The sequence below is a fragment of the Desulfomicrobium baculatum DSM 4028 genome (genome assembly GCF_000023225.1).
In the GTDB taxonomy this organism is placed as follows: domain Bacteria; phylum Desulfobacterota; class Desulfovibrionia; order Desulfovibrionales; family Desulfomicrobiaceae; genus Desulfomicrobium; species Desulfomicrobium baculatum.
On sequence record NC_013173.1, the window covers coordinates 1,335,396 to 1,450,738 of the forward strand.

At 48.5% G+C, this 115,343-nt stretch carries 101 protein-coding genes, 1 tRNA gene and 2 pseudogenes; 66 read left to right on the top strand and 38 right to left on the bottom strand.

Annotated features, from left to right (window positions below; translation table 11 throughout):
• Positions 1-84: 84 nt before the first annotated feature.
• A complete protein-coding gene (locus DBAC_RS06135; RefSeq protein ID WP_015773408.1) occupies positions 85-1,767 on the bottom strand; it encodes a methyl-accepting chemotaxis protein in 1,683 nt (560 codons plus the stop codon).
• Between the two features lie 473 nt (positions 1,768-2,240).
• Here DBAC_RS06135 and DBAC_RS06140 point away from each other — a divergent pair, with 473 nt between their 5' ends.
• The 9 genes from DBAC_RS06140 to DBAC_RS06180 all read left to right on the top strand — a co-directional run bounded on the left by DBAC_RS06140 (position 2,241) and on the right by DBAC_RS06180 (position 11,092).
• The gene (locus DBAC_RS06140) at positions 2,241-3,278 is read left to right on the top strand and encodes an MBL fold metallo-hydrolase (protein ID WP_050762050.1); all 1,038 of its coding nucleotides are present in this window, start codon (positions 2,241-2,243) and stop codon (positions 3,276-3,278) included.
• A 174-nt stretch (positions 3,279-3,452) separates the two neighbouring features.
• Entirely contained in the window at positions 3,453-4,625 is a 1,173-nt protein-coding gene (locus DBAC_RS06145; protein ID WP_015773410.1) for an ABC transporter substrate-binding protein, read from the top strand.
• A gap of 46 nt (positions 4,626-4,671) precedes the next feature.
• The gene (locus tag DBAC_RS06150; protein WP_015773411.1) at positions 4,672-5,622 is read left to right on the top strand and encodes a branched-chain amino acid ABC transporter permease; all 951 of its coding nucleotides are present in this window, start codon (positions 4,672-4,674) and stop codon (positions 5,620-5,622) included.
• Positions 5,623-5,629: 7 nt separating this feature from the next.
• Positions 5,630-6,514, top strand: a complete 885-nt coding sequence (locus DBAC_RS06155) for a branched-chain amino acid ABC transporter permease (RefSeq protein WP_015773412.1) — start codon at positions 5,630-5,632, stop codon at positions 6,512-6,514.
• Complete coding sequence (locus DBAC_RS06160) at positions 6,514-7,296, top strand: ABC transporter ATP-binding protein (RefSeq protein ID WP_015773413.1); 783 nt, start codon at positions 6,514-6,516, stop codon at positions 7,294-7,296. The genes DBAC_RS06155 and DBAC_RS06160 overlap by 1 nt, the downstream gene beginning before the upstream one ends.
• Positions 7,277-7,987 (top strand): ABC transporter ATP-binding protein, encoded by a 711-nt coding sequence (locus DBAC_RS06165; protein WP_015773414.1) that lies wholly within the window; start codon positions 7,277-7,279, stop codon positions 7,985-7,987. The genes DBAC_RS06160 and DBAC_RS06165 overlap by 20 nt, the downstream gene beginning before the upstream one ends.
• A 213-nt stretch (positions 7,988-8,200) precedes the next feature.
• Positions 8,201-8,935 (top strand): (Fe-S)-binding protein, encoded by a 735-nt coding sequence (locus DBAC_RS06170; RefSeq protein ID WP_015773415.1) that lies wholly within the window; start codon positions 8,201-8,203, stop codon positions 8,933-8,935.
• 1 nt (position 8,936) lies between these two features.
• A complete protein-coding gene (locus DBAC_RS06175) occupies positions 8,937-10,382 on the top strand; it encodes a LutB/LldF family L-lactate oxidation iron-sulfur protein (protein WP_015773416.1) in 1,446 nt (481 codons plus the stop codon).
• On the top strand, positions 10,379-11,092 hold the full coding sequence (locus DBAC_RS06180; protein ID WP_015773417.1) for a LutC/YkgG family protein: 714 nt from the start codon (positions 10,379-10,381) through the stop codon (positions 11,090-11,092). The genes DBAC_RS06175 and DBAC_RS06180 overlap by 4 nt, the downstream gene beginning before the upstream one ends.
• A gap of 135 nt (positions 11,093-11,227) precedes the next feature.
• Here DBAC_RS06180 and DBAC_RS18750 read toward each other — a convergent pair whose 3' ends face one another.
• Positions 11,228-12,097, bottom strand: a complete 870-nt coding sequence (locus tag DBAC_RS18750) for a hypothetical protein (protein ID WP_143890810.1) — start codon at positions 12,095-12,097, stop codon at positions 11,228-11,230.
• 25 nt (positions 12,098-12,122) lie between these two features.
• Between DBAC_RS18750 and DBAC_RS06190 the strand changes: the two genes are divergently transcribed.
• Positions 12,123-12,548, top strand: a complete 426-nt coding sequence (locus DBAC_RS06190) for an acyl-CoA thioesterase (protein WP_015773419.1) — start codon at positions 12,123-12,125, stop codon at positions 12,546-12,548.
• Between the two features lie 51 nt (positions 12,549-12,599).
• Here the strand turns inward: DBAC_RS06190 and DBAC_RS17730 are convergent, their stop codons facing one another.
• A complete protein-coding gene (locus DBAC_RS17730) occupies positions 12,600-15,734 on the bottom strand; it encodes an MASE3 domain-containing protein (RefSeq protein WP_015773420.1) in 3,135 nt (1,044 codons plus the stop codon).
• A gap of 225 nt (positions 15,735-15,959) precedes the next feature.
• Between DBAC_RS17730 and DBAC_RS06200 the strand changes: the two genes are divergently transcribed.
• The gene (locus DBAC_RS06200; RefSeq protein ID WP_015773421.1) at positions 15,960-17,537 is read left to right on the top strand and encodes a bifunctional aminoglycoside phosphotransferase/ATP-binding protein; all 1,578 of its coding nucleotides are present in this window, start codon (positions 15,960-15,962) and stop codon (positions 17,535-17,537) included.
• 64 nt (positions 17,538-17,601) lie between these two features.
• Here the strand turns inward: DBAC_RS06200 and pspC are convergent, their stop codons facing one another.
• The 3 genes from pspC to pspA form a co-directional block, all read right to left on the bottom strand.
• Positions 17,602-18,045 (bottom strand): envelope stress response membrane protein PspC, encoded by a 444-nt coding sequence (gene pspC / locus DBAC_RS06205; RefSeq protein ID WP_015773422.1) that lies wholly within the window; start codon positions 18,043-18,045, stop codon positions 17,602-17,604.
• Positions 18,042-18,272 (bottom strand): envelope stress response membrane protein PspB, encoded by a 231-nt coding sequence (locus tag DBAC_RS06210; RefSeq protein WP_015773423.1) that lies wholly within the window; start codon positions 18,270-18,272, stop codon positions 18,042-18,044. The genes pspC and DBAC_RS06210 overlap by 4 nt, the downstream gene beginning before the upstream one ends.
• Positions 18,273-18,344: 72 nt before the next feature.
• Positions 18,345-19,004: a phage shock protein PspA gene (pspA, locus tag DBAC_RS06215; protein WP_015773424.1), complete on the bottom strand. Its 660-nt coding sequence runs from the start codon at positions 19,002-19,004 to the stop codon at positions 18,345-18,347.
• A gap of 168 nt (positions 19,005-19,172) precedes the next feature.
• Between pspA and pspF the strand changes: the two genes are divergently transcribed.
• Entirely contained in the window at positions 19,173-20,201 is a 1,029-nt protein-coding gene (gene pspF / locus DBAC_RS06220) for a phage shock protein operon transcriptional activator (protein ID WP_015773425.1), read from the top strand.
• An 89-nt stretch (positions 20,202-20,290) separates the two neighbouring features.
• Here the strand turns inward: pspF and ylqF are convergent, their stop codons facing one another.
• The 6 genes from ylqF to DBAC_RS06250 all read right to left on the bottom strand — a co-directional run bounded on the left by ylqF (position 20,291) and on the right by DBAC_RS06250 (position 26,479).
• Positions 20,291-21,130, bottom strand: a complete 840-nt coding sequence (gene ylqF / locus DBAC_RS06225; RefSeq protein WP_015773426.1) for a ribosome biogenesis GTPase YlqF — start codon at positions 21,128-21,130, stop codon at positions 20,291-20,293.
• On the bottom strand, positions 21,131-23,215 hold the full coding sequence (locus DBAC_RS06230) for a M3 family metallopeptidase (protein ID WP_015773427.1): 2,085 nt from the start codon (positions 23,213-23,215) through the stop codon (positions 21,131-21,133).
• A 250-nt stretch (positions 23,216-23,465) separates the two neighbouring features.
• Positions 23,466-24,131 (bottom strand): hypothetical protein, encoded by a 666-nt coding sequence (locus tag DBAC_RS06235; protein ID WP_015773428.1) that lies wholly within the window; start codon positions 24,129-24,131, stop codon positions 23,466-23,468.
• Between the two features lie 66 nt (positions 24,132-24,197).
• Positions 24,198-25,211 carry a tryptophan--tRNA ligase gene (locus tag DBAC_RS06240; RefSeq protein ID WP_015773429.1) on the bottom strand — a complete coding sequence of 338 codons (1,014 nt, stop codon included), beginning with the start codon at positions 25,209-25,211 and terminating at the stop codon, positions 24,198-24,200.
• 9 nt (positions 25,212-25,220) lie between these two features.
• Complete coding sequence (locus DBAC_RS06245; protein WP_015773430.1) at positions 25,221-25,871, bottom strand: site-2 protease family protein; 651 nt, start codon at positions 25,869-25,871, stop codon at positions 25,221-25,223.
• A gap of 41 nt (positions 25,872-25,912) precedes the next feature.
• Positions 25,913-26,479, bottom strand: a complete 567-nt coding sequence (locus DBAC_RS06250) for a UbiX family flavin prenyltransferase (protein WP_015773431.1) — start codon at positions 26,477-26,479, stop codon at positions 25,913-25,915.
• A gap of 95 nt (positions 26,480-26,574) precedes the next feature.
• On the opposite strand from DBAC_RS06250, the gene DBAC_RS06255 reads away from it, so the two are divergent.
• The 7 genes from DBAC_RS06255 to DBAC_RS06290 all read left to right on the top strand — a co-directional run bounded on the left by DBAC_RS06255 (position 26,575) and on the right by DBAC_RS06290 (position 31,515).
• Positions 26,575-26,651 (top strand) — tRNA-Arg (locus tag DBAC_RS06255).
• A 661-nt stretch (positions 26,652-27,312) separates the two neighbouring features.
• The gene (locus tag DBAC_RS06260) at positions 27,313-28,059 is read left to right on the top strand and encodes a Fic family protein (RefSeq protein WP_015773432.1); all 747 of its coding nucleotides are present in this window, start codon (positions 27,313-27,315) and stop codon (positions 28,057-28,059) included.
• 71 nt (positions 28,060-28,130) lie between these two features.
• Positions 28,131-28,385: a hypothetical protein gene (locus tag DBAC_RS06265; RefSeq protein WP_015773433.1), complete on the top strand. Its 255-nt coding sequence runs from the start codon at positions 28,131-28,133 to the stop codon at positions 28,383-28,385.
• Between the two features lie 744 nt (positions 28,386-29,129).
• The gene (locus DBAC_RS06270; RefSeq protein WP_043810513.1) at positions 29,130-29,534 is read left to right on the top strand and encodes a hypothetical protein; all 405 of its coding nucleotides are present in this window, start codon (positions 29,130-29,132) and stop codon (positions 29,532-29,534) included.
• Positions 29,535-29,543: 9 nt separating this feature from the next.
• A complete protein-coding gene (locus DBAC_RS06275) occupies positions 29,544-30,020 on the top strand; it encodes a hypothetical protein (RefSeq protein ID WP_043810516.1) in 477 nt (158 codons plus the stop codon).
• A 42-nt stretch (positions 30,021-30,062) separates the two neighbouring features.
• A protein-coding gene (locus DBAC_RS06285; RefSeq protein ID WP_143890812.1) for an IS3 family transposase occupies positions 30,063-31,174 on the top strand; the annotation gives its coding sequence in 2 pieces (ribosomal slippage) (positions 30,063-30,315 and positions 30,315-31,174; 1,113 coding nt in all).
• Positions 31,165-31,515 (top strand): hypothetical protein, encoded by a 351-nt coding sequence (locus DBAC_RS06290; RefSeq protein ID WP_043810521.1) that lies wholly within the window; start codon positions 31,165-31,167, stop codon positions 31,513-31,515. The genes DBAC_RS06285 and DBAC_RS06290 overlap by 10 nt, the downstream gene beginning before the upstream one ends.
• Before the next feature lie 103 nt (positions 31,516-31,618).
• Here the strand turns inward: DBAC_RS06290 and DBAC_RS18755 are convergent, their stop codons facing one another.
• From DBAC_RS18755 to DBAC_RS18760, 3 genes are read right to left on the bottom strand one after another with little or no spacing between them, the layout of a single operon-like run.
• Complete coding sequence (locus DBAC_RS18755) at positions 31,619-33,751, bottom strand: hypothetical protein (RefSeq protein ID WP_015773437.1); 2,133 nt, start codon at positions 33,749-33,751, stop codon at positions 31,619-31,621.
• A gap of 2 nt (positions 33,752-33,753) precedes the next feature.
• Positions 33,754-34,878, bottom strand: coding sequence for a hypothetical protein (locus DBAC_RS06300; RefSeq protein ID WP_015773438.1), 1,125 nt, complete (start codon positions 34,876-34,878; stop codon positions 33,754-33,756).
• A gap of 36 nt (positions 34,879-34,914) precedes the next feature.
• Positions 34,915-35,877 carry a hypothetical protein gene (locus tag DBAC_RS18760; RefSeq protein WP_015773439.1) on the bottom strand — a complete coding sequence of 321 codons (963 nt, stop codon included), beginning with the start codon at positions 35,875-35,877 and terminating at the stop codon, positions 34,915-34,917.
• A 913-nt stretch (positions 35,878-36,790) separates the two neighbouring features.
• Between DBAC_RS18760 and DBAC_RS18765 the strand changes: the two genes are divergently transcribed.
• The 34 genes from DBAC_RS18765 to DBAC_RS18320 all read left to right on the top strand — a co-directional run bounded on the left by DBAC_RS18765 (position 36,791) and on the right by DBAC_RS18320 (position 75,379).
• A complete protein-coding gene (locus tag DBAC_RS18765) occupies positions 36,791-37,261 on the top strand; it encodes a hypothetical protein (RefSeq protein ID WP_143890814.1) in 471 nt (156 codons plus the stop codon).
• A gap of 8 nt (positions 37,262-37,269) precedes the next feature.
• The gene (locus DBAC_RS06305; protein ID WP_015773441.1) at positions 37,270-37,821 is read left to right on the top strand and encodes a hypothetical protein; all 552 of its coding nucleotides are present in this window, start codon (positions 37,270-37,272) and stop codon (positions 37,819-37,821) included.
• A 12-nt stretch (positions 37,822-37,833) separates the two neighbouring features.
• Complete coding sequence (locus tag DBAC_RS06310; RefSeq protein WP_043810528.1) at positions 37,834-38,217, top strand: hypothetical protein; 384 nt, start codon at positions 37,834-37,836, stop codon at positions 38,215-38,217.
• 15 nt (positions 38,218-38,232) lie between these two features.
• The gene (locus tag DBAC_RS06315; protein WP_015773442.1) at positions 38,233-39,102 is read left to right on the top strand and encodes a hypothetical protein; all 870 of its coding nucleotides are present in this window, start codon (positions 38,233-38,235) and stop codon (positions 39,100-39,102) included.
• Between the two features lie 10 nt (positions 39,103-39,112).
• On the top strand, positions 39,113-39,862 hold the full coding sequence (locus DBAC_RS06320; protein WP_015773443.1) for a MotA/TolQ/ExbB proton channel family protein: 750 nt from the start codon (positions 39,113-39,115) through the stop codon (positions 39,860-39,862).
• Between the two features lie 26 nt (positions 39,863-39,888).
• Entirely contained in the window at positions 39,889-40,587 is a 699-nt protein-coding gene (locus DBAC_RS06325; protein ID WP_015773444.1) for a hypothetical protein, read from the top strand.
• Positions 40,584-41,012: an ExbD/TolR family protein gene (locus DBAC_RS06330; protein ID WP_015773445.1), complete on the top strand. Its 429-nt coding sequence runs from the start codon at positions 40,584-40,586 to the stop codon at positions 41,010-41,012. The genes DBAC_RS06325 and DBAC_RS06330 overlap by 4 nt, the downstream gene beginning before the upstream one ends.
• Positions 41,013-41,015: 3 nt before the next feature.
• On the top strand, positions 41,016-41,765 hold the full coding sequence (locus DBAC_RS06335; protein WP_015773446.1) for a hypothetical protein: 750 nt from the start codon (positions 41,016-41,018) through the stop codon (positions 41,763-41,765).
• A gap of 12 nt (positions 41,766-41,777) precedes the next feature.
• A complete protein-coding gene (locus tag DBAC_RS18770; protein ID WP_143890816.1) occupies positions 41,778-42,041 on the top strand; it encodes a hypothetical protein in 264 nt (87 codons plus the stop codon).
• A 32-nt stretch (positions 42,042-42,073) separates the two neighbouring features.
• Positions 42,074-42,601: a lytic transglycosylase domain-containing protein gene (locus DBAC_RS06340; protein WP_015773447.1), complete on the top strand. Its 528-nt coding sequence runs from the start codon at positions 42,074-42,076 to the stop codon at positions 42,599-42,601.
• A 21-nt stretch (positions 42,602-42,622) separates the two neighbouring features.
• On the top strand, positions 42,623-43,003 hold the full coding sequence (locus DBAC_RS19290) for a hypothetical protein (RefSeq protein WP_015773448.1): 381 nt from the start codon (positions 42,623-42,625) through the stop codon (positions 43,001-43,003).
• Positions 42,993-44,429: a C1 family peptidase gene (locus DBAC_RS06350; protein ID WP_167320915.1), complete on the top strand. Its 1,437-nt coding sequence runs from the start codon at positions 42,993-42,995 to the stop codon at positions 44,427-44,429. Before DBAC_RS19290 ends, DBAC_RS06350 begins: the two co-directional genes overlap by 11 nt.
• Before the next feature lie 37 nt (positions 44,430-44,466).
• The gene (locus tag DBAC_RS18280; protein WP_015773450.1) at positions 44,467-46,134 is read left to right on the top strand and encodes an SUMF1/EgtB/PvdO family nonheme iron enzyme; all 1,668 of its coding nucleotides are present in this window, start codon (positions 44,467-44,469) and stop codon (positions 46,132-46,134) included.
• Positions 46,135-46,453: 319 nt separating this feature from the next.
• Positions 46,454-51,514 (top strand): NACHT domain-containing protein, encoded by a 5,061-nt coding sequence (locus tag DBAC_RS18775; RefSeq protein WP_015773451.1) that lies wholly within the window; start codon positions 46,454-46,456, stop codon positions 51,512-51,514.
• 256 nt (positions 51,515-51,770) lie between these two features.
• Positions 51,771-53,150, top strand: a complete 1,380-nt coding sequence (locus DBAC_RS06365; RefSeq protein ID WP_015773453.1) for a CCA tRNA nucleotidyltransferase — start codon at positions 51,771-51,773, stop codon at positions 53,148-53,150.
• Between the two features lie 83 nt (positions 53,151-53,233).
• A complete protein-coding gene (locus tag DBAC_RS06370) occupies positions 53,234-53,872 on the top strand; it encodes a class I SAM-dependent methyltransferase (protein ID WP_143890819.1) in 639 nt (212 codons plus the stop codon).
• Entirely contained in the window at positions 53,869-54,678 is an 810-nt protein-coding gene (locus tag DBAC_RS18285; protein ID WP_015773455.1) for an RNA ligase family protein, read from the top strand. The genes DBAC_RS06370 and DBAC_RS18285 overlap by 4 nt, the downstream gene beginning before the upstream one ends.
• Positions 54,671-55,801, top strand: coding sequence for an AAA family ATPase (locus tag DBAC_RS18290; protein WP_015773456.1), 1,131 nt, complete (start codon positions 54,671-54,673; stop codon positions 55,799-55,801). The genes DBAC_RS18285 and DBAC_RS18290 overlap by 8 nt, the downstream gene beginning before the upstream one ends.
• Positions 55,802-56,001: 200 nt before the next feature.
• Entirely contained in the window at positions 56,002-58,200 is a 2,199-nt protein-coding gene (locus DBAC_RS06380) for an AAA family ATPase (protein ID WP_043810539.1), read from the top strand.
• 853 nt (positions 58,201-59,053) lie between these two features.
• On the top strand, positions 59,054-59,782 hold the full coding sequence (locus DBAC_RS06385) for a hypothetical protein (RefSeq protein ID WP_015773459.1): 729 nt from the start codon (positions 59,054-59,056) through the stop codon (positions 59,780-59,782).
• Between the two features lie 36 nt (positions 59,783-59,818).
• Positions 59,819-60,649, top strand: coding sequence for a formylglycine-generating enzyme family protein (locus DBAC_RS17755; RefSeq protein WP_015773460.1), 831 nt, complete (start codon positions 59,819-59,821; stop codon positions 60,647-60,649).
• Positions 60,650-60,716: 67 nt separating this feature from the next.
• On the top strand, positions 60,717-61,481 hold the full coding sequence (locus DBAC_RS18295) for a formylglycine-generating enzyme family protein (protein WP_015773461.1): 765 nt from the start codon (positions 60,717-60,719) through the stop codon (positions 61,479-61,481).
• A 31-nt stretch (positions 61,482-61,512) separates the two neighbouring features.
• Positions 61,513-64,080 carry an AAA family ATPase gene (locus DBAC_RS06395; RefSeq protein ID WP_015773462.1) on the top strand — a complete coding sequence of 856 codons (2,568 nt, stop codon included), beginning with the start codon at positions 61,513-61,515 and terminating at the stop codon, positions 64,078-64,080.
• Complete coding sequence (locus DBAC_RS06400) at positions 64,077-65,876, top strand: cobaltochelatase CobT-related protein (RefSeq protein WP_015773463.1); 1,800 nt, start codon at positions 64,077-64,079, stop codon at positions 65,874-65,876. The genes DBAC_RS06395 and DBAC_RS06400 overlap by 4 nt, the downstream gene beginning before the upstream one ends.
• A gap of 41 nt (positions 65,877-65,917) precedes the next feature.
• Positions 65,918-66,160: a hypothetical protein gene (locus tag DBAC_RS06405; RefSeq protein WP_015773464.1), complete on the top strand. Its 243-nt coding sequence runs from the start codon at positions 65,918-65,920 to the stop codon at positions 66,158-66,160.
• Between the two features lie 11 nt (positions 66,161-66,171).
• Positions 66,172-66,594 carry an NIF family HAD-type phosphatase gene (locus DBAC_RS06410; RefSeq protein ID WP_218915597.1) on the top strand — a complete coding sequence of 141 codons (423 nt, stop codon included), beginning with the start codon at positions 66,172-66,174 and terminating at the stop codon, positions 66,592-66,594.
• 487 nt (positions 66,595-67,081) lie between these two features.
• A complete protein-coding gene (locus DBAC_RS06415; protein ID WP_015773466.1) occupies positions 67,082-68,611 on the top strand; it encodes an SUMF1/EgtB/PvdO family nonheme iron enzyme in 1,530 nt (509 codons plus the stop codon).
• 415 nt (positions 68,612-69,026) lie between these two features.
• The gene (locus DBAC_RS18300) at positions 69,027-69,935 is read left to right on the top strand and encodes a glycosyltransferase family 2 protein (protein ID WP_167320917.1); all 909 of its coding nucleotides are present in this window, start codon (positions 69,027-69,029) and stop codon (positions 69,933-69,935) included.
• On the top strand, positions 69,916-70,860 hold the full coding sequence (locus DBAC_RS18780) for a radical SAM protein (RefSeq protein ID WP_167320918.1): 945 nt from the start codon (positions 69,916-69,918) through the stop codon (positions 70,858-70,860). Before DBAC_RS18300 ends, DBAC_RS18780 begins: the two co-directional genes overlap by 20 nt.
• Entirely contained in the window at positions 70,853-71,893 is a 1,041-nt protein-coding gene (locus DBAC_RS06430; RefSeq protein WP_015773469.1) for a glycosyltransferase family protein, read from the top strand. Before DBAC_RS18780 ends, DBAC_RS06430 begins: the two co-directional genes overlap by 8 nt.
• Positions 71,887-72,807, top strand: coding sequence for a glycosyltransferase family 2 protein (locus DBAC_RS18305; protein ID WP_015773470.1), 921 nt, complete (start codon positions 71,887-71,889; stop codon positions 72,805-72,807). The genes DBAC_RS06430 and DBAC_RS18305 overlap by 7 nt, the downstream gene beginning before the upstream one ends.
• On the top strand, positions 72,807-73,769 hold the full coding sequence (locus tag DBAC_RS18310; protein ID WP_015773471.1) for a radical SAM protein: 963 nt from the start codon (positions 72,807-72,809) through the stop codon (positions 73,767-73,769). Before DBAC_RS18305 ends, DBAC_RS18310 begins: the two co-directional genes overlap by 1 nt.
• Positions 73,741-74,652 (top strand): glycosyltransferase family 2 protein, encoded by a 912-nt coding sequence (locus tag DBAC_RS18315; protein WP_015773472.1) that lies wholly within the window; start codon positions 73,741-73,743, stop codon positions 74,650-74,652. The genes DBAC_RS18310 and DBAC_RS18315 overlap by 29 nt, the downstream gene beginning before the upstream one ends.
• Positions 74,645-75,379, top strand: coding sequence for a radical SAM protein (locus DBAC_RS18320; protein ID WP_015773473.1), 735 nt, complete (start codon positions 74,645-74,647; stop codon positions 75,377-75,379). The genes DBAC_RS18315 and DBAC_RS18320 overlap by 8 nt, the downstream gene beginning before the upstream one ends.
• 476 nt (positions 75,380-75,855) lie before the next feature.
• Here DBAC_RS18320 and DBAC_RS06435 read toward each other — a convergent pair whose 3' ends face one another.
• From DBAC_RS06435 to DBAC_RS20075, 5 genes and pseudogenes are all read right to left on the bottom strand, one after another.
• Positions 75,856-76,650: a glycosyltransferase family protein gene (locus DBAC_RS06435; protein ID WP_015773475.1), complete on the bottom strand. Its 795-nt coding sequence runs from the start codon at positions 76,648-76,650 to the stop codon at positions 75,856-75,858.
• A 471-nt stretch (positions 76,651-77,121) separates the two neighbouring features.
• Positions 77,122-77,313 (bottom strand): helix-turn-helix domain-containing protein, encoded by a 192-nt coding sequence (locus tag DBAC_RS20035; RefSeq protein ID WP_167320919.1) that lies wholly within the window; start codon positions 77,311-77,313, stop codon positions 77,122-77,124.
• A 410-nt stretch (positions 77,314-77,723) separates the two neighbouring features.
• Positions 77,724-78,842: an RtcB family protein gene (locus DBAC_RS06445; protein ID WP_015773476.1), complete on the bottom strand. Its 1,119-nt coding sequence runs from the start codon at positions 78,840-78,842 to the stop codon at positions 77,724-77,726.
• An 881-nt stretch (positions 78,843-79,723) separates the two neighbouring features.
• On the bottom strand, positions 79,724-80,125 hold the full coding sequence (locus DBAC_RS06450) for a Ros/MucR family transcriptional regulator (protein WP_015773477.1): 402 nt from the start codon (positions 80,123-80,125) through the stop codon (positions 79,724-79,726).
• Between the two features lie 342 nt (positions 80,126-80,467).
• Positions 80,468-80,602, bottom strand: a pseudogene (locus DBAC_RS20075) (IS3 family transposase); the annotation flags it as partial.
• Positions 80,603-81,148: 546 nt separating this feature from the next.
• Here DBAC_RS20075 and DBAC_RS06455 point away from each other — a divergent pair.
• The 5 genes from DBAC_RS06455 to DBAC_RS18340 all read left to right on the top strand — a co-directional run bounded on the left by DBAC_RS06455 (position 81,149) and on the right by DBAC_RS18340 (position 84,663).
• Entirely contained in the window at positions 81,149-81,541 is a 393-nt protein-coding gene (locus DBAC_RS06455) for a plasmid mobilization protein (RefSeq protein ID WP_015773478.1), read from the top strand.
• A 7-nt stretch (positions 81,542-81,548) separates the two neighbouring features.
• The gene (locus DBAC_RS18790) at positions 81,549-83,030 is read left to right on the top strand and encodes a relaxase/mobilization nuclease domain-containing protein (protein ID WP_015773479.1); all 1,482 of its coding nucleotides are present in this window, start codon (positions 81,549-81,551) and stop codon (positions 83,028-83,030) included.
• Between the two features lie 48 nt (positions 83,031-83,078).
• Positions 83,079-83,273, top strand: a complete 195-nt coding sequence (locus tag DBAC_RS18330; protein WP_081434494.1) for a helix-turn-helix domain-containing protein — start codon at positions 83,079-83,081, stop codon at positions 83,271-83,273.
• 174 nt (positions 83,274-83,447) lie between these two features.
• The gene (locus DBAC_RS19765) at positions 83,448-84,401 is read left to right on the top strand and encodes a hypothetical protein (protein WP_015773481.1); all 954 of its coding nucleotides are present in this window, start codon (positions 83,448-83,450) and stop codon (positions 84,399-84,401) included.
• On the top strand, positions 84,334-84,663 hold the full coding sequence (locus tag DBAC_RS18340) for a hypothetical protein (protein ID WP_267195242.1): 330 nt from the start codon (positions 84,334-84,336) through the stop codon (positions 84,661-84,663). The genes DBAC_RS19765 and DBAC_RS18340 overlap by 68 nt, the downstream gene beginning before the upstream one ends.
• Before the next feature lie 68 nt (positions 84,664-84,731).
• On the opposite strand, the gene DBAC_RS06485 is transcribed toward DBAC_RS18340, so the two are convergent.
• Complete coding sequence (locus tag DBAC_RS06485; protein WP_015773482.1) at positions 84,732-85,970, bottom strand: hypothetical protein; 1,239 nt, start codon at positions 85,968-85,970, stop codon at positions 84,732-84,734.
• A gap of 192 nt (positions 85,971-86,162) precedes the next feature.
• Between DBAC_RS06485 and DBAC_RS06490 the strand changes: the two genes are divergently transcribed.
• From DBAC_RS06490 to DBAC_RS19770, 3 genes and pseudogenes are all read left to right on the top strand, one after another.
• Positions 86,163-86,549: a helix-turn-helix domain-containing protein gene (locus DBAC_RS06490; protein WP_015773483.1), complete on the top strand. Its 387-nt coding sequence runs from the start codon at positions 86,163-86,165 to the stop codon at positions 86,547-86,549.
• 202 nt (positions 86,550-86,751) lie between these two features.
• Positions 86,752-87,863 (top strand): IS3 family transposase gene (locus DBAC_RS06500; protein WP_143890812.1). Its coding sequence is split into 2 segments (ribosomal slippage): positions 86,752-87,004 and positions 87,004-87,863, totalling 1,113 coding nucleotides; the frame shifts between segments, so codons are not numbered across the junction.
• Positions 87,864-87,917: 54 nt separating this feature from the next.
• Positions 87,918-88,087 (top strand): annotated as a pseudogene (locus DBAC_RS19770) (IS256 family transposase); the annotation flags it as partial.
• A 96-nt stretch (positions 88,088-88,183) separates the two neighbouring features.
• Here DBAC_RS19770 and DBAC_RS18345 read toward each other — a convergent pair.
• The 5 genes from DBAC_RS18345 to DBAC_RS18350 all read right to left on the bottom strand — a co-directional run bounded on the left by DBAC_RS18345 (position 88,184) and on the right by DBAC_RS18350 (position 94,154).
• The gene (locus tag DBAC_RS18345) at positions 88,184-91,483 is read right to left on the bottom strand and encodes an AAA domain-containing protein (RefSeq protein WP_015773484.1); all 3,300 of its coding nucleotides are present in this window, start codon (positions 91,481-91,483) and stop codon (positions 88,184-88,186) included.
• Complete coding sequence (locus DBAC_RS06510; RefSeq protein WP_015773485.1) at positions 91,483-91,959, bottom strand: hypothetical protein; 477 nt, start codon at positions 91,957-91,959, stop codon at positions 91,483-91,485. The genes DBAC_RS18345 and DBAC_RS06510 overlap by 1 nt, the downstream gene beginning before the upstream one ends.
• A gap of 1 nt (position 91,960) precedes the next feature.
• A complete protein-coding gene (locus DBAC_RS17760; RefSeq protein ID WP_015773486.1) occupies positions 91,961-92,485 on the bottom strand; it encodes a hypothetical protein in 525 nt (174 codons plus the stop codon).
• The gene (locus DBAC_RS06520) at positions 92,482-93,435 is read right to left on the bottom strand and encodes a hypothetical protein (RefSeq protein ID WP_015773487.1); all 954 of its coding nucleotides are present in this window, start codon (positions 93,433-93,435) and stop codon (positions 92,482-92,484) included. Before DBAC_RS06520 ends, DBAC_RS17760 begins: the two co-directional genes overlap by 4 nt.
• A gap of 374 nt (positions 93,436-93,809) precedes the next feature.
• Positions 93,810-94,154, bottom strand: coding sequence for a YkvA family protein (locus DBAC_RS18350; protein WP_228644936.1), 345 nt, complete (start codon positions 94,152-94,154; stop codon positions 93,810-93,812).
• A 141-nt stretch (positions 94,155-94,295) separates the two neighbouring features.
• Here DBAC_RS18350 and DBAC_RS06530 point away from each other — a divergent pair, with 141 nt between their 5' ends.
• Positions 94,296-95,318, top strand: a complete 1,023-nt coding sequence (locus tag DBAC_RS06530) for a helix-turn-helix transcriptional regulator (protein WP_015773489.1) — start codon at positions 94,296-94,298, stop codon at positions 95,316-95,318.
• Between the two features lie 273 nt (positions 95,319-95,591).
• Here the strand turns inward: DBAC_RS06530 and DBAC_RS06535 are convergent, their stop codons facing one another.
• From DBAC_RS06535 to DBAC_RS06565, 7 genes are all read right to left on the bottom strand, one after another.
• Positions 95,592-95,888: a hypothetical protein gene (locus DBAC_RS06535; protein WP_015773491.1), complete on the bottom strand. Its 297-nt coding sequence runs from the start codon at positions 95,886-95,888 to the stop codon at positions 95,592-95,594.
• Between the two features lie 129 nt (positions 95,889-96,017).
• Positions 96,018-97,799, bottom strand: a complete 1,782-nt coding sequence (locus DBAC_RS06540; RefSeq protein ID WP_015773492.1) for a DEAD/DEAH box helicase — start codon at positions 97,797-97,799, stop codon at positions 96,018-96,020.
• 8 nt (positions 97,800-97,807) lie between these two features.
• A complete protein-coding gene (locus tag DBAC_RS06545; RefSeq protein ID WP_015773493.1) occupies positions 97,808-98,779 on the bottom strand; it encodes a helix-turn-helix transcriptional regulator in 972 nt (323 codons plus the stop codon).
• 167 nt (positions 98,780-98,946) lie between these two features.
• The gene (locus tag DBAC_RS06550; protein WP_015773494.1) at positions 98,947-99,444 is read right to left on the bottom strand and encodes a YqiA/YcfP family alpha/beta fold hydrolase; all 498 of its coding nucleotides are present in this window, start codon (positions 99,442-99,444) and stop codon (positions 98,947-98,949) included.
• A 51-nt stretch (positions 99,445-99,495) separates the two neighbouring features.
• The gene (locus DBAC_RS06555) at positions 99,496-100,614 is read right to left on the bottom strand and encodes an ADP-ribosylglycohydrolase family protein (protein WP_015773495.1); all 1,119 of its coding nucleotides are present in this window, start codon (positions 100,612-100,614) and stop codon (positions 99,496-99,498) included.
• A gap of 555 nt (positions 100,615-101,169) precedes the next feature.
• On the bottom strand, positions 101,170-102,072 hold the full coding sequence (locus tag DBAC_RS06560; protein ID WP_015773496.1) for a nucleotidyl transferase AbiEii/AbiGii toxin family protein: 903 nt from the start codon (positions 102,070-102,072) through the stop codon (positions 101,170-101,172).
• Positions 102,069-102,662: a type IV toxin-antitoxin system AbiEi family antitoxin domain-containing protein gene (locus DBAC_RS06565; protein WP_015773497.1), complete on the bottom strand. Its 594-nt coding sequence runs from the start codon at positions 102,660-102,662 to the stop codon at positions 102,069-102,071. The genes DBAC_RS06560 and DBAC_RS06565 overlap by 4 nt, the downstream gene beginning before the upstream one ends.
• A 359-nt stretch (positions 102,663-103,021) precedes the next feature.
• On the opposite strand from DBAC_RS06565, the gene DBAC_RS06570 reads away from it, so the two are divergent.
• The 3 genes from DBAC_RS06570 (at position 103,022) to DBAC_RS18795 (ending at position 107,239) form a co-directional block, all read left to right on the top strand.
• Positions 103,022-105,217, top strand: coding sequence for an AAA family ATPase (locus tag DBAC_RS06570; RefSeq protein ID WP_015773498.1), 2,196 nt, complete (start codon positions 103,022-103,024; stop codon positions 105,215-105,217).
• 9 nt (positions 105,218-105,226) lie between these two features.
• Positions 105,227-106,399, top strand: coding sequence for a PcfJ domain-containing protein (locus DBAC_RS06575; protein WP_015773499.1), 1,173 nt, complete (start codon positions 105,227-105,229; stop codon positions 106,397-106,399).
• 330 nt (positions 106,400-106,729) lie between these two features.
• Positions 106,730-107,239 (top strand): hypothetical protein, encoded by a 510-nt coding sequence (locus tag DBAC_RS18795; protein WP_015773501.1) that lies wholly within the window; start codon positions 106,730-106,732, stop codon positions 107,237-107,239.
• Positions 107,240-107,654: 415 nt separating this feature from the next.
• On the opposite strand, the gene DBAC_RS06580 is transcribed toward DBAC_RS18795, so the two are convergent.
• From DBAC_RS06580 to DBAC_RS06595, 4 genes are all read right to left on the bottom strand, one after another.
• A complete protein-coding gene (locus tag DBAC_RS06580) occupies positions 107,655-110,780 on the bottom strand; it encodes a DEAD/DEAH box helicase (protein ID WP_167320921.1) in 3,126 nt (1,041 codons plus the stop codon).
• Positions 110,781-110,854: 74 nt separating this feature from the next.
• Positions 110,855-112,606 (bottom strand): phospholipase D family protein, encoded by a 1,752-nt coding sequence (locus DBAC_RS06585; protein WP_143890829.1) that lies wholly within the window; start codon positions 112,604-112,606, stop codon positions 110,855-110,857.
• Between the two features lie 53 nt (positions 112,607-112,659).
• Complete coding sequence (locus DBAC_RS06590; protein WP_015773504.1) at positions 112,660-113,898, bottom strand: DUF6361 family protein; 1,239 nt, start codon at positions 113,896-113,898, stop codon at positions 112,660-112,662.
• On the bottom strand, positions 113,895-114,341 hold the full coding sequence (locus tag DBAC_RS06595) for a hypothetical protein (protein WP_015773505.1): 447 nt from the start codon (positions 114,339-114,341) through the stop codon (positions 113,895-113,897). The genes DBAC_RS06590 and DBAC_RS06595 overlap by 4 nt, the downstream gene beginning before the upstream one ends.
• 210 nt (positions 114,342-114,551) lie before the next feature.
• Between DBAC_RS06595 and DBAC_RS19900 the strand changes: the two genes are divergently transcribed.
• Positions 114,552-114,683 carry a hypothetical protein gene (locus DBAC_RS19900; protein WP_015773507.1) on the top strand — a complete coding sequence of 44 codons (132 nt, stop codon included), beginning with the start codon at positions 114,552-114,554 and terminating at the stop codon, positions 114,681-114,683.
• 53 nt (positions 114,684-114,736) lie between these two features.
• Here DBAC_RS19900 and DBAC_RS18800 read toward each other — a convergent pair whose 3' ends face one another.
• Positions 114,737-115,171, bottom strand: coding sequence for a hypothetical protein (locus DBAC_RS18800; RefSeq protein ID WP_015773508.1), 435 nt, complete (start codon positions 115,169-115,171; stop codon positions 114,737-114,739).
• Between the last annotated feature and the right edge of the window lie 172 nt (positions 115,172-115,343).

Sequence of the window (115,343 nt, forward strand, 5' to 3'; positions counted from 1 at the left end):
CATGGTTGCGGCGGAATGGGAGTAGGGCGGGGGTGCCCCCGCCTCCTGTCCGATGCATCAGTTGTTGGTTTGGGAAGGCAAAATCTAGATCTTGAATTTGCTCACCATTTCATCGAGATTTTCGGCCAAGCGGGCCAGGGATTGCGAATTTGAATGCATGGACTGGGCGGTTTCGGCCACTTCACTCGAAGCGGCATTGACCGACGACACATCCTTGGCGATGGTTCGCAGCACCCCATCGGCCTGCGCGACATTCTGGTTGACCTGCTGCACGCCGACCGAGGCCTGCCCAACATTATCGGCGATGTCGCGGGTCGTCACGGACTGCTCTTCCACCGCCACAGCGATGCTCCCCACGATGGAATCCACATCGTTGATGACGTTGCTGATCTGTCCGATCTCCTGCACCGTCTGTCCGGTGGTCTGCTGGATGCCTTGAATCTTGCCTCGGATTTCCTCCGTGGCCTGGGCGGTCTGCTGGGCCAATTCCTTGATCTCATTTGCGACCACGGCAAAACCACGTCCCGCCTCTCCTGCCCGGGCCGCCTCGATGGTCGCATTGAGGGCCAAAAGGTTGGTCTGGGACGATATGGCCGATATGGCCTCCGTAACCTTGCCGATATCCCTCGCCGCCGTGCCGAGCTCGTTGACCTGTACGGAAGCCTTCCCGGCCGCGGCAACAGCCTGGCCGGTTATTTCCTTGGCTTTTCCCGTGCTGACGGAAATTTCCGTGATGGTCGCGCTCATTTCTTCGGAACTTGTGGCCACGGTGCCCATGTTCACCGTAAACTGCTCCATGGACGCGGCGACGCTGTTCATGTTCGCGCTCATTTCCTCCGCCGAGGCCGCGACCGTGTTCGAGGTCCCGGTCATGACGTTCGACGAATTGCTGAGGCTGCCTGCCAGGTCCAACAGGGTGCGCGAGGCCATGCTGACCTGGCTTGAATTGCGGGCGACATCCTTGATGATGTTGTGCACCCTGTCCACGAACTGATTGAACCACTCGCCCAGTTCCTGAGTTTCCGTGCCGGACTGGTCCTTGATCCTTTTGGTCAGATCGCCTTCACCCTCGGCAATGTCGCGCAGCATGGCGATCATGCGGCCCAGAGGGCTTGTTATGCCGTTGGAGATGAACAGGGTCAGCGCACCGCCCACGAGGATGCTGCCGAAGGTGATGATTGCCAGAATGAGTTTGAGCCGCTCAAAGGCGCCCGCAGCTTCCTGGCCCGCAATCTCGGCGTCGCTTTCGACAATTTCGGTCAGTTTGTTGATGTGCTCGCGCATGATGTCGAATTTTTCAGCGCCTTCGGTCGTGGCCAGCTCAACAGCTTCCGGACTCGCTTCCCCTGTGGACGTGGCACGCAGCGCGAGTATCTTTTTCGATATGTCTTCCCAGGCGATCCTGTCTTTCTTGTACTGGTCGACCAAAGCCTTTTTTTCCTCTGAGAAAGAGACTTCAATGAACTTCGACATGCGGCTGTCCGCCTGCTCCATGTTTTCCTGGTAGGATTTCAGGTTGTTTTCATATTCGGCCGATCCGGGAATGCTGAGCAACAAGCCTCGCTCGGCCAGAAGCATCTGGTGCAGGTCGCGGTCCGCTTCGAGCAGGACCGCCGTTCCGGGCAGGTCGCGCATAAGCACCAAAGATAATTTTTCGTTGATGGACGTGGCCATGAAAAAGGCCACAAATCCCATGATTCCGATCAAGGCGACGTTGAGGCCAAGAATGACGAACAGGCGTCCACGTATGCGAAATGAACTCAACATGCCCCCTCCATTGAATTATGGTTAGAAATAACTAGCGATGCACTCCAGCTCTGTTTGAAGAATGACACAGAAGCATCATGCCGACAACATCTGTCTCAGGCCGATTTCTTTAAACATGTCATCTATCTATACGTAAAAAAAGGGCGAAGTCAAAATATTCATCGTGTTTTAGGCCCGTCACTTCCCCGGCGCGAGAAATCATGATTGCTTGAGCCAAAAAGAGTTGTTCGAAGCTTCCTGGCAGATCAGTGGCCGGAGCGATTCCGCTGTAGGATATCAAGAATGATCTGGTAGGGACTCTGCTCGTCGCAGGGACGAGGGATCGTTGCTTTCATGCGATAGCGACGCCGGGGAATGACTTTTTGCAGTGCCCTCTGTACGGTGTATACATATAGATGATTTTTTTAACGTCTCATCACGATCAGGTGACTTCAATGCATAATCCTCCCCACAGGAACCATCATGGCCGGAGTATGGCTACGGCTGGCAGCGCACTTTTCCTGTTGGCCGTGCTGTTCCTGCTTGGCTGCGGCAACGGGTATTATCGTGGCCCGGTTTCGGATCATTTCGATGGCAGCACGTTCGACAATCCCTGGGATCCGATGCCCAATCGTTTTGGCGATTTTCTGAAGTGGCGTCTGACCGCCGAGCGCGGATACTGGCCGGAGCATGTGGCGGTCGAACCGACCCTGCCTCCGCAACGCGTCATGGGGGAAGAGTTGCGCGTGACCTATGTCGGTCATGCCACGGTGTTGCTGCAGACCCGGGGGCTGAACATCCTGACCGATCCGATCTGGTCCGAGCGGGCCAGTCCGTTCAGTTTTGCGGGCCCTCGGCGGGTGGCCGCGCCCGGGGTGAGGTTTGAAGACCTGCCGCCCATCGACCTGGTACTGGTCAGCCACAACCATTACGATCATCTGGACCTGCCGACGCTCGCGCGTCTGCATCAGGCCTTCAATCCACTGGTCCTGACGCCTCTGGGCAACGATGCCACGATCAGGTCGGCCGTTCCGGAGATGCGGCTTCGGACCCTGGATTGGGGACAGAGCTTCACCGTCAACGAGCAGGTTCGCCTTGTGCTCGAGCCCATGCAGCATTGGTCGGCCCGGGGGCTTTTTGATCGGCTCGAAGCCTTGTGGGGGGCTTTTGTCATCGATGCGCCGGGTGGGGCCATCTATTTTCTGGCCGATGCGGGGTACGCAGGGCATCTGTCAAAGGATTTTGTGGCAAAGTACGGCCCGCCGCGCCTGAGTCTGCTGCCGGTCGGGGCATACGAGCCGCAATGGTTCATGCGCTACGCTCACATGAATCCCGCCGAGGCGGTCCAGACCTTCCTGGATCTGGGACTGGGGAATGCCATGGGCACCCAGCACGAGGTTTTTCCCATGGCCGACGAAGCCTATGCGGCCCCGCGCCGGGAACTGTCGCAGGCCTTGCATTCCAGGGGGATCGACGAATCGTTGTTTTTGCTGCCAAAAGTGGGGGAGTGGTTCACGGTGCCGCCGCGCTGACGCTTTGCGCGATGCGAAAGTTCATCTGACCGATTTTGCAACCTTTTTTTCATACGTACCCCTTTACGGCATATTTTCAGCTTGCACCCTCTGACCGTCCTTGATAGGTCAGTCAATCTTTTATCGATTGCATAGTTTTTTCTCTTTGCAAATCGCATTCTTACGGAGGATTTCATGCGCATATTCGTAGTGCTGGCAGCAAGCCTGTTTTTTGCCCAGGCAGCCTTTGCCGAACCGGTCGGCAGCCCCATTCCTGTAGGTATCGCCGTAGGGCAGACCACCAATGTGGCGCTGTTCGGCGAAGAGCAGGTCAACGGCGCCAAGGTGGCGGAAAAGATGATCAACGAGAAGGGCGGCGTGAACGGAACGCCCATCAAACTCGTCTTCCAGGACACCGGCGGTGACGAAGCCGGGGCCATCAACGCCTTTCAGAACCTGATCTCCCGCGACAAGGTCGTGGCCATCATCGGGCCCACCCTGTCCCAGCAGGCCTTTGCCGCCAATCCTATCGCCAACCAGGCCAAAGTCCCGGTGGTCGGCCCGTCCAACACGGCCAAGGGCGTGGCCCAGATCGGCGAATACGTCTCCCGCATTTCCGCGCCCATGACCCTGGTCGCCCCCAACGCCTTGAAGCGGGCGCTGGCCATCAACCCCAATGTCAAGAACGTGGCCGTGGTCTATGCGCAGGATGACGCCTTCAACGTCTCCGAGACCGGCATTTTCCAGGAAGCCATCAAGGACCAGGGCCTGAACATCGCCCTCATTCAAAAGACCAGCGTCAAGGACACCGATTTCACCACCCAGGTCACCGCCATCCTCGGCGCGAACGTGGACATGGTGGTCATGAGCTGCCTGGCGGCCGACGGAGGCAACATGGTCAAGCAGTTGCGCCAGTTCGGCTATGAGGGCCTCATCGTCGGCGGCAACGGTTTCAACTCTCCGAACATGTATCCGGTCTGCGGCAAGGAATGCACCGGCGTCATCGTGGCCCAGGCTTACAGTCCAAAAGCCGACAACGCCGAGAACAACGCCTTTGTTCCCGTGTTCAAGGAGATGTTCAAGAAAGACCCGGCCCAGTTCTCGGCCCAAGCCTATACCAGCGTGAAGGTTGTCGTGGAAGCCTTGAGCGAGGTCGAGAAGAACTCCGGCAAGAAAGTCGCCGAGATGGACACCGCTGAACTGCGCACCGCGCTCAATGCCGCCATCATCTCCAGTTCCTACGACACGCCGCTCGGCGAGATCGTCCTCGATGCCGACGGCGAGATCACCCAGAAGACGTTTTATGTCTCCCAGATCAAGATTGCCGACGACGGCAAGACCGGGGCCATGGAACTGCTGCCCGAATAACGCATCCTGCCGGGGGGGCGCCGCTTCCCCCGGCTTTTGGCATATCATGAACATCGTCTATTTCCTGCAAAATATCCTGAACGGCCTCTCCATCGGTTCGGTCTACGCCATCTTCGCCCTCGGCTATACGTTGGTCTTCTCCATCCTTGGAATCATCAATTTCGCCCACGGCGCGGTCTTCACCCTCGGCGCATATTGCACCTACGCCCTGGCCGTCGGCGATTTCGGCTTGAACGGACTCCTGGCCGGCATGAGCCTGCCGTTCAGCCTGCCGTTTCCCGTGGCGCTCCTGGGCGGCTCGGTCATGGCCGGTTTTGTCGGCGTCCTGGTCGAGCGTCTGGCCTTTCGGCCGTTGCGGGCCAAGGGCGCCGATCCGCTCCTGGCTCTGGTCAGCAGCCTGGGCGTTGCCCTTATCCTGGTCAACTGCCTCCAATTTCTCGTTGGCGCGGAGATCTATTCCTTTCCATCGGACATCTTCGGCTCTCTGCCCATGGCCATGATCTTCAAGATGGACGGCAAGATTCTGGCCGTGCGCACCGTGCAGCTCATCATCCTCGGCGTGAGCCTGGCCATGCTCCTGGTGCTGGCCTGGTTCATGAACCGGACGCGCATGGGCAAGGCCCTGCAAGCCACGGCCGAGAATCCGGAAACCGCGAGCCTGCTCGGCATCAACGTGGACCGCTACATCCTGTCCACGTTTTTCATCTCCGGCGCACTGGGCGGCCTGGCCGGCACCCTCATCGGCGCGAGCTTCGGGCTGGCCGGGCCGTATTTCGGCGTCAGCTACGGACTCAAAGGCCTGGCGGTCATCGTGCTCGGAGGGCTTGGCAGCATCCCCGGCGCTGTCCTTGGCGGGCTGGTCATCGGTCTGGGCGAGGCGTTTCTGCCCCCGGATTATTCGTCCATGAAAGAGGCCGTGGCCTTTGTCATGCTTTTCGTCATTCTTCTGGCCCGCCCGCAAGGGCTCCTTGGCCAGAAAACCATCCAGAAGGTCTAGGCTGGACATGTTTCTCGACAATTACGGATTTCTCATTGTAGCCATCATCCAGCAGGCCCTCCTGGGCATGAGCCTGTGGTATCCGCTCATGGCCGGGCAGCTCTCCTTGGCCAGCATCGGCTTCTATTCCCTGGGAGGCTACATCGCGGCCATCATGGGCACGAGCCCTCTTTTCGCCGCCTGGCGGGAAACCCTGGGCCCGGCCCTCTATCCCGTGGAATGGCTTATCGCCATGCTGGCCAGCGTCCTCCTGGGCCTCTTGGTCGGCATCCCGGCCCTGCGGCTGCGCGGCATCTACCTGGCCCTCGCGACCATAGCCTTTGTGCAGGTGCTCAATGTCGTGGTGCTTGTCCTCGACGTGACCGGTGGGGCGGTGGGGCTCTTCGGCATCCCGCAACCTTTCGAAAAACGCATCGGTTATCTGTGGTTCTTCGGGCCGCTTCTCATCGTCATGCTGCTCTTTTCCTGGCGACTGACCCGCACCGTGGCCGGCCGGTCCTTCATGGCCATCCGCGAGGACGAACTGGCCGCCCAGGCCATGGGCATCTCAACCACTTACGAAAAGGTCCGCGCCTTCGTCATCGGTTGTGGCCTGGCCGGAGTGGTAGGGGCCATGAGCGCGCCGTTCCTGAACACCTGGAACGCCCGCCAGAGCAGCTTCGACGCTTCCGTGGCCTGCCTGGCCTATGTGCTCATCGGCGGTGCGCGCTCCATCTGGGGCCCGCTGCTGGGCGCGATCCTGCTGGTCGCGTTGCCGGAAGTGCTGCGTCCGCTGAAAGACGCCCGCCTGATCATGAACGGCATCGTCCTGGTCGTGGCCTGCATCTATCTGCCCCAGGGCATCGCCGGGCTGCTGGCCTCCCTGCGCCGCAAAGCTTCGGGGGTGGCCTGATGGACGCCATTTTACAGCTGGAAGGCGTTTCGCGGTCTTTCGGGGGGCTCATGGCTGTCGGTGATGTCGGCTTTGCAGTCCAGGCCGGTGAAATCTTCGGCCTGATCGGTCCCAACGGCGCGGGCAAGACCACGCTCTTCAACCTGATCTCCGGCATCACTCCTGTTTCCGCCGGCAAAATCAGTTTTCTGGGGCAAGACATTCTCGGCATCGCGCCCCACAAGGTCGCCGGGATGGGCATGGCCCGGACGTTCCAGAACATCCGCCTGTTCAGCGGCATGAGCGTGCTCGACAATGTGCGCGCGCCCATGCAGGCCTTTGCCGAAACCGGCCTTTTGTCGGACCTGCTCGGCCTCCCGGCCAGCCGCGCCCAGGAAATGAAGATCCGGGACAAGGCGCTGGAACTGCTCGGCCTTGTCGGGCTTGAATCCAAGGCCCTGGATGTCGCCTCTTCCCTGCCCTACGGCGAGCGCAGGCGGCTTGAGATCGCCCGCGCCCTGGCTCTGCGGCCCAAATTGCTGCTTCTGGACGAACCGGCCGCAGGCCTCAATCTGGCCGAAAAAGCCGAACTCAGCTCCTTCATTCGCGACCTGCGCGATCGCTTCGACCTGACCGTGCTCATCATCGAGCATCATGTGCCCCTGGTCATGGGGCTGTGTGACCGTCTGGCCGTGCTCAATTTCGGCCGCCTCATCTGCCAGGGCAAACCGGAGGACGTGCGCAACGATCAATGCGTCATCGACGCCTATCTGGGGGACAGCCATGCCGCTGCTCGAACTTGATCAGGTCAGCGTGAACTACGGTGCGGTCAAGGCCGTGCGCGAGGTCAGCCTGTATGTGGAGCATGGCGAGGTGGTCACCCTCATCGGCGCCAACGGCGCGGGCAAGAGTACCATCCTGCGCGCCGTTTCCGGCCTGGCCCGCATCGCCTCCGGCTCCCTTTCGTTCGCCGGGACGGACATAGCCAAAACCCGCCCCGACGCCATTGTGCGCGGCGGGCTCGCCCATTGTCCCGAAGGACGCCAGGTTCTGGCCAGGCAGAGCATCGAGGACAACCTCCTGCTCGGCGCCTATATCCGTAAGGACAAAGACGGCATCGCGCGTGATCTGGACAAGTCCTACACCATGTTTCCGCGCCTGCGCGAGCGTCGCCGCCAACCGGCCGGGACCCTCTCCGGCGGCGAACAGCAGATGCTGGCCATCGCTCGCGCCCTCATGAGCTCGCCGCGCATGCTCCTGCTCGATGAACCATCCCTGGGACTCGCCCCGCTGGTGGTGGAAGAGATTTTCGCCATCCTGGACACCCTGAGCGCCCAGGGCATGACCATCCTCCTTGTGGAGCAGAACGCGCGGCTGGCCCTGGCCCATTCCCACCGTGGCTACGTCCTCGAATCCGGACAGATCGCCGCCACCGGCGAAGCTCGGGCCCTGCTGGACGACGACCGCGTTCTGGCGGCGTATCTGGGGGCGTGAAGCGTTGTAAGAGGCGGGGCGCTGCCCCGGGCCCCGCAAGGGGCTAGGCCCCTTGACCCGTGCAGGGGGGGGCTGGCGCAGGGAGCATTTGGGATGCTTATGCTGCAAATTTGTCGAGTTGTGGGCCGTGGCTTTTTTGTTTGGTGCTGAGCGCCAACATTATGTATTTGTGATTTTTATTGAATGGCGCAGCAGCGCTTGCGAGGTGTTTGAATGACCAAACCAAAAAGGGTGACCCTGTTCATCCAGTGCATAGTGGATTCCTGTTTTCCTGAAGTAGGCGAAGCCATGGTCAAGGTGCTGGAGCGCCAGGGCCTGACCCTCGACTATCCCCCGGACCAGACCTGCTGCGGACAGCCGGCCTTCAACGCCGGATATCGCGATGAGGCGGCGCGGCTGGCCCTGCATTATCTGGACGTGTTCGAACACGCCGAGGTCATTGTCTGCCCTTCGGGGTCGTGCGTGAACATGGTCCGGCATCATTACATGGAACTTTTTGCCAAGGATCCCCGCCTGCTTGAACGAGCCAAAAGGGTGGCCGCCAAGACCTTCGAGTTCACCGAGTTTCTGGTCGACGTGTTGGGCGTGACCGATGTCGGCGCGACCTGGAACGGGGAGGTAACCTACCACGATTCCTGTCACCTGCTGCGCGGCCTCGGCGTCAAGGATCAGCCTCGGGCGCTCCTTTCCAAGGTGCGCGGGCTCACGCTTGTCGAGATGACCCGCTCCGATGAATGCTGCGGGTTCGGCGGCACGTTTTCGGCCAAATATCCCGAAATTTCCGAGGCCCTGCTCGAAACCAAGCTGGCCAACATCCAGGCCACGGGCACGGGCGCGGTGGTCGGGTGCGACATGGGCTGCCTCATGCACATGCAGGGCATGATCCGCCGCCGCGAGCTGCCCATCAGCGTGCACCATATCGCCGAAATCCTGGCCGGGGAGGAGTGAGATGCTGAAACAGGATCCGCTGCAATACAGGGAACTGGCCGCCAAGGCCGTGCAGGACAAGCAGCTGCACAAGGCCCTTGGCAAGCTTCGGGACAAATTCGGCCGTAACGCCGTAAACCTCTACAATCAGCTCTCGCCGGAGCACGATCCGCGTCAGGACGCCAAGGCCGTGCGGCGCAAGATCGTCGACAATCTGGACGTGGTGCTCGAAACTCTGGCTGCGAACATCCGGGCCAGGGGCGGGCATGTCCACCTGGCCGAGACCGGCGCCGATGCCGTGGAATACTGCCTGGGCGTGGCCAAACGGTTTCAGGTCCGCCGCGTGGTCAAGGGCAAGTCCATGCTCAGCGAAGAGATTCATCTCAACGACGCGCTTGAAGCCGCCGGCATCGAGACCGTGGAGACGGACCTTGGCGAATATATCGTGCAGCTCAAAGGCGAAGCGCCGTCGCACATCATCGCCCCGGCCATCCATTACACCCGCGAGCAGGTCGGCGAACTTTTCGCCGAAAAACTGGGCGAGCCCTTCACGGATGATCCGCCGACCCTGACCGCCATGGCGCGAAAGGCCCTGCGCGAGAAGATGCTGGGCGCCGACATGGGCATCTCCGGCGGCAACACCGCCTGCGCCGAGACAGGGCACGTGACCATCGTCTCCAACGAGGGCAACATCCGCATGGCCACGACCATGCCGAGGGTGCACGTCGTGCTGCTCGGCATCGAGAAGATCGCCGCCACCCTCGAAGACCACGACATCCTCTTGCGCATGCTGACCCGCGCCGCCGCCGGGCAGAAGATTTCCACCTATGTCAGCTATGTGGGCGGGCCGCGCCTGGACGAGGAACCCGACGGACCCGAAGAATTCCATCTGGTCCTGGTGGACAACGGCCGCAGCCGCATCCTGGCCGACCCGGATTTTCGCGAGGTGCTGCATTGCGTACGCTGCGGCGGATGTCTGAATGTCTGCCCGGTCTACATGGCCATCGGCGGCCACAGTTATGGCTCTCCGTATTGCGGTCCCATCGGCGCGGTCTTCACGCCTCTGACGCAAGGCATCAACACCTGCCACCATCTCTGTCAGGGGGAAACCCTGTGCGGAGCCTGCAAGCAGGTTTGCCCCGTGGACAACGACCTGCCGCGCATGCTCTCGCTGCTGCGTTTTAAATTGGCCAATGGCGATGCACGCTGGAACGTGCGCCCCCAGAGCCTGCCCGCAAAGCTGGTTTTCGGGGCCTGGTCGGTGCTCATGCGTCATCGGCGCATGTACGACGCGATGAGCCTCTTGGCCGGGTTTTGTCAGAGATTGCTGCCCCGCAAAAACGGCTGGATCAGCCGCCTGCCCGGACCGCTTGGCGGCTGGACCAGAGGCCGCGATTTTCCGCCTCTGGCCAAGAAAAGCTTTGCCCGGCGCTGGGCGCGTCGGAATACGACAAGGAGGGACGCATGAGCCGCATCATTGAACGGGTTCGGCAGGCCCTGGGAGTGCAGGCCAAAGATGGCCGCGACAAGCTCGTTTTTGCCAAGAGCGAGGACTTTGTGCATTTCGCGGACGCAAAGGCCACGGCCCAAGAGCGGGACGGCTGGATGGAGAGCATCCGCATTGAGGCGAAGGCGCTCAATCTGCAGGTGCACGAGTGTCCGGATCTGGATGCCTGCGGCGAAGCCATCGCCTCCCTGGCCCGGGAACGCGACCCGGAATGGGGCACAGTGAAGCAGATCATGCGCTGGAGCGACCCGATTCTCGATGGACTGGGGCTTGAGGAGCGTCTGGGCACCGAGATAGCCGTCAAGTCGGTGCCGGGCGCGGACTCCTTCAGCCAGTTTGAGCGCGAGGAGTTCCGGCGTGAGGTCATCGCCTCGTACATCGGCATCACCACCGCCGACTACCTCCTGGCCGACACGGCCTCGCTGGTGCTCCTGGGCGGCCGTGGCCGGGCGCGGTCCGTGTCGCTGGTGCCGTCAATTCATATCGCGGTGGTTCCTCGCAGCCGCATGCTGGCCTCCTACCGGCAGATGCTCTCCCTGCTCAGCGCCATGGACCTGCCGTCCAACGTGAGCATTGTCACCGGCCCGAGCAAGACCGCCGACATCGAGGCCACCCTGGTGCACGGGGCGCATGGTCCGCGCGAGATGCATCTCTTTGTGGTCGCGTCCTGATATTCGCGTTTGCTTAAGGGCGCATTGAGTAAGTTCGCAAAAAGAGAGCGCCAAGCTGACGAAAGTGTCATCTTGGCGCTTTTTCTTGGGGCGGAACGCGGTTTGCGGCATCAACCGCGGTCCACAGGAAGCGAGTCATCCTGCTGCGGCAAATCCATTCAAGAATTCGATGATCTCCTGTTCCGTCTCGCTTCTGAGCATGCTTTTATAAATGAAACAGTGCGTGATTATCGTGTGCATACCTTCGGAAAATCCATAGCTCAGGATCGAGACCTCTCTTTTGTGGATCATTCCTTCTATTTTGTTGTAAATGACAATAGAATTATTTACATTTATGAATTCTGATTCAACTAATTGCGCATTTTTCATCTGATAGTGTTCAACAAGTTTTTTATGAATTTCAGTCATCGGCATCTTTTCATCATACATGAATATATGCGCGTTGGTGAATCTTCTGGCTGAAAAATCGATTGTTGAAACAGATTTATTTTTTACTGACCACAGCTTGCTGTCGTAATAGAATGATGCTCCTGATTGTCCAATATAAATCTGGTCTACTGCGTTTTTCGATTTTTCTCTTGCTTCCAGATGTTCATACCCGGCAGCCACGCCTTTTTTCTTGTCTCCTGACCTGGTTGCAGGGGCGCAGGAAGCTGAAAATATGATCAAAAGAGCCAGGATAACGTATTTTTGTATGCGGAATCTCCGTTTATTCACGACCTGTCTTGGGTGAAATTTTCGGCTGTTGTCGGGTTCGCCATCCGCGCGCCTGACGCACCGCAGGTTGTCATGATTTGAAAAGTCCGGAACGTACGGGTGCTTTGCCGGTCTGCCATGGCCACTGGCGAGCAGGTGCAGAGCTGATTTGGCATGTTGCAAATAGCCCGGAAATGCATGACAGTCCATAAGACTGTGCCAAGGTTCAGGAACACTGGGGCGATAACGAATGACAGTCGGCCTGTCGCAACGCGTAAAGGCATCGACACAACAGTGACCGCGCTTCACGCCGGTCGCCGTAAAGGAGAACACGATGAAGTTGGAAGAGAATGCCGGACGACAGCCCCGCGGATTGCTGGTTCTGCGCACTCTGGCCATGCCTCGGGACACCAACCCCAGCGGCGACATTTTCGGCGGCTGGATTCTGGCCCAGATGGACGTGGCCGGGGGGCTCATGGCCTCGGAGGTCTCCAAGGGGCGGACCGTGACGGTCAGCGTGGAGAAGATGAGCTTCGACAAGCCGGTGCGCATGGGCGACACCATCTGCGTGCATGCGGAGCTTCTGCATGTGGGCAATTCGTCCATGGACATCAAGCTTGAGGTCTGGGCGCGGCAACTGGTCGGCGCATACGAGGCGCAGCGCGAGCTGGTGACCGAAGGGGTGTTCCGCTACGTGGCCGTGGACGAGAACCGCCGCCCGCGCAGAGTGCCCGACAACCCGGATTTTTTCAGCAGATGACACGGCAATGGCCTGGTCCGGCTGTCGTCTGATCGGGCCCTTGACGGCGTGTCAGCCTATGTTGGCGTTTTCCTTTATCACTTCCATGAGCGTTTTGATGCTGAAGGGTTTGGACACATAGCCGTCCACGCCCTTGTCCAGCAGCTTCTCCCTGTCTCCGTTCATGGCGTAGGCGGTCATGGCGATGATCGGCACTGGTTTTTTGCCGGTGGCCTGCTCAGTGACGCGGATGCGCCTGGTGGCCTCGATTCCGTCCATTTCCGGCATCTGAATATCCATCAGGACGAGGTCGAAATCCTGCTCCATGATGCGCTCCAGCACCTCATGCCCGTTATGGGCGGTGACGACCTCGTGGCCGTTTTTAGTCAGCAGATTGCGGACGGCGAAAAGGTTCACCTCATCGTCTTCGGCCACGAGTATTTTCCTCGGCCTCAGCGCTGTTTTCGTCTGAGCTGAAGAATCCTGGGCCGGCAGTTTAAGTGCCTTGTCCAGGGTGACGCAGAAATAGATGCTTGTTCCCACGCCGACCTCGCTTGAAATGGCCATGTTGCCGCCCATCAGCCCGACCAGGCGCTTGCAGATGGACAGGCCAAGGCCCGCGCCTTGGTATTGTCTGGTGTAGCCTTGGCTTACCTGGCTGAAAGGCTCGAAGAGCAGGCCCAGCGCTTCATCGGGGATGCCGCACCCCGAATCCGAAACCTCGAAGAATATGCGCAGCTGGTTTTCGTTACGGGCCGGCAAAGGGTAGGCCTCCACGCTGACGAAGCCGCGCTCTGTGAACTTGAAGGCATTGCCGATCAGGTTCGTGAGCACCTGTTGCAGGCGGAGAGGGTCGCCGATGACGTGTTGCGGCAGTGTGTCGTCGAAATGATGCCGCAGCTCGACACCAGACTGCAGGGCGATGGACGCGAAGAGATCGATGGATTGATGGAGTTTTTTGCGCAGGTCGAAGACTTCGGGCCGAATGGGCATCTTGCCTGCTTCCACCCGGGAGAGGTCGAGAATGTCGGAAAGCAGGCTGGTCAGGCGGGAGGTCGATTGCACGGCCATGGAGCTGTATTCGAGCTGTTCATGATTCAGACTTGTGGTCTGCAGGAGCTGCAGCATACCCATGATGCCGTTCAACGGGGTGCGTATCTCGTGGCTCATGTTGGCCAGAAATTCGCTCTTGGCCCTGTTTGCCGCCTCGGCGGCCTCCTTGGCGCGTAGCGCGACATATTCCGCGTTCTTCCGCTCGGTCACGTCCACATGCGTGCCCACCATGCGCACGGCATGGTCCTGTTCGTCTTTTTCAACCACCCGGCCACGCGCCATGATCCACTGCCATTGTCCGGATTTGGATTTCATGCGAAATTCGATCTCGAAAACCTGCCCGCTGGCGACATGGCGGCTTACTTCGTCTTCGACAGCAAGCACATCGTCGGGATGGATAAGACTTCGCCATGTAGCGTAGTTCGCTTCGAACTCCCCGGGTTCGTAGCCGAGCATGGCATAGTAGTGGGGGCTGAAATATGTGCTGCCCGATACGCAATCCCAATCCCAGAGCCCGTCGTTGGTGACCTCCAGGGCCAGGGCCAGCCGCTCTTCGCTCTGGCGCACGGCCTCCTCGGACATTTTGCGGGCGGTGATGTCTTCGCGCATGAGGATGCCGCCGGAGAAGATGCCGTCCTTGAACAGGGGGATGGCCTTGACGCTTTGCCAGGCCGAACCGCCGGCGGCGAGGCGGGGGATGAAAAGGCTTGGCAGGCTTACGGGGCGGCCCTGAAGCACCTCTTTCAGCTCAGGACCGATCCCCGCGGAGACCAGACCGGGTAGTTCATGCAGGGCCCGGCCCAGAAAATATTCTTTATCCAGACGGCCTTTGGCAAAACTGTCAATGTGAAACTGGTTGATGTAATTGATTTTTCCATCGCGATCAAAGGTCATGATCGAAAGCGGCAGGTTGTCCACCAGAGACTGGTATAGATTTCTGCTCTCGACCAGCACCTCTGCCGCGTGTTTGCGTTCCGTCAGATCGACGCCGAGGCTGGTCACGTCCGTGGGCAGGCCCGATGAATCGAAGGCCACCGCGTTGGCCCAGCCGATGGTGTGGCGGGCGCCGTTTTTGCCTATGATCTCATTTTCATGCGTGGAGTAGGCCAGGCTTTGTCCACCCGCCATGACGGAATCGAAAAATTCGCGGGTCGACTCGCGGATCTCGACAGGAATGCACACTTCAAACCAGTCCCGACCCAGCACCTCTTCCTGCTCCCATCCGGTCAGCTTGAGAAAATATTCGTTGGCGAAGACGATTCGTCCCTTGGGGTCGAGGGAGATGCCGATCTGCGGCGTGTGTACCAGAATGTTCCGCCATTTTTCTTCCGAACGCGCCAAGGCTTCGCGTTCCTGGGCAAGTTGCCTGAAAAGGGTCTGATAGGGGCGTTTCAAGGCGAAACGGACCAGGGCCAGATAGATCAGGAAAAAGGATACGATCTTCAGAAAATGACCGATAACATTGGAGAGGCCGTACACATTTACGTAGAACGTGAAGGCCGATTCGCCCACGATGCTCAGGGCTATGGAAATGATCAGCAGGTGGTAGATGCCGGGTTCGAGTTTGTCTCGCTGCAGTGTCAGATTGAGCATGGTCACCGCCAGTACAGCGCTGACGGCGTATTCGGCGGCGATCTTGAACGTCGTCAGTCCCACCCCTTCAATGTGGCAGACCGGAAAAATATCCCAGACGAAGATGCTCAGCAACAAGGCCGACGTTATGGCGGAGAGGACCGCGAGCAACGACCACAGGGAAAAACCGCGTCCCAGCATCAGGCTGTAGGCAAAGAGACTGGCCGCTTCCAGCCCTCGGGCCGCGATCCAGAGTTGCGTGGCCGGGTTTGCGTCCTTTACGGACGCGAAGATGTTCATTCCACTGTAGGCCAGGGTGTGAGTCAGGTCGAGCAGGGCGATGAAAAAGTAGGCGATGCCCAGGAACAGAAGGGCATCGTTGCGCAGAAAGGCGCGCGTGTTCCAGACCAGCAGCAAAACGCTCCAGCCCACAGCCACGGAGAAGAGTTCGGCCAGAGTGTGAAAAAGGAGGAAATTGTGACGGCTGATGGAGAAAAGCACGACCAGGAGAAATGTCCACAGGGTGACGTGGAGCAGGGTACGCGAAATGTCATGGGGGGCGGGTTGGTCATCTGCAAGCATTCGGGCTCCGGTATGCATTTTCCTCACGTACGCGGATTTTCGGCAATTCGGCAGTACAAGTCCGTGGACAGTCAGGTCTGTGTGTCCATACCAGCAAATTTTCGGGCAGACCACCAATAAAACTCCTGACGCTTCATTCATCAGGACGTGCTTGTGGGCAGGACATGACACGAGGCCGCGGATCTGTTAGCATCTGTGCACAACATTGCTTGGAGTACGCGTAGCATGAATTCCGCCGAACGATTCGAGGACATTTGCCGGGCCATGTCCGAACCCGCTTTTTATCCGCATCCCGCCCTCCAGGTCGAACGCCGGGAGACCCATATCTCCGTCGTTTTTCTGGCCGGAGACTGGGCCTACAAGCTCAAAAAGCATAAGGATTTGGGATTTCTCGATTTTCGTGATCCCGCCCGCCGTCTTTATTTTTGCATGCAGGAGATAACTCTCAACCAACGCTTGAGCTTTGGTGTGTACCAGGAAGTGATGGGCATCCACGAAGGCGCGGCGGGCCTGTGTTTTGGCCCTGTGGAAGGCGCGCTTGAATATGCCGTGAAGATGAGGCGATTGCCGGATGAGGCCAGTCTTGAGGCTCTGCTGCGCAAGGGGAAGGTAACTCAGGAAAATATTTCACGCCTGGGCGAAACCCTGGCCGCTTTCCACGCAAGGGCCGAGCGCGGGCAGGACATCGACGCGTACGGCGATTTTGAGCATATCCGCTTCAACATGGAGGAGAATTTCACGCAGATTCAGCCCATTGCGCAGAATTTGCTCGATCCGCAGAAGTGGGAGTTTTTTCGGCAGGTCTGCCGCTCCTTTGCGGACAACCATGTCGAGCTGTTCATGCACCGGGTGCGGGAGGGCCGTATCAGCGACGGGCACGGAGATCTGCGGGCCGAGCATGTCTATTTTCACCACGGGGTGCAGGTCATCGACTGCATCGAGTTCAACGAGCGTTTCAGATACGGTGACTGCGCCCTGGATCTGGCCTTTCTGATCATGGATCTGGACCGCCTGGGGCATGCGGATACGGGACTCCTGCTGCTGCGGGCTTACGCCATGGCGGCGAAAGATCCGGAGTCTTACGCGCTCATGGATTTCTATGCCGCGTACCGCGCCACTGTGCGCCTCAAGGTGGCCTGTTTTTCCCTGGAGCACGCTGCGGACCGGGCCGCCGTGGTAGGGGGAATTCGTGGATACCTGGACCAGGCCTGCCGCTATGCCATGTCTTTTGGCAGACCGGTGCTCTGGGTTTTCTGCGGCCTGCCCGCGTCGGGAAAATCGACTCTGGCAAGCCGGGTGGCCAGGGCGCTGTTCATGCCCCGGTTTGCCTCCGATACCGTCAGAAAGCAGGAGCCGGATTTTCCTCGTGACGGCGTGGTTGCCTTTGATGCGGGGGCGTATCGGCCCGTGCTGCGCAGTCGCGTCTACTCCGGGCTGTTCAATCTGGCCCTGGATGAGCTCAAAAAGGGGCGCTCCGTGGTTCTGGACGCGACGTTCTCTAAGGCGCAGTGGAGGGAGTCGGCCGTGCTTCTGGCAAAGGATCAGAAGGCGGGTCTTATCTTCGTCGAGTGCGTCTGCGATCCGCAGACTATAAGGGCGAGGCTTGCGCAGCGCGAGAGCGCGGCCGGGGAGTCGGATGCGCGGCTGATCCATTTCGAGGATCTGATCGCCGGTTTCGAGCCGTTGGGCCAAGAGACTGCCGGCGTCTGCATCACAATCGACACGGATCAGGCACTGGATGATTGTTTTTACGAGATACTGGCGCGCGGGCATGCCCTTAAGCATGCCCAGGCGTCTGGATGATGGATTGCCTGGCGGTCGCGGACCCGGCGAGGATATCTCGCCGGGTGACCCAGGCTCGGGAGAGCTAGGAATTGCGCATACGTCGTTCCCACTCGAAATCGCGGCTGGTGACCACGTCCTCCATGCGCCGGAGCCTGCGGTCCAGGCTGTCGAATTTGCGTTTGATCCGCTCCAGGGCCCCGGCCCGGGAGCTGGTGTAGGAATTGTAGAATTCCTGGTCCGCGGGGCTGTCGAAGGGCACCACCGGCTCCATCTTCATGACCATGGCCGCGATGAGGTACAAGAGCCCGACCGGCCAGATGCCGGTGACCAGGAAGAGAAGGATGACGACGGCCCGCACCGCACCGGGAGCGAAGTCGAAGTATCGGGCGATGCCTTTGCACACGCCGAGAAAAACCCCGTTCCGGGCCCGGTAGAGGCCGCGCTGTTCATCCATGGGGCGCTGCCAGCGCGATCCTTGATATCCGCCGCCACGCATGCGGCCGGTGCCGCGTCCGAAAGCTCTCATGATCTTCTCTCCTTGCCGTCCTTTTCCAGGAGGATGGTTTCCAGCGCCTCGATGCGCTCTTCCATGCGCGACATGCCGTTATAGATCTCCTGGATCATCTGCGCTTCCCGAGCCACGTTGACCTCGCCGGATTTGCTGAACATCTTGATGAAACCGAAGATCACCGCGCCGACCAGCAGAATACCGGCGGTCATGAGCACGAATATGAAGCCGAAAAAATGTTCCATGCGTCTTCTCCTTGCGTGTTTGTCTCCGCATAGCCGAGGCTGTGACGGCCGCCAAACAAATTTTCAGCTGCGCTATTCCTTGGCGGCGGAGCGCATGGAGGCGAGCTGTTCTTCGACTTCGTCGCCGCCCTCAAGCAGGGCGAATTCCTGTTCCAGGTTCCGGTTCTGGCGCGGCGCGGCCAGTTCGGCCTCGGCTTCCATGCGTTCGATGCGCTGCTCGAACTGATCGAAACGCATCATCACGTCGCTGGACTGGACCCGCGAGACATTGGAGCGGGCCTTAATGCGCTGGTCCGCTCGCACATGGCGCTTGGCCAGGCTGCGCTGGCGCTCCTTGGCAGATTCGAGCTTGGCTTCGAGCTGCTCGATGTCTTCACGGGCCTGTTCGATCAGCACCGCGAAACGGTCCCTCTCCCGCTCCAGCCCCTCGCTCAGGCGCTGGGCGCTCAGTTTTTCGAGGAGTGCCTCCCGGGCCAGATCTTCCCGTCCCTTTTCCATGGCAAGCTTTGCCCTGTTGTTCCAGAGTTCCGCGCGCTCGCCGATCTGCGACAGTTCGCGGGCAATGCGCTTCTGATCGGCCATGAGTCCGGCGCAGGCGGCCTTGAGCTCCACCGAGGTCTCTTCCATCTCCTGAATCATGAGCCGGATCATCTTTTCCGGCTCTTCGGCCTTGTCCAGCATGGAATTGATATTGGAACCGATAATGTCTTTAAATCTGGTAAATACGCCCATGAGTTCCTCCGCGAGTATCGATGTTCGTGATTACCACCTCATGAGCAGAGATCATGCCAGTACTGAAAAGTGCTGTAACCTGCTGAAATACAGTTTATTTTTGTAAATTGTATTTTGCTGATCTGGTCTATTATTGCATGATCTGGTTGATTATACTATTTATTGGTGATGGAAACCACATATTCGTCGTCGCCCAGGGAAGCCATTGGCCAGTCCGAGGCATTTTTGCATTTTCAGGAGCAGCTTTCCCGCGTGGCGCGGGTAGACAGGCCGGTGCTCATTATCGGCGAGCGCGGTACCGGCAAGGAGCTGGCCGCCGCGCGCCTGCATTATCTTTCGCAGCGCTGGCAGGGGCCGCTGGTCACGCTCAACTGCGCGGCCCTGGCCGGATCGCTTCTGGATGCGGAACTCTTCGGGCACGAGGTCGGGGCGTTCACCGGCGCCACGGTCCGCCGCAAAGGGCGCTTCGAGAACGCGGACACCGGCACCCTGTTTCTGGACGAGATCGCGAACCTCTCGCCAGAGGCGCAGGAAAAGATACTGCGCGTGGTCGAATACGGATCCTTCGACCGGGTCGGAGGGAGCCGGCCGGTGACGGTCAACGTGCGCATCGTGGGCGCGACCAATGTGGATCTTCCGCAGCGGGCCAAGCTTGGCGCTTTCAAGGAGGATTTGCTGGATCGCCTGAGCTTCGAGGTGCTGACCGTGCCGCCGCTGCGCATGCGCGAAGGGGACGTGCAGGTGCTGACCCGGCATTTCGCCGCTCGCATGGCCATAGGCATGGGTTATCCCGAATCGCCGGAGTTTTCCGCGCGGGCCATGGCCATGCTCACGTCCCACCCTTGGCCGGGCAATGTGCGCGAGCTCAAGAACGTGGTCGAGCGAGCCGTGTATCGGACCGGTCCGGGAACCATCAGGGAGGTGGTTTTTGATCCGTTCTCGTCTCCGTATCGCCCGGTGGAGCGGGCCGAACCCTCAGCACCGACGCTAACGGCAAGGGATGATGTTCGGCGCTCCGCGAAGCCGAATCTGGGCATTCCGCTGTCAAGGGCCGTGCGCGAGCTGGAAGAGGCATATCTGGCGGCGGCTCTGGATCAAAGCCGCCACAACCAAAAACGGGCTGCAGATCTGCTGGGACTGACCTACCATCAGTTCCGCGGGCTGTACCGCAGGCTTGGCGCGGACCGGGAAGACTGACGGCGCGGCGCACTCACCTTGGAAAAAAAAAGCCAGGCCTGCCCTGTAATGGGCGGACCTGGCTTGTTCAGTTTTCTGCGGGGCAGAACTTATGCCGCTTTGGGCGCAGGCGGCTTTTGCAGGCTGATGCGCCCGATCTGTCCGGCGCGCAGTTCATTCAAAAGGATGCCCGCCGCCTTGGTCACGTCCACTTCGCCGCCCTTGATCAGGCAGCCGCGTTTTTTGCCGAGTGCTTCGAGCAGTTCGAGGCCCTCCAGGGGCAGTTCGGCGAGCTTGTAGCGTTCCTGGAGCAGGATCGGGTATTCACGTAGCAGATAATCTCCGACGCGTGCGGCGACCTCGGCGTTATCCATGGCCGTCTCGCGCACCGCGCCGCTGCCGGCCAGCATGTAGGAGGCCGTGGCGCTCACGATCTTGGGCCAGAGCACGCCGGGGGTGTCGTACAGGGTCAGCTCGTCGCCGATATGGACCCGCTTCTGCTTGGTGGTGATGGCGGCCTGGTTGGCGGCCCGGGCGACCTTGCGCCCGACCAGGGTGTTCATGAGGGTGGACTTGCCCACATTGGGGATGCCGACGATGAGGCAGTTGACGGGCTGCATGAGGAAATTGCGCTCTTTGACCATGCCCGGCAGGATGGCCAGAATCCGCTTGGCGTCCTTGGGGGAGGTGGCGCTGATTTCCATGGGCACGGTGCCGCATTCGCGGTAGAAATCCATCCAGGATGCGGTCACGGCCGGGTCGGCCAGATCGCTCTTGTTCAGAACTTTCAGGCACGGCCTTGGTCCGCGCAGTTCACGCAGCAAGGGATTTTCGCTGTAACCGGGCAGGCGGGCATCGAGCACTTCAATGACCACGTCAACCTTGGCCATGACCAGGGCTATCTGTTTTCTGGCCCGGTGCATGTGGCCGGGAAACCATTGAATCGACATCTAATTATCCTTGTTTGTAGGCAAAAGGCCTTCCTGGCGCAGGAGGGCCCTTGGGTCGGGTTCGCGACCTCGAAAGAGACGAAAAATGTCCATGGGGTGTCGGCTGCCGCCCAGGGCCAGGACCGTGTTCCGGAAGCGCAGGCCCGTATCCTGCCTGCGGGCCGGATCTTCAAGCCCGGCGTCCACAAACGCGCCGAAAGCGTCGGCGCTCAGGACTTCGGCCCATTTGTAGCTGTAATACCCGGCCGCGTAGCCGCCGGCAAAGATGTGCGAGAAGGAGCACAGGAAGCGGTCCTCGGGCAGTGGCGGCAGGGGCAGGATTTCGCGGGCGATGCGCTGGGCGGTGTCCATGGGATCAAGGGTGTCCGGATCGGCCGTGTGCAGGGTCAGGTCGGTCAGGGCGAAGCAGACCTGGCGTAGGGCGTTGGAACCGGCGCGGAAGGTCCGGGTCTCAAGGAGCTGGTCCAGAAGTTCCGCGGCCATGGGTTCCCCTGTGCGGTAATGGCGGGCCAGCCCGGTCAGGGTCTGAAGGTGGTAACACCAGTTTTCCATGAACTGACTCGGCAGCTCCACGGCATCCCATTCGATATTGGAGATTCCGGCCACGAAGCCATGGTCCACCGTGGTCAGCATGTGCTGCAGGGCATGGCCGAATTCGTGGAAGAGCGTGGTCACCTCCTGAAAACTCATCAGCGAAGGCGCGTCGTCCAGGGCCGGGCGCTGATTGCAGTTCACATAGGCGATGGGCAGGCGCACGGCATGACCGCGTGGGGCGCAGACCGTGCTGCGTCCGTAAAGTTCATCCATCCAGGCGCCGCCGCGCTTTTCTTCGGGGCGGGCGTAGGGGTCCAGATAAAAGCCAGCGATTTCGAGGCCGTCACTGTTCTTGACCCGGTAGTAGGTCACATCCGCGTGCCAGGTCGGCACCTCGGCGCCGGCTTCGATCCTGACGGCGAAGAGGTTCTCGATCAGATCGAAGAGACCCTTGAGGATGGCCGGCAGAGGAAAATAGGGGCGGATCAGCTCGTCGCGCAGTCCGAAACGCTGCTCCTTCACCCTTTCGGCCCAATACATGACGTCCCAGGGCTGGATGTCATCGGACTGTCCGGCCGCGCGGGCCAGTTCGCCCAGCTCAATGAGGTCGTTCAAGGCCTGGTCCGTTGCCGCGTCCTGGATCGTGCGCAGCAGGGTCTTGATGCTGTCCACGTTTGGGGCCATCTTGCGTTCAAGGCTTACGTCCGCGAAATTCTCAAAGCCAAGCAGCGCGGCCAGCTCCCGGCGCAGTTTCAGAATGCGCCGGATATGGGGCAGGTTGTCCGTGTCGCCGCTGGCGGCGCGGGTTATGTAGGCCCGGTAGACATTCTCGCGCAGATCGCGCCGGGAGGCGTGCTGCATGAAGGACAGGAACGAGGGCAGGTCAAGGGTGACGCACCAGGGGCCGTTTTCCGCCGTGGCGTTCTCCTGCCCGCGCGCGCGGGCCATGCTGGCGGCCAGGCGCAGCGAGTCTTCGGGGAGTCCTGCGACTTCATCCTTTTGCGTCAGGGTCAGGGCATAGGCCTGGGTCGCGTCGAGAACATTGTTGGTGAAGCGGGTGGACAGCTCGGCCAGCTCCTGGCTTATGGCGTTGAAGCGCTCGCGATCCTCGGGAGAAAGCCCAACGCCCTGCAGGGCCGCGTCGCGGATCAGCAGGCTGATGGTGCGCTGGAGGGCCTGGCTGAACGTGGAAAAATCCGGGCTGTCCCGCAGGGCGAGGAGCGCGTCGTAGACGGGGCGGCTCTGCCCCAGGCGGTTGTGAAATTCCACGACCAGGGGCTGTGCCTGCGCATAGGCCTGACGCATGGCGTCGCAGTTCTTGACGTTATGCAGGTGCGTGGCCACGCCCCAGGCGCGCGCAACCCTGTCGGTCAGGCGCTCCAGAGGGACCAGCAGACCGTGCCAGGTACGGGGCGCGGCCTGTTCGAGGGCTTCGAGTTCGGCGCTGCTTGTGGCAATGACGTGCTGCATGGCCGGCATGACATGATCGGCGGTGATGGAAGGGAAATCGGGACACAGTTCCCAGCTCCGCAGGGGATTTGGCTCGTGCATGGCAGTCCTTGGCATGGGTCGGTTCAAGTGATGGCTTCGGGTGTATAAAAAACGGGAGGAGTGAACAAGGAGGCATGCCTCCTTTTGAGTTCGCGGCAATCAAACGATGAGAACGGACCGGTTGCACGGGCCGGAGGCTCAAGCCATCGCGGCGGTGCGCGCGATCATCTTGAGAAGCTCATGGCGCAGGCAGCGTTTTGCCTCTCAAGATGGGCGCGATACGAACGCCGCTGTTTTCCGGGCTCGCGCCCTAATTCAGGGTGTTGAGTTCGGTCTGCACCTGCTGGATCAGTTCCTTGGCCTTCATCAGCTTTTCCTGCTGCTCCGGCGACTGCAGCTGCGTGGACATGTAGGACGTCTTTTGCGTCATTTCCTGCAGGATGGAGCTCAAAAGCGCCGCGCGCGTCTTGGAGGGCAATGTTTCCAGCTCCGCCACCTTGGATTCCATGGTTCCGACCTTGGTGTCCAGGCTCGACACGGTGGTCTTGATCACGGAGAGGTCCTGCACCTGCAGGGTGAGCTGTTTGATGTTCTGATTGAGATTGAAATAGAAGCCCAGCAGCAGAATCACCGCCGCCAGCGAGGCAAACAGGGCGATCTTGCTCATGTCCCGGCGCGGGGTCTGAGCCGCTGGGGTAGCCTCTGGAGCGCTTTTGCGCGCGGCTTCGGGGGCCGGCGTGAAGTGCAGGGGCTCGGCCGCAACCCTGTGCTCAAGTGTCGCTTCGACTTCGTCATGGGTGAGGGATTTTTCCCGGGTCAGGCTCTGGGCCAGTCTCGCATATTCCGTAAAGGACGTTACTTCGGGTTTTTCTTCCTTGACGATTTCGGTCAGCTCGACCTTTTTGGTCTTGCGGGCCGGTGCTGTGTCTTTCTTGGTCTTGCGTTCCAGCTGAACGACTTTTTTTGCGGCTCCCATCGTATCCTCCATCACTCGAATAAAGAAAAATCATAAACAAAAAACGGTCCAAAGACCAGCCCGTGCTTAGGCCGTAAGCGTCTTGATCCCCACGGACTCGCGGATGCGGTTCAGAAAGGGACGGCTGTAGGCGCGGGCTTTTTCGGCGCCTTCCTTCAGCACTTTCTCGATGTAGGCCGGGTTCTGCATCAACTCGGCGTATTTTTCGCGCGGTTCGGCCAGCTGCGCGTTGACGACCTCGAACAGGTCCTGCTTGACGTAGCCCCAGCCGATGCCAGCGGCGAATTTGGCCCGCATCTCCGCGACCTGATCTTTTGTGGCGAAGGCGCGGAACATTTCGAACAGGGCGCAGCCCTCGGTCTCCTTGGGCTCCTCAGGGGCCTGGGAGTTGGTGGTGATCTTCATGATCAGCTTGCGCAGGTCCTTTTCCGGGGCGAACAGCGGGATGTAGTTGTTGTAGCTCTTGCTCATCTTGCGTCCGTCAAGACCGGTCAGCACGGCCGTGGATTCGTCCACGCGGGCCTCAGGCAGGACAAAGTGCTCGCCGAAATGGTGGTTGAAGCGCTGGGCGATGTCGCGGGTCATCTCCAGGTGCTGGGTCTGATCCTTGCCCACGGGCACGATGTTGGCGTTGAACATGAGGATGTCGGCGGCCATGAGAATGGGGTAGGAGTAGAGACCCATGGTGATGCCCTTGTCCGGATCGGGGCTGCCGCCCTCCTCGTTGTCCTGCACCGCGGCCTTGTATGCGTGGGCGCGGTTCATGAGGCCCTTGGCCGTCATGCAGGTCAGGATCCAGGTCAGCTCCGGAATTTCGGTGATGTCGGACTGGCAGTAGAAGGTGCTCTTGTCCGTATCCAGGCCCAGGGCCAGCCAGGTGGCGGCCACTTCTAGGCGGGACTGATGAATGCGGGCCGGATCATGACATTTGATCAGCGAATGGAAATCGGCCAGAAAATAGTAGGAGTTGACGTTTTCATCGCGGCTGGCCTCGATGGCCGGGCGGATGGCGCCGACGTAATTGCCCAGGTGCGGCGTGCCGGAGGTGGTGATTCCGGTCAGGACGGTCAGTTTCTTCATGTCGGGACCTTAAAGCAGTGGTTTGATGATCATGTTTTGCACAAAAGCCGAAACAGGGGACAGAATCATGCCGAGGCCCCCGGTGAAGGCCAGCAGAAGCAGGATGATGAAGCCGTAGCGCTCCAGCTGCATGAACCGCGCGGCCATGGGGCCGGGCAGCAAGCAGGCCAGGATCTTGCTGCCGTCCAGCGGGGGGATGGGCAGCAGGTTGAAGGTGCCGAGGATGGCGTTGATGAAGACGCCGGCCGCGGCGATGTTGATCATGGGCCGCAGGATATACGCGTATTCGGCGGATCCGGGACTCTGGGACGCGACGATGATGATTTTCAGCAGGATGGCGAAGAAGATCATCACCGCGAAGTTGGCCATGGGGCCGGCCAGGGACACGAACATGATGCCGCGCCGGTAGTCTTTGTAGTAGGCGGGGTTAATGGGCACGGGCTTGGCCCATCCGATCATCTGCGTCAGGACCAGGACCAGGGTGCCCATGGGGTCGAGATGTTTCAGCGGGTTGAGGGTCAGCCTTCCGGCCAGCTTGGCCGTGGGATCGCCCATAAGGTAGGAAACATAGCCGTGCGCGACTTCGTGGCAGGTGATGCCAAGAAAGAAGGGCAGGGCGATAATGGAGAAATGATGGAGTGTCTGAGTAATGTCGAACATGGAGCCTCGGCTATCATCAAGCTCCCCGGCGGGCAACTCTTTTAGCTCCAGCGGGTGTAGAGGCCGTGGGGCAATCCGAGCTGTTCGAGGATGCGGCCCACGAACTGGCTCACGAGCTGCTCGATTGATTCCGGACGATGGTAGAATCCGGGACATGGCGGCATGATCACGGCTCCGGCCCGATGGGCGCGAAGCATGTTCTTGAGATGGATCTCGCTCAAGGGCGTTTCGCGCGGCACCAGAATCAGCGGGCGACGCTCTTTGAGGGTCACGTCGGCGGCGCGATGCAGCAGATTGGAACCGACCCCGGTGGCGATGGCGGCGAGACTGGCCATGGAGCACGGACAGACGATCATGCCCGAGTGCTCCCAGGAACCACTGGCAGGAGCGGCCGCGATATTGGCGGGGTCATGCAGGAAATGAAAGCAGGACTCCAGATCAAGCGGGTCCGAATTGAGTTCATGCCGAAAGACCTGACGCGCCCCGTCGGAGATGATCCCATGCAACTCAAGCCCCGGAGCCTCGCGCAAGGCCCGCGCCAGGAGTCGAGCATACTCCATTCCACTAGCCCCGGAAATGGCCAGAATTATACGTCGCTCAACTGTCATGGATCACCTCGAAAATTTCAGTATGGCCCACCCGGCTATATCAGACACGAAAGCTTGACAAGCGCGGGACGTCTGCATAGACAGTCTTTCCCCGTGCGCAATTAGCTCAGTTGGATAGAGCGTTAGCCTCCGGAGCTAAAGGCCGCAAGTTCGATTCTTGCATTGCGCACCAAAGAAATCAAGGGCTTATGAGTAAATCACTCGTAAGCCCTTTTTCTTTCCCCGCACCATTCCCCGCACGCAAATCCGCTCCCCGCACGGCTTAGGGAGAAATCGCTAGTAGACCATTTTTTTCGCAAACTTCCTCGTACGCAAATTCCGCTCCGCATGACATAGTGGGAAATTGCCTGCAGGCCCTTTTTTCGCACCTTTCCCCGCACCGCCGTTGGCCCAATATGTGGGTGCACCTAATCCGCTTATTTAGGGGTATGCCGGGCCTCATTGGTTTGATCCTGCTTGGCGGCAAGCGTGTCCAAGGATTATGGGCTGACCATGGAAAGAATTGCAGGTGCTGCCATCCTTGTTTTTGGGGGCACCTGCAGGAGAGGCGAAAAGTTGGCGGCAATGCTCAATCCAAATATTTGGGTGCACCGACGGCCGCAGTCAGGATTTTTGCGAGCCGGGTCAAGGGGGGCTTCAAGTCGATCGGGTCGGAATGAGGGTTGGAAATTCGGCTAAGCCAGTATACACAATCCCCTTCTTAACTCGAAATGGTCTGTCCGATTGCAAGCATGTCTGTCAAACAAGTGATTCCAAACCGGGGCCGTGGTTGGTTCGCTGGACATGGACGGGCAGGGCGTTTACCAAACCCGAAAGCCAAAAAAGGACATACCATGCATCATGACGCCTTCGCCACTCTGGTCGCCCTGAAGTCCACGCTCGACGACCATCTTCCGCTTGCTCCAGGCCTCTTAAGGAATCTGCGCAAGGACATGGTGCTGAGGTACACATACCATTCCAACGCCATCGAGGGGAACGCGCTGACCCTCACAGAGACCAAGGTAGTGCTTGAGGATGGGCTAACCATCGGCGGCAAACTGCTGCGACATCATCTCGAAGCCGTCAACCATGCCGACGCCATCACCCATCTGGAAAATCTCGCAAAGGAGAATGTCCTGCTCGATGAGAGCGTTCTCAAGGATCTTCATCAGCTTGTCCTGCGAGGACTCGACAACGAAGCCGGGCGTTATCGCGGCTGCAACGTCATTATCTCTGGCGCAGGGCATACGCCGCCTGATCATCTCCATGTCGGCGAACGCATGCAGTGCTTCTTCGACTGGTACCGTGGCGATGCACAGAGCCTTCATCCTGTGGAAAGGGCTGCCAGGGTACATACCGACCTGGTCATCATTCATCCCTTTCGGGACGGCAACGGCAGAACTTCCAGGCTCGCCATGAATCTGGAACTCATGCGGGCAGGATTTCCGACCGCCATCGTTCCGGTGGATGATCGGCTCGCGTATTTCCAGAATCTGGACAAGGCGGGGAAGGACGCGGATTACGGTCCATTCGTCCAGCAGCTTGGTCAACTGGTCGAGCAGAGTTTCGAGCCCTATTGGTATCTGCTCGGCTTAGCCTAGCCTTTAAACACAACAGCGAACGAAAAGTCCCGAAGTCACAAGCTCCGGGGCTTGTCTTATTTGGAAAGCTTATGATCAATACGCGGGGTGTGATGCGTTCGCTGCTGCTGGTGGCAAGCGTGCTCGGCAGAAAATACAGGGTGAAGGTTGAGATGGGTAGAGCAGATGCCTTTACCGACGGCAAGACCATTCACCTTCCAGCCCTGCCAAGTAAGGTTCCGGACACGTTGCTGAAAGCGTCAGTGGAATGTGGGGCCAAGAAGCAGGGCATGTCCGTGACAAGTATTTCAATGCCCTGCAGGAAACCAGACTCTCCCACAACATAAACTCGCGTCCATATTTCCAGGGCGCCGCAATAATTTCGATTGGTGTGAATGGGCACCCTAATAGCGCCACCGATGGGCACCCTTAATGACGCCAGCAAGTATGAGAGATTTTAGCTCGGACGTTCTCGTCTGGTAGGCGCCGTGCATGATCCGGTCGAGGGTGGTGTTGTACCCACGGACCGTGCCGAGGCGAGCTGGCCCAGGAGCTTGGCTTATGATGTGAATACCAAAGGCTGCCTTGTAATTTTCTCATCGAACGCTTCCGCCACTTCTGACTGTGGAAGACAAAGCGACCATTCATGCCGCAGCACGTCGACGAATCCCTTCACCCAAGAGCCACTTCTTCCCACAATCCACCCAACGCAACGAAAAAGCAGAAACGCTGGCTTCAATTCAATGGAATATCAGGCTCGTTCCTGAAATTTCCGACGCGTGAATGCTTACGCAGCGCGTGGAAATCCTAGGTATCAAGCTTTCTCTCGCTCACGGATTGTAAGTATTAGGGTTGCCACTGATTAAATCCATGTCAGGGATATCTGATCAAAATTCGCCTAGTTAGGCGTTTGTCCTGTAGAAGTAGTTCACGGATTAGAGGAGTTCGTGAAGATGAGGATGAGATGAAATCTTCACAAATTTATGAATTTTGTTTCAAACCATGAGAAATTACTAATTTTGCCACCGTAAGCGATGATGAGAGCATAGAAGTCGGGGGGCAGTTATCAACTATCGCAATGAGGTGGACAAATGAAGTGTGAATCAAAGCAGATAATTGAATTGGTTTCTGGAAATATAGGCCATTTTGATATGACAGCGCAAGTAAAGGCAAAAGAATCATTCCATTTGCTAAAGAAGATATTGGCTGACCGAAAAATGCAAAAATCCATGGCAAGGCATTACAGGATGCTCAATAAAGGTTATTATGATCCTGGCGAGTTCCCTTCATGGGCGTACAGTTTGTCCTATTGTCTTGTAGATCCAGATTACAAGTATAGTCTAGAGATAAAGAATAGCATAGTTGAAATTTGTAATGAGATGATTTCTGATTTCAAAAGTAAAGATAAAGATTATATACAATTCGTAATGGAAGCAGATGAATCTCCAAAATTCTTAAAACATATGGCTAAAGACATGTGTCACATGCAAATATAGGAGGATGCTATGAATTTGAATGATCGTGCAAAATCGGCGGTTGTGGAAAAATTAGAAAGCTCTTTGAGCTATATTCAAGAAGAGATGTGTGCGGTTGGAATCTCAAATTTTGATTTCTCTAATATTCATGATGAAATTGTAAACATTGCAGAAAAAACATTCTGTGATAGCGATGAAGAAGTCGAGAGTATTTATCTATTTGGAAGTTCTCCTGATTCAACGCCTGTTTCCCTTTCCAGGTCTGTTACGTGTATGCTTGTGAAGCAATGGGTCGAAAAATTGGTCGATTTTATTTCCGTTTTGGAAAAAAATGAAGATGCAAAGCTCGAAAGATGGGTGCAGAATAAAGTTGGAAGTGATGCCAAGGTAGATTTCAAAAATTTATGTCTTCGGAATGATGATGGAAAAGATCATGCGATCAAAGCATTGAATATCATCAATCAGGTCCTGACGTATTGTAGCCTTCCCGTAAAACCGGGCCATTGAAAAATAGAGATTTCTGGTAAAGATTGCCTCACGGAGGGCAAGATGAAGAAGTCTCGATTTTCGGAAAGCCAGATCATTCGGATTTTGAAAGAAGCCGATGGCGGTCGCAAGGTTGTTGATATTTGTCGTGAACACGGCGTGAGCCAAGCCACCTACTACCAGTGGAAGGCCAAGTTTGGCGGCATGGAAGCCTCGGATATCCGCAGGCTCAAGGAGCTTGAAGAAGAGAACAGCAAGCTCAAGCGCATGTTCGCCAATCTCAGCCTCGAAAACGAGGCATTGAAGGATGTCATCACAAAAAAGCTCTGAGGCCAGCCGAGAAGCGCGATTTAGCGGATTTCATGCACAGCGAGCATGGCATCAGTGAGCGGCAGGCATGCGCTGCGCTGGGCCTTAGCCGGACTGTGTACCGGTATGAGCCCAAACCGAAAGATGATTCGCCGATCATTGAAGCGCTTCTGGGACTGGTCGACCGGTATCCTCGTTACGGTTTCGGCAAGCTGTTCGCGGTATTGCGCAGACACGGTTTTCGCTGGAACCATAAACGCGTCTACCGGGTATATTGTCTTTTGAAGATGAATCTCCGGCGCAAAGGCAAGAAGCGCCTGCCCTCGCGAAACCCGCAACCACTGGCGGTTCCGCCATGCGCGAATGTCTGCTGGTCCATTGACTTCATGCATGACGCGCTGGCCAGCGGTCAGAGGTTTAGGACTTTCAACGTGCTGGACGACTTCAGTCGTGAGTGTTTGGGGATTGAGGTGGATACGAATCTGCCAGCGGCAAGGATATTGCGGGTTTTGGATCGGATTGTGGCTTGGCGCGGGCTTCCTGCCAAGCTGAGAATGGACAACGGGCCGGAGCTGATTTCCGTGCTGCTGGCCGACTGGGCCGAAAAGAACGGCGTGGCATTGGAGTTCATCCAGCCAGGCAAGCCCACGCAGAATTCGTACATTGAGCGGTTCAACAAGACCTACAGGGAAGAGGTCCTAGACTTCTACTTTTTCAAATCACTCACGGAAGTGAAGGAAATTACGGAGAATTGGCAGAGGCAGTACAACGAGGAGCGGCCCCATGAGTCTCTTGGCGATTTGACCCCGGCAGAGTTCCTCATGAAATATTCACCCAAGGAAGTCTCTACTTTTGGATGGCACTAACTTGGGGAGGTTTACAGTATGATCGTGATCGAATCCTTCGGATTGTCCAGCAGATCTCATCTGATGCAAATGGGCAGCACGCGCTGATACGGGATCTTGGAAATGCACGTCTGCATGATGAAGGGCTTGAGATGGCTCTGATTAAGTTACTTGATGTTCAGGATTGTGCTGTTCTTGATGAAGTAGAATCAAGTGATACTATCAAATTGAGTGAGCACTTTGGAGTCTTAAAGTTTGTTCTCGATACTCTCAGGAAGAAGATCGAGCTGAAGATTGCGGATAGTGAGTGGAGATATGAAGATGGCGAAAAGGATGACAGTAAAGAAGAAACTGTGCATTGATATGAAATAAATCAAAAATATAGATCGCTTTTACGGGAGTTTTTCTGTAAAAGCGATCTCTTTGTGTCTAAATCGTGAATGTTGTATATAAAAATTATGACGCTTATCTATAAGTGAATGGGAATAAGGTTTGCTGGTTGTTTCGTACAGTTTCCAAGCATTTTATCAAATTATTTTCGTTTAATACTTGAGAAAAATGCTCTTGATTTAATTTTGAGCTCTTGATGGAGTTGATTATGTCATCGGTCTCTGTTGCTAATTTGGAATGTTCAGATGGATGTGATAAATTTATGAGGTAGGCCAGTGAAAGCAGTCCCATGGCTTTGACTGTAGTTCCTCCAAAAATTTTGCAAATTTTTAAAGAACGATTTAAGCATTCTTTAGCGATGTCTGGTTCTGATTTCAGAAAAATTCTTCCACTATTATAGAGCCAAAGCTGCCAAGGATGATGCTCATCAGTTTTTTGCCAATTGTGTCTTATCCAATTCTTATAAAGACAAACGTCTTCACCAGTTTCAGCTATAAAACGTGCCGTCGCGGCATGTTTAAATTTGTCTGTCACAGAATTCCAGTCAATTATGTCGTTTTTATAATGAGGTTTAAGGTAATTTTGAAGATGTGTTTTAGCTTCTTGGAAATTTTGAGCATCTAGATGAGCGTATATAAGATAGTTTTCTATACGCATTACCTCGTCGATTTCTTCCGGAGAATCCCCAAATGCCTTATAAGCCTTGTTGCAGAAGTATAATACGTCCTTAATATAATTAGGGCCACAAAACGCGTAGTTTTGTATCAACGTGCCATAATATTGCCCAAGTCGTTTTAGCGGTGATCCAGGATGTTCGAGTTGATTATCATCATAAAACATCTCTAGAATCATAATCTTCTTTTGAAAAGAAGGTGGAGTGCGTGGATCAAATATGTACGAATCATGGTCTGTGACCATCATTAAATTGTGCTCATCAAATAACTCTGAGACATCTAGACCTATTTCCTTCATGGCTGCTTTCTTTATTCTGTCTTTAATTGTCTTCCATTTATATATTTTTTCACATTCACCATTGTAACTGAGCCAATGAATCTGGCTAATACATATTTTAAATGCAAGAGATAGAGATTTTTTTTCAAAATTCAATATTTGATTCTCGTTCAAAGCTTCAAAAATTAACGGCAAAATTTTACTTTGAAGTTGTTTTGCATTCATTAAATTGTCAATGTCTTCCAATAAGGATTGGAATGTATTAACGTCGATTATGTCATTTTGAAGTGATTTTGAAATTTTTCTGCTTTCATTCTCCAGGTATATCGAGATTGATTCAGGTACTTTGCATAAGAGGCTTATGATTTCTTTAGGTGATTGGCTGCGCACAATTTGTGCAATAGAATTTGAAGACTGTGGTGTGTTAGATCGCCAGATTAGTTCTGCTTCGTCAAGGCTTTGAACTGCTACAGGTTTAATATTTTCTTTCTCTGTGAGTAGGGAGCATACTTGCTCTGGCTCAGGATAAATGAATATTGAAAATTTTGCTTCACGTGCTGCTTCAAGTTTCTCACAAAGCCCGTCTACTGGAAGTACTGCTTTATTAGAATTGATTTCTCCGGTCGCAATTACTGAGTGTATGGATTGGTCAGAATCAAATGATTTAAAAGCCAGGTAGCTTGGAAGGCCCATGGACTTCCCAAATATCAACCCGTTGTTATTTTCAAAAGATAGCATTGGCCAGAAAGCCGCCCCTGTTGAGCCTGTTTCTGCTAGTTTCCATGCAAGTCGAATGGATTCTTTAGTTTTGTTATCAATGTTTTGATTTGATGGAAATTGAATATCAACAGGCTTATTTCCTATCCCAACGAGGGTGCGGATAAGATGTCCCGTATATCCTTTGACGGTCAATACGTGCGTATATTTCCATTTCCAATCGCTTGCTTCTGCAAGCGTGAGTTCAAGGCCAGCATTTATTAATACGTTAGGTTCTAAGCCATTAATCCAGTCAATTACCGGACCTGGCCTCCAGGGATCCAGAAGCCAGGCCGCTGCACAGCATGTGATAAATTGTTGTCGATTGTTATCTTCAAGCCCTTCTAATATGGTGTTGGCCACATCGGGAAAGGATGCAATTTCTGATGGCCATATTTCTGAGTGTGGGAATAGATAGTCTCCTTTATATCTATTAAGACCTTGCTTTGAGCTCCTCGCCCACGCCGCGTGTTCTTTAAGATTCCATTGATTTCTTTTCATAGCTAAACATATATGAGCATGCGAGGGTGACCAGCGGCTTTGTCTGGCTTGAGACCTTTAAAAACAGCTTGGAAATAGTTGTCGGCAAGTACACATTCAGAGGCTTTGATTGGCTCGTTATCTTTTTCTGCCCACCAAGTTTGAACACGAACCGGTGTATCCAAGGGGTCTTCGGGTAATTCTCCTGCGATCAGAAATCCTTCATCGGTTGAGTCCATATGTGTGATTGTGACCGCGACTTGTCTGACGTCTCTGATCACGTCTGGCATACTCACATCTTCATGAAGAACAATGGCTAGGCATTGTCCCTCTGTCGCAGCGTTGGCAGGAGCAAGATCACCCGTAAACGACGCAAAGGCGAGATGTGGTTCAAAATCCCAGGTCCGAATATCAGGAAAATCGAATTTTTTTGATATTTCAGAAAGGGATAATTTGAATCGCTTTGCTAGTAATTCTAAGATATTGATTTTCTTTTCTGCAAGTTTTCTTTCCGCTGCTTCTGCGCGTTCTGTAAATATTGCGAGAACCTCTTGTTCCTGTTTGCGGAATTCGGCGATTAGCGGGTGAAGTTCTTGGATTGGGGTAAAGAGCTTGCTTTCTGCTAAACTGTTGATTTGATCGATAGCGCTTTTCGGGGCTTCAGACCAGAATCTGGCGAGTGCTCTAGTTGGAATTGAAGCTATATTCCAGGCTTCGCCGAATCCAGCTTCGTCGCTAAGAAAAATATCATCTGTCGTTGCTAGAGACTCTTCAGAGAATATTTGAGCAACTCGGACATGCCCGTTTTCAGGGTTTGAAAGCGTTATAACAAATGATGAGTTGATATACTTACCTGAGTTATCCCACCCTTCGATACTTTTACTGAAATCCCATATTTGGCCAAGCTGAATATCTGGGACCTCTTTGTTCTGCTTATCAAATTTCAGAATTTTAAATAAATCCTTCCAAGGCTCAAGATCCATTGATAGCCGCTCTTGGCACATAGTGCATTTTTCTATGTGTCCTTTTATCTCTTTATCGATATTTTTAGAAAATAGAATTGTGTCTGGTGGACAAAATCTATTGATATATAAGGAAGAAAGTGACGATGACATGTTTTCTTCATCATATTTATTATTGTTTTTCATTAATAATTCCTCGTTTTTTATATATAAAATTTTATTCTAATCTCTAAAAGTCGATGTTGATTTAATTCTTTCGAGCAATTTTGTTATTTGGTTGTGTGTGTATCCAGACTTTTTTTTGACTTCTTCCAGTGTGTCGCAGTCAATTAGTAGGTTAATTACACGTTTATCATCTGCATTAAAGCTTTCTAAGATGTGGTTGAATGCATCTTTTGGGTCTATTTCATTTTCGTACGTTGTTTCATATTTTTCAAGATCATATTCATTTTGAGAATATTGTAGGCTATTGCATGTGTCATGGTGTGTTTCTATGTATTGAGCAAAAAGTGATATTGGTATAAAAAAAGCTCCACGTATTTCTTTAACTTTATCCCAAAAGAATAAAGATGATTGTTCAATAAATTTAGCCTTTCGAGTATCAACTTCTTTTCCCGTTGTTATAGAGGCGGGGATCGATTTGAGTTCTGTCTTCGTCAGTAAATTTTGAGGAGCATGTTTTATGTCAGAAGCAGTTTTTCTGGCGTATAAGCCGAAATCTCCAGTCGATATATAGGAGACTTGATTAAATTCTGATATCACTTCTCTGCATCTTTGGTAATAGTTTTTATTTTTATCTAATGTGCGTATTTTGTCTCTTAAGAAACGCTCAAACCCTTTTGTTAATAGTATGCATAATTTAGAATATTCTTTGTCTACATAGAGTTTTTTTAATTCTAAAGAACGCTCTGGTTTTCGACTGAAGAAGTATTCAGTCATATCGCTTGCAATTAAGCTGATGAAATCATCTTTGCTTGTATGATGAATTTTTGGTGATGAATTTGGGTATGAGTCTTGATTGTTTAGTTCTAAATATTGCTTAAAAATCTTATTTGAGTATTTATTGTCATATATTTGCGATGAGCATTGTCTAATTATTTGGTGTACAAAATTGATTGACTTATCCTCTATCTCTTTTTTCCATAATTGAAGTGAGAATTTTTCATCTTCTTTTTGGCTATCCATCTTGCACCCCTTGTTTTTGCGATATTGATCAATAAGTTGCTTATATTATCGATATAATCTTAGTATATTTGATTTTAAAAAGCACATTATTGTTGGTGATAAACGAGTATTCTTGTAATTTCTATTCTTCCATCAAATGAGGCATAGATTCTGATGTCCAGCCAGGTTCAATCAGAATTTTTGCAATCCAATCTGGAATCTTATCTCGTGTTTCTCTGAATCACTCAATTCCATTTTTCTTCAGAAGCCATCGGAGTCTCTTGAATATCTGGTCCAATTCCAAATTTCATTTTTCCGGCAAGCAACCGTTAGAATCAAAGGTGTCTGGCTTTAACCAATTACTTTCGATTTGGTAGTTCGAGGTTCAAGCCAGCGTGTGGTGCTCAATATCTTAAAGATGCACAGCATTCAAGGTCATTACGAAGTCAGTTCGTAGGCTTCCGTTCTTATTGGTTACCTGGTTCTGCTCACGAGTCTTGCGCTCAGTATCAGGAAAATATCTTTCATACCCTCTCAGAATATTGTCACTTTCCCCAGTTTCCCCAAGATAGAAAACGATCCGAAATTCGTTGGGCTGAAAAGGCTGGTGAGTCGTGTTCATGCGAGTCAGTTCATCCCAATTTTTGAATTGAAGCTCACTGTGTAGTTACGGTGATGATTTTCAATCTCTTTCAGGACGGTAAAAAAAATATCGCAAGTCTGAGAAATTTCGATTTGGCACCGTAAGCATCGGCATGAGGCATGAGAAAAGTATTCCTTGTCGATGTGTCTTGAAATTTTCTTTCGAGTTTGAGGTCGGTCAGTCGAAAATTTGAAAAAAATCACCGTAACAAGTCAGTGAGTCCGCGCAGACGCGCATGTGGGTTTGTCCGTCTGCATACTTGTCAACCGTTTGGACTGTAAGGAGGCCGAGGTGAGAATAGCGTATAATGTCTTGCTGTTGCTTGTGGTGGTAGTGGCTGGGGGCTGTGCCCATAAAGTGTCTCAAAATGATCTGGAAAATCGAATTCAGGCGTCTGCACGTTCCACTGGAATTGAAATGGATGTTCAGAGAGCCAACGATTTGCTGGAAGCAGGGGATCGCGAGCAGGCACTTCGCATTTATGAATCTGTTTTGGAGAGTGGATTTTCAAGCGCTTCGTTCACAACTTCTGTTTTGACGAACGCGGCCCTTGCAGCGCTTCAGCTTGGAGAGCGTGACCTTTTTTTTAGGTATTGTGCTCGAATTGAAAATTCGCTCTCGCATCAAAAGTTCATTTCAAACAATACTCAGTTCGTACTTGCTCTTTATTTTGTAATGCAAGGCAGAGATATTGAGTCTCAAAATAATTATGTAAGTCGTCGCGTTCGTGAATCTGTAAAAAATGCTTTGATGATTCGTTAGGAGAATATATGAAGATTATTTACACAGCAGCTTTTATTTGCATCATAATGTGGGGATTCAGTTTCATCGCCGGTACGAACGCAAATGTTTCGGAAATTCTGCGTCAAGGTGCGAAGACTGTCATTAATCATGTAGCTGATCAGCTTAACGAAGAAACAGGAGAGAATCCGGAAAAGTTTGCTTCTGAGGATGATGGGAACGTTTTGCCTCGCACTGAAGAAAGCAACGCAAGCGTTGAGGAGTGGGTCGTAAACGAGGGACATGAGCAGTCTTCGCTTAATTCGACAGCGCAGAGGGTGAACCCTGAGCCCGCTTCAAATTCAAGTTACCCGCATATTATGGATGCACAAATCCCTCAGGAGGTAGTTAGTGGACTGCAAAAGGACGTGGTGCTTGAAGCGGGTCAGGAGGTGGATCAGGATGTCACTCATAAGGAATCAACGGATTTCAGCCAGGAGCGCATTCGCCAAGACGAGGAGCGAATGGCCGAAGAAGGGGCTCGGGCCGGTTATGAGGCTCATAGAGTGTTGGACGATATAGCTACGATGTTGGGGCGATAAGAGGAGGACATCATGAGAGTAAAACAATGGGGCGTTACGTTGGTGGCAATCGCGTGTGTATGTATCCTTCAGTCGGATATCGTTCAAGCTGGAGGATCGCGAAATCTTATGCCGGTTTTTATGCAAAAGCAGCAGGAATCTATTGGCAAAATAATGGAATGTTTTGTTCAGGTTGCTAGTCCGTCTGAATGGGCTTTGCCGATCCGTGACCTACTGACAGCCGAGATGGGAATGATCAATTACGGAATTAGCTACCTTGATCCGAGAATGTATTCCAGGTTTGCTGAAGGGCTCGGTCCTTCCGAGTATCCTCTTTTCGGGTGGAGGGTATTTCAGAGCAGGTATGCGGATTTGGGTGGTGGAGTTGTACGGCCTCATGAATCATTTGAAAAGTAAAAGAGGAGAATCGTCATGAAACACGTCAGCATTTATCTTGTTATTATGATTTTCATCCATATTGGGTCGGTTTATGCCGCAGAAAGTTCTCTGATGGTTCAATTGCCACAGAAAATCCAGAACTCTCTTGCCACAATTGAAAAGGTTGGTCGTGAAAGTGATAAAGAAATTGCCACGATGGAGTCATCGATAAAGGAAATTGTCGAGAAAATCGAGCATGCCAATGGTTCGAATGAAATCGTAATGCTCCAAAAGCAATATTTGGAAGGGCGGGCAAGAGTTCTGCGGGCGCAAGCTTACAGGACAGTTGCCGTAGAGGATGAACTGGCAAGCATTGCTGACAACATGCAGCGTCTTGCACAAGCCAGCCGGGACAGCCGTTCGTTTGGTCTTGGGGCAGGAATAAATCCAGGGGATGAGGAGGCGAAGAAAGGCGTATCCTCCATGTTGAAGGGCTTCAAAGGACTTTTAGGTATGGTCCAGCAGTTGAACCCTGATAAAAATCTGAACAGCCAGTTCGAAGCGCTTACAACGATGAACGAGACTGCTCGATCGTTCTTTGCCAAGAGAAGTGACGGTTCTCTCGAAGAGCAACAGCGTTTCATCCTTGAGTCATTAGTCTTGGCAAGTTCTGTGAAGAAAATTCTTTCTGCGGAGTATGACTATCTGCTTCAGCAGATTTATTATGTCGATACAAAAAACATAGTTAATCAGCTTGGAACAGTTCAGATTGCTTTAAAGAATGGTGGTTCAGGAATTGTTGAGGGAATCATTGATTTGCATACTCAGGATGATAAAGTTCTTAGGCATGAAGATAATTCATTCAAAGAAGTATCTTATGTGAATTCTAAAAATTTAGAGCATGTTGGAGATTTGAACAACTAAGGTGGTTGCCATGTTTGTTGAAAAAAAATTGGTAAGTAAGGTCGCAATTGGAATCATTCTCCTGGGCTTCATCGTCGTAACATTCATGATTCTTGGCAGATCCATTCCTGAGCTGTTTCGTTACTATAACGACCTGTTTGGCCCAGTGTTTATCGTCCTGGTTCTGCTTACGGTTGCTCTTGCCGGGTCTATCTTTACAGCGATTACCAGCAGGGATGATCTGGATGCGCGCAGCGCCCTTGCTGCCTTGCTAAAGGAGTTGAACAGCGAGGTCGCAGAGAGAAGGATCAAGGCGCTCCAGGTATTGGTCTCAACAGGGCACAAGCAGTCTGCCTCGATATTAAGCAAGCATCTGCTTGAGGACAAGGCGGCTCTTGTTCGAGTCGTTTCTGCTCGCGGTCTTGGGGAGGTGGGAGGAAGAAAGGCGCTGGATTCTTTGAACCAGGCATTGGATGACGCAGAACTCGATGTCCGCCTGGAGGCAGCGAAATCGGTTTTTCAGATCAAGCAGGTGGCTCCCAAGTCTTTGAGCCTGATTCAGGATGTTAGTCCCTCGGTGGGCCTACTCGGCACGGTGATCGGATTGATGATGGGCTTTGCCGGGATGAATTTGGCCGAAACGGAACTGGAGGTTGCCATTCAGAATATCACCAGGACCATGGCGATGGCCTGTTCCACTACCGTGTATGGGATTATCCTCGGGCTCGGAGCGATGCTGGCGATTGCTGTTCTGACTCGACGAGGAAACTCTGCTCAGTAGAATGATCAATTTGTTTGGGGGGAACCATGAGTATTTTCCGCGGACTGCGCAATCTGTTGATGACGGCTTTGGTCCCGGTTCTGCTGCTCACGGCTGGGTCGGTCGAGAAGGCAAGGGCGGAAACAGGCTTCATGCTCCCGGATCACGGGAGCGCGGCTGAAGCGGCTGTCGCAATTCATCGTGAGCTCTATGAACTCGAACGATTTGAAATCATGGGCCGGCGCAATGTCGAGACGTTGGCTGAAATGGTCCGAATCACCCCGGAGGGTTTGGAAAGGCAGTTCGCGAAAGCGGAATACCTCGGTGCCCGTGTAGAGCATGTTCGAGCATTCTCAGGTCGCGTAATCCGGCTGCTTAATTTCCAGGTCGCATTGATACGTCAGAAAGAGCTGGATCGGAAGATGTGGGAGGAACGGTGCTCCAGCCCACAATATCAGGGACTTCAGCGTCTACTCAAGATGGTGCTTTGGCTCGAGGCTGGGGCTCCCACCCCAAACAGCAAATCTGTGGGTGCGGAAGTGCTCGTGGTGCAGCAAGTCAGCGCAGATACTCATGCCTTGATCATGAGCGCACTCTTCTACCCTGCAACCCAAAGCGCCCAGGATTTGGAAACACTGAGGATGACCAAGCGCAATCTAGTCGACGGCTTGAAATCGTTGCGAAAAGAATTGGTGTATCTGAGCGCCCGTTTGGATGCAGTCGAGGCCCAAGGAGGGGAAAAATGAAAGGCATGCTTAGCTTTCTGGACATCATCGCGATCCTGCTGATTGTGTTCATGGCGATCTCGGCCTTGTTGGCCAAGAACGCCGGCGACAAGTACCGCAAGGAGTATCAGACCAAGGTCGAACTCCTGGAGAAGGCCAGGCAGCAGGAGGAGCAAAAGGGGCAGGATATCGGTGAGTCGGACCTCTTCATTTCAGTCACAGCTGAAGGGAAGATGGTCATGGAGGGCAGTCCGCTGCCGTCGGCGAAAACAGTCGGGTCTGTTCTTGAAATGGGGGATGCTCTGAAGCTGCTTCGTCCAACCAAGGCATACCTGCGCGTGGACAAGTCCGTGCCCACAGGGACAACGCAGGAAATTTTGCTCATCTGTCAGGAGTTGGGCGTGCTCGGATATCTCGTTGCGGCAGAGCCTGCCGTAGGGCGGTAAGATATGAATCGGATTTCCTATGCGTTGGTTGCTGTTTCAATCCTTCTAGGTTTGTTTCTTTCCTGGCAATTTCAGGATGTTGTGCGTCAAGCGAATAACAATAAGGGGCCAGCCCCTGTCGCCGAGCAGGTCGCTGCGGAAAGTGCGGTGAATGTGCCCGTTCAGGTGGTGCGAGTCGAATGGCCCGATCCCCCGAAGCCTGTTGAGGAGAAAGAAAAAAAGCCGGGGGCAAAAGCGGCAAAAAAGCAGACTGACACCGTAAAGAAGAGTGGAAAGGGTGGAGGCGGAAAAGGTGGGGGGCTTCAGGTGGTCGGCGTGTTTGAGTGCGAAATGGAGTTCTACCTTGAAGTTATGCGTAAACATGGTGCCAAAGTGATTGTGTTTGAACAATCGAAGAAACGTTTTTTTGAATTGGCGTACGGAGATGATGTTAGGCCCATGGAGAGACTTGGATCAGATTTTAGCCCCGTTTCGCGTCGAATCACGGACGATTATCCGGATTCACAGAAGTTGCTTGAGCGGGTCAGGAAGACCTGGGGGCCGGGTCAATACGAAGTATTGCTACTCCTGCCCACTCATCTTTCTAGCAGGATCCAGAGTGAAATTCACGATCAACTCTCAAAGGTCAATGCGAAGAACGCGCAAGCTGTGTTTGTCACTTATTCCAAGGTCAACAATAAGTTACACGTAATTATAAATAAAGCTGTGATGGGTGGAAAAGAGATATTTATCAGATCTTCAATATATTTATAGGAGATTTATATCATGGTCAGAGAAGTTTGTTTGTTGGTTTACTTGGCTGTTGTCATTTCTTTGTTTTTTATTTTCAATCATGATAAAATATCCAGGCTAATTGAAAGAGATGATAGGCCAAAACAAGCTATCATCCTTGAATTGAAGCCAGCGCCTCCTGTAACAAAGGAGTCTGTTTCGAATAAGATTGCTGAAGTGAGAACATCTATACGAAAAGGAGTTCGTGAAATTGATGTCGCACTGCGTGACGCTGAGAATGCTGAAAATGTGCGTTGATACCAATAGTCAAGACATAAAGGTTGGTCGTTATGAAGAAAATCATCATCACTGCTTCGTTGATTTTTTCCATCATTCCCTGTGCGGCGAATGCTGATTTTCTGGGAGCCTTCGACTCCCTTGTCGAGATGTTTCGTGTGAATACGTTCTCTGAAAAAAAATATAAGCCACAAAGAAATAATAAAAACGTATATTGGAATATAATTGTCGATGCATCTAGGCACTATGACGTCGACCCTTATATCATTCATTGTGTGATCAAACACGAGTCGTATTTTGATAAGAATGCGGTTTCTCATAAGGGTGCTATCGGACTCATGCAGCTCATGCCTGGTACGGCGAAGTCACTTGGGGTTGTAGACCCGTATAATCCTGTTCAAAATATCTATGGCGGAACACTGTATCTCAGAAAGATGCTGTACATGTTCGATAATGACTTGCGTTATGCACTTATGGCATACAACGCCGGCCCTGGACGGGTGAAAAGAAACTCCATTCCAAAAGTTTCTTATGCTTATGCAGACAGAATTATTCGCGATTACAACGCTATGAGGCGATAAAGCGGCGTTCGGGGGGTAACCATGACTGATTGGGGAATTTCACTGCAAGATGCTCATTTGACTGGCAGCGAGCAAGAGTACTTTCAGGGAAAGTGGGGCATCCGCACTTTGGAAGGGCTTGTGTCATTCCTTCGTACTGAAGGCGTCATGTTTGAGGTCATGGAAGATCTGGGGATGGATGCGGCACAGTTCGCCGATACGCGGCAGCGACTCGAATCTCAGCTGCCGCTGCAAACCTTGAAGCATATTGATGAGCAGGGAAAGTTCACGCCTTTTCTTGGGGCGCTTTTCGTCGAAAGCGTTGAATGTGAGAATCGGGCGGAAAGCCTTGAAACGGGCACAGAGGACATGGATCCGAGCCAAGCGCACGAATCTGATGCCGTGGAGACGGATGATGATTGATATTCGCTCACTACCGGGTGTTCCCAGTGATATCTTGATGGGCTTGGGGCTGCTTGGTTTAAAGACCGTGGAGGGGTTTCTTTCGCTCATGCAGATCCATGAAAGCCGCGAGGCTTTCAAGAAAATGGTCGGTTTGAGCGAAAGTGCACTGGGGCGCAGCATTCAGCAGCTTCGCGAGCATCTTCCGAAAAGCTGCGGGGCCATGCACCCATCGCCTGTAATGCCGGTTCAGCTTGGTTTGAGCTGGGGCCATGTTGAGGCGTCATATCCTGCAAACTATTTTGGATCGATGGCCCATGATTCTTCCGAGGAAGAAGTCGATCTCATTCCTCAGTTGCCACCTGTTCGTAATCAGGGGCGGCGCGGAACTTGTGTCGCTTTTGCCGCTACGGCCGCCTTCGAACATGAAATGCGCAGGAATGGCCTGTTCGGAATAGGAAATGTCCTCGCGTTCACGCGTACGAGAAGCGGGCGCAAAATTTTCCGTAGATTTGATGATGAAACCAAGATGCTTTCGCCGCAGTTTTTGTACTGGGCCTGCAAAAGCGCGGACGGGGTTGATGGCCCAGGGACGATGATCTCAACAGCCATGGAATGCTTGCATGATCGTGGATGTTGTCCGGAAAAAGACTGGCCATATTCCCCTGATTCGCAGTGGGGAAATGAAGGACAGGGGCCACCGCCGTTTGGCGCCGAGGAATCTGCGAGGAAGCGACGTATTGCGCAATATGATGAACTGACGAGCTTCGGCTCCGTCCCCCTTCAGCATATGAAGCGATTGCTGGCACAAGGTCATTTGCTGGTATTTGGCGTGCCCGTGTTTCCAAGCTGGGGAAATATCGAAACCCAGCAGACAGGACGAGTGATCATGCCCATCTCCGGAGAGCAATCTCTCGGTGGCCATGCGCTGTGTCTCTGCGGGTATAGAGACGATGGTTCTTGCCCGGGAGGTGGGGTATTTTACTTCAGAAATTCATGGGGCGAAGAATGGGCTTCCCAGAATATCAGAGGAAGAGGGTACGGCGAAATGCCATACGCATACATGCAGATGTATGCCAGGGATGTTTATTCGATGAGGTGCGAGGCAACAGGTCTGCTGAATTTCCCTGTAGCTGCCGTCCGAGCGGCGATTGAGCCTGGAGTCGCTTTTATTAAGTCCGCGGCTATGGTCATGCTGACAGTGGCAATCATGAGCATGGGCTCCCTTGTTGCCTGGCAATTCGGTCGGGCGGTTCAGTTGCCGACGGCCGAACCTCAGATGGATACGCAGCAGCCCGTTGAGCAGGTATATTCAGCTGCTATGGAGCCAAAGGAAGAAGGCACAAGTTCGGAAGATAGAGTGTTAGAAAACGAAGAAATGTTGTCAACGAACAATGTTTATATCCTTAATATTCTTGAAGACGTAAAGAATATATTGAATAGGTGAATTTTCTTTCACTTAAATTATTACGTGTGGGGTCGTTATGGCACTATTTGCTGTTGGATCAAAAATTTTTAAAGATTATACGTGTAAATTTTTTGTTGGGTCAGGAATTTATGGTGAATTATATCATGTCCTAAGCTCTTCTGGAGCTCCGTATGCGCTCAAAGTTTATTATGATGATGTATTATTGATGAATGAGTGTGTAGCTGTTCAAGATTTATCTTTGTGCGTGAATAAGCATTTAGTAAAAATACATGATTTTGATTATACAGTAGATGGATATTTTTGTGTATTAACTGAATTTATTGAGAAGAATTTTGTAAGCATTGTCAGTGATTCTCCTTGTGATGAAGGGGTTGCATTCGATTATTTTCAGCAACTGATGGAGTGCTTAGATGTTTTAGATTTTTATAACATTCCACATGGTCATATAAAACCATCGAATATATTTATCAAAGATTCATTGATGATAGTTGGTGATTATGGTACATCAAGATATTGTGCGCTGTATAATAATGAGTATTTGTCTTGTCTGCCTGAGTTTGGGTATATGTGCCCAAGTAGTATTGGGTGTCGCTGTGGGCGATGGTCCGACCGTTGGTCTGTCGCTGTAATTTTTTATAAATTACTGACGGGCCACTTTCCGTTCCATGCTGGATCTTTTGTTAATAATAAACTTTCTGATATAAATATTGATTATGTATTAAATAAAGTAACAAAAAAATACAGAGAAATATTTGAGCATTTTTTTAGATTTTATTCTGATATAGAATCACATTGTAAGAATGAATATGATGTAAAAAAAATTATTTCAGCACATAGTATGCGATTCAATAAAGAGCAGTGTCGTAACGTTAAAACAATTTATGAATACGATAGTCAATCAAATATTATTCTGGGCCGCATAAATCCTGAACTTGGAGAAAGTATTGTAGAGCCGATATTGGGAATGCGTTTTGTATGGATTCCTGCTGGGGCATTCGTTATGGGCGGTAATGATGACCCGGAAAGTTGTGAATTCGAAGAACCTGTCCACCAAGTTGTTTTGAGTAAAGGTTTTTGGATGGGTATCTATGCGGTTACCCAGAAACAATGGAAGGGACTGGTGGCTTCTCATCCGTCTTTTGTTCAAGATGATATCCGACCGGTTACAAACATCTCGTGGTATGATGCTCAAGAGTTTGCGCGCACGTTTACTGAGTGCTCGAAAGGTGTGAAATTTGCTTTGCCTACTGAGGCGCAGTGGGAGTATGCATGTAGAGCAGGGACAATTACTCCATACTATTGGGGCGATGAGGCGGAGTGCTGGCTAGCTAATTATGGTAATGGGCTTACTCAAGAGTGCAGAAATCGTAATCCTGGGGTATCTTCTCCCGTTGGGTGCTATCCGCCCAATCCTTGGAAGCTATATGATATGTGCGGAAATGTCTGGGAATGGTGCCAAGATTATGCTGGTCGCTATGGGGCTACAATACAGATTGATCCCTGTCTTTTGCAACGCTCAGAAAGCGCTTTTCAGGTTCCCTCAAGGTATTCATCACTCTGGTTTCCAGAGCGATCCGTCATCCATGACCCGCGTATATGTCGTGGAGGGTGCAATTTTGATTATTCTAATGCCTTGAGGTCCTCGGCACGTGGTGTCGCTTCAGCACAAGAAGGCAGAATCAATCTCGGATTTCGTTTGGTAATGACTGTTGACGAGAGTTAAGAGGATGTTTGTTGGGTTTGTGTATATGGAACATGTTGATCGAGGCGCTGAGCGATAGTCAGTGGTAGAAACATGTCTCCGTCAAGCCCAAGAGGCCCTGAAAGCGGTGCAACAGGTTCTAAATTTCAACCAGTTGCCTTATCAGTGTCGGGCCTTTTGGGCTTTTTGTCGTGAAGGAATTTAATAAATTGAAATTTCAGGTTTTTTTAAATATCACACGTCATCGAAAGACGTAGTGAAGTTTGTTGTGATGAGAATTAATGGCTTTGGATAGTTCGTTTTGTACTTTGTTCAGTATATGCGAAAGAAAGAGGTTTTTATGTCTGATTCTGGTATATTCAAGTTTGATGATGAAAAGTATCGCTATATTCCTGGGCCACTATTCACTATAGTCAAGGAATTTCACATTGAAGAGAATGTTTTTAAAAAAGCTCATCGTCTTATAAATCTCTTTGAGTGGATATATAAATGGCATTCTGTATTGGTAGTATCAGATTTAATGCGTGGAAATAAAATTGCTGAAGATATGAAGTTGTTTTTATCTCAAGTTCTCAGAGAGCCTTCTATGGGTAATTGGTATTATATTTTCGACTATGCTCTCGAAGAAATGAGCGCATTTTCAATTGCTTGGGTCAATCTTGAAACCTTGAGAGCTAAACATAAGCGCCATAGTATTGTCAGCTTTCGTAATAAATACGCCCATGGAGCGATGCCTGACGATGATGAGTGTATTTTAGACTGCAAGGAGTATTATCCGGTTTTGCAGGACCTCTTAGATAGCAAAATGATGAAGGATCTAAGATTGCTGGTCGGTCATTCAGGATCAACCATTATGCTTTTGGGTCCTGATGAAATTTCCGTCGAAAAAGATGTGCCCTCTGGCCAAGCCGCAGTCCTTCTGCCAGATGGACAGTTGCTCGATATATGGCCGTTAGGCGTGTACCAAGAAGATCCTCTAGGGATTAAAGGTAAAGGTTTTTACTTTTTCAATTCCATTCGCCAAAAAAAGGAGGCGATTGAGCAACTCAGCTACGAATTGCCTTCTCTTAGGAGAAACACAAATTTCTGGCGGCCATTTCTAAAGGTCTTTCCGCTGAAGGACTGGGGTCAGTTGCCTGGTTGGGATTTTGAGAATTTTCGATCAAACATCGAGCAACTCACAGAGAACTTCAAAGGAAGAGAGTTGGAGCAACGGGAGATCAAGGACTTCATGCTCAATGGCCATGGCACGTTCATGGTGTGGGGTGGTCCCGGCATAGGCAAAAGTGCCCTCGTTGCTAAGGCGTTAAAAGTTGTCCGCGCTGAAAGCTCTAAAACGTCATCGCCTAGCAACGTAATTATAATAGAGTATTTTATAGAGCGCTCAAGTTTTTACGCAAGTGTTACCGAATATTTGAGATATGTTAATAAAAAGCTTGATAAGTATTACAAAATAAAAGGGATCCCCATAGGAAATGATGAATCAGAAATGAGAATGAGATTAGAAGAGCGGTTGAATAGAATAGAAAATAAGATCAATAATGAAATGGTGCTTCTGGTAGTGGACGGATTGGATGAGTGCCCTGAAATCCGAAATTATATTCCTAAATCCCGTTATTGGCTCAATGTTTTGATTCTTTCAAGGGAGATAGTAGAGGTTAAAGATTGGTGGCGAACACACGACAGGGAAAATAAGAGCGAAAAGAATTTAGAGAAATTATCAGATAATGAGATAATTTCACTTTTGTATGATGTTGTCGATAAATACCAGAAAGGGTTCAATAAAGAGTACGTATTTGAGGTATGTCGTCGATCAGAAGGCAATCCTTTATATTTGAAACTGCTTTGTGATCAGATTTATGATCATGGAGGGATGGTTGAGTCGATAGATAAGATTCCAACAAGTTTGACAGATCTTTATGCTTCTACTTTAAAGCGGATAAGTCAGCAACAAGGGGGCGCAGTAGCGCTAAATGTTCTGCGGATTTTGGCTGTAGCTAAAGATGCACTTTCTGTAAACATGATTCGTTTGATTTTGAGTCATAATAATAAAATACATATTGACACACAGGAGATCATTAACGGAATTGATTTGTGTCGTGAGTTGTTATTTGAAAAATTTGAGAAAAATATTAAAGAATATAAGTTTTTTCACGATTCATTGCGAAGTTGGATAGAAATAACTTATCATAATGAAAAATTAATGTTTTCCGGGTTATTAGCATGGTTATGCAGAAATTGGAGAGAATTTTCTGATTATGAGGCTAAAGTTTATTGTTTTAAGTTTGCCGCCGAGCATTTGTATGATGTAGGTGATGAAGATGGAATGTGGGAACTAATAAATGATAAAGAGTATTTTTCTGAACAGTTAAAATATTGTGAAAATTTTAATCTAGAGTCTATTACATTAAAAAATGCAGTCACATTATATGAAAATTCAAATAGAGCATTGTCTTTGTCAAGATTTCTCTATGCAGCGATGAGGCTTCGTCGAGTTATAAGAGATTCAGAGGGGAGATTGTTTAGCAAAGCAAAACAATATTTGTTTTTGAATTTATCTAATATAGATTTAGACGAAATAAAAAGTATTTTATTTGATGACGATTATATAAATAATCCAGTTTTTTTAAATATATTTCTTCATGTTTTGGATAAAGAATGTAGTAATTATATTAACAAAATTGTTTTTGATAATCATAAAATTATACTAATGATTGAAGAAGTGTTTAAAATATACAATGTTTCAACTATTGATCTCAGATTTATAAGTAATAATTTTTGTGTGTCTCTTATAGATAAAATTTATTATATATTTAAAAGTAGTAATATAAATTTAGCTTTTGATTTTTCAGTTTTACTTATAAGAGCATATCCTTCATTAACAAAGAAGTTAATACGTATTACTATCAGCAAAAAAGATTCATGCTATTATGACTATTTTATTTTACTTTTAAAATTTGTTCAAGAACATGATTCAACTGAATTAAAAGATGTTTTGTTTTTATTGGTTTTTAAGTGTGATATGGTGCATATTAAAAAACTAATTTTAAATAATATTTTAACAAAATATATATCATACTGCAAACAAGAGTATGAAATTAATCATTTGTTAATTACTTTAGTTAAAAGGATGTCTCGTGAGGGAATGTTTAGAGAATCTTTATCAGTGATCTCTCATGTTCATGAAGAAGCATTAATAAAAAAACTTGTATTTATTGTTCTTCAGAACATGATCATTGATGGGCGATTTGAAGAAAACAATTATTGTATCGAAAGTTATATGGAGTATTTGAGTGAAGATGATATTATTTCTTTGGAGTTTATGAATCTGTATTTTTCTAAATCTCCTAGATTAAACTTTAAAAAAATATATAATATTAAAAATTCAGCTGTATTAGCATTTACATTGGCAAATATTGCTATTTTAACTTTAGAAAATAATATAAATGATTTTTCACCTGATTTTGTCTTTAACATTGAAGATAGTAGTATACAATTTTGTGTTTTGAAGTGGTGTGTTATTACATGCTCTATGAACAATTTATTTCAAATGTCTATTTCGCTTATAGATCAATATAGTTCTTGTCAAAAAGGAAACAGTTCTTTTTTAGTGGAAATATTAAGCCATTGGATATCTCGATGCGACAATTTCTTAGAATTAGAAATATTTATTCAAACTATTGATCTTGCTTTAAGAAGTGTTGACAAAAATATATCAATAATAATGATTGATATAGCGTGTGGATTGTCTTTTTCTGGACACATAGATTACGTATCTAAATGTCTTGATGAGTTTTATTTAGGTTATAAATATGCCACTGATGATTGGATAAAAGTTAGTTTTTATAAAAAACTTTCATATATTGACACTTTATATCCAAATAATGATAAAGTTTTATATTGTATAAATCTTGTTAGAAATGATATAGAAACTTGGTCAATAATACATGGTATTTTATCTGATCATCATTATTTTAATCTTATGTATACGAATATGAAGTTAGATGAGTATTGGGTTATTTTAGACTATTGCAGGAGAATTTCTTGGAATAGTGATGCTGAAGATATGTTTGTGAATGACTATTTATTTAATATTTTGCCTGAGGATAGTCAGAAGTTATATTATATTGACAATATTTATAAGTTATTCAGGCTTGGTGAGGGATATCCTAGTCAGGACTGTTTAGTCGAAATAGCAGGTCGTGTGTATGATCTAAATGATCATGATAAAGCAATTGAGTATATAAAAATGATTGAATGCCGTGATTTGGCGGTAGCTACGACTACTTCTTTGCTGTGGCAAACGCCTTTAGATCATAGTATTTATAATGAATTATTAAATTTATTAAGAGGTTTTATTTATAATAGAGATAGCGAGCGTGTGTTGCGAGGGTATTCTATATTACTTGATTCACTCGTCGAGAAAGGATTCTATCAAATTTCTGTTAAAATTTTTTTTAATTGTTTAAAGGTTATTAGTGATGAACGAGATATATATAAAATATATGATTTATTTTGTATAATTATAATTCCTTTTGTCAAGATGCATAAAAAGTATCAAAATCATTCTTTTAGTGGGCATTTTTTTAAATTACTTTCAAATATTAAGACTTCTAATAATGTAAAATTTGATATATTTGCGTGCTTAATAATAAATTTCAAACAACTTAATATGTTAAGTTTAAATTTTTTTTCTTTTTTAGATGGTGTATTAAATTGTGATTTGTTTAAGACTTGGAATTATTTGCATTGTGCTATTTGGTGCGCTGATGTTAATTATAGATCGCTTTCGTTATATTACTTTAGAAAGGCTTACTCGAAAGAGTTTTTAATTTTATCTGAATATCGAAATGCCGTTGATATTTTTAACACTAAATGTATTATTGTTATTGAGATGGCAAGGTGTGGTTTTTATTACGAATCTAATAACTATTTTACATCATTATACTCTTGGTCTGTTTTGCATGGATACGAAAATTCTGTTTATTTTGGTTACTTGTCACATGTTTTCAGTACAGAAAATATTGCTTTTCATAATAAATTTGAATTTAGTTATGAAAATAAAAAATATAAATTTTTGTCCAGACTGACATGTTCGTTAAATGAAGACAAGATATATTGTTTAAATAATATTTTAAAATTAGTTATTTTCAATAAACTTGATGAATTTTACATTGAATGCGATACTAATCAAAATAATTTAAAACAATTATTTGTGCGTAATCAAGAGCATGTAAATAATGAAGCAGAGATTTTTAGTTCATGCTCAAATTATTCCTATGATTATGATTTTATATTTGAAAAAATTTGTTTTTATGCATCTAAAATTATTATGAATGATAATATAGAAAGTATTTGTGATATTATTAAATTATTAAAAGATTATAAAACATCTCTTTAGGTATAATCATGTAAAATTTGATTTTATAAATTTTCTTAAAATTAATTACTGTTATTATTTTTTTTGATCCATTCCATAAGTGAAGTGCGATTTCTCTTCTTATGGTGTCAATATATATCTTTAATAGCTCTGTAAAAACTGTCCGTTCGTCACCGTATATACTCATCGAGACTCCTGTCACGGGTTTCTTTTTTCTGCTAGCGAACAAAATTTTGTCATCAACACCTACTATTTTTCAGACCAAGGTATCCAGACCATGAACACAGTGCCTTTTTTCCTCGAACGTCTGAACGAATCCTTCCAAAACAAGGCTTTCTTTGTCGGCGGATGCGTCCGCGACAAATTTTTTGGATATGATTCAAAGGATATCGATATTGAAGTCTATGGACACGATTTTGATGCCATTTGTGAAGTGGTAAAAGGCATCCCTGTGGTTCAGGATGTTTTCGAGTGTGGGAAGAGCTTCAATGTCGTGAAGGTCCGGCTGATCTGTGGCGCTGATCTGGATATTGCGGTGCCTCGTCGAGAAGTTTCCACTGGTGGTGGTCATAAGGATTATGTGATTCTGCCGGATCCATCCATGAGCCCAGAAGAGGCTTCAGCTCGCAGGGATTTCAGCATGAATGCCTTGATGGAAACTTTTGATGGTGAGATCATCGATTTCCATAACGGCGTTCAGGACCTGAAAACGCAACGTCTTCGTGCTATCGGGAACTCATTTCTTGATGACCCGTTGCGTGTCCTCCGAGGCATGCAATTTGCCGGCAGGTTTGGCCTGAGAGTTGAGGAGCATACTGCCTATCTTTGTGCGCTTATTTCAGGCCGCGTCCTTGCCATGTCCAAGGAGCGGATTTGGGGTGAGTGGGAGAAGCTGCTGTCGAAGTCAGATAAGCCGTCATTCGGCATCCAGTTTCTCGAGGATACGGGAGCTATCGTTCTCTATCCGGAATTGTCCGCTCTTGATGGTCTGCGTCAGGACCCGACACATCATCCGGAAGGGTGTGTCCTTACTCATACGAAGATGGTGCTGGACGAAGGGGCGCGTATCGCGCTCAAAGAGAATCTCGAACATCAAAGCAGGGTGATTCTTCTTCTGGCATGCATTTGTCATGACTTCGGCAAGGCTCTGACCACTACCATGGTTGATGGCCGGATCTCGTGCCATGGGCATGCTGAAGCTGGATCAGAAATGACCGCGGCCTTCCTGGATTCGATCGGGGCGCCAGCGGCCCTTCGTGAGCCTGTGAGTCAGCTTTGTCAGCACCACATGGATTTGATTTCTGGGGATGTCACAGCAAAGCAGGTTCGCAAGCTTGCGAACAAGATCAATCGATCGAGCAGCCTTGGTCTACTTAAACATCTCATCGTTGCCGATAATCTGGGGCGAGGTAGCGCGTCCAGGTATCCAGCGGTTGTGGACGAGATGATGGAGTTGGCCAAGGCTGAAGATGTTACCAACACGGCTCCGAAACCGCTTCTCCAGGGTAGAGACCTTGTCCGGATGGGACTGAAGCAGGGCCCAATGTTTGGCAGGATTCTCAACGATGTCTATGAGAAGCAGCTTGATGGGCAAATTTGCTCGCTTGATGAAGCTGTAGAGTATGTCGCAAAAGGTTTGGAAAATAATCAGTATTGATACATCCGCCATGGTTGAAGGATTTCAACCATGGCGGATTTCTTTTTCGAATCAAGTCACAACAAGTGGGGCGTAGTGTTTATATGCATGAAGAAAAATATTATTGGGATTTTTTAAAAGCATATATCCTAGGAAAATTTCCTGAATCACAATTTTTTTCGGATGAACAGATTGTAAGTAAAGGACGCGATGAAGATTTAAAATTGTATCATTTCAAAAGAAAAGAAATTTTGCCGAGAGTGCACCATGTTATAGGAATGCTGAAAAGTATGTTTCCTGCAACACTGCTTGACGTAGGCTCTGGACGCGGAACTTTTCTTTGGCCTCTCCTAGAAGCGTTGCCTGATCTTGAAGTGACTTCTATCGATCTCAATGAAGATGCGATTCGTGTTTGCCAAGATGTTCATGCCGGAGGGATGAGGCGGTTGAGGGGGCGACTCATGGACGCACGCAGCCTCGATTTCGATTCCGGCTCATTCGATGGAGTGACACTTTTGGAGGTCCTGGAACATATGGAGAATCCTGAAGATGCCGTGGCTGAGGCCTGCCGTGTATCCAGAAGTTTTGTTATAGTCAGTGTTCCATCAAAGCCCGATGACAATCCGGAGCATATTCATCTGTTTGACCAAGAGATGATTCGAAGCATGTTTGCTCGGTGCAGTGTCAGGAATATCCGGTTTGAACATATCCGGGAGCATATGATAGCCATGGTGACAAAATGAGTGATATTCCACTGATAATAAAATATCCTCGTACCAATCATCTGGAAGGTTCTCGATTTCAGGCCGGTGATGATGAATTGGAAACGATTCCTTTCGCACATATCGCTGGTAAAAATATGGTCATTGAAGAGAAGGTTGATGGCGCGAACGCAGCAATTCGATTCGCTGCTGACGGGACGCTGCTTTTGCAAAGCAGGGGGCATTTTTTATCGGGCGGTCCAAGAGAAAAACAATTTTCGCTGTTTAAGAAGTGGGCTGTGTGCCACCAATATTCATTGTATGATATTTTAGGAAGTCGCTATATTCTTTATGGTGAGTGGTTATATGCTAAGCATACTATATACTATGACTTGCTTCCGCACTACTTTCTAGAATTTGATATTTTTGACACTCAAGAAAGAATATTTCTATCTACTGATTTAAGAAGTAAGATAACAGCGTCTTCAAAATTGTGCTCTGTGCCTGTTTTAAAAAGTGGTGTGATAGATTGTAAAAATGATCTTCTTGCTCTTGTAGGAGCGTCTCAATTCAGAAGTGGTTCCTATCAAAATTCAGATAGTGGCGGAAGAAAAGGCGGTAGCTCTGATTCAAGTCCTCATGGGTTAGCTGGAAAGCTTTGCTGCTCTGACAGGATGATGGAGGGTATATACATAAAGATTGAAGAGAATGGCCAAGTAGTCGATCGATTAAAGTATGTTCGTGGTGAATTCTGTAATAATGTCGCAGTTTCAGAAAATAGTTGGGTCAAACAACCAATAATTCCTAATCAGCTCATGCCGGGGGTGGACATTTTTGCCCATGTTTAATTTGAAAAAAGTGATTCCAGATCAGTCGGACTGGACTATTCGGTGGGATAAAGTGTGTTCCGAATTTCCTGAACTGTCTGCGCTGCGCGGTTGTCCTCAATCAGATCGGTATCATGGGGAAGGTGATGTTTGGGAGCACACTAAGATGGTTTGCGAATCTTTGGTTGCTCTGAGCGAGTGGAGATCCCTCCGTCCGGATGACAGAGAGAATTTGTTTCTTGCTGCCCTGCTGCACGATATTGGGAAGCCTGGTACGACTAAAGATGATGATGGGGTTATTACCGCTCGAAAACATGCTCAACGTGGTGCGATTCTTGCGCGAAATTACCTTTGGGAGCGTGACGTTCCTCTGACGCGGCGTGAGTTGATCGTGCAGCTCGTATTGTTTCATCAAGCACCATTGCATTTAATGAGGATGAATAATGCTGAAAAACTTGTGCTGAGAATCAGTTGCTCCGTTCGTTGTGACCACTTGGCGCTGCTCGCCCGGGCAGATTGTCTTGGGAGGATAGCAATGGATCGGGAAAAGATATTTGATGGTCTGGATATGTTCGTCGAGTATTGTTCTGACTTGAATTGCTTGAACTCCGCTTTCCCATTTCCTTCAGAGCACACCCGTTTTAAATATTTCTCGGAAGAGAATAGATCGCCCGTTGTCGATGTTTTTAATGATACCTCGTTTGAGGTGACTTTGCTTTCCGGGTTGCCAGGGGCAGGTAAGGACTACTGGATAAGGTATAATTCATGTGGACTGCCGGTGATTTCCCTGGATGAGATTCGGAAGGAACTGAAAATAGACCCGTCTGAATCTCAGGGGCGAGTTGTGAATCATGCTCGTGATCTGGCAAAGATATTTCTTCGAAAAAAAGAACCATTCATCTGGAATGCGACAAATGTTACACGTGAAATGAGAAGCAGATGTATTAGTTTATTCTCTGCTTATAATGCTAGAATTCGTGTCGTATATATAGAATCAAGTTTTAAAAATATTTATTTGCAAAATGAATCTAGGGATGCTGTTGTTCCGAAACGTGTAATTGATAAATTGAGGATGAAATGGGAGTTACCAGAAATTGTTGAGTCACATCAGTTAGAATTTTTTGAAAACAAAAAGATGTCATGATTTTTCAGATCAGATACTTCATACAACTGCATTGATCCAGTCATAAGTTCTACGAATTTTCCTTATCTTCTCAAATCTCCTCTTTCATCACCGTAATAATGACCTGAAGAGCCCGTTCATCATATGGGCCTTGCGCATGGACCTGTAGGTTTGTGCGGCCTCAGGAAATGAGAACGAATCATCCCCATCTGCGAGGAGTTATGCAAGGTTTTTATCTTAATCAAAAGGGTGTTCGCCCAACAGACAATACTCCAGAGAGTCGATATGCCAGGTTGCAAGCTGCTCAATGGATAACGAGGCTATTGGACAGAAACATTGAACTCAGCGATGCATTTTTTGAATGCGTGGAGTGGTGCTGTGGTGGTTTGGATTTCTGTGTGCAGGCCCTCGGCAAAGAGATTCTCAAACCAGGAGGGACACGGAGTGCGGAAATACTATCTCGTCACTACGAAGAGCTGCTGGAAGTTACTCCTAGCAGGCGCAGCGGTGCGTTTGGAGATTTTGTCGACACGCATCCCGAATATTCGAGATTTCTATCCCACCTCATTCAAGACCAATGTCGAGCCATTTCTCGTGTTAGTAGAAAGAAACCTCGTGCCTTTGCACGTGCCGCTGAGCATCTTCAGTATATTTTCGGTCTTGATGAAGAGAGTATCGATTTTTGCGAATTTTTGTTCATGAACAGGGCATTCAGGTCTGTTGAGCGGTATTTTGAAGATGACCTCAAGGTGTTCGGTTTTGGAGCCACGGATTTCATGGCCCATATGCTCGGCATGTCAACATCGAAATGTCGACAGATTATTCAGCAATTAATCAACCTTGGAGTTGCTGAAAACAGGAACGGTTGCGTGGTGCTCACCGATTCCATCAAGGATTTTTGGGATGAGGCCGATCCAAGAAAAATATCGGAGTCTTTTTGCGCCCCCTTGAAAGGAGAAGTCCTGCCCTTGGAGTGCTTCAATATTCCTGAAGAATATATTGCTCATGTGCAGGATCTTTTGCAGCAACCAGGCGACAGTCCCGTCCACATACTCCTTTACGGTGCTCCAGGGACAGGCAAAACCACTTTCGCGCGCAGTCTCGCCGCCGCTTCTGGGCTTTCTGCGTGGGCAGTGAACGCTCCGCAAAATGCAGACCACGACCGACGGGCTCAACTCATGGCGGGAGTTGGCGTCGTTTCACGGCATGAAAAAGCTTTCTTGCTGGTGGATGAAGCCGAGCGGCTTCTTGATTGTGACATGTTTGCTGCTTTCAGGCAGAATACAACGGATAAGGCCTGGTTGAACAGTTTTATGGAAAAGCCCGGCCAGCGCATCATCTGGATAACGAACCACGTGCACCATCTGGAAGAGGCGGTACTTCGACGCTTCCATTTTAGCATCCAGTTTGAACCGCTGGGACGAAAAGAACGTATCCGTATGTGGCGACAGATACTGGAGCGTTATGGGGTGCTGAACCGAGTTGATGAGAGTTCCCTTAAGGAGTTGGCGCGGACCTACGATGTTCCGGCATCGGTCATCGAGATGGCCGTCGACCAGGCGAAGAGCTTGTGTAAGCGCAAGCAAAAGGGCTTTGTCCAAGCTCTTAAGCGGGTTGTAGCGTCCTATGCACTTTTGAAAGCAGGTGGAGAAAAGCCGCGCAGGAAGAAAACCGTGGCTTCAAATTATGACCCTAAAGGCGTAACGCTGGAAGGCTCAGTCCAAGAACTCGAAAAGAAGCTCGTGCGAGGAGATTCGCTGCTGCGCCGGGGAGAGGATATTGGCGCGGGAGCGTTTACAATGCTGTTTTACGGGCCTCCAGGAACTGGCAAAACCGCCCTTGCCAGATACCTGGCTGACAAGCTCGACCGTGAGTGCATGGTGGTCCGCGCCAGCGATCTCCTGGCTCCATATGTGGGCATGACCGAGAGGCTTATTGCCAAAGCTTTTGCTGACGCTGAGCGAGAGGGCGCGGTGCTTGTCATCGATGAAGCCGACAGTTTCCTGTTCTCGCGCGATATGGCGACACACTCCTGGGAAACCACGCAAGTCAATGAATTCCTGACCGCACTTGAGGAGTGCCGGGGTATTTGCGTCTGCACGACGAACAGACGGGATCTGATGGATCCGGCTGTAATGCGCAGGTTCAGCCATAAGGTCAGTTTTGGTTATGCCAAGTTTGAGCAGGCGAAAGCGCTGTATTCGTCGATGCTCGCTCCAATGGTTGGGACAACGCTACCGGCCACTCTCGAGGCCAGCCTCGCACTCATGAAGAAGCTTACCCCTGGAGATTTTCATGCTGTTCGAGCCCAGATGCGTCATGCGGAGGAGACCGTGACCCACGAGGATCTCATCCGCGCTTTGAAGCGGGAGCAGGAGTTGAAGCTAGACTCCCAGGGAGGAGGAATGGGGTTCATATAGGGTGTCAGGGCACGGAGAAATTTTCGTATTTTTTAGTTCATTGTCAGTTTTTGTCTTTCGTCACCGTAATCCACTTTCAGAAAGGCTGAACATCGTCTCGATAACTGGGAGGCTGCCGGCGAGGCAGTTTGGCAGACAGACCAGATTAGATCTTCGGTGCGAATTGGCTGGGTTGCATGATTGAAACTGAATGAACAAAGGAGATTTTTCCATGCAGATCTACAAAAGACAGATTGAGCTTTATGATATGCCGGTGCCCTGCCGGAAAACTTCGGATCACTCAATTCTTTAGGGCTTGCCTTCAAGTCAGCGACTTCTCCCTGAATATCTTAAGAATCCCATAAAGCCATAAGAGCCCCAGCAGGAATGCCGGGGCTTTTGTCATGGCCTTCTGGCCTGGGTTCGACGGGCCGAATCGAAGCCGGTCGCCAATTGGCGCATCACCCACTTTTTCAAGAAGGCTGTCGAGTACACACCCTCTATTAGAAATCCTTGAGCGGAGCATTGACCAGCATGGAGAGGCATTTGCCGTAAAACTTTCATCGTTGGCGACACACGCACACCAATGCGAGCCTTGAAGGTTTCAATAGCCTGTTCCAGGCAGCCAGAGCCAAGGATACCTGATCGTGGAGAAATTTCACCACCGTGGTCTACCTGAATGCACGATTCAGGTCGTGGTGACGTCATGAATTCCACATCAAACAACGAAGACCCCTTCTTTCCTCCCACACTTTTCCACCAAAACTTCATTCGATTTCAAAAATAATCATTTTGCCACCGTAATCTCTCCTGTGAAGGCCATCAGCACCAACGCAATGTTGAAATGTCATGCGGCAAGCCGTCAGGAGGCACCATGGAAGGAAGAGGGAATACCGAAACAATCTGGGCTCGCATCGAGTCCTGCGTCGAAAAGGCGTTTGACAGCAATGACGCGCTGGTCAGGCAGTGCCTGAAGCAGTGGCGTGATGATGCCGCGGATTTGCGGGAATACGTCCGGCTTTCGTCGATCGTCCACCATATTGAGTCAGATGAAGTTATCGAAGCTGTCATCGATTATTTCATTTCCGGTGTTCGTGAACGGATCCAATCATTGCGATTTCAAGCTGCGATGAATGAGCGTTTGGAGCGGCTTACCCTGATCAGGGTGAAACTCGGCGTTGTCGAGGGCTGCCTGCTCCGGGATACCGAGGAGCAACGTCTGGTGCCCGAAGCTCTGTCTGTGGTTCGGGTTACGAAATCGGCTAACGGTGCGGCTTATGCCAAATTGATCGATGCTGTGATGGAATTTGTCTGCCTCAGCGAATATGAGCAACGGCATTTCGTCTGGCCTGTGGTCTTTGGAGAGGATCTTGCCGAGTTTCCGCAGGAGCTTTCAAAGTTTTTGCTTTGTCAGGGAAAATGCGGACGGGATTTCGTCTTGAAGATTTGCAAAGAGCCCCGGGTCGCTCGGCTTGTCAGATCCGATGAGGACATGCCGCGACCTTTGCTGAGGCTGGCCGCCATGGTGCTCGATGTGGGCAATTCTGGCGCCATAGAGAATGAGTGGCAGTCCGATTTCGTAACCACACAGATCAGACAATAACGCGCCAAGAAACTCGGCGTGTCATCGAGGTACGCTATGCATCCTGTTTCACTTCTTCCTACTCCGGGGATGGATTGGGTCGAACCCATGACGCGGATGGAGTTCGTCTGGATTGCTCCTGGAGCCTTCAATATGGGCGCCTCGCCGGGTGATCTCGCTGGGCCGGAATACGAGCGGCCTTGCCACACGGTATGCATCGACCACGGCTATTGGATCGGGCGCAACCTGGTGACAAATCGCGCATACCGACTTTTCCGCCCCGGGCATGACGCGGTTGAGACGCTGCGTCGCCAGTACCCCGATTACGACCTGTCGCATCTGGAGCGCAAGGAGTTTGACAGACCCATGCAGCCCGTCGTGCGTGTCGATTGGGATGATGCCGAGGCCTTTCTGGATTGGCTGAGCCTTCTTCATGACATGCGCATTCGCTTCGCTCTGCCGACGGAAGAGCAGTGGGAGTACGCCTGTCGAGCCGGCACGTCCTCGCCGTGGCCATGGGGATATGGAATTGAATGCTATCATGCAAATTTCGGAAATGGCGCCATAGAGGAGAGGTGCAAAGGATTCAATCCTGGCATGACGAGCGATGTCGGATCGTATGATCCTAATGCTTGGGGAATTTATGACATGTGCGGCAACGTAGCGGAGATGTGCCGGGACATCTATGTGGATTACGCTGAAAAGGAACGTAGGAGCGATAGGATGTCCCTTGGCCTGGAGCTTGTTGACGCTACGAACACCTCGCGAGTTGTGCGGAACGGCGGATGGAATGCTTCAGGATCCAGGCTCAGAAGTTCTCACAGATTCAAGGCGTATTCGCATCTTTCCAGACTGGATCTTGGATTTCGAGCATGTATCAACTCTTGATGTCATGTAGTGCAACTACAATAAATAATTTCAGTTTGCGAAATGATATGTGCAAAAGGATCCCTGCGTGAATGTAAATTCAAGAAAAAGAAACATCAGGAATGTCAAGTCATGGACTGAGCCAATTACAGGTATGGATTTCATTTGGGTCTCTGCCGGCAGTTTCTGGATGGGAGCGCAGCAGTCAGATGCTGACGCGACGTGGGTAGAGATGCCTCGTCACAAAGTGACGCTGACTAGGGAATACTGGATTGGAAAATATCCAGTCACTCAGTTTCAATGGAAGCGGATTATGGGCAGAAACCCTTCTTTTTTTAAAGGAGTCAGCCTGCCAGTGGAAAGAGTTTCCTGGGAAGATTGTCAGGAATTTTTGGCAAAGCTCAATCGGCGAAGCTCAGGACAGTTTTTTTCTCTGCCAACCGAAGCCCAGTGGGAATATGCGTGCAGAGCCGGAACACAGACCAGGTATTCCTGGGGAGATGAAAGCGATTGCGAGAAAGCGAATTATGGCAAGTTCGAAGTAAGTTTTGAACTTCTTTTCTATGACTGTGGCGGCCAAAATCCCGGAAGAACATCTCCAGTTGGAAAGTACCCTCCCAATGCTTGGGAGATATGCGACATGCATGGGAATGTTTGGGAGTGGTGTGAAGACACGTTCGAAGAATACTCAACGCGGGAACTAGTTGATCCGGTCTATTCCGGAGGAACTGATCGAGTTTGCAGAGGAGGCGGGTGGGGTAGTTCGCAAAGCGCGGTACGGTCTTCATTTCGAGACTGGGCAGAATGCGACCAGCGATCGGCGGATCTTGGATTTCGCATAGTTTTCCGATGACGTAGGCAATACTTTTTAAAGGAGTAAGGAAATGAAGGTTTCACTTCATATTGATAGTCCCGCGATTCTGTTCGCGATTTCTGAAGATCTTCAGGCCACTTTGGCGGCCTCGGTCAGCATTGGTCAACACATGCCTGGCGAATCGTGTCTCATGACGCATTCAGAGGTGGACGCGGCGTTTGTCTCGCAATTCTACGGGGTGATTTCGCCGATGAAGGTGAAGCATGTGGTCGATGACGGTCTTTCCCCCCTGGAGGTGCGACTCATCCTGAACGTGGAGGAAGGTCTCAGGCAAACGAGCTTGGGCATCAGTTCGGACAACCCTGCACTCATCGACGAATTGACCACTTCATGTCTTGGGCCTCTCGGCGTGGTCGCGGGTGCCCCATCGCTGCGCGTAGTCTCGGAGAACACGATTACGGCTCAGCATGACAATGTTGCGGTTCAGACCATCCAATGGTGGCTTAAACGCCGTGGCATAGTCACGCGACTTTCGCAGTCATTTTTCTCAGAATCTGGCCTGGCCATCAAGGAATATCGTCCCGAATACGCGGATATTCGCCCGCGCATGCCATTGACGATACACACTGACAACATGCTTGCGGGTCAGGCATTGCTGGAACTTCTGGAACAGTCCGGATTTCTTGTTGCAGGAGTCGTACACAAGGATTTCGGGGACCAGGGGGACGATCGGCTTGGAGTGAAAAGCCCCTGGTTCGGATTGGAGAGCTCGAGACGTGAAAAAGTGGATCTTGCCAACGTCATCAGCCAGTTCGCCCGGGACCACGGAATCCAGCTTGACGCCTACCCCGTTACGCTCGAGCACGAATTATCGAGTAACACCATGTCGGACGTTTTTCTGCCTTTCGATGCATGCAGGGATCGGCGAATGTGCGCATACGGCGGACCGTATCCTGATCGCCTGAGCGCGCGTATCGAAACCGACAGTCCTGAAGCCGGCAAGCGGCTTGAAAGACGTCTGCAAGCTCTGGGGATAAGAAAAATCAAGGTTGCCAACATCGATGAAGATGATCTGAAGAAGGGGCACTGCCTCTATGCGGGCGAACTTCCTCTTTTTTCGACAATCAAGGAGCAGATTTGTCTGGAAATCAGAGAAGAGCTGGATTCCATGAGCGGCCATGCGTTTCCCATTCGTTCTCGGGACAATACTGTCAGCTCGGACGACATGGTGATTCGCTTTCCCGCCATTGGTATCGAGGACGGAACGCTGCTTGAATTCATGAGCTCTCCCAGACACTTCAACCTCACGGTCCGGTGTGAGGACAAGAATGGCTGGAAGGACTGCATCAATGAGCTGCAAGGGATGGGCTTTGCGCAGTTTGGCGTCAAGACGGAAGAGAACTCGGAGAAACTGCTGAAATACGGCATGGCCTCAGAAGGGGTGCGCAAGCTGGTGGGCGAAGTGGTCGCCAGGCATGGAGTACCGGACCTTCGCGAAGAGAAGGCCTGGGACGATGACGATAATGACCTGTGGGTCTATTTGCCTATGAAGGCGGAAGGCGTCGAGGCAAAACAGCAGAAAGAGCTGGCGCTGCAAAAAAACGATACGCAATTGTATTGGGAACAGGAGCGTTTGGCGGGAGTCAGGGCGCTGGTCATCGGCCTGAGAGAGACGCGTGTCCCCTGCGATAGCCGTTGGGCGCATCTGGTACCGCATAAGGAGCAGTTTCGCCATTATTGCCTGACGAATCGCACCCTGGGGATCATGCGTTACGTCCTGAAACGCGTGGAAATGGGGGAGCCCTGCCTGCTGGAGGGTGGCGCGGCAACCTCGAAGACGTCCGCAATTCTGTTCCTTGCGGCCATGCTCGGACAGCCGGTCGTCAGGATCAATCTTAACGGGCAGACGGATACGGGAGAGCTGATCGGAAAATTCGTCCCCGATACGGAAAGCAAGCAGGGTATGGGATGGAAGTGGCAGGAAGGCATCTCCCTGGCCATGCGCCACGGGTTCTGGGTCGTACTCGACGAAATGAACCTTGCTGATCCGCAGGTGCTGGAGCGCCTGAATTCGGTTCTTGAAATGCCTCCGTCTTTGGTGATCAGCGAGTATGACAATTCGGTTGTCGGAGGGGGCGCTTGTCCCGTGCATCCGAACTTTCGGATACTGGCTACAATGAATCCTCCGAGTTTTGTCGGAAGAAACCAGCTCTCCAGGGCTTATGAGAGCAGATGGGTCGGGACACTCCGCATTCCTGACCCCGAGGAGGCCGAATACTGCCAGATCCTCAAGACCGCAATATTCGGTGGGTTGCGTTGGGGTTATGCCCATCTTGATGATGCGAGGAAAGCCCCTGCATGTGCATCACTGCAAGCTTTGCCGAACATCGAGCAAGTTTGCCATGACCTTGGGAAATTCCATCACTTGGTGGCGAGAGGGGAAAAGGATAAAGGAGCAGTCAGTCTGAGGAAGCTGCTGGCATTGGCTCATTATCTGGTGGGTGCCGACCCTGCGTCGTTTCGAAGCAGGATTCGCGATGGTATTTTCGACTATTATATCGGGTCCGCCCGGTCTCCGGAGGATTCGCAAGCCATAAGTCTGCTCGCGAAAAGCTGCAATTTGCAGGAGGTCGCATGACGGAAGACAATAGGCGATTTCGCACTCTTCAGTTTCTCTTGCGGGCGGTCTGCGATGCTTTGGATATTTCATTAAAAATTGGAGATAATTGGCATTTCAGCCCAGATGATCGTTCCATTTATGTTTCTTCCAAAAGTATTATGCAGAATAATATTTTTGAAAACGCATGGATACTTATGCACGAAATCGGACATGTGGAGATATCAAGATATCATAAATTCTGTCCTAGTCTTGAACAAAAGTTTCCATGGCACAGATTTTTCAATAGCCTTGAAGAGGAAAGAGTCAATCGTTGGATGATCAATTTGTATCCACCAATGAAAGACTGGTATGATCATGACTTGAAGTCGATGCATTCTGATGTGAGTGAAGCTTATCCTTTGCTGAGACAGTTTCATTATGGGTGTTTTGCATTTTGGGGAGGGATGAGCTTGGACTCATTTTGTCCTGATGTTGCGCAAGCATTGATTGCTACGCAAGAGCCAAGAGCAAAATATATAACTACAGTTCCGAAAATATTCGCTGATGTGTCGAAGAGTCGCGATAAAGTTGAGAATAATTCTCAGTTGATGGAGTCTGAAGTAATGTCTTCCGCGCGAAGCGCATTCGACTTGGCGCTGACTGAGATATTCCCTGCCGCGCTTAAACTGTTTTCGTTGGACTTGGCCAAGTTTCATACTTTTATGAGGTCTAGGGCTGGATTGTGGAACAAAAGGGAGCGGCTTTCGCAGGCCCTTTCTGCTCATGGAAGTCTGGGACTTGTTCGCAGAAGCAAAGACTCTGAAATTGACGAGAAGGTTCAACAAGGCAAGGAATGCGATCCGCATGTGTTGCAAATATATCTCAAATCATTCGACATGAATTTGGGTCATGGCCTGAATGCAGGGGAAGCGCGTGGCCATGGCGGGTTGTCAAAGCCAATCTGGTCTTCAACAAGGGGCGTGCATCCCTTTGCCCGAAAGGCAGGGGATGTCCCGGATTACGTAAGAACCGTGCAGGCGCTGGAGCCGCAAATAGAATCGCTGAGACAGGATCTCGGAAAATTGATCCGGCGGAGCATGAATAAACTCTCAGGCCGTTTTTCCTCGGGGCCGAAGGTTGATCTGAGGGCGGCCATGCAGTTTGAAGCCGACGCGCGGAGTTATGACCGTCTTTGGAAGCGTAGGCGGGACATGGGCGGGAATACAAATTCGGCCTTCCTGCTTCTTGTGGATCTATCTGGGTCGATGGCCGGTTCGAAAATCGACGTCGCTTTCCAGGGCGCCATTCTGATGGTCGAAACCCTTGCGAGGATTGGGGTTCCCGTTGCGGTTTACGGGTTTCAGGACTGTCTGCTGAGATTTAAAGGCTTTGAAGATGGGGCTCGATCTACGATTTCTGAAATGTTCATCAAGATGTTTCAGGAGGTAGAGGGCAACTGCCCCGGCGGAAACAATAAGCCTATATACAATGATGACGGACCTTGTCTGCTGGATGCCGCCAAGCTCATCGGGGCGTTGCCCGTGCAGCAGAAGGTGCTGATTGTAATCAGTGATGGGCATCCCGAAGGCAGGCAATCGAATTCGGATGATCTGCACCGTGCAGTAAAGATGGTATCCAAGGATCCTTCGATCAATTTGATAGGCATAGGTCTTGGGCCAAATACAGAGCATGTCCGGCAGTACTATCCTGACGCAGTGGCAAATGTCGAAACGGAGGAACTCTCCGCAGTGCTCGGGCGATGCCTGCGGCATCATTTGGGTGGGAGCAATGAGATTCAGAGTCGTGAAGTTGTCATAGAAGAAACACTTTTCTGATACTGGTGCTTCACAATATTGACGAGCTGGAGGAATTTAGAATGACCGACGGCGATAAGGCGAAGATGGTAAATATTAAAGAAAAAATCCGGCAGCTTATCAGTGATCGGGATTATTTGCGGATGCTGCTGGATCAGGTGAGTCATTTGGACTTCGGGTTTGAAGACATTCAGAAGGCTTATGCTGAAGTCCTGGGTGAGATCATTCGACTTGACGAGCAGTTGCGGGGGATGTCCGGTCCTGACTCTGATGGGAGCCAGTTATCCGATGTCCGAAGGGAGTGATGATAGATAGGATGGACGTGATCGCCTTGGATCTTGAGGGCACCCTCATCTCCGACGCAGAGAGCCAGCGCCCAAGGCCGGGGCTGCGGAAATTCTTGGTCGCTTGCAAGAAGATGGCAGGCAGGGTGGTCATGTTCACTGCCGTCAAGGAGGACCGGTTTCGGGCGGTAGCGCGTTCACTGGTCAACAGGAGATATGTCCCACCCTGGTTTGAAAACATGGAGTATATTTCATGGAGTGGTTTCAAGAAAGATTTGCGATTCATTCCTCGCGCAAATCCAGAGCTGGCTGTGTTGGTTGATGACTATCCTGATTTCGTGTTGTCCGAACAGGTGCATCGATGGATCAAGGTTGAGTCATTTCAGTCACCGTATAGTTGTTATGATACAGAGTTAAGTCGGGTATTGAAAATTTTGGAGCAAATGAATGAGTAGATATACGGAATTTCTTCAAAGATATATTGTTGTCATAAACACGCTTATTTCATTTTTTTTGGCATTATTTGTTTATTATGTTTGCTATTTTAATGTTCCAAGTTTTTTTGATTTTGTATTTGTTAATTATGGATCGTATATTAACAATATGTTTTTCATAATGGATAATTATTCCTCCATGTCTGCTGGAGAGGCTGTTGATGATCTTGCAATAAATGTATCATCATCCTCCATATTGAATTGTATTATTACTTTGGCTGTGATTCATTTTTTCATAAAAAATAAAAATACCAAAAACGTTGTTTTGCTTATGATTATGTCAATGTTTTTTGGATGCATTTATTTTTTATATAGATCGCATGGAACGGATTTGTATGTGACGTTATTCATATACTCCATATGCGCTTTTATGCCCTCTGTATTTTTGTTTTGTCTCAGCCTTTTCTTCGTATCAGAATAAGTTTTTATGACTCAAGGAGTGGTGAAAATGGTCTCATCGTGCCTGGATTGCTGGCAATACGACGCCCAGATCGGTGGCGGGGCATTTGGGGTGGTGTACCGAGTTCGAAATGATGTCGGCGTTCTCAAGGCCTTGAAAGAGTTTTGCGCCGAGACATGCGTCGAGTACAAAGAGAAGGAGATCGGTGAGTTCTTGAATCTCCTTTCTCCGCGTATCGTCAAGCCCGAGTGCTGGGGCATGGACGCGGAGGGGCGCTTGCGCGTGGTCACGGAATTTCTGCCAAATCCCTTGCGGTCGCTTCTGGGGCCTCTTCCTCTGGATGAGAAGAAAGTCATCTGGATTTTTGAAGAGATTCTCAAAGGACTGGTGGAACTGGAGCGCCATGGGTTCGTGCACGGAAATCTGAAGCCGTCAGACATTTTCTTATGCGGAGAAAATGTGAAGATCGGAGATGCCTGGATTCCGCTCTTTGTGCGTGGTTTGAGCCCGGTATCCGTGACTCCGAGCATGTATGACAATTATAGTGCGCCAGAAAGGTTCAAAAGAAAGTACGGTTCTAGTGTTGACCGTTGGGCCGCTGCTGTGATTTTATACGAAATGCTTTCTGGAACAAGCCCGTTTCCCTCATTTCCTCTCTCGGATTTCATGCAGGCCATCATGAACGATGAACCTGACTTCTCGAATATTCCGGATAAATATTTTCCCTTTCTGTTTCGCTGTTTCATGAAGGATCCTGCTGAGCGTGAAGAGAACCATCCGTCTGCTGAAGCCATGCTCGATGACTTCCGGTGGGCGTGTTCGAGAAAGGCAGTCGTTGCAAAGAAGCGCACAAGTCAATCTGTTACAGGCCCTGAGCCTGGAAATCCTTGGGCTGATTCTGCAACGGGAATGGAATTTGTATGGATTCCGCAAGGTGAATTCATGATGGGCTCGGCAGATAATGCTCAAAATGCATTTGATGATGAGAAGCCAAGCCATCTTGTAGTGTTCAGTCAAGGATTCTGGATGAGCAAATACCCGGTTACGGCCTCCCAGTTTTATCGCCACGTATTGGGCGGTGCACTCAGTAATGCACTGCACGAATTTAACCATCCAGTCAGAAATGTATCCTGGAAGCGGGCCCAGGACTTTGTTCGATGGCTCAACGACCAACCACGGGAAGAAATTGTCAATTTTTCACTGCCGACAGAGGCGCAGTGGGAGTATGTTTGTAGGGCCGGGACGACGACACGGTTTTACTGGGGCGAGGAATGCGAGCCCGAGAATGCCCCATTCGGATTGAATGCCTCAGTCCCAGTAGGCTCATTTCCTCCCAACCCGTGGGGGTTGCACGACATGCTTGGCAATGTTTGGGAATGGTGTCTCGATACTTATGATGGGAATGCATACTCGCGCCATGCTGAGATTGACCCGGTTCATGTAGGGGCTGGGGAGAATAAGGTGATCCGTGGTGGGGGTTGGGATACGCGTGTTGGGGCTGTTGGGGTGGCGCGGAGAGGGTGGTTTGGTTTGGATGGTGAAGGGGGGAGTCTTGGGTTTAGGGTGGTGGTTGTATAATTTGAGCTATCTTCACTTTGAGCTACGTTGTTTCATTCGTTTCACTTGATACCGGTGATGAGCATTGCAAACTCCTGTCGCACCCAATGGGGGCAATAACTCATTCAGGAGAAGCAAGTTCAATATGCCGATATCATAGATTTATTTAAAGAGGAGAATGTTTCAATATTGTATATTCAATGCAATTTTTTCACGGATTTAGGTTTGAAGGATATCCTCAGGCTGGAGTTGTGGTCACTGGCGAAGATGGCGCGCAAGAGAAGTTGAAATTGGATGCCTAGGATGCTGGGCCTGCTCGCTTGATCATGGATGTGCAAAGGTGTTTTATCAGTGAGTCCCACTAGAAATAATTTCTAGCCTAAAATGCAAATTTTTTTTTAAGTAAAATTATTACTGTATGAATATGTCGTTTATAGTGAATGTTATTATTCCTAGCTTTAATGCATTTGATGTATTAAGATTGACACTAGTTGCATTAAATAATCAGACATTGCAAAGGGATAAATATGCAATTATAGTCGTTGACGATAGCTCTTCCAGTTCTCCTCCAAAAAATGTTGTCAACGATGTTGATATCTGGGTTTCCATGCCAAGGCATGGTGGACCCTCAGTCTGTCGCAATAAAGCACTCAGCATAGCGCCTGAGAGCTATGCGACTTGTTTTTTGGGACAAGACACAGTGCCTAAGCCTGATTTTTTGGAAAACCATCTGAATGCGATTTCTGAAAAAACACTTTGCGCGTCTCTGGGGGGGATTTATTTTCCTGATAAATATATTGAAGAGTCACCCTTCATGGACTGGCTTGAACAACAGTCGTATCAATTCGATTATCCTAACATAGCCAGTGCCGGTCCTAAGTGGTTTCATGCCTATACTTCCAATTTGATGGTGCCAAACAAGGCTATCTCTCAGGAACCGTTTGATTGGGAAACTTTTCCTTATCTGTTCGAAGACGTTGATTTTGGTTTCCAACTGGCTCAACGTGGGGTCGAAATAGTGTACACACACTCATCAAGTGTCCTACATTATCATCGGCGTACTCTCTCAGAGTTTATAAAACGACAGTACTTAGCTGGTATGGCTGCTTATCGATTTTACAAAAAATATAATGGCGTTGTGGATGGCGATATTTTTGCTGTTAAATCTATATTATCAAGTTATCTTCCTGCCTTGAGAGATTGCCTTAATTTTAATCAAATACAACAAATTGAAAAATCTAAATTTATTGACTCAAAGATGAAATACAATTTAATAAGTGCTTACGATAAATTGCTTAGGCATCAATATGCTAAGGGTGTTATTCATGAACGTAAGCAAGATTAAAGAGTTGCATATTGTCCCGACATATAAATGCAATAGCCGATGTTTGCACTGCTTAAATCATATTCGAAAAGATGAAGTTAATCTTGATTTGTCAATGTTGGATTCATTTTTTAGTAAAAATAAATTTTGTGATTTAGACACTGTTGTTCTTACAGGGGGACAAATAGATTTACATCCTAATATAATTGATTTGTGTGAAATTATCGGAAGCAGAGTGCCAGCTGCAACAGTGGTATTTACGGCTAATTATATAGATATAGGTGAGACAGCTTCACTCATAGAGAAGGTTCGAGCAAAGATTTCATCATCAAATTTGCTCTATGTTTCTCTTCCTTTGGAGGGCCCCCCATATCTGCATAAACAAATTCGTGGGGTCGATTCGAGCCTTCCAAAACTCGTTGAGCATTTGAGGTCGATGGCGTTGCATAATTCAATGCTTGGAACGAGTTTTACGATCACTCCTTTTAACTACCATGCCCTCTATTGGGCATACGCGTTCTCTAAGGCGAACAGTTTAGATTTCTGGGCTTCTCCATATAGTAAGTCATATTTTTACAACAACTTAGGGCAGCGCGCTCAGTTTAAGGCGCTTGATAAGCACCATCTCAAATTGCAAATCGACAAGATACTTTTTGATCTCTCTCAGGAGCGTGACGAAACCAAGCATATCTATTTTTCAGGATTGCGGCAATTTATGTGCAGCAATGAGCCATTTCCAATGCCTACATGTCATGCCGGGGAAGAGTTTGTGGTCATTGACAGCCAGGGTAATTTGAAGCCTTGTATCCTTATCGACAAGATAATAGGGACAATTGACACTGATTGCCCTATTGTATCCCCTGACGAGATAAGGAAACAGTATAATTGTTCTTGCTGGACAGTGTGCCATGCCTACAAAATGGCCAAGGAGCACAGGGATGGCTAATGTGGTAGCGTACAATCCGTATTTGTATGTGATGGGCGGTGGGGAATATTATTTCCTTGTCGCACTTCAAGAAATCGCTCGAAGACATTCTGTCACGATAATTCTCCCCGATACGATTTCTGACAACGGCTTTTGGAAAGTCGTTCAGGATGTGTTTGCAATAGACCAATTCCCAGCTATTTTATCAAGAGAAAGACTCGTTACTGATCATTTTGACTTATGTATTGTTGTGAACAATGCAGAGATTAAAAGGCTATTCGCATGTTCTCAGATTAACATAGTTCAATTACCAGGAAGCTACAATGTTTGCGATGCTGTTGAACTTATTGTTTATAACTCAATGTATACTTCGTCAGCATGCATGGGTATCTCTTCTCAATGCGTGACAGAAGTAGTGACGCCACCCGTTCCTCATCCTACACAGAGAAGCAGAAAAAAAAAGAGAAGCATTCTTTCCGTAGGACGGTTTGGCGAGAGTGTGCATGCAAAAAATGAACTGGATTTGCTGTGGGCTGCAAAGACAATTTTGAAGCATCGCTCAAATGGTGATGTGACATTTCATCTAGTCGGAAAGACTACCCTGGCCTCTCCCGAATATATCGGCAAGTTATCTCAGGAATCCTGTGATCGAATCCATATACATCTAGATATCAACCGGATAGAGCTCACAAAATTGTATCAGCAGTCTCAACTGTTTTGGTCAGGTACCGGGTTTGGCTTTGATTTACAATTGAACCCAGAGCGAGCTGAGCATTATGGAATAGCCGTCGCCGAAGCCGCTTTGCATCATGCTATCCCGCTGGTCCAACCTCTGGGTGGTTATCTTGATTTTCTTGAGCCAGGTAAAACTTGTCAGCCCTGGATATCCCTGGATGACTTAGTTTTTGAGAGCCACCGCTTGTTAAACGACCCAGTTGCATACACAAAGATGGTGTCCAACCTTAAGGAAAATCAATGGGTTAAAAGAATATTGTCTCCGTCCAAGTTCGCTGAAAAGTGGCTATCCATTGCCGAGGGCATACTTAAATGTTGATTTCAGTCGTAATTCCAAGCCATAAAAGACCGAATTTGCTAGATAATTGCCTTGATTCAATCAGAGAATCTCTGTCCATTCTAGGCCCTCGTCAGGCTTGTCTGGTTGAAGTTCATGTCGTTTTTGATGGCTGTTTTTACCCGGAACTCGAACAAAAGTGGCGCGATGTTCCTCGGTTTTATTTATGGAGCATCGACAAAGCAGGAGCCGCCGCAGCCAGAAACTACGGTGCAGGCAAAGCTCAAGGCGATTTTATAGCTTTCATTGATGACGATTGTATTGCACGATTTGATTGGTTGCCGACCATCCTAAAGGAAGTTGGTAAGCTGGGAGGCGGGACAGTTGCCTTAGGAGGTGGGGTTAAGGCTTACCCAGGCAAGCAGACTTTAGCCGGTAGCTATCTACGAAACATAGCTCATCTGGATGGGCCCATCTGTGAAGGTGGAGTTATCGTAAATATGGCTACTGCGAATATGCTCGTAAGAAAAAAGTCATTTTGGAGTGTCGGAGGATTCGATCAGGCATTTGACGTTGCTTCCGAAGACGAAAACCTTTGCTCTCGTTTAAGGCAGGTTGGTGATCTGACTTTTTCAGAGCACATCATTGTTTTTCACCACCATGACATTTCGCTTGTAAAACTAATCAGAAAGTTTTTTAGATACGGTTATGGCGTGGCCCAACATGCTAATTTGGTTGAAAATGATGCCAGAGAGGCATTGTCTCCTTACTATCCACTATGGAGGGCATTTCGTGATATTTTTTCTACGTTTCCAGTTCTTTTACAGAGAATTCGTAGAACAAAAGAAAAATTTAATAATCCATACAGCGCGCCTCTTTCATGTTTAGCAGTAGTTTGTGAGTTGGCCTTTCAGGCTGGTGTATACAAATACAACAGCAATACGAGACATAAATAATGAAATATGATTTTTGGATAGAGCCAACTACGCAATGCAACTTAAAATGTAAAATGTGTACTCTTGGTCATGAAAATTCTGTGATGTCTGAGAAATTGCAGAATATTGTCGCTCAATACGCTCATAAAGCATGTAAAAACATGCATCTGTATTTGAGGGGCGAGCCTCTTCTTGCAGGTCTAAAATGGTTTTCTAATTTTTTTAAACTTAATAATGACGGTGATGTTTATTATAAAGTTATAACCAACGGAATGTTGCTAGATCAGAGCTTCGCACACCTTTTTTCACAGTACAATGTTGATTTGATATTTTCAATTGACTCAGCAGATCCCAGTACTTTTTCTAGAATTCGCCGTGGAGCGTCTCTTGACACGATTGAATTTTCTTTAAAGCTGGCGCATGAAATGGGAATCAAGACATCAATTTACTGTACAGTACAAAAATATAACGTAGAGTCATTCAAAGATATATTAAATTTTGCCATATCTCACAATGTCCATAGTGTTGGCTTGGGGTTCGTTGTAGAGCCACGTTCTTGCAGTTTTACTTGGACCCCCCAAATAGTTCAAAGCTTTCTTGAATTTCCAAGTCAACTGCAAGGTGCAGGACTTTCTTCTTGTGGCTTGCCTCAATTTATCCCTGGTCATAAATTGACAAATGGGAAATACTACCGTTTTGATGAGCCTACGCAACTATCGTGCGATCAGTGTAGGCGAACACTTTGTGTTACGAGTTCCGGAGAAGTGTCAGTGTGCTTTAAATTGCCTAGAATTATAGGAAACTTAGAAAAAATAAGCCTTGCAGAATTGCTTAAGTCGGAAAAGTTGCGTTGTTTGCAAATGAAAATAAATAGCGATAACCCTCCAGATATGTGCAAGGTATGTACATGGTCTGGATATGGGCTAACTTCCTTGCCGGGGTGGAGGATGTCTAGTGCAAGTTTCAATCATCATACCCTCTAGGAGGCGAGAGCATAGCCTGTATAGGCTTTTGCATTCATTTATTAAACAAACTCCGGTATCCATGGAATGGAATGTGGTTGTAGTTGGAGATCGTCAGTCGTGTTGGACTCCAGAGTTTGTAGGAATGCAGTTTCATTGGCTTTCATTCTATACATGCACTGCTGGTGGACCAGCGTCAGCGAGAAACTTGGGCGCGATGCAATCCACGGCTGATTGGTTGATATTTGTCGACGATGATTGTGTACTTCCACCACAGTGGCTGCAACACTGGGAAAACGTTTTTAATTCCGTGCCAAAAGATGTGGTCCAGATCGGTGGTCCCGGTCGTCCACTTTCAAAACCTGCTCAGTACTCAGCATTCTGGTATCTCGTCGAGAGCGGATTTTTGACCAAGCCTGTGCGACTTAACGATAGAATTGAGTGCATTCCTACTTTAAATGCAGCTATCCGAAGAGATGTTTTTCAAAAGATCGGTGGATTTGATTCGTCTTTTAAATTTGCAGGAGGAGAGGATTCTGATTTGACATACCGACTGTATCAACATGGAAAAGTCGAGTATAGTGATTCTACATATTTATACCATGATCATGACAGAAGCTTTCTAAATATTTTAGAGATGTATTTTCGTTATGGGAGAGGTGTGGCTCATCACATCAAAATTCGAAACCGTCCATTTCAGGAGGGAATGTTTATTGCCGGTAACCCTTTCAAGATTTTTTTACTTCTTCCACTTGTTGTCCGATCTGGGTGGCAATTGTCTAAAGGAATACTATGTAAAAATTATTTACAGATAAGCATTGTTTTAATTTGTGCAGTAGGACAGTCTTTGGCATACCAAATAGGAGGTGCTTATGAGATGATAAGGAGAAAAGTAATTGGATAATGAAATAAAAAACATTTGTTATCGGATTACAAGACGTTGTAATTGGAAATGTCATTTCTGCCAAGCGCCTCCAGATGCTAAAGAGCTGTCTACAGTTGAGCATCTGAAAATATTGCGTAGACTGGCTCAGCAAAGAATTTTATCTTTAAAAATTACAGGCGGAGAGCCACTTCTTCGAAATGATTTAGAGGCTTTCATTGATGAATCTTCTGGATTAGGGTTTAATATAACGCTTTGCAGTAATGGTTCCATGTTCCGACCTTCGGTTTTAAGCCGAATTGCTGATAGCCAATACAAAATCAAAATTAGCCTGCACTCCCTAGTGGGGAATTCATTGATGGAATTTCGTCACGTGCAGCAAGCTATAAAAGGAATTGAGCGCGCAAGGACGTGCGGTATACATACATCTATTCATTGTATCACAACCAGTGAAAATCGTCGCGAACTAAACAGCATACTCTATTTTGCTACACAGCTTGGCGTATCGAAAGTTACATTAATACCGCTTGTCCCTAGAGGAAGGTCTTTCTTAATTGATTCACAAAATTTCCTTCACTGGCAGCATGTTGCAAAAATTGCTGAGCAAAAAAAAGATTTTTTTCCCGAGTTAAAAGTTAGCTTTTTAGATTTGTACCGTAAAAAGTATTACGTACTAGAAACTGATGGATGTTTGTATCTTCAGGCAGAATCAGAAAATCAAGATGTGATTTTACACAAGTATGTGTAAGTATAATCAAGAACTATGTCGTTTAGTCGTAAAAACTATAGATATTATCAGTGGTATAGTAACTATCAGTATAGGGTTTCACAGCATTTTCCATTCTTTGTATGTTGCGTATTCTTACTGGAAGTGGGGTGGGCGTAATTGGAGGCGAATTCTTTCATTGTTACTACATGACATTGGATATATCTGGGTGGGAACATGGCAAAGGGGAGATTTGTATAAGCATGCCATTGTTAGCGGTAGAATTATATCCTTTTTACTCGGAAGAAAGTACGGCGTGTGGTGCATGCGTCACAGCAGGAAAGCTTGTGCGCACATGAATGTTCGGCCTTCTTTGGCGTGTCACTTTGACAAGAAGGCCCGTTGTTATCATTCGAAGGTTGGTTTTGGGTTGATGGTTTTATTAGATGTCGGATTTTGGACTTCTGGGGTTCACCCTCTGGCGTTCGGCCAAGTGAGCAGGTTGTATCAATCTATGGTTATTGATACAGGTGACGATTTGCCTGTTCGCAAACCTGTAACAATCTATTAATTTGTAGGTTTAATTTTTTTAGGGACATACCTCCGTAAAGGTGGGAAATCTGTTCCATTTTCTCCCTAGAAATCGGTCGAGTGCCATTGCCTAAAGAGCTCAGTTCTGAATTGATATTAGTTACAGTGTTATCTAATTCATTATACCAAGAATGTGTATTAATATTCTCCTTTACCCCTTTGATAGCTACATTAAAATGCATTATTACTGAAGGTATGAAGACGAATGGTGGCAGAAGGTTTTCTTTTTTATCAACTATGAAAGGATGAACTTTTCTTGTGAAATGATAGTTTTTAGAATTTAAATTGAAAAATCTTGCTAAAATAAACTCATTCTTGGTTATTACTTGCTGCTCAGAGAAATACTCAACTTCTTTCCCGTTGTTGATGCAACATATTCGATCGCGAATCGCAGCATATTTATCTACCCAAGCGTAATTTCGCAAGTCTGGACCACAATAAATCTCATCTGCATCAAGCATGAATGCTGATGTAAAACCCTGATTCCGCAGAAAACTTAGAGACATGTTGTACAACAAAGCCCAATTTTGAATTTTACCGTTCTCGTCTAGTGCTTTGGAAAACAGCTTTCCCGGAACAACTTGTATTGAATTATTATTTTTGAATTGAAGTAATCCCATGTCAAACAAAATAATCTTATCGCATTTCTTTTCAACTGACCTAACCGCATAGTCTAGCAAGGGTTGAAACCCGTTTGCAAAAAGGAATGTGCAAGCGCTCATTTATGAATACTTCCTCTGACTCTAATGTGGAATTGCAGGTTTCGCTTGTTCGTCGAGTTCGCTGAGAATTGGTATTACTCCGAGCACTAAACAGTTAACATTTTAGGCCGCGTATACAATATGGTACCCGTGGAAATATTCTGATCAATCGAGGGCCTGCTCTGGCGGCTCGGTAGGTTGTCCTTGTTCAGCAGTTCGTCGGAATTCAATTCGGGGCTGTACCTAGGCACAAAAAACAGCCGGATGGAATCCTTTCGCTCTGCGACCCCAGGTTGCTAATAGCCGAAATCATGTTGCAGCCAAAACGCTTGCCCGGAACTTTGACAACCGGGGTCTCGCCTTTGACTCCCTAAGTGCGGCCCACGGGGTGGTCGCTGCGCAGTCCCATTTCATCGCCCAGTAAATTTGGGCTCCTGCCTTCTTGGCTTGCTGCTTGATGTCTGAAAACTTGGTTTTCTGCCAGTACTGAACTTACATCCGATTCTGTTCATATGCTCTGAACACAGGCTCTTGCGGACTGAAGCCCCAGCTTCGCAGATATCGGCTGATTGTTCTCAATGCCAAGGACACACTGAATTTTCTTTCAATGATTGCTCCGACAGCCTCGCGAGTCCTGAGAGCAAACGGCAAGCGCAATTGGTCTAGATTTTTGCCAAGGACCAACCGAGCAGCCCAGGCTGCTTGAAAACCCTTGAGCTTGCCGCCATCAGTAGGCCGACCCAGGGGTTTGGCTTGGAGAGTTTGCTCCCCGTCCTGCTGGTAAGCTTTCAGCCATTTCCAGATGTCTACTGTAATTCATGTCAGCTATCTCTCTTCCGCATTCTTGACCAAGTCCAGAATCATATTAATGATTTCTTCCTTATCAAATTGACACATAAAATCAACGTATTCTTTTCGTTCTTCTGCGGTGCTGAAACAAGAGAATTCGTATTCTTCAATTGAAATTCTGCAACCACAGTATCCTAAAAAGATGTTGACGTATTTACCGCGTATCGTGGTTTCGCTTTCTGCACATATAAATTATGACTCACTTGTAATGATAGTATATTTCGTTTCGTTATATTTGGCTACATTTAGCCCTTAATATTGATGATCGGACGTACACGGGCTACAGTCTCAACCATGTTTTCTTGCTGCCGCATCACCTCGAAAATCGACTTGTAGGCAAACGGTGATTCATCGAGAGTATCCTTGGACACTTTGGCGATAACGCCATTCATGGTTTCGGCAAATTGCTGCACATCCAAGGTATTCTTTGCCTGCTTGCGGCCAAGAACCCGGCCCGCGCCATGAGAGCTGGACCACAGGGCTTCCGGATTTCCCTTTCCGCGAACGATAAAACTGCCGTCCCTCATGTTGCCCGGTATCACGCCCATCATGCCGGCTTCGGCATGGGTTGCTCCCTTACGATGAATCCACATTCCATCTTTCAGCTCTGCGTGATTATGGTTTCGATTGATGAGCTGCGACCAATCCGCCGGGGATACACCTAGTACGACAGAATCAATAACGTCGAGAATCCGTCTCATCATTTCGCGGCGATTAGCCAGCGCAAATTCCAGGCAAAAGGCCAAGTCGTCTATGTAATTCTTTCCAGCTTCGCTTGAGACTGACAAGGCAAAGTGTCCTTCTTTGGCCTTGTTTCCTTCACTTGCCAGACGCATGTAATGTGAGGCGGTGGCATGACCAATGCCCCTGCTGCCGGAATGCAGCACAATCCACACTTTTCCCGTTTCGTCTTCGCCTATCTCGGCGAAATGGTTGCCACCACCAAGGCTTCCAAGTTGCTTGAGTCCGTTTCTTGAAAAAATCTCCTGCATCTGGTCGCTACGAGGCAAGTCGTCCCCTTCAGGCCACGCAGTTTCTTTGGTATTGTGGGCAAAACCTACAGGTACAGCCTTGTAGATCCTTTCGAAAATCTCGCGCCCTTGGGCACGAATTTCATCCGCGCTATGGTTTGTTGGCAAAGCGCACATACCGCATCCGATATCATATCCGACCCAGGCTGGCACAATCACCCCTTCTGTGGCCACAACGGCGCCGATCGGGAGAGAGTATCCAGTGTGCGCATCGGGCATCAGCGCTCCGCGGATAGTGAAGGGCTGGTTCATCGCGCTTTCAAATTGGAGCAGCGCTTCCTGCTCCAGAACTTCGGCGTAGATCCGGTAGGGTTTTTCGGTAGTGATGTTCATAAGATTCTCGCAAGTCTTTTATTGTTAGAATTCCCTGATGCTTCCCCAGAAAACAACACCTGCACCATGGCAGACCGGGCAAACGGGATCTCGACCGTCCTGGTCCCGAGTTCCGTCTCCTTTGCATCGACCGCAGACGGTGTACGGGATAGGAAAGAAAATCTGCCCTACACCGCCACAGACGGTGCACTTCGGATCTCTTCCGTCTCTGTCTCGCGTTCCCGTGCCTTGACATCTTCCACATGCGATGAGTTCTTTCGTCATGATTGCCTCCGAATTTCGTCTGATCTAGGAACGCGCATTCTTGAAAGAAAGATTCTCTGCGTTCAAACCGGATTTACGGTGTTGAAAGCGACTTTTTTCGCATTGTCTCGACAAAAAAGGAAAGCATTTTTTGCATCTGTGGATATTGGGTTGCGGTGGGGCGGCATGAAATGGATAGACCTTTGTCGAAAAACTTAGGCTCGATCTCGTTTGGCCTTGGCGGTTGCCAACGGGAGAGGAGCATGCCACTGGCTTCGGCAATCATGGGGGGGCGGCGAAGAGTTAGCTCTTTCTTGTATGGAAGACGGGGGGTGAACTGTAATGATCTTGATTAATTGCAGAAAATCAAGACTTGATCGGCATGAGCAGCTCCGTAAGGTCGTTGCTCGTGTTGTTGACTTTGGTTCTCACCAAATAGCTGGCAAATTCATCGCATTCAATCGGACAATATTCGGAAGTTTTGAAACGGCTGTTTCGTCCTGGGCGAAAAATCGTGCTCAAATAGCTGCCTTGCGCGATTGGGTTCAACGAAGGTGAAGCCCGAATAGATATTCAAGAAAAGAATAACCAAGAGGCCGACCTCCATTGCAGATGTAAGGCCGGCCTGTATTTACTTGTCATTTGGCTTTGGGAGCCTTTTTACGCTTTTCCCACAACTTCATGTCCTGCATCGTCTTGCGGCGACTTCGGGCCAGAGATTTTGCTACAAGAGAAGTACCCTTCTTGTAGCCGTATTTTTCCTTGTACTGTTCGGGAGTGAGTCCGTGGGTTATTAGATGGCGCTTGGTCAAAACTTTGAATGACTTTCCGCATTCGCAGCAGATGACACTTTTCTCTCTGATGGCATTTTTGGGGTCGACAGCCGGTTCGGTTTCGACAACTGGCGCAACACCTTCAGCGACTCCACGAATGCTGCCAGCCAAGGCTTTGATCATGGATGTGATCTCGTCCTCGTTCATGTTGCGTACAGATGCTTGGGCTTTTACGATCTCGATTGCTTGCTTAAGAGAATCTTCCATGTTGTCTCCTTTAGAATATTTGGGGATTTGATTGTAGGCTATTGCACACATTGTGCCTATTCTGAATTACACACACTATTGGACAACCTACACCCAAGTTACAGGAAGGTAAATATCGGCTGGATGCTGCGACTGATAAGTGAAGTTGATCTTGTTTACTGTGCTTCCCCGTAGATAGAGCGCACGACGCTGGATGGGCTATATCCGAGTTGCCCTGCGATCTTCCGAAATGAGAAGTCTTGCTCTTGATATGCGCGAACACTTACGGTCCAAACTTTTATTCTGTCAGTCCTGCCATGATCCTATTCTCCGGCACCTGGGCTTTTCGAGTTCATCACGCTGACAACTAGGCTGCTGACAGTTCTGCAGACAACGAAAATATAGGCTACTCCATAATTCATTTGCTCCCGCCGGCAGTTGTGGTCGTGCACGGGGTGCCGTAACTCTTTTTCGCGATCGCTTCCTGGGCACTTGTAAGCGTTCTGTTTTGGAAGAAATTGTTCTGTGAGTGGGTGACGGCAACTGGGCGAATCAGAAAGAAAGTTCCAGATCGTGCTCTGCGGGGATTCTTATGAAGCCATTTTTTTCTAAAGGGGCAAGGTGCTCGCAAAAAAAAGCTTTTCCGACAACTAGCTTTAATGAAGAGAGAAATTACACGACTAGGCTCCGTTTTTGGACATTTGAGTAGGCTGGATCGAAAATTTTGCTTGCATTTTTTTTCGAGCGGGCTATAGTGGGAATTTCTGTGGTGTTGAACTTTTTCTTAAGAGTGAGGAGGCCTATGTAAATTTTCTCTTGTAAGAATTTATTTGTCTGTCATGATGTATATTTTTCGATATATATCATGTCTATATATGAATAATATCGAGTATTATATTTGATATGAGGGTTTTTATTGCCTTTTTTCGATTTATAAAATTAAAAAAAGTATATTAATATTTTTAATTAATTTTTGATGTTTGAGCAAGCTAAAATTTTGTTGTGTTTTGTAATTTTTTCAAGACAGAAGAGAGGAGAATAGTGATGACTGTACATGTTCCGTCGCGGCGTAGAGATGAAAAGCGGACTGAAGAGATTTCCTTTAAGGTCAGCCGCGATGAAAAAGCTATGATTACAGCTGCTGCAAAATCAAAGAGTACGAAAGTTGCGACTTTGATCAGAAAAGTTCTTTTTGAATATGGGGTTGAAGTGGAGGTTCCGGAGGAAGAACCCAAAGCTCCCGAACGGCCTGCTCCGCAAGTAAACCGAGAGTTGATGCTTGAAGTTGCCAAGATGAGTAACAGATTGAGCCAACTTGCCAATTGGGTGACCAAGTACAAAACAGAGGAAGATGTAGTGCCCGTGGTGTTCACGCTCGTTGCGCTCGACCAAACGCTTAGCGAGTTGGTTCACGGACTTCCAACGTATAAAAAGTAGAAAAACTATGCTTATAAAGTATTTGAATAAAGGCCGTGGGGATGCGCAGAAAGCGGTTGATTATCTTATGGGTGATTATGACTGCAATGGTGAGAAAAGAAAAGAGGTTTCTGTTTTGTACGGTTCGCCAAACCTTGTCGCCAAAGTTGCAAATTCACTGACAAACCCGAACGTTTACACAAGTGGCGTAGTCGCCTGGGCCGTAACTGACAAGCCGACGGATCAGCAAATACTTGAAGCAATGTATCTGTGGCGACTTCTTGCATTCGCGGGCCTTGATATTGAACGATTTTGTCACTGTGAAATTTTGCACCGTGACTTTGATGGAGGTGTTCACGTTCATATGCTCATCGCGCGCGTAGACTTGGAAACAGGGAAATGCTTCAATCCTGCTCCTCCCCGTTGGGAACGGAAATTTGGGACTATGCAGGATCTGCTCAATCATAAGTATGGTTGGGCAGATCCTAATGATCCCACGCGAGTCAGGCTTTTACAACCGGGTCCTCGCGCAAATGTCGGTACGTCGCGGCAGCGAGGAGGTCATAAATTTAAACCAAATCAGCGAGGCAAGATTCACGACAAAGTGCTCAATGCTATTAAGAAAGGTGAAGTCACTAATCGGTCATCAATGGTTGGTTACATTGAAAATTGTGGTTATGAAGTTGTGCGGACAGGTAAGGATTATATCAGTATTAAGAATCCAGATGGCGGTTATAATATTCGCCTGAAGGGATCTTTGTACTTAACAGGTCGAGTATTTGACAGAATAATTGAAGAAGATTTCCGTACTGATGCTGATTCAGTTCGCCATCCGGACGAAAGAGCAGCTTATGAAGCATTTGAAAGATTCGAAGATGTTCGTGAAAAGCGTTCAATATATAATATAAAAAATTTTCCTATTAAAAATGAAGATTATTTTAATTCAATACAGCAAGGTTTTGGCTCGGAATGTATTGAAAAATGGGCGCATGACTTTTTGTCAAAAAGACCTAAGGATTCTTATGTTGGCAGAGCTGATGCGTATCTTAATACACTATTTTATAAATATGTAGAAATTCATACAATTGTCAAAAAAAATAACAAAGAAGAAATCAGGTTAAATAACAGATCGCAAATTTCGGATTGCAGTAAAAACAATGATTCAAATAATTGTTGTTTTGATGATTTTTATGGTCATGTTTTTGAAAAATATAAAAAATTTTACGAATATATAGAACTGTATAATTGTGATTTTTTGAACGAATTTCGGGCAATAATGAGTAAAGTTATATATTATATTTACGATATGGATATAAAAAATCGGATTTTATCCGACATAATATTTGATTTTTATAAAGTTAATAGTGAGTATTATATAAATTTTATAAAAATTGACAATAAATATGTAGAAAATTTCAAAATGTCTATTTCAAATGAAGATGATTTCATTGTTTGCAATGATATTCCGGAATACCAAAGCAAAAAAAATCAGTTTAGTCTGAAGATGTAGTTTGTGACAGACTGATCAACTCAGTAATTAATTAAGAGGTACATGGTAATGCTCAGTAACGAAGTAAAGCTTTTCTGTGAAAAAGAAGCTGCTGATTTTTTATCGATTAGTGTCAAAACTCTTCAGCAGTGGAGGTATCTGAAAAAGCCTCCTGTATATATAAAATTTGGGAGAAATGTTCGTTATAATTATCATGATTTGGTAAAATATATGAAAGCGTGTACCGTCGAACCAATGAACTGAGGTCTTATAAAAAAATATTACCATTGTTGTTTACGAATATTGCATTGATTTTATTGTGATAATTAATATTCTGTCATGCAGCGACAATAAAGAAATCTCAATTCTTGTAATATGGCATCCATCAGGATGAGACGTTCTGGACCCCGCCCGGCAATCCGTATATCTCCTGTCGGCATGCAGCAGCAGGACATCATCTTTAAACTGAGTAGCCTCGCCAACCGCTTTCCGCGTGGGCTCGAGCTTTCCAAGCAGGATTTGCTTTTCGTCGGCTGGCTGTATTTTCGTGAGTTGGCCACGGAGGCGGCGAGGATCTCGGACCGTGAGTTGCGGCAGCAGCTTTCCCATGCCGCCGCTCAACTCGGTATGGAGGATGACGTCTCTCAGCCGGCGCAGGTCATTGACCGGCTGGTGCGTTTCAGGATGGTGCGCACGTCGGTCACTGATTCGCGGGCGCAGGAGTACTGTCTGACTCGGCTTGGGCGTAGTCTGGCCCGGGATCTTTTGGAAGATGCGGACTTTGGCAGCGAGGATTTGTGCACACTCCTGAATCAGGCGCATTCTTCGCTGCGCCAGGAGATGACGCAGGGCGATCATGCGGAGCTTGCCAAGTGGCTGACTCATTTCTTTCATGGCACCATTCGAGAAAAGATCGAGTACAAGCTCCTGTCCATAGAAGAGGGGCTCCTCGATCAGGAGCAGACCGCCAAGCGGCTGGGCAGTGGGCAGGACGAACAGGCTTTCGAGGAGGCCTTGGCTGCGGAGCGCAAGGGGCGCGAGTATCTGGACGAGCTGCTTGATGCGGTCCAAGACGGGTCGGCCTACATGCCGCTCATGGCTGCGCTGTCGGAATGCCATGACCGTTTTTCCCAGCCCAAGCTGCGCACCGCCATCGGGCGGGCGCTGGATTTTCTGGAGGGGATGCGCCATCGCATTGAGCGCATGCTCGCAAAACTCATCCGGTTCGTGCGGCAGTGCGTCTCTTATAAATCTCTCTCCCCTTCTGGAACTCATCCTTCCTACAGGAATCCTCATCTACACGGGTGGCTACGCCTCACGAGGGGTGGCCGCTTGGCTCAAATCGGCACCTGTCTCATGCCGCTGGATTCACTTCGGAGACTTCGATCCTGACGGGCTGGCCATATTCGACAGGCTGTCCGCCGCATCGGGACGTGACGGGGAGTTCTTTCCGAATCAGGAAACATTGGAACTCCTGCACTCCGACTTGACTGCATGGCAGGGTGTCAGGTCATTCCGCGAGGACGCGTTGCGTGGCGATCAGTTGAAGGCTTTGGCGAGGTGGGGTGCGGATCATAAACTGCAGGCCGAACAGGAGCAGGTGCTTTATCAGCTCAGGAAGCGCGGGGTGAACCTGGTCGCGCTGCTTTTCTGAAACGACACTGCGCAGCTGCGTGCAATTTTGATATGCACGCAGCGGCGCAGTGCTGATTTTTAAATTGACTAGAATCCTGATGCGCGATTGTTCTTGTCTGCAAAACATTCATCCGTACTGCGGATTGTTTTTTTCATAGAATCAAGGATGTTAAAAATTTCAATCAAAGCAGGGAGTTCAGAATGACTGATTCTGAAATCGCTTTCGATCTTCGGCAGTTTAACGTTTTCGATGTCCTTTTCCAGCACAACATCAATTTCTTCGCTCTTGAAGATGCTCTTGACATTTTCAAAGCTAACGCCTGTTCCATCGTAGGCGCCGATAACAAGAATATATTTCACGGACTGTGATTTTTTCTGCTTGAAATGCATCTTATTCATTTCCCTGCGTTTCGAAATCTGGTTCAAAACCGTGTGATAGTCATCGCCAATGCTTGGTTTGAGTTCGACATAATACAGTTCACTGGTTTTTTTTGGGTTTGCATATCTCCATTCTGCAAGCAAGAAGTCCGGGTAATTAAGCTGTTCGTTATTGCCAACGGAGTATCTGTGCAAAGCGCGCTCGAAAAAATTTTCGACACGCGATGAGAATTTCGGGTTAATTTCTTCATGGTGTTTGATTTCAATGGTTACATCATTGAACTTTTTTTCGAACGAAGTTTTGCAAGGGCTGATCTGCTTGAAGTGTGATTCAGCCAAGTATATTCTGAATTCTTCAAAAAACGCATGGAACAATTCAAAGTCCAGGACGGTGTTTCTGTAAAGTTCTTCCGGATTGCTTACGATCAAGCTTGCAGGACTGCTGAACAAGTATTCTTCCTGCTTTCTTCCGTCCGTATATTTTTTGAACGGAGAAACAGGGATAATGAATGATTTTTTTTCGCGCATATTCCAATTTTCCGATATTGAATTTACTTCATCAGCCATTTTTTTGATTTCAGAAATTCTGCTACTTACGCTTTCGCACACGTTCTTGACGATTGACATCTTGTCAGTGAAATAATCATCAAGATTGCGTTCATAATATTTTTTGTCGTGAGAGAATATTTCCGGGTTGACCAAGTAGAACAGTTTCAACATCGTGTCTTTGGTCAAATATTCTGCCTGCATTCTGTTATGGCTAGGCGTTTTGATATCGTTTTCAGGATCATTGAGTACCAAATTGTACAGATATGGGTACTGTTCGCGAATGGTGGCCTGGCCAACCAGCCAGGCGCAATAGGACTTGTCGGCCAAAAGGACTTCGAGGGGCTGTCCCTCGTACTTTCCAAAGGGGACCAAGTTTTTGTCTTTTTTGTTCTTGCTCATAAGAAATCTCCTGTTTGTTTTTGGTTAAAAAAGTTGACTTATGAGATGGGTATATATAACTTTAGGCTAGTTTTGTCAATATGTATTTAAAAATAAATGCGTTTAATCGAAATATTTGTCATAATATCGTTAAATTATTTAGATTTTTCCTAAATTGATTTAGGAAAAAAGATGAAGAATTTGGAGGACTAGATGAGTCGTGCGGGAATGGATTTGGAGTTCGAAGACGTTTTCCGGCGCATATCCGAGCAAACGGATCTCAAGACGTCCACGAACCTTGCAGAGTTTTTGGGGATATCGAGTGCTTCAGTGTCGAAGCAAAAAACCGGGAACACGTTTCCGGCAGGGTGGGCTATTTTGATTGCAAAACAATATAATCTGGATCTAAATTATATTGTTTTTGGGGAAAAATATGCGGATAAAATGAGGAAAAATGATGAAGATATGAATGTCTTAATTAAAAATTATGTAGAAAAAAAACATAATTTTGAATTAAAAGATGGTGATTATGTTTTGAAAGCGCTTTCTGGTGAAATAGTATTTATAATCGAAAGATTTTTAGATTATATGAGAAAGTAATTTTTATATTTTGAAATTCCTTGCAAAGAAAAATAAACTATCATCGAAAATTACGACAAGGGTTTGATAGCAATTTGAACAATCGAAAACGGACCGGTTGGGCACCTTCGAGCCTTAGCTTATCAAGAGCTGTAGCCTTCCCGTAAAACCGGGCCATTGAAAAATAGAGATTTCTGGTAAAGATTGCCTCACGGAGGGCAAGATGAAGAAGTCTCGATTTTCGGAAAGCCAGATCATTCGGATTTTGAAAGAAGCCGATGGCGGTCGCAAGGTTGTTGATATTTGTCGTGAACACGGCGTGAGCCAAGCCACCTACTACCAGTGGAAGGCCAAGTTTGGCGGCATGGAAGCCTCGGATATCCGCAGGCTCAAGGAGCTTGAAGAAGAGAACAGCAAGCTCAAGCGCATGTTCGCCAATCTCAGCCTCGAAAACGAGGCATTGAAGGATGTCATCACAAAAAAGCTCTGAGGCCAGCCGAGAAGCGCGATTTAGCGGATTTCATGCACAGCGAGCATGGCATCAGTGAGCGGCAGGCATGCGCTGCGCTGGGCCTTAGCCGGACTGTGTACCGGTATGAGCCCAAACCGAAAGATGATTCGCCGATCATTGAAGCGCTTCTGGGACTGGTCGACCGGTATCCTCGTTACGGTTTCGGCAAGCTGTTCGCGGTATTGCGCAGACACGGTTTTCGCTGGAACCATAAACGCGTCTACCGGGTATATTGTCTTTTGAAGATGAATCTCCGGCGCAAAGGCAAGAAGCGCCTGCCCTCGCGAAACCCGCAACCACTGGCGGTTCCGCCATGCGCGAATGTCTGCTGGTCCATTGACTTCATGCATGACGCGCTGGCCAGCGGTCAGAGGTTTAGGACTTTCAACGTGCTGGACGACTTCAGTCGTGAGTGTTTGGGGATTGAGGTGGATACGAATCTGCCAGCGGCAAGGATATTGCGGGTTTTGGATCGGATTGTGGCTTGGCGCGGGCTTCCTGCCAAGCTGAGAATGGACAACGGGCCGGAGCTGATTTCCGTGCTGCTGGCCGACTGGGCCGAAAAGAACGGCGTGGCATTGGAGTTCATCCAGCCAGGCAAGCCCACGCAGAATTCGTACATTGAGCGGTTCAACAAGACCTACAGGGAAGAGGTCCTAGACTTCTACTTTTTCAAATCACTCACGGAAGTGAAGGAAATTACGGAGAATTGGCAGAGGCAGTACAACGAGGAGCGGCCCCATGAGTCTCTTGGCGATTTGACCCCGGCAGAGTTCCTCATGAAATATTCACCCAAGGAAGTCTCTACTTTTGGATGGCACTAACTTGGGGAGGTTTACAGAGCCATCAACGCTATTGAATAGATCAGTATGAGAGTGTGCAAGATGACCAAGAACCGGGGCTCGTTCCCGATTGACGCCTCCCTTGCCAAGCTCTTCTATCTGGCCCTACAGAACATCAGCCGGAAATGGACTATTCCGATTGGAAATTGGGAGGCTGCGCTGACTGATTCAGCATCCAATTCGAAGACAGGATGATCAACCTCTAACACAGCCGTTAACGCAAAATTCAGGACATCCTCTACCCATGAAAAACATTACTAAAAAAATACACCTCAGATATCGGATGTGCTCCCTGTTCATTGCTATGTAATGTTAGATGTTTCTAAGTAATCTATAATTTTTTTGAAAAGATTGACTTCTGTAGTCTCTGTTTTTGCATTATAAAAGAAGTTTTTATTCCCAATAAAAAATAGATTTTCTTTTGTCCTAGAGATAGCAACATTAAGCCTTTTTCTATCTAATAAAAATGAAATATTTCCATATGTTTTAACTGTAGAGTAAATTACTATATCAGCTTCTTCACCTTGAAAACTATCCACAGTGTCTGTTTTAATATTCAACTTACTAAATAAATTTAGTGCTTTAATTTTATTCTTTAATCTTAATTTTTGAGCAGAATATGGAGTGATAATGCCTACAGATTTTATAAGTCCCTTTTTTTCTAAAAAGCTATTTATGAGTCCAAGTAATGTCACGATCTCGTCTATTTCCATATTATTGTAACTACTTGTTCCATCTTTTTTATGAAATCCATTTACATCTATCCATTTAATAATATTTTTAGGGCATATAAAGTCATTTGTTTCTTTAATATGTCCATTGCGTAGCTTTTCATCATAAAATAAACTACTAGTTAAACTTCCTATTTGTTGAGGCATTCTGAATTGTTCATTTAACATTGCTTTATTACTTAAAGGTATCTTTTCAAATAGTTCCTCAAAAAAACTTTTTTTCAGAATTTCTAAATCTTCAAAACTCAAATCATTTTCATCATCACTGTCTAATTTCTCTAACAATTTTCTATCTATCGTAGGTGGCAATTGATTGTGATCACCAATTAAAATGACTTTTTTTGCACGCAATATCGGAATCAATAGTTCAGGAGCAGTTGCTCGCCCAGCCTCATCAATGATAGCTGTATCAAACTCAACCAAGTCTAAACCCAAGGATTTATTTGCAAGTCCGACGCATGTAGCACCCAATATCTGATGTTTACTGATCAGTAACTCTTTTATCTCATTATCCACATCTCTAAAATCAGGTTTATAAATTAAATTCAGCCATTTGACAGCAAATTCGTAAAGTTTGATATTTTGTTCATTAATTTCTCTAAAAGAAGTCGACAATTTAGAATTGAAAGAATTTTTATTATCATTCTTATTTTGTTCTAAATGTATAAAATTAATTATTACTGCTTCTTTATATTTTACAAACCAATTTTCAACAGTATATTTTTTAATGTTTTCATATTGAATTTTATCCTCATTCGGCGCAACCCTTATAATGCTATAACCTTCTTGTGCAAACCACTCTCTATTTTCTCTGTCAATACCATCTAAAACATTATCTACGGCTACATTTTGCTGAGATACAATAAGTATTTTTGAATATTTATCATGCTTAATTGTCTGATAAATTAATTCTTTGATTATAGTTGTTTTTCCTGTCCCAGGAGGTCCCTGCACTAAAAAAATATTTTTTTCATTAAAGACTTTTTTGATAATTTCTTGTTGATTTTCAGTTAGATTTTTATTTTTAAAGGTCAGTTGACAATCACAGTTAAGAGGTTTGTGTTGAGTTAAAGATGGTGAAATGAGTAGTTGTTTTATGTCATTATTGACTATTTTAGAAGATGCAAAATCTTTTAATGCTTTTTTTTGCTTTTGCAAAACAGGTTGGTGAGTTTTAACTTTTATAAGCAGTGTACCACATTTTGGAATATCGCTCAGTTGATCTATAAATTCTATTTTAGATTTTAAAAGACCTTCATTTAAAGAATAATCGTCTAAAAATCCAATATTTATGCTGTTTAATTCAAGTGTAACCTCTTTCGGTTTTTTGTCTTTAATTTTTATTTCATGCTCTTTTAAAGTATGACTATCAATATAAAAAATGAGTATTAGATCATCTCTATCATATTTTATATATTGTATTTTGAATATTTCAAAAGAGTTATTTTCAATTTGATATTCAATAATCCTTTGCCATTTTCTGAAAAAATCAAAATCTTTATGCTCAGTTTTAGATGAGTAATCTATATAGGAAAACTGATCATTCAAAAAAGATATAAATTCATTAAAAAGCACTTCTTGATTGAGTGAAAAATTTTTATATCTATCATAATATAAGCTATTTTCTATCAGTAAAATTTCATGAGGTATTGTGAACGAACTAGAAGTCAATCTAGATGTGTCAATGCTTACTATTTTATGCAGCACTAATAAATGATTATTTTTGTCTATTTCAAAAAAAAGTTCATATTTGTCTAACATTAAGGTTAAATGATTTTGGCTTGAACTTACAGCTTGAAAGCTATTGCTTTGAAGTGAAATTTCAATTTTCTCAATACAATCAATTGGTATGTTTTCATTAATTTGAAATATACATGGGATAGTTCCACCAGAAATTTCTTTAATAATTTCATTGTATTTCTCTGTTACGAAGACTTCTTTTAGCAGTAGATCAAACTCTTTAATTTTTACTTCAAAACTGTCATATTCTTTGTACCGCTTAAAGGGGTATAATTTGTCATCTCTTTTTAATAAAAGCCTTATATCTTTATATACAACATTAATTCGTTCTTGATTTTGTCTTTCATTACGTACTGGATGTACCTCAAAACTCATATTCTCTAAAATATGTTGGTACAGTATTCCTTTAATTGCTGATGCATTAAAATGTTTATTATTTTTTGTAAAATCAATCAAAATCATAAATTCTTGACTATCATCGAAGCTATTTAGCACATCGACTTCAGTCTTATTGTGATAATCATTAAGCTGTAACTTTTGATCGTATTTGTTCCAACCTATTGACTGATCTCCATTGACAGAAATTTCATTTTTTATGATATATGCTAATTTTCCAATATAAAGATACTCTTCTGGTAAAAGCGGTTGTGGAAGTTCTAGTCTCAAAATATCTTCATACTTTTCATATTGTGCTAAATTATCTAATTTATGTTTAAACCAATCTAAATAGCGCCAATAAGCATCAAGCCTATTTTTTGCATCTTCAATACGGTTTCTATTCTCAAGTAATGATTGTCTTTGGTATGGTGATATAGCTTCATTCTTGAGCTCTCGCTCTATCGCTATTGCCAACTTATCCAAATCATTTTTAATCTCTTTTTTTTCTTCCTTGAAAAATGCAACTTCTTCTAAAAATTTTCTTTTGATTGTATTGAAGTTATTTCGAGCAAGCTCATTTAAATTTTCATTATGTTGATTTTGTCTAATATCAAACTTGTTTTTTAAGTCATTTAAATCGTTTTGTAATCCTACTTGTCTTCCTTTTTCCTTTTCTGTCATGTTGTTATAAATCCAACTTGCAGCAGTAGCGGTAATACTTATACCAGCAAGTATAGCAGCTAATGGAAGCATTATCTTTGACCTAAAGTAACTAAATTATTCATATAAGCTAATTTTTGTTGATGCAGTTGTTCAAACAATGTCATAACGATTGAAGAAGTTAGGCCATCAACTTTTTGATATACTTTGATCTCTATTTCAATTTTGTCAATTTTATCTATTATTTTTTCTATCAAATCCAATTGCCTCATTTTCAATATGTGTTTATCATCTAATTTTTTATATTCTAACTCAAATTCTCTTTGAATTTTTAGTATATCTTTTTCAAATTGAACCAATTCAGAAGATAATCTGTTATTTGATTCCATAATTCTAGCATTTGCTTCAATCGCTATCTGCTTAGTTTTTTCAATTTCATTCAACCAATCAAGGCCACTTTTAATAACATCAGCACCTGTATTTAGTAAATCAATATATTGATTGCTTGATAAATCAAATTTTGCACTACCATTTTCTTGTTTTGTTCTATTTTTTTTCGAACTTCTCATTTTAACCTCCAATGTAATCTAATGATATTTCAGCATAAGCCGTCACTGCTTCATAATATTGTCTTTCAATTTGTTGTGTTTCTTTGCTAAAAGGATATTCTTTTTTATATTTTTCGACTTCCACTCTCATTAAATAAAAATATTCTTGAGCTGTTTTATACGCTACTTTCAATATTATTTTATTTTGCTCATTGGCTTTGAGTCTATTTTCTATGAGCTTGCTATTATTTTTCAATTCAAATTTAAACTTATCTTCTTCTATTTGTAATCGTTTTTTTAAATTATTAAATTCTTTCTTCAATGTTTCAATCTGTATTTCTAATTGTATATTTTGCTCTTTGACTTTTTTATATTGAGAATATGATATGAAAAGTTCACCAAGAGATATAGCAGCATCTATAAAAATTAATGTAGGATTTATTTTGTAAAATCCTTTTGACCCATATTTTGCAAACTGATAAATAACTTTTGAGTTTCTATAAACTCTGTTTGCTTGTTTTGTATTAAATCTATCTACAGTTCTCATATATCTCTAAAAATGTCTGTGATATTAAAAAATTTTGTTTCTTTCAGATCTTTGATATCTGTTTTCAGATCAACAAATAAAAGATTGTTGATTGATATACTTTCTAAACTTTGCATTTTTGCAATATTATTTTTTTTTAATTTAGATTCAATGCTCAAATTGGTACTATTTGAAATTTTGTTTAGGCACGATATGGGTTTTCCGTTAATCATATTAAAGTATTTATATTCATCAAATTTTTCTTGAATCGAATCTACTGTTTCTTTGTCTAAAATGTTACTCTTTACTATTTTTTTTATCTCTACAACTGGAATTTCAATAGTGATATAGTTTTTGTTTTGTAATTTACTATCTTCAAGCATATCAATAAAAGCATCTTCTGTAATTGAATGATTATAAAAAATTTCCTCATTGATTTTTAAAATTCTAAAAATAAAAGAGTCTATATGTTTATCGACAATGTTTTTATGGTTTGGAAACCTGTCAGTTAAAAAAAATTTGATCTTATTTTTATCATTTTCAATCATTTCGTCGAATTTTGTTTGAAGTTTATAGTCAAAAAAATTGTTTTTAATTAAATATCCTTGTTGTTTTTTTTCAAAATTAGAATTATCTATAGAAAATATTTTTTTTAAATCATTTTCTACATACTGTTCTAGTGCGATCTTCACTTCATCTTGATTGAATATGTTTATGAATTGTAGTAATTCGATAATTTCTCTGCCTTTTTGAGACAAGTTGTAGTCGCTATTTAAATATTTTCTTGATATTAAAAAAGTTAATTGTTTTTTTATAAGTTCTTCCTCGAGTTGGATAATATTTGATATGTTAGGTAAAGAAATATTTTCATTTATTGCTTGCATGCAAAAAACTGTAAACTCTCCCAGTTCTTTTAATATTTGATGCTCTATGTTTAGATTGAAAATCGAAAATTTAAAAGTGATAATCAATTAATGCCTCTCTTTTTATATGTGCAGTCTAGTTTCCGTCATCTCAATTCCCATTAGTCTCCAATTTTCGATCTCCTCTAACGTACAATTCTCTTGTCCTTTTTACATGGTTTCATGAACTTCTGCTGATAACACTCCGAGCCCTATTTTGTTAACATTTTGTGGTTAAAGCCTTCGATCCGTAAGCGTTAGCGTGCAGTAGACGCTAACTATTTCCTCGTCGAAGTAATAAGCGGGCTATTGCTTCAACCGCACCATTAGCAAATAGGAATCTGACCAAAATTTTGTTCTTCATGATCCTTTTTATGTCAAGAGAATATTGTGTATGACGTTTGTTCATTGTGTTAAGGATATTAGTAGTTGTCATACATGTGTTATTTGACTTCATATAACTCTTTGAAATGATGTATTTCATTTTTTAGCGTAGCGATCACCGTTCCCAAAACAAATGCATCATCAAGCCAACCCAGCATCGGGATAAAATCTGGAATCACATCTAGAGGAAAAACGACATAAGCCAGAGCCCCAGCAATCACGGCCCAGGTTGATGGACTCAGGCTGTAACCATCCGTGGTGAGCATGCGCAGCAGCGTGGCAAAGTCCGAGAACCACTCCTTGTCCTCATGCTTCAATAAGAACGCCTCTGCCTTTTCTGGATCAAAATCGTCGGCCATTCCTGCAGCCCTCGACAGTGTTTCTGTCTTCTTTTGCTCGCTCATTGACATAATGCTGACCTCCGTGATTGTTGCTTTTGTTGAATCGTGTATTGCTTATCTGCGACATGCGTTGACCTTTCTCAGATTCCCTCGCACCATATGTTTCCATATTATGGAATGTTCCGCGTAATTTTTGGAGGATGAATGCCCCGTAAGAAACACGAGTCCACGGCTACGGAAAAGGCTCTCAAGCTTCTATATCTTCTGTTGTTTACCGGTCGGGCCTATTCGCTTGGCGATCTTGCCGAGACGCTTGAGTGTTCTCGCCAGACGGTCTTGCGGCTCATCGACCAGCTTGAAGCGATTCCTGGAGCCAAGTTTCAGCGCCGAACCGAAAACCGGCAGTCCTACTATCAGATTCAGGTGCTGTGCGACCGGCCCAAGGTGAGCCTGACCGACACGGAGTTGTCGCAGCTCGTGCTGTGCAGGGAATGGATGTGTCATTTGCTTCCCGAAGGCATGAGGGCCAACCTTGAGAAAACGGCGGAGAAGGCTGCGGTGCTTCTGGATGACTATGAGACGCGCAGCCATGCCCTGACTCCACTTGGGCAGGGCGTTGCCAAAGGCCGCATCGACTATTCAGCATTCGAGAAGATCCTTGAGCGTCTCATGGTTGCCATCCGGGAGCGGCAGGTGGTGGAGGCTGTCTATCTTTCTCCGCACCGTGACACACCAAAAACGCATGTTTTTGTGCCTGTGCGGGTAATGGCTTTTCATGAAGCGTTATATGTGCGCGGGTGGAAAGTCGCCGAAAGGGGAATCCCGGAAGTGCAGCAGGAGATCACCTTGGCCATTCACAGGCTGCAGGTGCTGCAACCGACGCGTCGAATAGTACCTGAAGGCGCGTTGCGAATTTTGCCTCCCGTTGATGAAAACGGGCATTTCGGAATGTCGCGCCAGACAGCTCCGTTCGAAGTGTCGGCTAAATTCAGCTCAGGCGGTGCCAGGTATGTCAGGGAACGCAAATGGAGCGCTTGCGACCGGTTGGAGGAGACTTCCGATGGGACTGTAGTGTTGACCTTTCAGGCACAATCGGAACTTGAGGTGGTCAAATGGATTTTGAGCTTTGGGCGTGAAGCCGAACTGCTGCGACCTGCGCATCTTCGGGATCGGGTTCGCGAGGAATTGGCGGATGCCTTGGGATATTATTCATTGTGCGAAGCATAAAGCGAAGTTTCTTGAAATTTTCCTCAAAATAGAAGAGGGATGCGCATTTCAAGATGAGCGGCCCAGGTGATCCCATGCCGCTCATTTTTTTAGTTGACCATGATAATTCCCTTGTGTCCGCAATCTTTGCATTCCACAGTATAGCGGCCACCGGGGAAGCTTTTTTTTAGCGGGATCAGTTTCTCAATCCAACCGATAAGTTTTGGGCCCTCGGGGGAGCATTTCGTGTTGTTGGAACCGCATTGGGGGCAGGGGATTTTCATGTGTCTCCTCTCAGGTTGCTTGGGTATCGGGGCAGTCAGGGATGTCGTGCTCAGTCTGTTCGTTGTCGCTGTTGCTGTCGACATCGCCGCGGGGGAAGGCTTTGGCAAAGACTGCCGAAGCTGCCTTGCAATAATTTTCCGGATAGATTGGAGCCTCTTCATCAGAGGCGTCCTCGTTCGCAAATTTAACATCCTCGTCATCCTCGCACGAAGATGACGAACCGCAACTTTCATCCAATACGGAAATCGCAGCTGCGGCAAGCAGTCCGGTAGCACATCCGCCCAGGAACCATAAAAATTTGTTCATACAGTCCTCCTTGAATTTCGCGGGAAAATTCGTTTCCCCGTCATGTTGAAGGAGCATGCATGAGTATCTTTCCAGAATATGGAAAATATCAGGGGCTACTTTGCGTGCTGTTTGCCGGTTAATTGCGTTCTAAAGTTTGAGGGCCGGAATCATTCCGCTATTTTTGACATAGGCAATGAAAAGTTCATGCCGGGCGCGCGTGATTCCCGCGTATGCAAGACGCCTGTTTTTGCCGTCTGGGTAGTCCTTCAGATCGTCCAGGCCGATCAGGAATACATGGCCGAAATCCATCCCTTTGACGCTATGAATCGTTGAGATTTTAACCGTGTCCGAAGTGATGTCGAAGCGGCGCTTTGATCTCTCGTCCTCTGCGGGCCATTCGGCCAATACCCCTTTGGTTTCTAATAGTCTTATAAGTTGGACTGGCAAAAGAGAGCCGTCTTTTAGCCTGGTTTTGGTGTAAAGTACTGCTATTTCGGACATTGGGATTCCGTCTTGGACGCGCCGGGCAATCTCGGTTGTGATCCCTTCAAGTAGGCGTTGTTGATCCGGAAAAGCCCTTATTGTTGGCGCGTTGCCGGCGTGGGCGGATTCGCATGGCTTATGCGGACACGCGCCAAAGAGTTGAGCACCCAGATCAGCAATGTTTCCTGTGCACCTGTACTGCTCCGCAAGGCGAAAAACCGTCAGGCCATGAATTCCCAAGTTCTCCCACATGCGGGTTGCACAGGTGTAAATTGATTGGTTTTCATCCATGGCGATTGTCAGCACACCGTGTTTTGGGTGCAGGAGTTTCAGAAGAAGTTGGGCCATTTCCGGGGTGAAGTCTTGTCCCTCGTCGACGAGGATAGCATCCCACGAACCCATCTCGAGTTTTGTAGACAGTGCTTCCAGCGCTTCTTGAACAACCAGTTCGTAATAATCCGTCTGCTCTTTGGCATGGGCCAAGCGTTCGCCAAGAATGCGTTCACACAGGTCATAGATAGAGATGACCTCGACCCCGTTTTCACCCATGGGGACATGCTTTCGAGCCAGCAGTCTGCGGATATACCCCGGCAACGACAGGTTGAAGCATGTAAAGAGGACTTTTTTGATTTTCGGATTGACCCTCGGCAAGTGCCACGCCTGATGGGCTAATATCAGTGTTTTCCCACTTCCCGACGGGCCGGTGACGAGTCGTTTGCCCTGCGTGAAATTTCTGGCCAATTGTTCTTGGCAGTGATCGAGTGCTTGGATGACTTTTTCGTTGTCATTATGAACGGCACCTGCCCGGTGGGGCAGATTGATGCGAACGATGGGAAATAGCATTGCTCTGAGCCATGCTGTTTGGCGCGGAGAAAGCGAGAAGGAAAAAAGGGGAGGATATTTTTCCTGCAACCATGTCCGGAAGAGCGCCCCTGACGGGTCTGACCAGAAAGGTGACAGCTCATGCAGATCGTCCCAGAATATGATTTTACTGACGGGGATGACCTGGTCGAGCTTGGCTTCAAGAAAATCGAATTTCGTGATGTAAGGGAAGACGACCCCTGCTGTAATGGGGACGGGAGACTTTCCGGGTGATTGTTTGGCCTCGGACTGATCGCGGGTGATGCGAGTCAGCAACTCCTTCACATATTCCCTGGCCTGCGCTTGCGGATTTTTGCGCGGCTCGTCATGGGTGCCGCAACGTAATCGAAATTCTTTCGGGTTTGCTTCGTGTACTTGTTCAATTCGCCAATCTTTGACTTCAAAAACGATCAGTCCACAATCTGGCGAGAAGAGTATGAAATCAGGTTCTCGGCCGGATATATCGGGTTCGTACCACGCGAGAATCTGAGAATCTGGCCTGGCAACCTTGCTGAGGAAATTATAAAAAACCTTTTCTCCTTCCGTCGTGAAGACGGAAGCTGATTCCGGGAACATTGTCGCCATTGTGAATCCTATTGCTTATAGCGCTGCGCCATCTTCCTGATGGTCTTGATGGCCTCGTCCCTGAGCCACTGCGGTTCGATGATCTCGAAATTCCCTCCCCAGCGCAGGGCCCACCAAAGCACCTCTTCCGGTTCCGCCACATCAACCTCGAAGAAGATACTCCCGTCGCTGTTTTCGGTGAGTTTCTGCGAAGCATGGCGGGACTCTTCGCGGATGAACGGTGCAATTTCCGCTGCGAACCAGACTTTGACGTGCTCGGGCTCAAGGTTCGAGGCATAGATTCCGAAGACATTGGTCCGTCTGCGGGCGAAGTCGTATTCGCGCAGGTTCGAGAAGGTGAACCCAAGGTCGCGCACGCTGTGAATCCGGCATACCTTGAAGCAGCGGATCTCCTTGCGTTCAATGCAGTACCCGTCCAGGTACAGGAACCCATCGACCACGAACACCTGATAGGGCTCGACCTCGTAATCCTCGGCTGGCTGGCCCGGTTTGCAGTAGCTGATGCGAATACGCCGGCGGTTGATGGTGGCGTTGAGCAGGTCGGCGACGATCTGCTCTTGCCGTGATGAACCCCCGTGCGCGATTTCCTGGTCAAGGAGCGCCTTGCAGGCTTTGCAAAAAGAGTCATCCTGGCTGGCCAGGAGTTTGGATGCCGCCGCTCTGGCATGCTTTGCGAGAAAGGATTCCTGCAATTCCCCCAATTGGCTCAGCGCCAGGATGATGGCCAGTCGCTCGTCAAGGCTCAGGTCGGGGATGGGGAGATACCCATCTTGGGTAATGACCTGTCTTCGTACGGCCTTAACGTAGCTGAACTCGATCCCTATGCTTTCCATGAACTTGCGGTCCCGATTGTACGTGGACTTGCCGACACCAAGCTCTTCCTGAAGTTCCTTGGAGGACATTTCCGGTTTCGTCTTCACCAGTTGATAGAGGAGGAGGATGCGTCGCAGTTGCTGGATCTTCTGGGGGTCGTTGGCCATTTGGATCTCGATATCTTCAGGGTTGCACCGATGGCGCCCAGGACACTGGGCGAGACCGTACAGGTGTAGCGTGTCTTGCTGCGCAACGCTAGATATGTTGGATTGTATGACAACAAAAAAAGACCGAGATATCGCTCACATGTACCCGTCGTGTCCAAATTGTTCTCTCACCTCAGACTAGCATTGACGGCTTCGACGATCGGCGTCTTATCTTTGAACCTGTGCCCGCCTTTCTCGAACGTTCTGATCGCCGCCGTGCCTTCGAAGCGCTTGATCACTTCCTGCGGATTGATGAGATCGTCATCAAGGTTGACGACAACGGTGATTGGGATATTTTTCGGCGGCACGGGGATTTCGATCTCTGGATAGTTGTAAAAATACGGATTGAGCAGGACGCAGGATAGGCCAAAGTCGGCAGCCAGGACGCACGTCATGCGATAGGCCCAGTAGCCGCCCAGGGATATGCCGACGATGAGCGCTTCGGGGTGAGGGGAGATGTACTCCTTCAAATAGGCTTCGATTTCTTCATGTGTGCGTTCCATGGGTTTGTAATCCGGGATGAGCACGTTGAACTCGTTGGAGAAATGTTCCCGGATCGCCTTGCCGCTGCCGGAGCCTTCCGGCGTGGATTGTTTGCCGTGCAGGAAAATGATTGTTCTTTGCATGATGGGTCTCTCTTTGCTGATTGTGCTGCATGGGCGAATTGCGCCCGAAGGTCATTTTTCCCAAAATTCCTGGCGTGCCCTGGAAATGAGGCTGAAGATCTGGCCGTCATCTGTCCCTCTGGTTCGGCCTGTCAGTCCTTCAATCCACCGATTCGGCAGCCCTTTCCTGCCGTGCAGCGCACCGACAGCGGCTCCAACGATGGACGCGACGGTGTCGTTGTCCTTGGTGTCGTTGACGGCCCTGACCAGAGCTGCTTCAGGGTCCTGGGCGTGGCGCATGAGGATGTAGAGGACGCTTGGCACGGTCTCCAGCAAATAGGCTCCGGAACGCCAGATTTCGCAGGCCTCCATGACGCTCAGGTTTTCGCCGTATGCCCATGTGAGCTTTTCGCTGACAAATTGATGCAATGGGTCATCGAAGGAGTACTTCATGCACCCGCTTCTCGGAGCGTATCCGATGTTGCCTTGCAGATCGGCGGCCAGGGCTGCGTATCTTTTCGGCCACCAGGCGGGGTCGGGCGGCGTCTTCATGTCCAGCAATTCCCAGAGCATGGCCGTGAAGGCCAGGCATGAGGATGTGGACGCATGGTCATTGTGGGTCATCATGGCCGAGAGGGCAGTGTCGGTCCAGATGTCCGTGCCGCCTTGGCGCAGATGCGGGATGAGCATGGGCGCGATGCGCATGAGCGCACCGTTGCCGGCGGAATGCGGCCCGCTTTCGTACCAGGGGCGGCCGGATTTGAATGCGTCCAGAAAGCCCTTCATGGTTCGGCCGATGCCGTAAATCCGGCCGCTGTCCGCGAATTTGCGGGCCAGATGCTCCGGTATGAACTCCCCCTTGTCTTCGATCAGTTGCTCCAGGGTCCAGAACGTCAGCTGCGTGTCGTCGCTGGGATAACCCATTGCGCTGCCGGTCCGATCCCGGACCAGATAGTCGCGGATTTCACCATGGAGTTGATGTCTGACCAGGGGAAGCCTTGATTCCGAGGTGTTCCCGAGAGAGTCGCCGATGGCAGCGCCCAGGAGCATGCCCTCCACTCGGCCGAAATCGAAATCCGGTCCTTTGGGGGCAAGCGAATGGTCAAAGATTGCGCCGCGCTCCAGCCGTATGGCTTTGGTGTCGAATAGCTGGCGGAGTATGGTGGCGTTAAGCTGCCGACTTTCTTTCATTCGGGATCTCCGGGACTTTCGGTTGCTGGATTCCTGGGTAGCGCAGGCATGGGCCGAATGGCTACAACTCGTAATCGGCTGGTCGATATGGTCAGGGCTATCTGGTGAAATCTCGCCTGGTTCAGTCCAGCTCGCATGGGCGTCCATGGCGATGGCGTGGAGGATCTCTTCGTAGCAGGTCGTCCCAAAACGGCGATCTGCTGCGTCAGCGAAATAATCCGGACCACTTATGTATGCTCGAATACACCGCGCGCCCTGGATTTTTTCACTTCCTTGCATCTCACAATTTTTGAACGGTCTGCGAATTTTGAATTTTTCAACAGCTGGATAGGGGATGTGGTGCTGTGCGATTTCGTTCATCGTGCTCCTCGCTTGTTGCGACGAAGGTTTGGATGTGCTTGACGCATTCCTTGTGCAGTTTGTCGTGTGGCGCGGCAATCATGGCGGGCTGGATGGTCCCGTGATGCTGGGAACATCCCGGCAAAGACTTGGTGAGGGATGGTGGAAAGAGAGAGGGACTTGTTTAGCGCAGTGAAGGGGTGAAATGGGTGGACTTCAGGACCATGGACCCGAGGCAGCCCATGCTTCTGGAATTTTTGACTCTTCTGAAATCGACGTTGCGATCGGTCCGAGGAATATTCCAAGCGCCGTCGTGACCTCCTGAAACGAAACAGGGACATGTTCCTGCTGCAGCCTCTTGCGGAAAGCCGCCCACTGGGTCTGTTTAACTTCAGCAAAGTCTCGGCGGAAAGCTTCAATTTGTTCAGGCAAGACAGTTCCTCTCTGTTTGAACGTCAATCTGACGGCCTCGACCAAATCCTTTCCGTTAAAGTCAAATTGACGCGATAGGAGCCAGATGTCGTAGAAGTCCTTCATTCGGCTATTCAGGGCGCCCAGAGACACCATGGCTTCAAATTTTTCGGCAATGGCGCTTTCTCGGCTGTAGCAAAGAAGTCGCGGGGCCGGGAAATCGAGCATTGTGGGCATTTCCGCCATCTCGGGGCCGGGATGGACGATATCGCCGAAGCCGATGTCAATTTGCATGTTGATGCGTGCCGTGCCCAGGGTCCCGAGAAATCGCACTCTGATTCCTTCATACTCGGCGTCCTCGGTGATGCGCTCGGTCCGGAGCGAATCTGGGTCGAACGAAAGTCCGTCCATGCCTACATCCATCATCATGATATCCCGGATTTGACGGAGAATGAGCGTTTCCTCGCGGTTTGTCCTGCCAAGCATGTCGATATCCATGGTCGGCCTGAATTGGGGGGATCGCCAGACCCTGAGCATTAACGCCCCTTTGAGGACAAAGCGGTCCGCATGGGCAGAGCGGGAGAGGCGGTACAGAAAGCGCTCCATGGCATAGTATTGCAGGAGCTCATTGAAAGGCCTGTCGTCGTGGTGGGCACGGTTCAAGAGGCGTTGCCTGACGGATGCCGAGATGTTCTTGCCGGATGTCACAGGGTTGCCTCCAGGTACGGTCGCATCACGTTCTGAACCCGACAGATTTTCGCATAGTCGAGCAGGGCTGCGAGCTTGAAGGGTTTCCGGGTTTTGTAGAGTTTGAGCGCCTCCAGCACCACGTCCATGCCGATCTTGTTTCGAAATTTGAAGCAGTCGGCGATGGTTTTTTCAGGGGAGTAGATGTTGACTGGTACCCCGTCGATCCGCTGCTCCTCGACGCCAGCCGTGTACGACGCACCAGAAAACCGGTGTACGAACAGCGGAGGATGGTCCAGCTCCGGCCGTCTTGCCTGAAGTGGAATGGCCACGGAGACTCCGTGCGGAATCTGTGTGGTCATCTCGTGGAAGGCGAGGGCGGAAATCAGGCAGATGACCGCGTTCGGGACGCGCAGTGCGACAGTCACCAGATCGGGGTTGCCGATGGGGGGCAGTTCTACAAGGCGGTACACCCCGCGGCTGAGCTGCTCGATCACACCCCTGTCCCTGAGAGAGTAGAGCATGTAGCGGGAGATGCCGTGCGCGATGGCTTCGCTCATGCGCAGTTGGCCGCCGTTGGCTCGGAATACGTCTTCAGGGGTCTGCTTCATGGATTCTTCCAGACAAATTGTCACTATTTGTTAATAAGTATGGACAATATGTCTTGTCGCGGTTGGAAAATCAAGACCTTTCCGCGCTTATGCGAAGTCATGCGTCTTCTCTGGGAGTAAATCTCGCAACTCGGCAAACTTGCAGCATCTTTTTGCGTGCAACACTTTGATATTTCGAATATTTTAGAATGTCTTCCCGGCGGGAAGTGAAAAAAACGAGGGATCTTCCCAGCCTCACGGGACGATCATCGTGTTCTCGATAGCCAGTGATCATGCGGACTTGGTAATACTGATCTCAAGCGACCTGCTCCGGCAGGCCCAGGATTTCAGACCCAACTGTAGACCATTGGAGAGACCACATGAGACGAATGTTCAGAAGAAGCAATTCCGGTTCCATCGATTCCACGCCCGAAAGTCGCTATGCGCGGATCAAGACGGCGGGCTGGCTCATGCGTCTTTTTGACAAGCGGATTGTCCTGAGCTCGGAACTTTTCGCGTGCACGGCGTGGTGTCTGGGCGGGCTTGATTTCTGCCTGCAGGGCCTCATCAAGGAGGCTGCGTCGTTCGTTCCCGTGTCCAAGAGCGAGGACGAGTTGGCGACTCTCGAAGAGCTCAAGCGCGTCTCCCTCTATAATTTAGGCAATGCGCTGGAAGATTTTCTGCAGGAACATCCTCGCCATCACAAATCTGCCCGGGCGCTGCTTCAGGCAGAGTGCAGGGAGATGCATTCCACTCGGATGAAGCGTCCTCGTTCGTACGCCATGGCCGCCAAGCGGCTGGAAGAGCTGTTCGGGCTTGACCGGGAGAGCGTTGAGCTGTGTGAGTTTCTGTTCATCAATCGATCTTTTGATTCGGTGGAAAGCTATTTCGAAGACAATTTGCAGGCCATGCGGTTTGGCGGCCTCTATTTTCTGGCTCACATGCTCGGCATCACGGCCTCACGGTGTCGCAGCATTCTGCGGGAACTGGCTTATCTTGGCATCGCTGAAGTTGATCGAAGGCACGTTGCTCTGGAAGACTCCATTCGTGATCTGTGGACCGAGAGCGACTCAACGCGCGTATCCCAATCTTTTTGCCGTCCTTTGGAAGGGGAGGCGTTGCCGCTCGAAAATTTCAGCATCCCCGCCGAACAGGTGGAGCATGTCCGCGCCTTGCTTCGGCAGCCCAGTGACCGCCCTATGCACATCCTTCTCTACGGCGCCCCAGGCACCGGCAAGACGACTTTTGCTCGAAGCCTGGCTGCGGCCGAAGGCATTCCGGCCTGGTCCGTGAGCCCGCCCCAAGGCGCGGATAATGACCGCCGCGCCCAACTCACAGCCGGAGCACGCATCGCCTCCCAGCACGACAAGGCGTTTCTGCTCGTGGATGAGGCAGAGCGCATCCTCGATTGCGACATGTTCTCTCGGGAAAAGAACGTGGATAAAGCCTGGCTCAATACCTTTCTGGAAAAGCCCGGCCAGCGGGTGTTGTGGATCACGAACCACGTGCATCACCTCGAAGGGGCGGTGCGGCGGCGCTTTCATTTCAGCATTCATTTCGAGCCGCTGGGGAGAAAGGAGCGGAGCGCCATGTGGCGGCAGATCCTGGAGCGGCGCGGTGTGCTGAATCGCGTGAATGACGCCGAGCTGGCAGACCTGTCCCGCACCTACGATGTCCCGGCATCGGTCATGGAGATGTCCGTGACCCAGGCTGCGGCGCTGACCGGGAGAAAGCGGAGCGCCTTTGTCCCAGCGCTCAGGCGCGTGGTGGATTCTTATCAGACGCTGCTGCGTGATGGCGGCAAGCAGTGCAAGAAGATCGCGGTGGCACCGCACTACGACCCCAAAGGCGTCAGCCTGGAAGGCTCCGTTGATGCCCTGATGAACAAGCTGACTCGGGTGGATCGCATGCTGCGAAGCGGCGGCGAGCTGAACGCAGGCGCGGCCACGATGCTCTTCTACGGCCCTCCCGGCACAGGCAAGACCGCGCTCGCCCGGTATCTGGCGGACAGGCTGGACCGGGAGTGCAAGGTTGTCCGCGCCAGCGACCTGCTCGGGCCGTATGTCGGCATGACGGAAGCGAACATTGCGGAGGCTTTTCGGGATGCGGAGCGTGACGACGCCGTTCTCGTCATCGACGAAGCCGACAGCTTCCTCTTTCCAAGGGAAAAAGCAGCGCATTCCTGGGAGACCACCCAAGTCAACGAGTTCCTGACCGCCCTCGAAGAATGCCGGGGTTTCTGCATCTGCACCAGCAACCGTCGGGACAACATGGATCAGGCAGCCATGCGTCGGTTTAGCCACAAGATTGCGTTCACGTACTCCAAGCCGGAGCAGGTGCAGGCACTTTATGACGCACTTCTTGCGCCACTGGCGTCGGAGCCGATGTCAAAAGAGCTGGAAACGGAACTGCTGGCTATGCGCCGCCTGACACCGGGGGATTTTCACGCGGTTCGTTCACGAATGCTATTTGATGGCGCAAAGGGTGTAAAACATCATGTGTTACTTGAGGGTTTGCGCAAAGAGCAGGAATTGAAGCTCGATATCGACCGACGGGGAATGGGGTTCTTGAAATAGAGGTGCGCCATGATCATTGATCCCGAATATTGCGAATTTGATCCAGCCTCGCAGCGACTGACCGTCATTTTGGGTCTGGCTTCCGAAGGAGGATTCCAGGTCCGGCTACGATCCTGGAACGAGGGAGGGGGAGTGGAACTCATGGAAGGGGGCCGCTGGAAAAGAAACGACGACGCCTTCGACTTCCCCATTGTTTCCGACGATGTCAGCGATCTTGAACCAACGCACCCGGTGCGAGCATACCATGACGCCCTGCCCGCAGACGTGACCAAGGTGCTGCGTCAGTTCAGTTCGCTGCAATGCAGACTTCTGCATGTGATCGGCCAGTTTCCTGAAAGCGCGGAGATGGCTGACTCCGAGCCAATCCTCTTTTGGCTGGCATCAAACATGCTCGGTCCGGCTCCGTCCAAGGCCGATGTCAGGAGACTTTATGCCCGTCGCCGCGTTTCGATCTTGGAATCATTTTGCTCGGCTTCAAGCAGATCGCATCTGAAGTTTTTGTCGAAAATCTGTGAGTTCGGTTATTTATTCAAAGATCTTGAGCTGCTGCGCCGCATTCTTAACGATGGAGAGTTTTTGAAAAGGGTGCGTCATTATCGGCAGATCAACTGGCCCGTGCTGAAGGTGTTTTACACCCAACGGTACGTGATGGATCTTGGATGCGCCAAGGACTGCCTGGCGGCTGGCAGCTGCCGGGATGCCTTTCGGTATTTGTACAAGGTCTGTCGTGATATTCGCGGTATCCGCATGATGTGCAAAATGCTCGAGTGCGAAAATCCGGAGCAGCAGGTTTTCGCCATGAAAAGCGCATTTCAGATCCGTGACCTGCATGATAAAATCGCCAGGGATTTAAGCATAAAAGAAAGAGAAACTATTATTGCCCACTATGGTGAACTCTTTCCGCCGTCGCCACTTAAAGAGACAAAAGATATCGAATATATAAGCAATGTTGGCGATTTGCTTGAAGAAGGGCTGGTGATGAGGCATTGCGCTGGAGAATTTGTCTACCAGGCATTGCGAGGGGATGTTTTTATTTATCGCGTCCACGCGCCGGAGAGGGCGACTATGGCGGTGCAGAGGTCTGCTGATGGGAGTTTTTCGATTGAGCAGGTTAAATTGTGTAGGAATGGGAAGGCTTCTGAAGAGACGTGGGAGATATTGAATGCTTGGATAAGTATTTGATATTTGGAATAATATTAAAAATAGTGAATGTATAATTTAAGAAGAAATAATGATGATACATGTTGAGCATAATTGTATATGATGAAAAAATTGAATTAAGCGGTACTAAATTTATTATCAAACTGCATCACCTGATAATGAATGTGGATAAGTTGTATTGCATTTTCTTAATATTCGAATTATATGCTTATTTCATTGACTATGCATGTAGTATGGATGATTGTTTTTTTGATTCAAGGTGTCTATATTTTGTATTGAATTGTAAATATAGGAATTTTTATTTGTGGAAAATGTATTATCTTTGTAAGTTTTAATTTTTAGGGGTAGTTTATGTTGTATTATTATAGTAAAAAAGGTATTTTTTCTCATGTCGAATCTTGTAATGATGTGTTTGAAATTCACTATGTTGAGTTTGGGTGTAATAAAAAATTAACATTTGAAACTGATGAGCTGATAAAATCAGTTGGACTTAATGGTGATGAGTCTAGTGAAATAATTTTCGAAGTAATTAAAGATAAATTTAAGGATGTAATGCGTAATATACCAAAGAGATTAATGAAGAAAATTTTTACCAGCCCTGTTCCAAAAGAGTGGAGAGATTTTTCAAATGAATACATATTTAATAATAAACAAATTAATAGATTTCAAAGTTCTGATGTTGATTTATTTGTTTCTCATTATGGTCCATTTTTTACGTTTGTTTTTATTCAAGAGTTAGTAAAATGCTATATCTCGCACGGTCTGCCTGTCCCCTATTTTGCCGAAAGGGTAATTGCTGATCCAGTTAAACGTCTATTTGTGACAGAAGAGCCTGATCAAGAATGGCAGGATGAAGAGTAATTTTTAGTTTTTCTTTTTATATCTCGTATAGCATTGTATTCATTTTCGTATTCATTATCAAAATTTTATTAAATAATCTCAGCAATTCGGTTTTTAGTTGCGGCCGGAATAAACATTTATTTAACAGGTATAGATCATAAACTCAAGGTGCTGGGTTTAGGTCACGGTCAACGTTGGTAACCTAAAACTGATCTATAACAAAAATGAATTTTTATTGGATTACAGATTATAAAGAGTGCATAATAAACGAGTTAATTTTAATCTATTTCATTAGATTCTTCTGTTTTTCAGGACAGACTATTTTAGTAACTTGCGTTGAATTTTAGTTGCAAGATAAGGTCTTGTAAAAGCGTCGACTTGAAGATTATATGATTACTATATTCGATTTGTTGCATTTGTATGAATACTGATTAGCTCAACGTTGTGGCGGTCCGGGCGGTTCTAGCCGAATGCTCCAACGTTCAGCAATATGCGAGGCTTGGTCCGGGCCAAATTGGCTAATAAGATACTCCAGTAGGTCCTCCTGCCTCGGCTGTCCGAAGACCATACGGTAGAGGGCAAGGCTGCGTTGTAAGCGGCGATAGCGTCCTTCGTCGCGACTGTATGGTATGGCCAAAATGCGTCTTTCTACTTTAGCGCCGCCTTCGGTTTCGAAGATCCAGTAGGGGACGAGGTCGTTGCAGCCGTCATTCCGTGTGGCATGAGCCTGTTCGAAGAGAATGCGCCAGGGGTCTTTGCCAAGTGTCGAGGTACCTGCCAGGGCATTGAGGCCGAAAGCATCGGCAACATTCTTGCGAACCGCGTGACCTTTGTAGCGGTGAACGCGACCCTCTCGCTGTTCCAAGTCTACCGGGTTGGCCGGCAGGTTCCAGTGCACTACTGAATGGCACCAGACATGGAAATCCAACCCTTCCTGGCCTACTGAGGTAGATGCCAACACGAAGGGGCGAAACGGAGAATTGAACGCTGAGCGAACAGCTTCCTTACGGGCTACAGACTTGTCCTCTTCGCGTTCGCCAAAACGCATGGCATAGTGGCAGCGGATGGGGAAATGGTCGATGACAGCTCTGTCTCGACGCACACGGATTTCATCGGGTCGGAGGGTCGATGTGCGGATGGATAGAGCGGTATGAAGTTCCTCGGCGATGCCTTTGGCTGTTTGCTCGTCTGTCGAATCGAGAAGTCCCAATGATTCGCGCAGAACATGGACCTGCTCGTCAAGTAAGGCCTGGAGGTTGCCTTCAGCGCAGTAGGTCAGTACTTGCTGCCAGAAATTTGAGGCTTTTTTCTTGCCTTTGACGAGAGCCGTGGCCTCTGGGGAATTGAACTGCTTGCACAGGCCCTTGGCTACGAAGACGGCAGAATTCCGCAAGGTCAAATCATCGAGCTTGAGTCCGGGACTTGCCCGATGAAGGGCGCGCAGTGCACAAACAGCAGGTCCTGCCAGAGCGATATCGGCCAAAATTTCGCAGAGGTCGTCCGGCGGTCGGCCTGTACAGTTCTCGACGCCGTCCCATGTTCGCAGCCAACTCTGAAGGAAGCGCCCAAATCTATCTGACTCGTCAGGACCCTCATCCTCGAAATTGCCGGTACGCGCTGAGGACCAATGTGTTGCGCACCAGTCGCGGAAGAGGTGCGAATTGTCTCGCTCCAGGAAAATGATCGCCCGCCAGTACCAATCGGAGTCAGGCTCCGCGTCTTCCAAGCCACTGGGAACAAGCGGCTCTAGCCGTTCGCGGATTCTTTGTGCCACTATGGCACGGACTTCGGCTAGAAGTGGACACTTACCGGTGGTGCTGGCAAGTTCCAGCGGATCGGCTAGAGCGGCCAGGGTTGTAGACGGAAAGAGGAGAGCCAAGGTCATGTGACTGGCTTGGTTGCGAAAAGCAAACTGTGGCTTGGCGGGATCACCTTTCAAACGCAGGTTAATCTGGAATCTTTTTGCAAGATTATCATAAGCGACCTTCCGGCCCGCTTCGCGGACCATCAGTCGTTCCACTTCGTAAGAAAGCATGGTGGCGATAGCATCAGGAACCACGTTCCAGCCAGAGAATATTAGGGTCTTGGTGGCTTGGCGTACGAAGGCAAAGGCGCCTTCTGGCCGCCAGTACGGTAGTGATGGAGGCAGCCAAAGCAACCGCCACAGCCCTGAATCGACGACTTCTTGGAAGAGCAGTCGTAGGCGGGCGTTTGCTGGCTCTAGCGCTGCGTAGGCTGCGAATCGTTTCTTGTCGAGTAGCCCTTGGGGATGATTGCGGAGGATCTCAAGAATGCTGTTTGTTTCCGTACCTCTCGTGGTCAGCCGCTCGCGCAGTTTTTGCTTGAGTTTGTAGTCCTTCATGAAATTGAGCAGGTACGGACTGGACTTCCAGTATTCGAGCGTATCGGGATTTCCCACTTCGCGACCTACCGCATCGACTAGGCGCAGGTCGGCCAAATCGCCTGCCGCCAGCGGTAGAGTGGGCCGCTTCTCGACGACCATGGCGTCACGTCTGGTGGTGGCGCAAATCCTTTCCGTACGGCACATCACCCGACGCAGACACCCCTCCACGCTGTTTTTGATCGTCGCTAGCCCCTCAAAATCGTCCTCATTCCCGGCCGCCTGCAGAGCGCGGCGGAACATTCGGAGATCCTCCTCCAACCTAGCTAGTGAAGCCGGGCTGTCTAAAAGAAAGCCCATTGTCTGCAGGAAGTCCCGGTAATGGTCTTCCTCTTCGTCATCCCGGGCGAACATTTTGTAAGGGGTAGCCGACAGGAGCAGAACGCGCAGATCGGGGTTGGGATAGTTGAACAGCTCCTGGGCAAGTTCAGCAACCGGATTTTCTTCCGGATCGCCAAGCAGGTCTTTGAACCGTTGAAACTCGTCGAGAATGACTAAATTCGGCCTCAATGCGTCTAGACAACTCTTTGCCAGAAGCCGGCGGAGGTTTCCGACGAGCTGAAGACAACGCTGCCGCTGCTCATCATGGATGCTTCGCCGGCCATCGTGGTAGATGGCACAAAGTTCAATAATCTCCCTACTTATGGTTGAAGATGCACAAATAGCGCTATAAAATGTGTCAGCAATGCCATTATCGAAGTCCAGATCTGAATTAACTTCAGTTCGCCAGCCATCTCCTGCGTTGCCCTGCAGCAGACGAGCGAGTCCATTGGGTGAAACATGAAGGCGCGAGCGGAGCATCTGGTAAATGAGATGACGCTCTCGTTTCGTTCCGGTCCGATGCCCATGATTGAAGGTCGTACCAGGGGTGAAGCTGATGAAATTAAGGGAATTAGTTTGGAGGTCACGGACACGAGTTGGTAACAGAGTCAATCGCTCAGGACAGAAGAAGGCCGACCGGCCAGTGATGTTCAATCGACTTACATTTTGCCGGGCGATGTCTGCATTGGAACAGATGTAAATCACATCGATCCGTTCCACTCCTTTGGCTTTCAAGTGGTCGACAATGGAGGCAATGAGACCGCGGGCCACCAGGGTCTTCCCTAAGCCGACTTCGTCTGCCACCAGAAAACGTCGCGCTGGCTCCTGTTCCTGGTACATTCGCCGAAATACGTACTCCACAGTGCGGCGCTGAAAGTCCTTGAGGCCTGTCAGAGCAGGGGGGGGGGCAAGCGTCATGAGGCAGCCTCATTGGCCATGGCTGTCTTGAACACTCTCCAGACTTCCAAAAAATCTTCAGGAAGTATTGGCTCGCCATGCTCGCCGGTAGCATCGTGGAGGCGCTCGACCATGGCGGCCACCTCGTCAAGTCGCTCTGGCTCCCTGGCCCAAGCCTGAGCAAGCATTTCGAACAGCGGGATATCGGTCAAACTCTCGCTACCCCATGAGCCAAGTCCGATAATGTTGCCCATTGTGGAGGTAGGGATGGTTTGCAACTGGCCCCAGTCTGCCAGCAGGAGTAGCAGATATCGCACGAAGGCCTCACGATTTCGAAGGATGGAGCGCAGTATAGCCTGGTCCCGGTCTTCTGGCCCTCCATGCAGAGGCAGATCAAGAGCAAAACAAGCTTCTTCTTCACCCAGTCGCAGCCTGAATGCTGTCAGAGAAGTGATTTCCGCGGCTGCCAAGATTCCAAAATCCACCGGTTGCGCAGGATCTAGACCTGACACAGTTATGGCACGTTCTTGGGCGATGGAAAGCGGCCGGACGTCCATGGTGATGTCATCCAGTTTGAACACGCTCGTAGAGTGCAGGGTCAGAGTCCAACCATCGGTTTCGAATGCGCAGTGTAGTTCCAACTCCATTTTGGAGAGATTCGTGGCCATTGTTTCCAACTTGATGGCATCCGGCGTGGGACCTCCTTCCAATGGAGATTTGGGCGGGGTGTAGTCGATGAGAATTTTTTGCAGACTCTTTTCGCCCGAAATCCAAGATTCTGGGCGACCGATCTTGCTGTAGCGACCGATGAGTTCGACAAGAATCTCAACATTGATCCCTCGGACCAGGGCGGCGTCCGTGGCGTTGGCTGAGCCGATGACAAGATGGGTGTCCCAGCCTTTCTTCAGAACGTATGCCTTGGCATGCAGCCCTTGCAGTTGCCCCAGCCGAACGTCCTCCACGTCGCTGACCTCAGCCTGAGAATTCAAAGTGAGGCAACGTTCGAAGCTACTGAGGACGCTCGGTATCCGGTCCATTTCCTCGCCCCGCGAGAGAACGAAGACGGGCTTATCCGTCAATTTCTGCAAGGCTTTTAGGGCCTGTTCTCCGAGAAAGGGCGAGATGACTCCCATCTCCTCGGATCGTTCAGGCAGCCAGCCCGTTGGTCGCCTGCCTGTCCCCAGAACATGGAACCGTGCCTCGTTGAAGTCTTTTGGCAAATCCCAGCGGCAGCGGCTGACCTCGCGCGACAGGACTCCAAGTTCGGCTGTACGTTCTTCCGTCAGTGACTTGGAGGTAAACTTCGGCAAGGTGGCAATGAAACCGGACAATGGTTTGTTTGCCTCCATTATCCCGCGTTCCGGTTTTCCCTCCATTTGTAGACACAGATCCCAGGATCTGTCGGAGGTAAGGTTGCGTGAAGGAACGACCAGACGCAGAAGCGGCGAGTCTTTTCCTTCATTGGCAACAAAGCGCAACAACCAAAGTTTGGCATGAAAAGCTCCTCCGTGTGGCGCCACGGATTCATGGATCATCCCTTCTAGCAGACCATAGAGTGGATGCGGACGGTCGGGGGCTTGCATACGGCCGCGTTCAGAAAAGACAGTCAGTCTGCTGGCTACTCGGCGCAAGGCTTCAACAAGACGAATGGGATCTGTCAGCGGATCCTGACTGTCACCCAAGCCAAGCCAAGCCAAGTGTAGCGGGATGGATAGGAGAATGGTCGGGTCAAGGGAATACGTGGTCACAACGCCCATGGCGAAACGCATTCCCGCTGGTGGAGTCAGTGCGTCGCTGAGTTGGCTGCGGGTATGCGGTGGAATCATGAATGAAACGCTTTTTGGAGATCGTTGATAAAAGTTTGGGCCGTGGGCCAGCGATAGACAAGTCGAGCGGTACCGGCTGATCCGCCCCATTGTTTAAGGGCGTTGCGATTGACAAAACGGGACTGAGGACCTTTACGTTTTTCGCGCATCCTGATCAAATTTCTAGCATCTTTGGAATCTGACACTGAAGCTCCATTGTGGAGAACGATTTGCCACCATTGCTCAACAAAAGTCCGGGTCTGGCCATTGATAGAATGCCCTTGGGCTACGACTTCCGGCCATAAGGAGGTAGGTGACCAAACGGCAAGTTGATGAAACTCCGAGTCATTCGTCCAGTCCTTCAACGCCTCGCGGTATTTTTCCGGATTGATTTCAGATGACGAAGGAGCACTTCCGCCTGTTGTCACAAGCTCAGCGTATAATTCTGCCAACTGTAGGTTGTAGAGCAGGGCCGCGCCCTTATGGAGAAACGAGAAGATACGTCCTTGGTACAGGCAATTCCGGTGAGCCAGAGGAAATGTCTCATACTTCGGGTGCTGCCAAGGGAAGTCACAAGCGACTCTGTCCGTAAGCGTCTCCGCGCTTCTGGCCAGCCAAGCCAGCAGGGAGTCGCGTTGATGCCTCTGAAGGCATTCCACCAACAGGCTTGCTTCCTGCTTGGTGAGATTGAAATCCATACCGGTCGGGAAGTTAGACGGTTTCAACCTCAGAAGGTGCGCATACCAGGTGTCATGACTCTGTTCATCCAGCCATTCACCGTCGTCACGACGGGTGCGAGACTTGCGGAGAGCATATAATTTTTCAACGCTACGATGGTATTCTTGCTGCGAGCTCTGGAATCGACGTAGTCCCCATGCTCCCATACCGGACCAATAAATGGAGCTAGGAAGACGCTTCAGGGTAGCTCCGGCTTCGCGGCCGATGACTCCCGTTTTTTCCGTCTTCCCTAATTCGACCATGAGCCGTGCCTCGGCCTCACGTCCTTTGCTCAGCATTTCGTTGGCCGGCACTCGATGTTTTTCCAACCCTGCGTATATCCACGGAATGAAACACATATACCGCAAGCGAGTCTGGATGGTGGATGTGCCAGGAAAAAGGCGATCGGCGATGGCATCGCGTATAGCGCCAATGCCGAGTTCGTCGCGAGATTCCTTTTCTTTGAACAGCGCCAGTAGTCTTAAGCTGCGCTCATATGCTGCGCTGTCGTGGTCGAGCCAGGTAAGGGATGCTGTCATATTTTTTTTGCGAGTTTTATATAAGATTTCCCTACGTCCAAATGAGATTTTTCAACGATATTTTTGTCGATAAATATTGATATCAATTTCATCTTATTTTCTAATTCTTCGTCTAGTATGCCATGGGTTATAGATTTTAATCTAATCTTGTTAAGTTTTTCAAATTCTTCAGATTCCTCGATATAATTTATAAATTTATTTAATTCGCCGAGTATTTTCTGTGTTTTACATTTTAATGTCAGCTGTTTTTTGATTTTTTCAATACAATTTGTGTGATCTGTGTCGCCAATCTCATAGTTATTGTTGTCATAACAATAGCGATCCGCAAATTGCCTAACGGACCAGCCCATACAGGCGAGGTGAGTTTGAATAAGCCTTTGCATTTCAAAAATTTCATCTGAAAAATCGGTTTTTTCCCCATTTTTCCCAATGACGCGTGGCATAGATCTCTCCATCGAAATCATTCAACCTAGGAGGTGTTTATGTCTAAGTCCAAGAAGTCATCCAATCCCATTAAGCCCAAAGACAACAGTTCGAATATGCCCAATCCCAACAAGGGCACTTCGGGGACAAATCGTCAGCATGATCAGGTACACGGTAACCGTGGGAAGCAACTCAATCCAAATCAAAATCAGTAGAAATAGGAGTCACAAATGTCGAATATGAGCCAATCTGAACTTGATCTTTGGTCAGACATCAATAATCCAAACAATGACGCTGATATGGACGATTGGTCTGATGCACATAATCCTAATAATGATTCATATTTAGGAGATGATGAATAGGGTTTTTTCTATTGAGGGGTTGCCAGTGCGTGCTGATAACCCCTTGCTGATATTTATTGTAAAAATTTTGATGCTTCATACGCGTGTTTTTGAAATTCATTAGCAAATTGTGCTGTGTCACCAGAATACTCAGAATAGCTGATATTTTCTTGCGATTTCTCAAGAGAATACACGCATATTTTTAATTTATGGCTGACATATTCTCTTGGAATTAAATAGCCAGAGCCTGAAACGCATTTGTCAATTATTGAGTATTCTACGCTTATTGGATATCTATGAGAGTTTTTTTGGTATTGTTTGTATCCAAATAATCCAGACGATACTAGCATGCTTGTCATTAATATTGATGCTGCTGCTTTTTTAAATTTTGTTCCGGAAAATGATTTATCACATTTTTCGCAATTTGTGTTTTCAAGGTGTATTTTGTTTTCAGTTTTACAATGTGGGCATTCAAGAATGATGTTTTTTACATTTTTTAAAGATTCCAAAATTACCTCATTGGCAAATTTAATTGAATTTCAAGTATCCAAAAAATCCAAAGCAGGGCCAGTGCTTGTGACAAGAAGGTGATCTCTTGAGCTGGTACATGCTACATAAAGACATGTGGCGCCTCAGTCCCTGTGGCTCGGACGTGACCTCGTGCAACGCCCAAATATCGAT

Bases quoted from the DNA above. Each gene is read 5' to 3' on its own strand.
- DBAC_RS06135 (WP_015773408.1), bottom strand. From the start codon at position 1,767: ATGTTGAGTTCATTTCGCATACGTGGACGCCTGTTCGTCATTCTTGGC.
- DBAC_RS06140 (WP_050762050.1), top strand. From the start codon at position 2,241: ATGGCTACGGCTGGCAGCGCACTTTTCCTGTTGGCCGTGCTGTTCCTG.
- DBAC_RS06145 (WP_015773410.1), top strand. From the start codon at position 3,453: ATGCGCATATTCGTAGTGCTGGCAGCAAGCCTGTTTTTTGCCCAGGCA.
- DBAC_RS06150 (WP_015773411.1), top strand. From the start codon at position 4,672: ATGAACATCGTCTATTTCCTGCAAAATATCCTGAACGGCCTCTCCATC.
- DBAC_RS06155 (WP_015773412.1), top strand. From the start codon at position 5,630: ATGTTTCTCGACAATTACGGATTTCTCATTGTAGCCATCATCCAGCAG.
- DBAC_RS06160 (WP_015773413.1), top strand. From the start codon at position 6,514: ATGGACGCCATTTTACAGCTGGAAGGCGTTTCGCGGTCTTTCGGGGGG.
- DBAC_RS06165 (WP_015773414.1), top strand. From the start codon at position 7,277: ATGCCGCTGCTCGAACTTGATCAGGTCAGCGTGAACTACGGTGCGGTC.
- DBAC_RS06170 (WP_015773415.1), top strand. From the start codon at position 8,201: ATGACCAAACCAAAAAGGGTGACCCTGTTCATCCAGTGCATAGTGGAT.
- DBAC_RS06175 (WP_015773416.1), top strand. From the start codon at position 8,937: ATGCTGAAACAGGATCCGCTGCAATACAGGGAACTGGCCGCCAAGGCC.
- DBAC_RS06180 (WP_015773417.1), top strand. From the start codon at position 10,379: ATGAGCCGCATCATTGAACGGGTTCGGCAGGCCCTGGGAGTGCAGGCC.
- DBAC_RS06190 (WP_015773419.1), top strand. From the start codon at position 12,123: ATGAAGTTGGAAGAGAATGCCGGACGACAGCCCCGCGGATTGCTGGTT.
- DBAC_RS17730 (WP_015773420.1), bottom strand. From the start codon at position 15,734: ATGCTTGCAGATGACCAACCCGCCCCCCATGACATTTCGCGTACCCTG.
- DBAC_RS06200 (WP_015773421.1), top strand. From the start codon at position 15,960: ATGAATTCCGCCGAACGATTCGAGGACATTTGCCGGGCCATGTCCGAA.
- pspC (WP_015773422.1), bottom strand. From the start codon at position 18,045: ATGAGAGCTTTCGGACGCGGCACCGGCCGCATGCGTGGCGGCGGATAT.
- DBAC_RS06210 (WP_015773423.1), bottom strand. From the start codon at position 18,272: ATGGAACATTTTTTCGGCTTCATATTCGTGCTCATGACCGCCGGTATT.
- pspA (WP_015773424.1), bottom strand. From the start codon at position 19,004: ATGGGCGTATTTACCAGATTTAAAGACATTATCGGTTCCAATATCAAT.
- pspF (WP_015773425.1), top strand. From the start codon at position 19,173: ATGGAAACCACATATTCGTCGTCGCCCAGGGAAGCCATTGGCCAGTCC.
- ylqF (WP_015773426.1), bottom strand. From the start codon at position 21,130: ATGTCGATTCAATGGTTTCCCGGCCACATGCACCGGGCCAGAAAACAG.
- DBAC_RS06230 (WP_015773427.1), bottom strand. From the start codon at position 23,215: ATGCACGAGCCAAATCCCCTGCGGAGCTGGGAACTGTGTCCCGATTTC.
- DBAC_RS06235 (WP_015773428.1), bottom strand. From the start codon at position 24,131: ATGGGAGCCGCAAAAAAAGTCGTTCAGCTGGAACGCAAGACCAAGAAA.
- DBAC_RS06240 (WP_015773429.1), bottom strand. From the start codon at position 25,211: ATGAAGAAACTGACCGTCCTGACCGGAATCACCACCTCCGGCACGCCG.
- DBAC_RS06245 (WP_015773430.1), bottom strand. From the start codon at position 25,871: ATGTTCGACATTACTCAGACACTCCATCATTTCTCCATTATCGCCCTG.
- DBAC_RS06250 (WP_015773431.1), bottom strand. From the start codon at position 26,479: ATGACAGTTGAGCGACGTATAATTCTGGCCATTTCCGGGGCTAGTGGA.
- DBAC_RS06260 (WP_015773432.1), top strand. From the start codon at position 27,313: ATGCATCATGACGCCTTCGCCACTCTGGTCGCCCTGAAGTCCACGCTC.
- DBAC_RS06265 (WP_015773433.1), top strand. From the start codon at position 28,131: ATGATCAATACGCGGGGTGTGATGCGTTCGCTGCTGCTGGTGGCAAGC.
- DBAC_RS06270 (WP_043810513.1), top strand. From the start codon at position 29,130: ATGAAGTGTGAATCAAAGCAGATAATTGAATTGGTTTCTGGAAATATA.
- DBAC_RS06275 (WP_043810516.1), top strand. From the start codon at position 29,544: ATGAATTTGAATGATCGTGCAAAATCGGCGGTTGTGGAAAAATTAGAA.
- DBAC_RS06290 (WP_043810521.1), top strand. From the start codon at position 31,165: ATGGCACTAACTTGGGGAGGTTTACAGTATGATCGTGATCGAATCCTT.
- DBAC_RS18755 (WP_015773437.1), bottom strand. From the start codon at position 33,751: ATGAAAAGAAATCAATGGAATCTTAAAGAACACGCGGCGTGGGCGAGG.
- DBAC_RS06300 (WP_015773438.1), bottom strand. From the start codon at position 34,878: ATGAAAAACAATAATAAATATGATGAAGAAAACATGTCATCGTCACTT.
- DBAC_RS18760 (WP_015773439.1), bottom strand. From the start codon at position 35,877: ATGGATAGCCAAAAAGAAGATGAAAAATTCTCACTTCAATTATGGAAA.
- DBAC_RS06305 (WP_015773441.1), top strand. From the start codon at position 37,270: ATGAAGATTATTTACACAGCAGCTTTTATTTGCATCATAATGTGGGGA.
- DBAC_RS06310 (WP_043810528.1), top strand. From the start codon at position 37,834: ATGAGAGTAAAACAATGGGGCGTTACGTTGGTGGCAATCGCGTGTGTA.
- DBAC_RS06315 (WP_015773442.1), top strand. From the start codon at position 38,233: ATGAAACACGTCAGCATTTATCTTGTTATTATGATTTTCATCCATATT.
- DBAC_RS06320 (WP_015773443.1), top strand. From the start codon at position 39,113: ATGTTTGTTGAAAAAAAATTGGTAAGTAAGGTCGCAATTGGAATCATT.
- DBAC_RS06325 (WP_015773444.1), top strand. From the start codon at position 39,889: ATGAGTATTTTCCGCGGACTGCGCAATCTGTTGATGACGGCTTTGGTC.
- DBAC_RS06330 (WP_015773445.1), top strand. From the start codon at position 40,584: ATGAAAGGCATGCTTAGCTTTCTGGACATCATCGCGATCCTGCTGATT.
- DBAC_RS06335 (WP_015773446.1), top strand. From the start codon at position 41,016: ATGAATCGGATTTCCTATGCGTTGGTTGCTGTTTCAATCCTTCTAGGT.
- DBAC_RS18770 (WP_143890816.1), top strand. From the start codon at position 41,778: ATGGTCAGAGAAGTTTGTTTGTTGGTTTACTTGGCTGTTGTCATTTCT.
- DBAC_RS06340 (WP_015773447.1), top strand. From the start codon at position 42,074: ATGAAGAAAATCATCATCACTGCTTCGTTGATTTTTTCCATCATTCCC.
- DBAC_RS19290 (WP_015773448.1), top strand. From the start codon at position 42,623: ATGACTGATTGGGGAATTTCACTGCAAGATGCTCATTTGACTGGCAGC.
- DBAC_RS06350 (WP_167320915.1), top strand. From the start codon at position 42,993: ATGATGATTGATATTCGCTCACTACCGGGTGTTCCCAGTGATATCTTG.
- DBAC_RS18280 (WP_015773450.1), top strand. From the start codon at position 44,467: ATGGCACTATTTGCTGTTGGATCAAAAATTTTTAAAGATTATACGTGT.
- DBAC_RS18775 (WP_015773451.1), top strand. From the start codon at position 46,454: ATGTCTGATTCTGGTATATTCAAGTTTGATGATGAAAAGTATCGCTAT.
- DBAC_RS06365 (WP_015773453.1), top strand. From the start codon at position 51,771: ATGAACACAGTGCCTTTTTTCCTCGAACGTCTGAACGAATCCTTCCAA.
- DBAC_RS06370 (WP_143890819.1), top strand. From the start codon at position 53,234: ATGCATGAAGAAAAATATTATTGGGATTTTTTAAAAGCATATATCCTA.
- DBAC_RS18285 (WP_015773455.1), top strand. From the start codon at position 53,869: ATGAGTGATATTCCACTGATAATAAAATATCCTCGTACCAATCATCTG.
- DBAC_RS18290 (WP_015773456.1), top strand. From the start codon at position 54,671: ATGTTTAATTTGAAAAAAGTGATTCCAGATCAGTCGGACTGGACTATT.
- DBAC_RS06380 (WP_043810539.1), top strand. From the start codon at position 56,002: ATGCAAGGTTTTTATCTTAATCAAAAGGGTGTTCGCCCAACAGACAAT.
- DBAC_RS06385 (WP_015773459.1), top strand. From the start codon at position 59,054: ATGGAAGGAAGAGGGAATACCGAAACAATCTGGGCTCGCATCGAGTCC.
- DBAC_RS17755 (WP_015773460.1), top strand. From the start codon at position 59,819: ATGCATCCTGTTTCACTTCTTCCTACTCCGGGGATGGATTGGGTCGAA.
- DBAC_RS06395 (WP_015773462.1), top strand. From the start codon at position 61,513: ATGAAGGTTTCACTTCATATTGATAGTCCCGCGATTCTGTTCGCGATT.
- DBAC_RS06400 (WP_015773463.1), top strand. From the start codon at position 64,077: ATGACGGAAGACAATAGGCGATTTCGCACTCTTCAGTTTCTCTTGCGG.
- DBAC_RS06405 (WP_015773464.1), top strand. From the start codon at position 65,918: ATGACCGACGGCGATAAGGCGAAGATGGTAAATATTAAAGAAAAAATC.
- DBAC_RS06410 (WP_218915597.1), top strand. From the start codon at position 66,172: ATGGACGTGATCGCCTTGGATCTTGAGGGCACCCTCATCTCCGACGCA.
- DBAC_RS06415 (WP_015773466.1), top strand. From the start codon at position 67,082: ATGGTCTCATCGTGCCTGGATTGCTGGCAATACGACGCCCAGATCGGT.
- DBAC_RS18780 (WP_167320918.1), top strand. From the start codon at position 69,916: ATGAACGTAAGCAAGATTAAAGAGTTGCATATTGTCCCGACATATAAA.
- DBAC_RS06430 (WP_015773469.1), top strand. From the start codon at position 70,853: ATGGCTAATGTGGTAGCGTACAATCCGTATTTGTATGTGATGGGCGGT.
- DBAC_RS18305 (WP_015773470.1), top strand. From the start codon at position 71,887: ATGTTGATTTCAGTCGTAATTCCAAGCCATAAAAGACCGAATTTGCTA.
- DBAC_RS18310 (WP_015773471.1), top strand. From the start codon at position 72,807: ATGAAATATGATTTTTGGATAGAGCCAACTACGCAATGCAACTTAAAA.
- DBAC_RS06435 (WP_015773475.1), bottom strand. From the start codon at position 76,650: ATGAGCGCTTGCACATTCCTTTTTGCAAACGGGTTTCAACCCTTGCTA.
- DBAC_RS06445 (WP_015773476.1), bottom strand. From the start codon at position 78,842: ATGAACATCACTACCGAAAAACCCTACCGGATCTACGCCGAAGTTCTG.
- DBAC_RS06450 (WP_015773477.1), bottom strand. From the start codon at position 80,125: ATGGAAGATTCTCTTAAGCAAGCAATCGAGATCGTAAAAGCCCAAGCA.
- DBAC_RS06455 (WP_015773478.1), top strand. From the start codon at position 81,149: ATGACTGTACATGTTCCGTCGCGGCGTAGAGATGAAAAGCGGACTGAA.
- DBAC_RS18790 (WP_015773479.1), top strand. From the start codon at position 81,549: ATGCTTATAAAGTATTTGAATAAAGGCCGTGGGGATGCGCAGAAAGCG.
- DBAC_RS18330 (WP_081434494.1), top strand. From the start codon at position 83,079: ATGCTCAGTAACGAAGTAAAGCTTTTCTGTGAAAAAGAAGCTGCTGAT.
- DBAC_RS19765 (WP_015773481.1), top strand. From the start codon at position 83,448: ATGCAGCAGCAGGACATCATCTTTAAACTGAGTAGCCTCGCCAACCGC.
- DBAC_RS06485 (WP_015773482.1), bottom strand. From the start codon at position 85,970: ATGAGCAAGAACAAAAAAGACAAAAACTTGGTCCCCTTTGGAAAGTAC.
- DBAC_RS06490 (WP_015773483.1), top strand. From the start codon at position 86,163: ATGAGTCGTGCGGGAATGGATTTGGAGTTCGAAGACGTTTTCCGGCGC.
- DBAC_RS18345 (WP_015773484.1), bottom strand. From the start codon at position 91,483: ATGCTTCCATTAGCTGCTATACTTGCTGGTATAAGTATTACCGCTACT.
- DBAC_RS06510 (WP_015773485.1), bottom strand. From the start codon at position 91,959: ATGAGAAGTTCGAAAAAAAATAGAACAAAACAAGAAAATGGTAGTGCA.
- DBAC_RS17760 (WP_015773486.1), bottom strand. From the start codon at position 92,485: ATGAGAACTGTAGATAGATTTAATACAAAACAAGCAAACAGAGTTTAT.
- DBAC_RS18350 (WP_228644936.1), bottom strand. From the start codon at position 94,154: ATGAGCGAGCAAAAGAAGACAGAAACACTGTCGAGGGCTGCAGGAATG.
- DBAC_RS06530 (WP_015773489.1), top strand. From the start codon at position 94,296: ATGCCCCGTAAGAAACACGAGTCCACGGCTACGGAAAAGGCTCTCAAG.
- DBAC_RS06535 (WP_015773491.1), bottom strand. From the start codon at position 95,888: ATGAACAAATTTTTATGGTTCCTGGGCGGATGTGCTACCGGACTGCTT.
- DBAC_RS06540 (WP_015773492.1), bottom strand. From the start codon at position 97,799: ATGGCGACAATGTTCCCGGAATCAGCTTCCGTCTTCACGACGGAAGGA.
- DBAC_RS06545 (WP_015773493.1), bottom strand. From the start codon at position 98,779: ATGGCCAACGACCCCCAGAAGATCCAGCAACTGCGACGCATCCTCCTC.
- DBAC_RS06550 (WP_015773494.1), bottom strand. From the start codon at position 99,444: ATGCAAAGAACAATCATTTTCCTGCACGGCAAACAATCCACGCCGGAA.
- DBAC_RS06555 (WP_015773495.1), bottom strand. From the start codon at position 100,614: ATGAAAGAAAGTCGGCAGCTTAACGCCACCATACTCCGCCAGCTATTC.
- DBAC_RS06565 (WP_015773497.1), bottom strand. From the start codon at position 102,662: ATGAAGCAGACCCCTGAAGACGTATTCCGAGCCAACGGCGGCCAACTG.
- DBAC_RS06570 (WP_015773498.1), top strand. From the start codon at position 103,022: ATGAGACGAATGTTCAGAAGAAGCAATTCCGGTTCCATCGATTCCACG.
- DBAC_RS06575 (WP_015773499.1), top strand. From the start codon at position 105,227: ATGATCATTGATCCCGAATATTGCGAATTTGATCCAGCCTCGCAGCGA.
- DBAC_RS18795 (WP_015773501.1), top strand. From the start codon at position 106,730: ATGTTGTATTATTATAGTAAAAAAGGTATTTTTTCTCATGTCGAATCT.
- DBAC_RS06580 (WP_167320921.1), bottom strand. From the start codon at position 110,780: ATGTACCAGGAACAGGAGCCAGCGCGACGTTTTCTGGTGGCAGACGAA.
- DBAC_RS06585 (WP_143890829.1), bottom strand. From the start codon at position 112,606: ATGCGTTTCGCCATGGGCGTTGTGACCACGTATTCCCTTGACCCGACC.
- DBAC_RS06590 (WP_015773504.1), bottom strand. From the start codon at position 113,898: ATGACAGCATCCCTTACCTGGCTCGACCACGACAGCGCAGCATATGAG.
- DBAC_RS06595 (WP_015773505.1), bottom strand. From the start codon at position 114,341: ATGCCACGCGTCATTGGGAAAAATGGGGAAAAAACCGATTTTTCAGAT.
- DBAC_RS19900 (WP_015773507.1), top strand. From the start codon at position 114,552: ATGTCGAATATGAGCCAATCTGAACTTGATCTTTGGTCAGACATCAAT.